Genomic DNA, 113,093 nt, shown 5'->3' with positions numbered 1-113,093 from the left:
CTTTTACAACCGCTCCGCGTTGCGGCTCCTCAAACAAGCGAACGCAACGGAATCTGCTTGCTCTGGTCTGACTCTTCCCAGGCACGCCGTGCCTGCCAACGCAAAAGGAGAGCGCCATGCAGCAACAGCTGAAGCAACGTTTAGACCGGGTTGAAAAGGCCATCGGGGAAGCATCGCAAGCGTGTTCCGCCGAACGCAATTTGCCAGGGGAGTTACGCGATTGCATTTTGAAGCTGGACCGGCAGGCGGACAAAGTACAGCAAGCGGGCGCGGCCATGGAGGCCGCTGCGCTGTGCCGGATGGTGGAAGAACTTGGCGTGCTGGGCGACCGGGCGCGCCGCGTGTGCGTCAACGTGCCGACCCTGACCGCGCAAATGAAAAGCGCGGTGCTGCATGTGCATGAAGAGTTGCAGGAACTGAAGCGCGATTTGCATTGACCGCAGCTTGACGGTAAAGCGGGCGCTCAGGTTCCGGCGCCCGCGTGTGTCCTTCAGATCGCGCCTTTGCCCTTCAGTTCGCCAATCTGCTCGGCGCTACGCCCCAGCACCTCCCGCAACACTTCCTCGGTGTGCTGCCCCAGCAGCGGCGGCGCCGTGCCGCCGTCGGCCGGGGTGGCGGACAGCCGCATCGGGCTGCGCACCAGTTTCACGTGGCCGGCGGTCGGGTGCGGCGTTTCCACCACCATGCCGCGCGCCTGCACTTGCGGGTTGCGGTACACGTCGTGCAAATCGTTGATCGGGCCGCACGGCACACCGACCGCTTCCAGTTGGTCTATCCACCAGTCGCGCGGCTGTTGCAGCACCATCGCGGCCAGGATCGGCACCAGTTCATCGCGGTTTTCCACCCGGAGGCGGTTGGTGGCGTAGCGCGCATGTTGCGCCAGGTCCGGGCGGCCGCCGGCTTCCACGAACTTCTGGTACTGGCCATCGTTGCCGGTGGCGACAATGATGTAGCCGTCGCTGCAGGCAAAGGTCTGGTAGGGCACGATGTTCGGGTGCGCATTGCCCCAGCGCTTGGGCGGTTTGCCGCTGTTGAGGTAATTGCTGCCCTGGTTGGCCAGCATCGCCACCTGCACGTCGAGCAGCGCCATGTCGATGTACTGGCCTTCGCCGGTGCGGTCGCGGTGGATCAGCGCGGCCTGGATGGCAATGGTGGCGTACATGCCGGTCATCAGGTCGGTCAGCGCCACGCCGGCTTTTTGCGGGCCGCCGCCCGGCAAGTCGTCGCGTTCGCCGGTGACCGACATCAGGCCGCCCATGCCCTGGATCAGGAAGTCATAGCCGGCGCGGTGCGCGTACGGCCCATCCTGGCCGAAGCCCGTCACGGAACAATAAACGATGTCCGGTTTCACGGCTTTCAGCGACGCATAGTCGAGGCCATAGCGTTTCAGCTGGCCGACCTTGTAGTTTTCCAGCACCACGTCCGACTGCGCGGCCAGTTCGCGGATCAATTGCTGGCCCTCCGGCGAGGCGATGTCCACCGTGATGGAACGCTTGCCACGGTTGGCCGACAGGTAATACGCCGCTTCGGTGGTGTCCTGGCCCTGGCTGTCCTTCGCATAGGGCGGGCCCCAGGCGCGGGTATCGTCACCGGCGTCGGGCCGCTCGACCTTGATCACGTCGGCGCCCAGGTCCGCCAGGTTTTGCGAACACCACGGACCCGCCAGCACGCGCGAGAGGTCCAGTACGCGGATATGTCCCAGCGCTTTCGGTGTCATTGCTGTCATTGCCATTGCCTCGAATAGTCGTCAAGACCGCCAGATTAGCCGCTTGTGTTATGTTTGGAAATCACAGGTGCGACATGCATTTTCAACATTGGCGCAACTTCGGCTCAACTTTGGTGCAACTTTGAATGAGGTAAGCATGCCTTGGATATATCCCCGGGTCCTGGCCCATCGCGGCGGCGGCAAGCTGGCGCCGGAAAACACCGTGGCGGCGCTGCGCTGCGGCCTGGCGTATGGCTACCGCGCGGTGGAATTCGACGTCATGCTGTCGCAGGACGGTGTCGGCGTCATCATGCATGACCCGGAATTCGGCCGCACCGTGCCGGGACAGGGCAGTGTGGCAACCACCACGGCGGCGGACCTGGTGCGCCAGGATGCGGGCGGCTGGTTTGGCCCGGCGTTTGCCGGAGAACCGGTGCCCCTGTTCACGGAATTCATCGATTACTGCCGCGCGCAGCAGATCTGGATGAATATTGAAATCAAGCCGGCCCCCGGTTTTGATGAGGCCACCGGGCGCTGGGTGGCGCACACCACGCGCGAGCGCTTTGCCGGCGCCTTGCAGGCCGGCGACCTGGCGGCGGTGCCGCTGCTGTCGTCGTTTTCCATGATCGCGCTGGCGGCCGCCCGCGATGCGGCGCCGGAGGTGCCGCGCGCCTGCCTGTTCGATACCATTCCGCCCGACTGGCGCGCGCAGGCGCAGGCGCTGCGGGCGGTGGCGATCCACACCAACCACAAGCACCTGACGCCGGAACTGGCGGCCAGCGTCAAAGACGCGGGCTTTGGCCTGTTTTGCTATACCGTCAATGAGCCGGAACGCGCGCAAGCGATCCTGGCCTGGGGCGTCGATGGTTTTTGCACCGACCGGATTGACCTGATCGGCCCTGGCTTCGCCTGAAAGAAAGTATGTGGATGCCCGGCCTAAAGGCCCGGCACCCATGCTGAATTATGTCGATGCCCAGTCTAAAGGCCCGGCACCCATGCTGTTTAGAAGCGCACGTAATTCGATTCGTCCGGCTCCCAGTTGTTTTGGCTTTCCGGCACGGGCTGCAGCTTGCCGTGTTTCGCCGCATGGCGCTTGACGGGGCCTTTGGGTGGTGGCGCGCGGTGCGCGGCACGGACCGGCGCGTCTTGCTGCGACACCTTGAAGAATCCCATCGCGCGCTGCAAGTCTTCCGCCTGCACGCTCATTTCTTCGGCGGTGGCCGCCAGTTGTTCGGACCCGGCCGCGTTTTGCTGGGTGGTCTGGCTCAACTGGCTCAGCGCGGAATTGATCTGGCTGACGCCGGTCGACTGTTCATCCGAGGCGGCGGAAATTTCTTGCACCAGGCCCGAGGTTTTCTGGATGTTCGGCACCATCTGGCCCAGCAACTGGCCGGCCCGTTCCGCCAGTTCCACGCTGCTGCCCGCCACTTCGCCGATTTCCGCCGCCGCCACCTGGCTGCGCTCGGCCAGCTTGCGCACTTCGGCCGCCACCACGGCAAAGCCTTTGCCATGTTCACCGGCGCGCGCCGCTTCAATCGCGGCGTTCAGCGCCAGCAAATTGGTTTGATAGGCGATGTCGTCGATGATGACGATCTTGCGGGCAATTTGCCGCATGGCGTCCACCGTGCTGCTGACCGCCGCGCCGCCTTCCACCGCTTCATTGGCGGCCTGGCTGGCCATGCCGTCCGTGATGCGGGCGTTTTCCGTGTTTTGCGAGATCGACGCCGTCATTTCTTCGACGGACGCACTGGTTTCCTCGACGCTGGCCGCTTGTTCTGTGGCCGCTTGCGACAGCGACTGCGCCGTGCCGCTAACCTGTTCCGAGGCGCTGGCCAGCGCGTCCGCGCTGGAATTGACATTACCCACCACGCCCGCCAGCCGCTCCACCATGGTTTTCATGGCAAACAACAGGCTGGCGCGATCATCCGGGTGGGTGGCGATCTCCACGGTCAGGTCGCCGCCGGCCACGCGCGTGACGATTTCCGCCGCATAGCGGGGATCGCCGCCCAACTGGCGCAGGGTGGAAAACATGATGGCCAGCGACAGCGCGGTCACGGCGACCCCAGCGACGGCGAAGGCGATGACCATGGTGCGTTGCGCCGCATCCATGTCGGCATTCGCGGCAGTCACGGCATCGGCGGCAATCTTCATGTTGACGTCGACTACCCGGTCGAGTGCAACGCGGACATGTTCCACATGGGGGCCGACGTCGGCGACGGCGCGGCGGAAATCTTCCCATGCGGCCTTGTCGTGCGTGCCATCGGGCATGCCTGCCAGCCGTTCCGCCGCCGCAATGACCCGCTCGCCGCCAGTCTTGCGGGGTTCCCAGGCCGCCAGGAAGTCTTTGTACAGGGCGGCTTCTTCCGGCGTCTGCGGCAGCGGGTCGTAAATCTTGCGGCCCGCGTCCACTTCGGCAAAGCCGGCGCGCATGGCCGTCACTTCGGCGCTGATTTTAGAGGAAGCCTTCGGATCGTCCGCGTAGCGGAACATGGAAACCGCCCCGATCCGGATCGCGCGGTTGCCCAGTTTGATCTTGTCCAGTCCCTGTAGCGAAGGCATGCGGACTTCCGCCACTTCGTGGAAGCCGGCCGCCGCGCTGCGCATGCCCAGGATGCCGGCGCCGCCCACCAGTGCGATGCCGGCGACGGCCATCACCAGCAATAACAGCAGTTTGGTGCGGATGTGAAGGGTGTTCAGCATGGCGCGCTCCTGGTCAACACTGCGACGGGATGAGAGGTCAGTATAGGGAAGGATGGCAATGCGCGGCGCATAGTCTTGCAATCGTTGCATCATTGCAACGAAGTGTAAAACCATGCAGCCCGCCATATATACGGCAGCGCCATGGCTTGCACTGATTTACCGCAGGGAGATACCGTATAATCGATCCTTTGCGCCAGCAGCCAACTTACCGATTACGACATGAAATCATCTGAAATCCGCGAGAAGTTCCTTAAATTCTTCGAATCCAAGGGTCATACGATCGTCCGTTCCAGCTCGCTGGTGCCTGGCAACGATCCAACCCTGCTGCTGACCAACTCTGGCATGGTGCAGTTCAAGGATGTGTTCCTGGGCCAGGATACCCGCCCGTATTCGCGCGCCACCACCGTGCAGCGCTGCGTGCGCGCCGGCGGCAAGCACAATGACCTGGAAAACGTCGGCTACACCGCGCGCCACCACACCTTCTTTGAAATGCTGGGCAATTTCAGCTTCGGCGATTACTTCAAGCGCGACGCGATCAACTACGCGTGGGAATTGCTGACCAAGGTGTACCTGCTGCCGGCGGACAAGCTGACCGTCACCGTGTACATCGAAGATGACGAAGCGTACGACATCTGGGCCAATGAAATCGGCGTGCCGAAAGAGCGCATCATCCGCATCGGCGACAACAAGGGCGCGCGCTACGCATCGGACAACTTCTGGCAAATGGCCGACACCGGCCCTTGCGGCCCGTGCACGGAAATCTTCTACGACCACGGCGCCGACATCTGGGGCGGTCCTCCCGGCTCGCCGGACGAGGACGGCGACCGTTTCATCGAGATCTGGAACCTGGTGTTCATGCAGTTCAACCGCGACGAAGCGGGCGTGATGCACAAGCTGCCGAAGCCATGCGTCGATACCGGCATGGGCATGGAACGCCTGGCCGCCGTGCTGCAGCACGTGCACTCGAACTATGAAATCGACCTGTTCCAGAACCTGATCAAGGCGGCCGCCCGCAAAACCGGCGCCACCGACCTGGAAAACAAATCGCTGCGCGTGATCGCCGACCACATCCGCGCCGCCGCGTTCCTGATCGTCGACGGCATCATCCCGGGTCCGGAAAGCCATGGCTACGTGCTGCGCCGCATCATCCGCCGCGCGCTGCGCCACGGCCACAAGCTGGGCCAGACCAAGGCCTTCTTCTACAAGCTGGTGGAAGACTTGAACATCGAGATGGGCCAGGCCTATCCGGAACTGGCGGAAGCCAAGGACCGCGTGGCGGCCACCCTGAAAGCCGAGGAAGAGCGCTTCGGCGAGACGCTGGAAAACGGCATGAAGATCCTGGAAGCGCAGCTGGCCAAGGATCCGAAGAACCTGGACGGCGCCACCGCGTTCGTGCTGTACGACACCTATGGCTTCCCGCTGGACTTGACGGCCGATATCTGCCGCGAGCGCGAAGTCACGCTGGACGAGGCCGGCTTCGCCGCCGCGATGGAAGAGCAGCGCAACAACTCGCGTAAAGGCGGCAAGGGCCAGATGGCCGTGGGCGTGGAATACACCGGCGAGAAAAACAAATTCGTCGGCTACGACCAGTTGCAGCACACCTCGAAAGTGGTGGCGCTGTACGCCGATGGCGCCGCTGTGCAGGAATTGAAAGCCGGCCAGCACGGCATCGTGGTGCTCGACACCACGCCGTTCTACGCGGAATCCGGCGGCCAGGTGGGCGACCAGGGCCTGATCCAGTCGGCTGCGGCGAAATTCGATGTGACGGACACGCTGAAGGTCAAAGCCGACGTGTACGGCCACCACGGCGTGGTGGCGTCCGGTTCGCTGAAGGTGGGCGATGCGGTCGGCGCGGAAGTGGACCAGCACGCACGCGGCCGCACCATCCGTAACCACTCGGCCACCCACCTGATGCACAAAGCCCTGCGCGAAGTGCTGGGTGCGCACGTGGCGCAGAAAGGTTCGCTGGTCGATCCTGATAAAGCCCGCTTCGACTTTTCGCACAACGCCCCGCTGACGGCGGAAGAAATCGCCAAGGTGGAAGCCATCGTCAACGCGGAAATCCTGGCCAACGCAGCCACCCAGTCGCACAACATGTCGTTCGACGACGCCGTCAAGCATGGCGCGATGGCGCTGTTCGGCGAGAAATACGGCGACGAAGTGCGCGTGATGGACATCGGTACGTCGAAAGAGCTGTGCGGCGGCGTGCACGTGCACAGTACCGGCGACATCGGCCTGTTCAAGATCGTGTCCGAAGGCGGCGTGGCGGCCGGTATCCGCCGCGTGGAAGCGGTGACGGGCGAGGGCGCGCTGGCGCTGGTGCAATCGATGGCGAAGAAGCTGAACGAAGCTTCCGCCGCGCTGAAAACCAACCCGGACGAACTGACCGCGAAAATCGGCCAGGTGCAAGACCACGTGAAAGCGCTGGAAAAAGAACTGGCGGCGCTGAAATCCAAACTGGCGTCCGGCCAGGGCGATGAACTGGTGACCAAGGCGGTCGACATCAAGGGCGTGAAAGTGCTGGCGGCCACGCTGGAAGGCGCCGACGTGGCGCGCCTGCGCGAAACCATGGACAAGCTGAAGGACAAGCTGAAAACCGCCGCCATCGTGCTGGCCAGCGTGGCCGACGGCAAGGTCAGCCTGATCGCCGGCGTGACGCCGGACGCTGTCGGCAAGGTCAAGGCCGGCGAACTGGTGAACTTTGTGGCCCAGCAAGTCGGTGGCAAGGGCGGCGGCCGTCCGGATATGGCCCAGGCTGGCGGTACCGATGCTGCGGCGCTGCCAGGCGCGTTGGCCGGTGTCGCGGGCTGGGTTGAACAGCGTATTTAAGTTGTAAAGCTAGTAACCATGCGGCTTGCGCGGGTGTGCAAGCCGCATGTCAAGGTCCTGCTCGTTGTGTGCATGCAACGCACAGTCATCAATTTTGGTGCACCGCGTCAAAATTAATGAATTGGGGTAGACTGTGAATTATCAGCACAACTTCTGAGCGGGATAGTGATGAGTGACACTCTGGTTGATACCGAAATCATGGAATTTCAAAAAGAACTCGATGCACGCGGCCTGAATTGTCCGCTGCCGATTCTGAAAGCAAAAAAGGCGCTGGCGGAGCTGCAAAGCGGCGAAGTCTTGCGTATTATGGCCACGGACCCCGGTTCTGTGCGCGATTTCCAGGCCTTTGCCAAGCAGACCGGCAATACGCTGTTATCGCATGCGCAGTACGGCATGGAATTCGTGTTCCTCATGCAACGCAAATAACGGGTTCATTCCTGTCAGTATTCCGCTAGGGCCGCGCCGGATGGCGGCCCGTCCCCCTGCAAGAACCGCAGAATCCCCCGAGTGACGAAATGATGCGCATATTTTTTTTAGATGGATTACACTAACAAAAAAACGCACGATCGTGCTTAAATTCTGCTTGCCGCTGGAATATCTTTTATAATCTAGCCCACCTTTTAGTCAGTAACATCTTTATTTAATTTTCCCAAAGGCACAGCTATGAAAGTCTTGGTACCCGTCAAACGCGTGGTCGACTATAACGTCAAGGTACGCGTCAAGTCCGACGGCACTGGCGTCGATATCGCCAACGTGAAAATGTCGATGAACCCGTTCGATGAGATCGCCCTGGAAGAGGCGACCCGTCTGAAGGAAGCGGGCAAAGTGACCGAAGTGGTGGCCGTGTCCGCCGGCGTAGCCCAGTGCCAGGAAACCCTGCGCACCGGTATGGCCATCGGCGCCGACCGTGGCATCCTGGTGGAAACCACCACCGAGCTGGAACCGCTGGCCGTGGCCAAGCTGCTGAAAGCACTGGCTGACAAAGAACAGCCGCAACTGATTATCCTGGGCAAGCAGGCAATTGACGACGATTCCAACCAGACCGGCCAGATGCTCGCAAGCCTGCTGGGCTGGCCACAAGCCACGTTCGCCTCGAAAGTCGTGCTGGAAGACGGCAAGGCGATCGTGACCCGCGAAGTGGACGGCGGCCTGGAAACCCTTTCCTTGAGCCTGCCAGCGATCATCACCACCGACCTGCGTTTGAACGAGCCACGTTATGTGACCCTGCCAAACATCATGAAGGCCAAGAAAAAGCCCCTGGAAACCGTCAAGCCGGAAGACCTGGGCGTTGACGTGACCCCGCGCCTGAAAACCCTGAAAGTGGCCGAGCCAGCCAAGCGCTCCGCCGGCATCAAAGTGCCTGACGTGGCGACCCTGGTTGCCAAGCTGCGCAACGAAGCCAAAGTTATCTAAGTCTACTTTCAAGGAAAAATCATGGTCGCATTAGTCATCGCAGAACACGACAACGCCAGCCTGAAGGCTAGCACCCACCACACTGTCACCGCCGCTGCCCAGTGCGGCGGCGACGTTCACGTGCTGGTCGCAGGCAGCAATGCCGGCGCCGCCGTGGAAGCCGCCAAGCAAATCGCCGGCGTGACCAAAGTACTGGTCGCCGAAGGCGCGCACTTCGCTGACGGCCTGGCGGAAAACGTGGCCGAGCAAGTACTGGCCGTTGCCAGTGCCTACTCGCACATCCTGGCGCCAGCCACCGCGTACGGCAAGAACATCCTGCCACGCGTTGCCGCCAAGCTGGACGTCGCGCAAATTTCGGAAATCACCAAAGTCGACAGCCCGGACACCTTCGAGCGTCCGATCTACGCCGGCAACGCGATCGCCACCGTGCAATCGTCGGACAAGGTCAAAGTCATCACCGTGCGTACCACCGGCTTTGATGCCGCTGCCGCCACCGGTGGTTCGGCTGCCGTGGAATCCGTGTCGGCCGTGGCCGACTCCGGCAAATCGGCCTTCGTTGGCCGCGAACTGGCGAAATCGGACCGTCCGGAACTGACCGCCGCCAAGATCATCGTTTCCGGTGGCCGTGGCATGGGTTCGGGCGAAGCGTTCAAGATCCTGGAACCGCTGGCGGACAAGCTGAACGCCGCCATGGGCGCATCGCGCGCCGCCGTCGACGCCGGCTTCGTGCCGAACGACTGGCAAGTTGGCCAGACCGGCAAGATCGTTGCCCCGTCGCTGTACATCGCGGTCGGTATTTCCGGCGCGATCCAGCACTTGGCCGGTATGAAAGATTCGAAGACCATCGTGGCCATCAACAAGGATCCGGAAGCGCCGATCTTCTCCGTTGCCGACTACGGCATCGTGGGCGATCTGTTCGAAGTGGTCCCTGAGCTGGTCAAAGAACTGGGCTGATCCCTGAAGAGATCAATCAAGCCACGCGGGCAGTAACCAGCCGCGTGGCTTTTTTTCCGCCCCAGGAAAAGAAACTACGTCACACACTACAAGTCCTTGGAGAAAAACATGGCCTATCAAGCCCCTATGAAAGACATGCTGTTCGTGATGAACGAACTGGCCAACCTGGAAGGCGTGAGCCAATTGCCGGGCTGCGAAGACGCGACGCCGGAAACTGCGGAAGCCGTGCTGGAAGAAAACGCGAAATTCGTCACCGGCATGGTGGCACCGCTGAACCACGCCGCCGATAAAGAGCCCAGCTTCTGGAAAGACGGCACGGTCACCACCTCCAAGGGCTTCAAGGAAGCATTCAAGCAATTCGCGGAAGGCGGCTGGCAAGGCTTGCAGCACCCGACCGACTTCGGCGGCCAGGGCTTGCCGAAACTGATCGGCACCCCGTGCGTGGAAATGCTGCACGGCGCCAACCTGTCGTTTGCGCTGGTCGGCCTGTTGTCCGACGGCGCCATCGAAGCGTTGCTGACCGCCGGCAGCGACGAACAGAAAGCCACGTACCTGGAACCGCTGGTGACCGGCAAATGGACCGGCACCATGAACCTGACCGAACCGCAAGCCGGTTCCGACCTGGCAGCCGTGCGCGCGCGCGCCGTGCCGCAGGGCGACGGCACCTATAAAGTGTTCGGCACCAAGATCTTCATCACCTATGGTGAGCACGACATGGCGGAAAACATCGTGCACTTGGTGTTGGCCCGTACGCCGGACGCGCCGGAAGGCGTGAAAGGCATTTCGCTGTTCATCGTGCCGAAGTTCCTGGTCAACGCCGACGGCACGCTGGGTGTGCGCAACGATGCGCATTGCGTCTCGATCGAACACAAGCTGGGCATCAAGGCCAGCCCGACCTGCGTGCTGCAGTTCGGCGACAACGGCGGCGCGATCGGCACCTTGGTGGGTGAGGAAAACCGCGGCCTGGAATACATGTTCATCATGATGAACGCGGCCCGCTTCGGCGTCGGCATGCAAGGCGTGGGCCTGTCGGAAAACGCGTACCAGCAGGCGGTGACGTTTGCCAAGGAGCGCGTGCAGTCGCGCGACGTGGCCGGTTCGCCAGGCCCGGTCGCCATCATCCACCACCCGGACGTGCGCCGCCTGCTGATGAACATGCGTTCGCAGACCGAAGCGGCGCGCGCGCTGGCCTATGTCGGCGCCTCGCTGTACGACGCCGCGCACCACGCCGGCGACGCGGCCGTGCGTGCTGAAAACCAGGCCGTGTATGAGTACCTGGTGCCGATCATCAAGGGCTGGTCGACGGAAATGTCGCAAGACGTGACCCGCGACGGCGTGCAAGTGCATGGCGGCATGGGCTTCATCGAAGAAACCGGCGCCGCGCAACACTTCCGCGATGCGAAGATCCTGACCATCTATGAAGGCACCACGGCGATCCAGGCCAATGACTTGGTGGGCCGCAAGACCGTGCGCGATGGCGGCAAGGTCGCCAAGGGCCTGATCGCGCAAGTGCGCGCGACGGCGGCGCAACTGGCCGAAGTGCAGGGCGAAGCCTTCGCCGCGATCGCTAAGCAACTGGTGCAGGGCGCGGCCGACCTGGAAGCCGTGGTGGACTACGTGGCCACCAACACCCGCGCCAACCCGCGCGCCGTGTTTGCCGGCAGCGTGCCGTACCTGAAGCTGGCAGGCCTGGTGCTGGGCGGCTGGCAGATGGGCCGCGCGGCACTGGTCTCGCAACAGAAACTGTCCGCCGGCGACGGCGACAAGGCCTTCTACGAAGCGAAAATCGTCACGGCCCGCTTCTTCGCGGACCACTTCGTGAGCCAGTCGTCCGGCATCCGCTCGTCGATCATCGAAGGCAGCGCCGGCACCCTGGAACTGGACGTCGATCTGTTCTAAACCCCGCTCCAGCATCACAGAAGGCAGCCCGCAGGCTGCCTTTTTTTTGGGGTCAGGCGTGCAATCATGCAGAAAAACCATGGGGTCAGGCGTGCATTGATGCATTCGTTTAGCGTGGATTTTGCGCTCGCCGGCGCAAGCGGCCAGCAACGGCGGGCGGTAGCGGGAATTGCCTGCGCCATGGGGCTGGGCTGGGCGGTATCCGGGGCCACGCGGGGCATGGCCCCGGAAGCGCAAATCCGGGGCGGTGTCACTCTGGCGGAAACGCACGAATGCACGCCTGACCCCACGGTTTTAATGCACGAATGCACGCCTGACCCCATGGGGTAGAATGGGGTTCGCTGAAAGGAACCGCCATGGACTACGCCACGCTTGCCTTGTTTATCCCTGCCTGCTTCGCGTTGAATATGGCGCCGGGGCCGAATAATTTGCTGTCGATCAGTAACGCCACGCGTTACGGTTTCCAGCGCGCCTGTCTGGCGGGAAGCGGGCGCTTGCTGGCGTTTGCGGGGATGATTGCGCTGGCGTCGGCCGGGCTGGCCGTGGTGCTGCACACGTCGGAATTGCTGTTTTACGTGATCAAGACGGCGGGCGCGGCGTACCTGCTGTACCTCGCGTTTCAGCTGTGGCGCGCGGCGCCGGGCGGCAATGCTGACGCGGCGGCGCCGCAGGTGCCGTTGTGGCAGCTGGCGCGGCAGGAATTCCTGGTTGCCGCAGGCAACCCGAAAGCCATCCTGATCTTTACCGCCTTTTTGCCGCAATTTGTCGATCCGGCGCAGCCGATGACCATGCAATTCACCGTGCTGGGCGTGTTGTTCCTGGTGCTGGAAATGGCGGCCATCGCCATCTATGCGTGGATGGGCACCAAGCTGCGGCGCTGGTTTGCCCAGCCGCGCGGCAAGCGCATTTTTAACCGCGCCTGCGCCGGATTGCTGGCGTCGGCCGGGGTCGGGCTGATGCTGTCGCGCCGCGTATAACGCCTACGGCGCGCGCGCGTAGTCGGCCAGCACATCCGTGATGGCCTGATACACCCGCACCGGTTCTTCGGCAATCCGGTTCAGCACGTACAGGAAGTGTTCTTCGCCAAACACGGCATATTCGCGCGTGGCGTAACCTTGCGCGCGCAAGCTGGCCACCTGTTCGGTGCCGAGGCCATCGAGCGATTCGAATTCATACGCTCCCGGCGCGATGCCGTCGCTGGCGATCAGCGCTGTCACATCGTGCTGGATGGTCCGGTCATGCGTGGCGATCGAACACCGGTGGCCGGAATGCAGCAGGGTGGCCGCATAGGTGCGGTAAGCCTGCGCCAGCTCGATGCTGTTGCGCGGATAGGAAACACTGTCCGGCTCATGGAACGCGCCTTTCACCAGCCGGATGCGGCCCGGAATTTTCATCAGCCGTTTTAAATCCTGCGCACTGCGGTGGCGCCGCGCCGGCATCGTAATACCGGTGTTGGCATAACCCTCGCCATGCAGCCGCGCGTAGAGGCGGTAGATCGCGTCGGTGCGGTCGAAGTTTTCCATTGAGATCATCGCTTCGCGTCCCGACTCCGCAGCCGCCCGCACCAGCCGGCGCGCGTTGCGATAGCCCAGTTCTTCATCAATCAGCAAGCCCAGATGCGACAGGTCGAATGAAATGGAGCACGCGTGGCCAGCCGCATCGAGCGCGCGCACCAGGTCCAGAAAGACTGCCGTCTCTGAATTGGCCAAGGCTTCGTCGTGCACGCTTTCACCCATGTATTCGGCGGAAGCCTGGTGGCCTGCCGCATGGATCTGCGCGACACGGCGCACGGCATCGGCAACCGTGTGGCCCGCGACATAGCGCTGCGACACCTTGTGCATATATGCCTGCAGCACCGGATCGCTGCAAAAGCGTTCCTTGGCGTTCTGGTCCAGCGCCAGGGAGCGCAATGCCGTTGCGGCCTGTTCAACCAGGGGTTGCCATTGGGTGGGGAAGGTGGGAATCGGGGGAGTTGGCACGAACAGTCCTTTCTTGGAAGTGGTGGCGGCCATGTTGCCGCGCCGGGCCACGTGGCGCTTGTCTGAAATTGCTGATCCCGTGATACAGTGGATATCAATCATGCAACACCATACCATTCCACCTGAAAATACGGCGCCGGCGCCGGCCACGGTGTTCGCCGGCTTGACCGCCACCGGCCTGGCGCCATTGCGCCGGCTGGAGTTGGGGGACGGCATGTCGCTGGCGCTGTGGCGGCGCACGACGCCGGGGCTGGAAATCGCCTACGAACAGCCGGGCCACCATACGCTGGCGTATTACCTGCGTGCCGGCAGCGGGACGCGGCGGCTGAGCGGCATCGCGCCCTTGCGTGATGGCGCCGCCAACAATGCGGCGCCCGCGCATGCCCGCCGCCACGGCATCCCTGCCACCCTGCAGGATGGTGACATGTGCAGCCTGCCCGATGACCACGTATCGCGCTGGCTGGTGTGTGGTGAACTGACGTTCCTGCACCTGTATTTCCCGCCGCGGCAAATCGAACGGCGCGCTGTGCTGGAACTCGATTGCGAACCGCGCGCCGCGCAGTTGCACGACCGGCGCTATGGCAATGGCAGCGATGCCGGCGCTGGCCAGCTGGCGCAGTTGTGCCGTTCGCTGGTAGCGGAGCCGGGGCGGGACGCCGATGGCCTGTTGCGTGCGAATACACTGGCGCACGAAGCGCTCAGTGAATTGCTGCGGGCGCAGGGCAGGGGAGAGAGTCGCCAGCGCTTGAGTGGCGGCTTGCCGCCCCATGTACGGCGCAGGCTGGCCGACGTTATTGAAGCGCACCTGGACCAGCCGCTGACGCTTGGTATGCTGGCGGCGCAAGCCTGTCTGTCCGAATACCACTTCCTGCGTCTGTTCCGCACGTCATTTGGCATGCCGCCCCACGCGTGGATTGCCGCGCGCCGCATCGAACGCGCGCGCCAACTCTTGCGGGACACCGGGTTTGCCATGCAGCGCGTGGCTGACGAGTGCGGTTACGGCGACCTGGCCCACTTCAGCCGGCGTTTCCGGCAAGCCGTAGGATGCCCGCCAACGCGCTATCGCGCCGTACTGCGGGCCTGATGCAAAAGCCCGGCGCTGGGCCGGGCTTTTTGAGCCTGCGGACGGCTGGCAAAGACGCCTGTGGCAGGTGTGACAGCCCGCCGTGCTTAGCGGCGCACCACCGTCTGGTTGGATTGCTTGACCAGGTCGCCATTGGCGAAGCCCGGATCCTTGTCGAACACGAATTCGTTTTGCGTGCCGTTGTCGAACTGCACTTTGACATGCCACTGCTTGGTGGTCTTCATGTGTTCTTCGACCTTGTTGCCGGCATAGGCGCCGCCGGCCGCGCCGGCAATGGTGGCCAGCTTCTTGCCGCTGCCGCCGCCGACCTGGTTGCCCAGCAACGCGCCAGCCACGCCGCCGGCAATCACGCCCACGGCGCTGCCTTCGCCTTTTTTCTCGGCCACATTGACCGCGACCACGCGGCCGCATTCATTGCAGGCGACGGCTTTCGGGTTGGCGGTGTTCAGGTGGGACTTGGCGGTGGCGAGCGCCTTGTCATATTCGGCTTTGGCGTCGCGCTGGCACTGCATGCGCGCGCCGGAATCTTTTTCGTCGGCGCACAGCTTTTTATCTTCCGCATAACGCGCGGCGGCTTTCTTGGTTTCCGCCGCATACACTTCCTTGGCGGTTGGCGTGGCAAACGCGCCGGCGGACAGGCCGGCCAGCATCAGCGACAGGGTGATGGTGCGAATTTTCATTGTTTCTTCTCCGGTAACTGGTGGTCAACGCAGTATAGCGCTACCGAATAGCCCGAAGGAAACAGAATGGCAACGAATTGCAACAGAGAAAGCAGGGTTTAACCGTACGCGCCGCCCGTGTACAGCAAGTCGAACAGGCGGGCAATCGTGGCGATCAGGCTGGTGGCGCCCACCATCATGGTGGCCACCAGCAACACGGCCAGTGGCCAGCGCGCATCCGACTGCTTGCCTGATTGCGGGTTGTAGCGCGCATCCCACTTGTCGTCCGGCGTCAGGCCCAGCACCAGCGCTTCCAGGAAACCGATCAGCACGGACACGATCAGCGGCAGCAGCTTGAAGTAATTGTCGGCCTGCGGGGCCGCCGCCATGACGATGCCGACACCGGCAATGCTGGCGGTATGCAGCAAGCCGCCCATGTCGCCAAAACCTTTTAAATAATAGCGGTGAACGCCGGCGCCCCCCAGCAGGAAGGCCAGCAGGGTGGCGAAAGTCTTGTTCTTGTGTGGAGCGGACATAATTGGGATGAGTGGTGCCTGATACCGCAGGTGTCAGGTACCAGTGAGTATGGAAAAAACGCAGTATCGGCCAAAACGCGCCCGTGGCACAGTATTTTTTCGCTATAAATGCTTGTCCTTGCGTTCATAGTAGGGGATAATCTTTGATTGCCCCAAACCCATCCTTGTCAACATCAGCTTGATGCACGGAGAGAAAGCGCGCTATAATTTGCGGCTTTTTCCGTCTCAGCACATTTTTTGGAAATATTATGGTCGTTATTCGTTTAGCTCGTGGTGGCGCCAAAAAGCGCCCGTTCTACAACATCGTTGCAACCGATTCGCGTAACCGTCGCGACGGCCGCTTCATCGAGCGCGTTGGTTTCTACAACCCAATGGCTTCCGGCGCTGCTGAAGGCTTCCGCATCACCGAAGACCGTCTGGCTCACTGGATCAGCGTTGGCGCGCAGCTGTCGCCAGCCGTGGCACGCCTGGTTGCGTCCAACAAAAAAGCAGCTTAATACTGCTTGACCGGTTTGGCTGACGTGAAGGCATCCGGGGTGCAAGTCCCCGAAGACCTGGTGCAAGTGGGCTTTGTCTACGGCGCCTACGGTATCACTGGCGGAATCCGGGTGCGCCCGTTTTCCGAAGAAGCGGATGCCTTGCTGCACGCTAAAACCTGGTGGCTGGATAAACCCGGCCTGCATGAAGTCGACGTGCGCCGCGCCAAGCTGCATGGCGGCGACGTCGTCACCACGATCGTGGAAATCAGCGACCGCAATGTCGCGGAAGCGCTGAAGGGCGCGGCCGTCTACATCCGCCGCTCGGATTTTCCGGTCCTGGATAATCAAGACGAGTTTTACTGGTCCGATCTGATCGGGCTGGCTGTAGAAAACCTGCAAGGCGAAAGCCTGGGCATCGTCGCCGACATGATGAGCAATGGCCCGCAGTCGATACTGCGTGTCGCGCCAGTCGTGGCCGAGGGCGAAACCGCGCCGGAGCGCCTGATTCCGTTTGTCGACCAGTTCATCATCAAGGTGGACCAGGACGCAAGGAAAATCACGGTGGACTGGGGCCTGGATTACTAACCGGGTTCATCATGCAATTTGATGTTGTGACGCTGTTCCCGGAAATGTTCGCTGCGCTGACGCAATCGGGTGTCACCCGCCGCGCGCACGAACAGGGCAAGTGGAGCCTGTCGTTGTGGAATCCGCGTGATTTCACGACTGACAATCACCGCACCGTGGATGACCGCCCCTATGGTGGCGGCCCCGGCATGGTGATGCTGGCCAAACCGCTGGAATTGACCATCGCTGCCGCGAAGCAGCGCCAGGTCGATGCCGGGTTGCCGGCGCCCCGCGTGGTGTTCATGTCGCCGCAAGGCAAACAGTTGACGCACGAAAAAGTGCTGCAGCTGAAAGCCGAGCCGGGCCTGGTTGTGCTGTGCGGCCGCTACGAAGCGGTGGACCAGCGCCTGCTGGACCGCTGCGTCGACGAAGAAATCAGCCTGGGCGACTTCGTGTTGTCCGGCGGCGAATTGCCGGCCATGGCGCTGATGGATGCCGTGGTGCGCCTGATTCCGGGCGTGCTGAACACCGATGCTTCCGCCGTTGAAGACAGCTTCGTCAACGGCTTGCTGGATTCGCCGCATTACACGCGGCCTGAAACATATGAAGGCGAGGCCGTGCCGCCCGTGCTGTTGGGCGGCAACCATGCCGAGATCACCAAGTGGCGCCGCCAGCGGATGCTGGAAGCCACCAGCCGGAAACGGCCGGACTTGCTGGTCAGGGCGCGCGAGGATGGTTTGCTCACGCGCCAGGATGAAAAATTTTTGGCGGATTTAGAAAAATCCGCCGCGCAGTAAGACTGCAGGCATGTTGCCTGCTTGTTTAACCCCATCCTCTACCGGCGATGTGCGTGCCAGCAAGATGGTTATTGGAGTCATTAAATGAACCTGATTCAACAACTCGAGCAAGAAGAAATCGCTCGCCTGGGCAAAAACATTCCTGATTTTGCACCTGGCGACACCGTTGTCGTGAACGTGAACGTAGTCGAAGGCACCCGCAAGCGCGCCCAGGCTTACGAAGGCGTTGTGATCTCCCGTCGTAACCGTGGCCTGAACTCGAACTTCATCGTTCGTAAAATCTCGTCCGGCGAAGGCGTTGAGCGTACCTTCCAGCTGTACTCCCCGCTGATCGCTTCGATCGAAGTGAAACGCCGTGGTGACGTACGTCGCGCCAAGCTGTACTACCTGCGTGACCGTTCGGGCAAATCCGCACGTATCAAGGAAAAACTGCCAAACCGCCGCCCAGCAGCGGCAAAAGCAGGCGCGTAATCGCGTTCTGGGTTTGGGGAAAAGGGGCGCCTGGGTGGTGCCCCTTTTTGTTTTTACTTTCCGAAGCAGGATCCGGCCGTGGCAAAGTTAAAGTTCGACCCGCAGCAGTTACCGATTGAAGCGATCGCCGGCGAAGCCGCGGTGGCGCTGGAACGCCTGGCGCCCGACTGGCTGCGCAGCCGTTTTGCGCAGCCACCGGTGTGGGCCCCGGAAGCGGCGGATGAAGCGCTGATGTCGCGCAAGGCGGAACCGACGCCCGCCGCCGTGCTGGTGCCGCTGGTGGTGCGCGGCGACGGCTTGACCGTGCTGCTGACGCAGCGCACCGCGCACTTGACCGACCATGCGGGGCAAATCAGTTTCCCGGGCGGCCGCGCGGAAGATTTCGATGATGGCCCGGTCGCCACCGCGCTGCGCGAAACCGAAGAGGAAATCGGACTGGCGCGCGCGCATGTGGACGTGCTGGGGACCTTGCCCGTGTATTACACCGGCACCGGCTATGCGGTCACCCCGGTGGTGGCGCTGGTGCATCCCCCGTTCGAGTTGACGGCCGATCCGCACGAAGTGGCGGACATCTTTGAAGTGCCGCTGCCGTTCCTGATGGATGGCTTGAACCACCAGCGCATTCTTGCGGAACTGGCCGACATCCGCCGCCGTTTTTATGCGATGCCCTACCAGGACTATTACATCTGGGGCGCGACCGCCGGCATGCTGCGCAACCTGTTCCACTTCCTGCGCGCCGGGTGACCGGCCCTTTAGTGTTTGATTCCGGCGATGCTGTGCGTTATCGTAGCGGGCATTGCGGCGCCGCTCATTTTAAGGACGTTTGATGACATTTCTTTCCATTCTGTGTGCACTGCTGCTGGAGCAAATGAAGCCGCTCCGTGCGGATAATCCGATTTACGCCGAAATCAAATCGTTGGCGGTGCGCATGGAAGCGTGGTTCAACGCGGGGCACGCCAGCCATGGCCGCATGGGCTGGTTCCTGATGATTGCCGCGCTGGTCGGTCCGACCGCGATCATTTACTGGGTGCTGCTGTATTACAAGCTGTACTTGGTGGCGTTTGGCTGGAATGTGCTGATGGTGTACCTGACCCTGGGCTTCCGCCACTACAGCCACTATTTCACGTCGATCCAGCTGGCGCTGAACGCGGGCGATGAGTCGGCGGCCCGCAGCTTGCTGGCCGAATGGACCAAGACCGACACGGTCGGGATGGAAGCGGGCGAGATCGCGCGCCAGGCCGTGGAAAAGGCGCTGATCACCACCCACCGCAGCGTGTTCGGCGTGTTCTTCTGGTTCCTGATGCCGCTCGGCCCCGCCGGCGCCGTGCTGTACCGCGTCTCCGAATATCTGTCGCGCGCGTGGAATGAGCCGGAACACATGCGCAATGAAGCGTTTGGCGAATTCGCCGCCCGGGCGTTTTACTGGATCGACTGGATTCCCGTGCGCCTGACCGCCGTGGCGTTTGCCGTGGTCGGCAACTTTGAAGATGCGATTTATGCATGGCGCAATTTCGCGCACCGCTGGTCCGACGAAGCGCGCGGCATCATCCTGGCCGCCGGTGGCGGCGCCATGGGCGTGCGCCTTGGCACGCCGCAGGAAACCGCGGCGCGCGTGCTGCCGGCCGATGCCGCCACCGTCGACAGCGGCGAGATGGAAAGCGAAGCGCTGCCGGGTGAAGAGCCGGGCGTGCGTTCGCTGCAATCGACCGTGGGCCTGGTATGGCGCGCGCTGGTGCTGTGGATGCTGCTGTTGCTGTTGTTGTCCGGCGCGGTCTGGTTGAGCTGAACGCGCTGCCGATGTCTTCCTGATGCCGGCGCGGGCAGCTTGTCCGCGCCGCGCCACAATCATCCCATTGAAAGAAAACCGATACCCGCCCAGGGTTACAATAGCGGTTTGGCTGGACACGCTTCCCTGGTGCGGCCTGCCACTGCGGCTTTCAAATCAAGTACTTACTCGCTTAGGTCTTCTATAAGATATAATACCTAAGATTTTTCACGCACCCCTGGTTTCCAGCGAGTCCCATATGGCCGAGTCAACGCAACCCACGAAAGAACGGGCCAAAGAGTTCTTTATCCTAGGTCTTACAGCGGATGGAAAGCAATTCCGTCCCAGCGACTGGGCAGAGCGCCTGTGTGGCGTCATGTCCTGCTTCCGTCCCGAAGGCAGCGGCGGGCCCAACGCCCACCTGCAGTATTCGCCGCTGGTGCGGCCGACTGTCGTCAACAACACCAAAGCCGTCGTGGTCAGCCACGAATTGCGCGAGATCGAGCCGATGGCGTACCACTTCGTGGTCAACTTCGCCAAAGATAACGGCTTGCAGATCGTCGATGCCTGCTTCCTGCCGATGCCGGGCGACCGCTGACGGCCTGCGCGGTCAGCCGCGCGGCGGCATTGGCTGCTGCGCCATGCAATGCACCAGTTTTCCCACGAAGCGGTCGCGCAGCGATGTGTATTCGGCATAGTTGCGGAATTCGCGGATGGACACCGGCTGGCTCAGGATATAGGCGGTGCCGATCACGCCGGAGGCCTGGTGGGTAAAGCTGTAGAAGCTTAACGGACCGCCGCCATCGATGCCGGGCTGGTTCAGCGCCATCACTTCCACGCCATCCTGGCGCGTGACTTCCAGCGGCTTGGCGCCTTCGCCCCGGGTATCGGAAAACAATTCCATGTACGCCAGCACGGTGGCGCGGTCTTGCTCGAACTGCCCGTCGGCGGATTTTTCCACTTTCAGGTTGACCAGCGGCGCTGGGCTGTCCTTGTGCAGCATCAGGCGGTAGCCGTCGACCGTCGATACCCTGGCTGCGCCATTGCGGGTCTGCACTTCGCGGAATTGTTTGCTGGCAGGCAGGCGCGCGCTGGAGGCGACACGGAATTCGCCATCGTCAAAACAGTGGGCCAGGCCGCCCAACGGATCGGCCGCACGCTCTTGCGCCGTGGCGGGCGCCAGGGCGATCAATGTTCCGGTTGCCAGCAGTGCAAACAGTCGCTTCATGCGGGGGATTCAAGATTGACGAAGCCCGCAGTATAGCGGCTGGAACCGCGTTGAAAATGCGCGCTTTGTCACACCGGCAAGATGGCGTACGATAGCATTTTCCCAATCTTGCCTACGCCATGACCCGACTCCCCGCTCTTCGCCTGTTGCCGCTGCTGTGCGGCCTGACTTTGCTGCCCGCCGCCATTGCTCAAACCCTGCCGGCCGGCGTCGTCAAAGGACCCTCGGTCGAGGGGATCACGGAATACCGCCTGCCGAATGGACTGAAAGTGCTGCTGTTCCCGGACGCGTCGAAACCGACGGTTACGGTCAACGTCACTTACCTGGTGGGGTCGCGCCATGAGAATTATGGCGAGACCGGCATGGCGCACTTGCTGGAGCACTTGCTGTTCAAAGGTTCGCCGAAGAACCGCAACATCCCGCAGCAATTTTCCGACCGGGGCATGGACTTCAATGGCACCACGTCGTATGACCGCACCAATTACTATGAAGTGTTCCAGGCCGGCGGCGATAACCTGAAATGGGCGCTGGAGATGGAAGCGGACCGCATGACGCGCTCGTTCATCGCCAAGAAGGATCTCGATTCGGAAATGACGGTGGTGCGCAACGAGTACGAGAGCGGTGAAAACAGCCCGTTCGAAGTGCTGTTGAAGCGCATGCAAAGCATCGCCTACGACTGGCACAGCTATGGCCGCTCCACCATCGGCAACCGCAGCGATATCGAGAACGTCAAGATCGAGAACCTGCAGGCGTTTTACCGCACCTACTACCAGCCGGATAACGCGGTGCTGCTGGTGGCGGGTAAATTCGACCCGTCGCAAACGCTGGCGTGGATCGGCAAGACCTTTGGCGCGATCCCGAAACCCAAGCGGCAGTTGCCGCCGTTCTGGACGGTGGAACCGGTGCAGGATGGCGAACGGTCCTTCCTGGTGCGGCGCAAGGGCGATATGCAGTTGGTGTTATTGGGCTATAAAATTCCCGCCGCGCTGCATGCGGACGGCGATGCGCTGGCCTTCATGTCGGAAATCATGGGGGATACGCCCAACGGCCGCCTGCATAAGGCGCTGGTGGAAACCGGCAAGGCCGCGCAAGTGTTCAGCTTTGGCCAGACCGGCTACGCGCCAGGCCTGCAATTGATCGGCGCCGTGGTGAAGGCCGACCAGCCTTTGGCCCCGGTGAAGGAGCAATTGATCGCCGCAGTGGAAAGCTTCGCCACCACGCCGCCGACCGAAGAAGAAATGGAGCGCGTGCGCCGCAACATTGGCAACAGTATCGAGAAAGCGCTGAATGATCCGCAAAAGGTGGGCGTGACCCTGTCCGAACAGATCGCGCTGGGCGACTGGCGCCTGCTGTTCCTGGGCCGCGACAGCCTGCCGAAAGTCACGCAGGAGCAAGTCGCCAAGGTGGCGGCCACCTACCTGAAGCGCGACAACCGCACGGCGGGCCTGTTCGTGCCGGAAGACGCGCCGCAGCGGGTGGAAGTCACATCCGCGCCGACGGTGGAGGAAGTCATGAAAGGCTTCCAGGGCAAGCAGTCCACCTTGCAGTCCGAAGTATTCGATCCGAGCCAGGCCAACATCCTGGCCCGCACCGAACTGGCCACGGTGGGCGGCGTGAAACTGGCGCTGCTGCCCAAGAAAAACCGGGGCGAGACGGTGTCGGTCAGCCTGCGCCTGCACTGGGGCGATGAAAAGAACCAGTTCGGCAAAGCCATGATTGCCGCCGCCACCAGCCAGATGCTGAACCGGGGCACCAGCAAATACACGCGGGCGCAACTGGCCGATGCATGGGACAAGTTGAAAATGACGGGCAGCGCGTACCAGTTCGACACCACGCGCGCCAACCTGGAGCAGGCGCTGCGCCTGGCAGTCCATGTGCTGAAAGAACCGGTCTTCGATGCGGCGGAATTCGAGCAATTGCGCCAGCAGTGGCTGGTGCAGCTGGAAGCGTCGCGCAGCGAACCGCAGGCGGTGGCCGCCAATGCACTGGCGCAGCACTATCGCCACCATCCGGCGGGCGACGTGCGCTCGCCGCTGACCCTGGATGAACAGATTGCGCAAATCAAGGCCATGACCGTGGCCGACCTGAAGGCCTACCACCGCGAATTCTATGGCGCATCGCACGGCGAAATGGCGATCGTGGGCGACTTCGACAAGGCCGCCGCGCAAGCCGTGGTGGCGGAAGAACTGGGCAACTGGCCCAGCAAGGCCGCGTATGCGCGCATCATCGACAGCAATGTGCCGCACCCGCCGCTGGACCAGTTCCTCGATACGCCGGACAAGGAAAACGGTTTTTATACGGCCCGCATCGATATCGACGTGAACAAGGACGATGCCGATTATCCGGCGCTGGAACTGGCCAATTACATCCTGGGCGACGGCGGCCTGAAATCGCGCATCATGGACCGCATCCGCCAAAAGGATGGCTTGTCATACGGTGGCGGTTCATCGCTGGCCGTCAGCGATATCGACCGCGCCAGCTATTTGTTGGTATCGGCCATCGCCGCGCCGCAAAACCTGAACAAGCTGAAGGCGGCGATCCGCGAAGAACTGGCGCGCGCCGTGAAGGACGGCTTTACCAAGGCTGAAATCGATGGCGCGCGTTCCGGCATTCTGCAGCAGCGCCTGCAAAACCGGTCGCAGGACGGGGTGCTGGCCTCCGGCTGGACCTCGTTCCTGTACCTGAACCGTACCTACGCGTGGAGCCAGGCCTTCGAAGACAAGCTCAAGGCGCTGACGCCGGCGCAGGTCAACGCGGCGTTCCGCAAGGCGGTGGATTTGAACAAGCTCAATGTGGTGGTGGCGGGGGACCGGACCAAAGTGAAATAATGCGGCCGCCCGCTGTGGCAAGCACGCCAGCGCGCTTGACTTCCAGGGATGATTTGCCAATGATGGCATATTAGCCAGTCCGGTCCGGCACTGTCCGGCCGGTTGCATTTCATGGCGCCGGCATCGGCGGCGAGGGGGCAATCATGGGGCAGGGAGGGCTGCGGTATGTGCGGCTGTTGCTGTGTTTGTTCCTGCTGGCAAGCTGTAGCGCCGGTGACGAACCGGCGCCTCAACGGGGGCGGCAAGCCGCCGCCGTGGCCGCCGATGTGCTGGTATTGCCGGGGGCGCGCGCCGCTTACCTGCTGGCGCCGTCCGGCGCCGGCTATACGCTGACGGATAAAACCGGCAAGGAGTTCCCCCGCGTCATCGCCCGCTCAACCCGGCTTCGTTTCAGCGATATCTCCATGGCATTCGATGCGGACGGCATTCCGGGGCAGGCATACCGGCTCTACCAGGCGGCATTCAACCGTATCCCCGATGCCGCCGGACTTGGCTACTGGATCCGGGTACTTGACCAGGGCGCGTCGTTGCCGGACGTGGCGGCGGCTTTCGTGTCTTCCGCCGAATTCAAGAGCCTGTACGGCAATACGCCATCCAACGCGGACATCGTCGGCAAGTATTACCAGAACGTGCTGCACCGGGCGGGGGAAGCGGCCGGCGTCGCATACTGGCTGGACATTCTCGACAGCAAACGTGCCACGCCGGCGGAGGTGCTGGCGTATTTCAGCGACAGTCCGGAGAACAAGGCGGCTGTCGATGCGGCGATCCAGGCAGGCATCCCTTACCACGAGCCAGGCATTGCGTATCGCCAGGAAGCCGTTATCGTGCCTGTTGCCACGGCGGTCGATGCCGCCACGCCGCCAGCCGCGCGCGCCGCCATCGCGCGCGTGGTGTCGGCAGCCGGTGGCGGCGCGCTGGGCAGCACGATACCGGTGCCTGCCGGTGGCGTGCACGGCGACGCCATGGTACTGGCCCTGGACGCACGCGGCGAGGTGCTGATGGCGTCGCATACGGCTGCCGCCGGTAATGCCATGAGCGCCGATTCCACGGCCCTGTCGCTGGTCCTGGTATTCGCGGGCTCTCCCGGCGCCGCCATCAGCGACAGCCAGTTGAACAGCGCCATCCGTTCCGCCGGCGGCTATGAGGAGCTGGTTGCCGCGGTCGGCGCGGCGCTCGCGGCGGCCACGCCGCCGATCCGGCATCCGCAGGTGGCGGCCAGCCTGGCGTATGTGCTGGGCCACTTGCCGTCAAGTGTGAGCGGCGCCACGCCGGCCCGCCAGGGCGCGCTGGTTGAGGCACCCCAGGCCGGCAAGCCGCTGCCCTTTACCCTGGTGCCGGATACGCTGCTGGGGATTTTGCCTGCTGGTATTACGGACCTGTGCGGCGGACTGGTCCCCTGCCAGGGCAATTACAAGGGGACACACGATGTCGGGATTTTCAACCATATGCCGATTGCATGGTCGGTCTCGACGCAGGAGCCAGTCGGCGGCACGCTGCTGCTGGCCGGCGCCAGGGAAATCATTGTGCCCGCCAGCGGTTCCGTGGCGCGGGCACTGCTCGCGCAATCCGTCACCGGTTACCTGGCAAGGAGTTATGGCGTGCCCGGCAACGGCGGCAAGTCATTCAACCTGACGATAGGCCAGAGTGCGGAATCGGTGGCGGAAAATATGGCGGCGGCGCTGGTGCAGACAGTTGACACGGTATCGAATGCATTTCCGTCCACCTGTTCGGCAGCCCAGTTGAAACCTGCGTTCAAGGCGCTGTCCAAGGCCGCCATCGAAAAGGAGGTGCTCGATAAAGGCGTGGTGCCGCTGGAGGTCGTGCGGGATTACATGAAGGCGTTTTTCACGTTGTCCACGACGACTTCCCTCATCAAGAATTGCTTTTCAACATCAGAGGCCGGCGGCGCACTGGTGCCGCTGATCAAGCAGTTCGATGCGTATTACAAGCCGCTGAAAATAGCGTATTCCGCATCGGCTTCTGTTGCATTGTGGACCTACCTGTACCACTTCACCGAGCGCGCGCCGGTTGATTTCGCCGTGTGCATCAACGACGCCGGCTATATCGATAATTGCGTGAAAAAATTCCAGTTCGAGCCGGCTGCCGTCGCCTGGGTAGCACCCGGCGTCAAGGTGTCGTCGCTGGTGGAGTTGACCGCGCTCGATGCCGGCGGCAGGCGCACGGGTATCCCTGCGGGATTGCAGTGGAGTAGCGAGACGCCGGCCTATGTCACGGTGGACAGCAAGAGCGGCGAAGCCATGGCCAAGGCCGCCATCATCGGCGGCAAGGTCAAGGTACTGGATCCCGTCAGCGGCGTGTCCGCAGCCTATACGGTGGCCATTGCCGACCCGGTGATCTGCCCGCAGCCCATCGTGGTGCCTGAAGAGGGAAGCCAGGTGGTGCGCCTGACCAACGGCAGCACTGCCAGTTGCGACGGGGCCGGTGTGCTGCAGGCGCCGTCGACGCTGTGGAGCATCGACGATCCCGCCATTGCTACAGGCATTCTCAGCCTGTTCACGGCCTGCCCGCCGCCGTCGAACGGCGCCACCGTTAAAGGGTCGTGCGGGGTGGTCACAGGCTTGAAAAAAGGCGTCACGACACTGCGCGTCACGAATGGCGTCACCCACGCGGTCACGACGGCCCGGGTCGAAGTAGTTGACAAGGCTGGCGCCTGCACGTCCGCCACGGCAGGCAAGCTCGATGTCGCGTTCAGCGGCACGTACGCGGTCCCCTCCGCCACGTATACGGAAGCAGGGACATACAGGCAAGTGACCCTGCCCGCTTATACCGGCCAATTCAGCGGAACCTTCCGTTATCACGCAGCCACACAGTCCCATGGACTGGCCATGGTTTCCATGCAACCGGGGCAGGCGTCCTCGTCGGGCGGTGCGCCTGATACGCTGAACGGCATGTTCATTGGCGACAGCGCCAGTCCGAATGAAATCAATCGTGTCGGCGGATTCTGGTTCGACGATACCGCAGCATCGGTTGTGATTAGCCCGGGCGGCTGGGCCGATGGCTTCTTTCAGTGCAATATCGCGCCGGGACGCAGCATGCTGGTGTTCGCACCGAAGGGGTATGGCTTGGGCGACACGGTCGGTACATGTTCAGTCAAAGCCACCTGTACATCCCGCTGAACCGGCGGTATCAGGCGGCATCAGGCGGCATCAGGCGATATTAAGGTGTGGACAGTTCCGCCACGAAATCATACATATCGCCCCTGAAAATCGAGCGGCAAAACTCCACCGCCTGGCCGTCGCGCAAAAAGCCCAGCCGCTCGACCGCCAGTCCCGCGTCGCCTTCCTTGGCCTGCAGCAGCTTGGCCTGTTCCGCGTTCAACAGCAGCGCCGACAGGCGCTGCAGCGCGCGCACCGGGCGCTTGCCCGCATGTTCCAGCGCTTCATACATCGACACGCCGACCGCATCGAGTGAGGGCAGCGCGGACGCCACGATGGTCGCGTATTCAATGCACATCGGGATTTCATCGGCATAGCGGATGCGGTGGAAGCGCCACACCGGCGCCCCCGGCGACAGCCGCAGCCGCAACGCTTCTTCCGGCGTGACGGTACCTTCCGCCCGTTTCAGCCAGACACTGCGTGGCGTCCGTCCGCGCGCCCGCATGTCTTCGGAAAACGAGGTCAGCTTGGCGAAGTTTTTTTCTATGCGGGTATTGATGAAATTGCCGGAGCCGGCGCGGCGCACCAGCAAGCCTTCATCGACCAGGCCATCAATGGCTTTGCGCACCGTGATCCGGGAAACCGACAGGTCGGCCGCCAACTGGCGCTCGGCCGGCAGCGCTTCGTCCGGCGCGAAAATCCGCTTGTCGATTGCTTCACGCAGCGCGCGCTGCAATTGCTGGTACAGGGGCTGGCTGCTGGTTTCCGCCAGGTGCTGCATGATCTGAGCAAGCGTGGTGGTCATGTGGTGGTCTCATTTGCGGCGCCTTCAAGGTGGTGCCGAACGCAGTGTTTTTTTATTGATCGATAATACCAAAAAAAGACCGCAACAAAGCGGTTCGCATGCCACCTGACTACCGCCTAGAGGGAGGTAGCGCTAACTTATTGAAAACGATGTCAAAGTGGTCTGTGTTGGTACTACAACATGCGAAATAAATACGGAAACTGGTAGTGTTCTGGTATTAGTTCGCGGTATATTGGCGTTCAATTGGTTTTGTTAGTGGTTGTAAAGAAGATCTGCAGGACGTTGCGGGGAGCGCGGCGGCCGGAAATATGGATCTCGTTAATCTGACCGGGCTTACCTAGTGAGCCCACACAAGGGGGAGTACATGAAACGTAATCTGACGCCGATCGCCAGCGCGGTCGCTATCCTGATCACCAGCACCGTGCTGACGGCGCACGCACAAGACGCCAAACAAGCACCTGAGAACGTCGTGGTCGTGACCGGCGTGCGCGCAGCACTGGCGCAATCGATCAACCAGAAGCGCAACGCGGAATCGCTGGTGGAAGTCATCACGGCGGAAGACGTGGGCAAGATGCCGGACAAGAGCGTGGCCGATTCGCTGCAGCGCGTACCGGGCGTGTCGGTGGCAACCGCCGGCGGCGCCGAAGGCGGCTTCGGTGAAAACGACCGCGTCAGCCTGAAAGGCACGCCTTCCAACCTGACCCTGACCACCCTGAACGGCCACACCGTGTCGTCCGGCGACTGGTATGTCTCCAACATCACCAGTGGCGGCCGCTCGGTGTCGTATTCGATGTTCCCGTCCGAACTGATCGGCCGTGTCACGGTGCATAAGAGCTCGCAGGCCAACCTGACCGAAGGCGGCGCCGCCGGTTCGGTCGATATCGAAACCCGCAAGCCACTGAGCTTCAAGAAAAACCTGACCGTGATGGGTTCCGTGGAAGCCGCCTACGGCGACGCGGCCAAGAAGACCGATGCGCAAGTGTCGGGCCTGGTCAACTGGAAAAACGACGAAGGCAACCTGGGCGTCCTGGTGCAGGCCTTCAATGAAAAACGTTCGCTGCGCCGCCTGGGCCAGGAATTCCTGTGGTGGGACAAGCTGTCCGACGGCATGGCGCCGGCCTGGGTCAAAGCCAACCCGGAAGTGAACGGCAAATACCTGTCGATGCTGACCGGTTCCGCGCTGTTCCAGCAAGAGCGTGAGCGTAAAGGCGGCATGGTCGACGTGCAAGTGAAAGTCAACAATGACTTCACCTTCGACGTCAGCGGCCTGTACACCCGCCTGAACGCGGACAACATCAACGCCAACTTCATGTTCTCGCCTTACCAGGCGCTGACCAACAACTGGTCCGGCGTGGGCGGCGTGGTGCCATCGAAATGGACCGTGACCGGCAACCAGATCACCTCGATCACCTTGCCGTCGACCTGCCCGGTGGCCGATTGCTCGAACATGGGCCCGTCGGTACAGGACGTGATTGCCCGTCCGGGTTCGTACAGCGATTCGAAATTCGTGAACCTGGACTGGAAATACCGCGCCAATGAAGCGCTGTCGTTCACCGGCCAGATCGGTTCGACCCGCGGCACCGGCTATGCCCGCGACTATGGCTATGAGGCGTGGCTGGCCTACTCGGGCGCTTCCATGACCATGCACGGCCTGGATGCGCCTGCCAACGTCACCATCGACAATGCCGGCACCTTCAACCCGCGCACCGGCGCCGACTTCTTCGGCGGCTGGGCCTCGGACACCACGGCCAACGACAAGGAAACCTATGGCCAGGTTGACGGCAACTGGAAAACGCCATGGGACGCCATCCCGACTGTGCGCTTCGGCTTCCGTACCGCCAAGCACGACCGCGCCCTGAGCTCGGTGCGCGGCGACGTGGCGGCGGCCGGTTCGCAACTGGCCAACCGTCCGACCGGCATGACCAACTACCCGGCCAGCCCGCTGGCCAACGTGCTGGACAAGCCATGGACCTTCACCCCGGATTCGATGAAGGCATGGGGCGACAAGTACGTGACGTTCGCGAGCCACTCGTACCAGAACGAATTCAAGATCAACGAAAAAGCCAACGCGGTGTATGCGATGGGTGACCTGGCGGTGGGCAACGTCACCGGTAACTTCGGCGTGCGCTACGTGCAGACCGACATCGACGTCGACAACGCGTCGCCGGACACCGTCTGGGCGCCGGTACACACGTCCAACACCTACAAGGACATCCTGCCAAGCGTGAACTTGCGCACCGACCTGTCGAAAGACGTGGTGCTGCGTGCTTCGGCCAGCCGCACCATGGCGCGTCCTGACTTTGGCGCACTGGGTTCGCTGTCGCTGAACGACCTGACCCGCTCCGGTTCCGGCGGTAACCCGAACCTGAAGCCGATCTACTCGAACAACCTGGAAGCCGGTGTCGAGTGGTACTTCATGCCGAAGTCGCTGCTGGCGGTGAACCTGTACGACATGCACCTGGGTTCGTATGTGACCTTCGGCGCATCGACCCAGAACTTCTACAACCAGGCAGTGAAAGCCATCACCGCCTACAACATGAGCTCCGCCCTGAACACCAAGGCCCGTGTCAAAGGCGTGGAACTGCAGTACAGCCAGGACCTGGGTAACGGCTTCGGCGCCAGCGCGAACTACACGTACGCCGATGGCAAGGAAACCGGCAAGGCGCCAAAATCGGCTTGCGCGGACCTGGGTGACTGCAGCATGATCGGCACCTCGCGCAATTCGTACAACGTGTCCGCGTTCTATGAAAACAGCAAGTTCAGCGCCCGCGTGAACTACAGCTACCGTTCTGAATTCCTGAACGGCCTGGATCGCAACAGCGCGATTTACCAGGATGCCGTGGGCACGGTCTCGCTGGCCCTGAACTACAACATCAGTGACAACCTGACGCTGTCGTTCGAAGGCAAGGACTTGAATGACCCACTGCTGAAATCGTATGCCACGACCAAGGACCAGCCACGCGCCTTCTACAAGAATGGTAAGCAGTTCTTCCTGGGCGTGCGCGGAAAAATGTAAGTTTCCTTCAGCTTGACGCTGCATTTCGGCAGGGCTTCCCCCGGGAGTCCTGCCATTTTTTTGTCGAAAACCATGCGTACAATTTCTTCGCTCCTGATTCTTGCCGCACTGTCGCCGCAACTCAACGCGGCCGAACAGCCGGCCTTTGTCTACAGTCCCTATAAACACCTGGCGATGTGGAACGACCCCGCCACCAACATCATCACCGCGGCGCCCGGCGGTGTGAAAACGCCCTACATCGCTGATGGCCGCACGCCGTTCGGCAAGCAGCCGCTGACCTGGGCTTTTGCCAGCGGCGAATGCGGCGATGAACACTGGGGCGGCCAGCCGGCGCAGGCCGTGGCGGACGCCAACGTACCGGCGTTTGCGCAAGCCGGCATCGGCTACATTATTTCCACCGGCGGCCAGGGCGCGGTCTTCACCTGCGCCACCGATGACGGCATGGAGCGCTTCATACGCCGCTATGAATCGCCGCAACTGCTTGGTTTTGATTTCGACATTGAAGAAAATCAGACGCCGGAACAGATCGCGTCGCTGGCGGCGCGCATCGCCACCGCGCAACAACGGCGGCCGCACTTGCGCATGAGTTTTACCGTGGCCACGCACGCGGCATCCGATGGCAGCCATTACAGCCTGAACCCGACCGCGGAAGCCGTGCTGGCGGCCGTGCGCAAGGCCGGCATCCAAGGCTATGCGTTGAATCTGATGGTGATGGATTACGGTCCGGCCGCAAAGAAAGCGTGCGTGGTGCACCAGGTGAAGGGCAAGCCGCGCTGCGACATGGGCGCGTCCGCGCTGCAGGCGGCGCGCAACGTGCATGTGAAATATGGCGTGCCCTATGAACAGATTGAATTGACGGCCATGATCGGTGTGAACGACGTGGTGGAAAACGTGTTCACCTTGCGCGATGCGCAGACCGTGGCGCAGGGTGCACGCCGCCTGAAACTGGCGGGCTTGCATTACTGGTCGCTGGACCGCGATACACCGTGCACCCGGCCCGTCACCGGGGCGGACGCCACCTGCAGCACGATGCCGGGTGTGCCGGCCGGCGCCTACCGGCAAGCATTCGCGCGCGCGCTGGGCACGGTGGCGCCATGACGCTGAGGGTGGTGGAGGGTGTCGCGGCGGAGGGCGGCGCAGGGCCGCGGGCGCCTGGCAAGGCGGCGGGCGGTGCGCGGCGCTATCCGTCGTTGGACGTGCTGCGTGGCATGACCGTCGCCCTGATGATCATTGTGAACACGCCGGGCAACTGGAGCACCGTGTATGCGCCCTTGCTGCACGCGCAGTGGCACGGCTTCACGCCGACCGACTGGGTGTTCCCCACGTTCCTGTTCGTGGTCGGCAATGCGCTGAGTTTTACGCTGCCCAAATATGCGGGGCTGGGCAGTGGCGCGGTGCTGGCCAAAGTGGGCAAGCGCAGCGCCATCATCTTCGCGCTGGGTTTCCTGTTGTTCTGGTTCCCGTTCGTGGCGCCGGACAGCAGTGGCCACTGGGGGCTGATTCCACTGTCCGGCACACGCATTCCCGGCGTCTTGCAGCGCATTGCGCTGTGTTTTGCACTGGCGTCGCTGCTGCTGCATTTTGCCAGGGAAGCAGGGGCGTGGCTGTATTGCGTGCTGGCGCTGTTGGGGTATTGGGCGGTATTGGTGCTGGGTGGCGATCTGACGATGGCCGGCAACGCCGCCGTGAAGTTCGACCTGTGGCTGCTGGGGACCGGGCATTTATATCAGGACGAAGGCATGGCCTTCGATCCGGAAGGGTTGCTGGGCACGATCCCCGCCACCGTGAATGTGCTGGCCGGGTATTTTGCCGGGCGCTTGTTTGCCGAAAAAGGCGCGGCCTGGGAAACGTTGGCGCGCCTGATGCTCGCTGGTGGGGCTTGTATCGCCGTGGCGTTGTGCTGGAATGAAGTGCTGCCGTTCAATAAGAAACTGTGGACCAGTTCCTATGTGCTGTTGACGGTCGGGCTGGACTTGCTGGTGCTGGCACTGATGATTTATGGGGTGGAAATGCGCGGCGGCGGTGCGGGGCGGCGCTGGACGTATTTCTTTGAAGTGTTCGGCAAGAACACGCTGTTCATCTACCTGTTGTCGGAACTGGCGGTGGTGATGCTGGTGCGCACCCGCGTTGGCGCGCAGGACGCGTACGCCTGGCTGTATGGCGCCACCTTCGAGCCGCTGGCGCCGCCGCAACTGGCGTCGCTGCTGTTTGCCGTCACGTTCATGCTGGCGTGCTGGCTGGCGGGGTATGCGCTGGACCGCAACAAAATTTATATCAAGGTGTAGCGATGGGGTTTTCAGCGATGCCGGCACAACGCCTGGCCAGCCTCGATGCGTGCCGGGGCTTCGTGATCCTGGCGATGATCTGGGTGAATTATGTTGCCGGCATGCCCGGCATCCCGTACTGGCTGGAACACGCGGGCCCCCATGCCGACGGTATCACCTTGCCGGATCTGGTGTTTCCCGCCTTCCTGTTCATGGCCGGCATGGCGATCCCGCTGGCGTTGCGGCGCGATGCGCCGGGCGGTTTGACGTTGCCGTTGCTGGGGCGCCTGTTGTGGCGCGCGGGCAGCCTGATGGTGGCGGGCGTGGTGCTGGCCGAAGCGTGGCGCTACGACGAAGCGGCAGCCCTGTTGCCGCGCGCCCTGTACTTCACGCTGTTTTATGCGGCGATGCTGCTGTTGTGGCGCCAGCCTGCACCGGGCGGCCCGGCGCGCGGCTGGCTGTTCTGGCTGGGCGCGGGACTGATGGCGGCGCTGCTGGTGCTGTTCCGGGGTAAGACTGGCGACGGGGCGTCTTCCGTGTATTTGCAGCACAGCTGGTGGGGCATCCTTGGCATGATTGGCTGGGCCTACCTGGTGTGCGGCGTGCTGTATCTGGTTGTGCGGGGACATGATGCCGCGCTGTGGGGCTGTGGCTTGCTGCTGCTGGCCGTATACATGGGCGGCACCGATGGCTGGCTGCCGGTACCCAAGGTGCTCAACGCGTTCGTCAACGTGCCGCAAGTGCTGGGTTCCACGTCGCTCAATCTGCTGGCGGGGGTGCTGGCCGGACGCATCTTGCTGGCGCAAACTCCGGGGGCGCCGGGACGCGCCGTTTGGCCGCTGCTGGCGCTGGCGCTGGTCTTGCTGGCAGCGGGCCTGCTGCTGCGGCCCTTTTATGGCCTCAGTAAAATCCACGCCACGGCGCCGTATTCACTGGTATGCGCGGGAATCACGCTGGCGCTGTTCGTGCTGTTTTACTGGCTGTGCGATGTGCGGGGATGGCGTGGCTGGTGCGCCTGGCTGGTGCCGGCCGGTGGCAATGCGCTGCTGGCGTATATCGCGCCGGACGTGTGGGAGCAACTGGCGGCGCTGCTGCATGTGCCGCGCTTCTGGTGGCCGCTGTGGCAGCAGGGCGGGGCGATGGGATTGCTGAATGCGGCGGTGCTGGCGCTGGTGATGGTCTGGCTGGCGGGCGTGGCGACGCGGGCGGGATTGAAGCTGAAAATGTGATGCGGCGTCGCGGCGGCGCATGCATGGCGGCTTCCTGCGGAAACCGCCCTACGGAATTGACGCAACGGCCATAAAAAAACCGCCACCGGCATCAAGCGCGGTGGCGGTTTTCAACGGGGCGCAAGCCCCGGCTGATTACTTGGCTGCTGCGGCGGCGCCAGCAGGGATCGGACGGTTAGCCCACATCACCCAGTAGCGGGCCAGATCGCCACGGCCATCGGCCGGGTTGACGGTCGCCAGGACTTTTGCCGCTTCATCCTTCTTGCCAGCCAGGATATAGGAATAGCCCAGGCGCAGTTTGGCGTCTTCCGGGAACTTCGCGATACCCTTGGCGATACCTTTTTGCATCAGGTCCAGGCCCTTGTCGTACTGGCCCATGGTCACGTACACGTAACCCAGGTTGACCAGGCCGACGCCGTCTTTTGCCTTGGTGGCGGAAGCGATGCCGCTGTCGACGTTTTTCGCATCGTCAGCCGCGCCCTTGTTGGCCTTGTCGCGCAGGATCTTGTGCTTGCCGGCGTCCGGGCCGGTGCCCAGCGAACCTTGTTCGTAACCGGCATCCATGGCCGCCTTGGCTTCCGTGAAGAAGCCGCCCAGCACGGCCAGGTCAGCCAGGTCGTACAGGTCGTCGCCTTCCATTTTCGGCAGCACGGCTTTCTTCAGGCGCAGCATGTCCAGGTCCATGCGCATGTTGTAGCCATCTTTGCCGCGGGTGCGGTTCATCAACTCGTTCCAGTTGGCTTCGGTCGGGTAGTACTTGACGAACAGTTCCAGCGCGGACAGGTACGTCACCATATCCTTGCCCTGGGCCGCCGCGCTTTGCAGCAGTTTCAATTCGTCGACCGTCGGCGGCTGGCCAGCCGCTTCGCGCGCCGCGATGTCTTTCTTCGTTTCGGCCTTGACCGCGTTGAAGTCGTTTTTCAGGTACAGCGAGCGCAGGATCTGCAGGCGGGTCTTGGCCGCGTCGCCCGATTCCGTGCTGTAGCGGTTGTACCAGGTAATGGCCTTGTCGTAATCCTTTTGCTGGAAGTACGTATTGCCGGCCGCTTCGATGAAGTTCAGCTTGTCGCGTGGCGTCATGCGGCCGGAATCGACCATGGCTTCCAGTGCCGGCAACAGCATCGCCGTGTCTTCGCTGGCCGAACCCACGCGCACGCGCGCATCGTTCAGGATGAAGATTTCAAACGGGGTCAGGTTGGGCAGGGCGGCGCCCTGGTTGATGCGATTCTTGAGTTCCGCAAAGTTCTTTGCGGCCATCAGTTCCTTGACCTGGTTCGGGTCAATCAGCTTGTACAGTTCAGGACGGACGGTTTCCTGTTTTGGCGCTTCCGGCGCTTTTTCTTCAGCAGCCAAAACCGGAGACAGGCCAAGCACGGCAGGCGCAAAGTTCAGGCCGAGAACGGCTGCGAGCAGGCTGGTACGTGCGAAACGGAACTTGGTCATCGAGGTTACCCTTCATTCAGTCGAAAACAAACAGATATTGTCCCACAAAATAGCAGTTATGCTGAAATGTGGCGTGCGCAGCATTGTAACGTCTGTTAAGCGGCGCAGGTGGACAGTTCAGGGGCTGGAACAGTGTTACCGTTTGTATCAAACAGCAGGCAGCGCTGCGGCGGCAGGCGCAATTTTGCCCGGCTGCCGGGCGCCGGCGGCGCCTGTTCCGACAGGTGGCGAACCGCCACCATTTCTTCCATGCCGGCCAGCCGCACATAGACAATCGCCTGGTCGCCCAGGAATTCCACGTGACCGACTTCCACCGGCAGCAGGCCTGCTTCTTCCACTGATTCCGGCAGCAGCACCGCGTGTTCCGGACGCACGCCCAATGTGTAGCGCGCGCCGCGCGCCGCATCGCCGCCGGCCGCCGCCACTTCCACCACGCCACCGCCAGCCAGGCGCACGGCGATGAAGTCCGGCGCGCCGGCCACCGCTTCCACCGGCAGGAAATTCATTTTCGGCGAGCCCAGGAAACCGGCCACAAACTGGTTGGCGGGGCGGTGGTACAGCTCCAGCGGTGTGCCGACCTGCTCGATGCGGCCACCGGAAAACACCACGATGCGGTCGCCCAGGGTCATGGCTTCGACCTGGTCGTGCGTCACGTAGATCATGGTGGTCTTCAATTCCTGGTGCAGGCGGCTCAGTTCCACCCGCATTTGCACACGCAGGCTGGCGTCCAGGTTGGACAGCGGTTCGTCAAACAAGAACACGTCCGGCTTGCGCACAATGGCGCGGCCGATGGCCACGCGCTGGCGCTGGCCGCCGGACAAGTCTTTCGGCTTGCGCTGCAAATACGGCGTCAGTTGCAAGGTCGCGGCAACCCGTTCCACCGCAGCGCGGATGTCGGCCGGCTTGTGCCCGGCCAGCTTCAGGGCAAACGCCATGTTGTCGAACACGGTCATGTGCGGATACAGCGCATAGGACTGGAACACCATGGCGATGCCGCGCTCGCTGGGGGCAACGTCATTGGCCCGTTTGCCGCCGATGTGTAATGTGCCCGAGGTAATCGATTCCAGTCCCGCGATCATGCGCAGCAAGGTGGATTTGCCGCAACCGGACGGGCCGACAAACACCATGAATTCGCCATCGCGGATGTCGAGGTCGACGCCGTGGATCACCGTGTGTTTGTCGTCATAGCGCTTGACGACGTTGTGCAGGGAAACAGCCGCCATGGTCAGCCCGCCTCTGGCACGGAGTTGCCGGCCACGCCGGATTTGCCCGCATCGCCCGCATCGCCGGCATTGCCATTCTGGTCTTGCGGCTGCAGCGCTTCCATCGGGATCAACTGCGACATCACAGTGACGGGAATCGCCGCCAGCAGCACCCACAGGAAGAATTGTTCGTAGCCCAGCGCGACCTGGATATCGCCGCTGATCCAGCGGAACAGCACAAAGCCCAGTTGCATGATGCCGGTGGAAAACGCGTAGTGGGCGGTCTGGTATTTGCCCGGTGCCACCACCTGCATCATGTACAGGATCACGCCGACGAAGCCGAAACCATAGCCGAACATTTCCACGCTGAGCGCAATGCCGATCAGGGTCAGGTCGGATGGCAGCGCATGCGACAGATAATAAAACACCAGGTTCGGCAAGTTCATGGCCAGGATCAGGAACAGGATCGCGCGCTTGAGGCTGAGCCACGAGGTGAAATAGCCGCCGGCAATCGAGCCGATGATGAAGGCAATCGTGCCGCTGGTGCCATACACCGCGCCCACCTCGGAGGTGGACAGCCCCAACCCACCCTTGTCGAGCGCTTCGCGCAGGAACAGCGGGCCGATGGTTTGCACCTGGGCTTCGCCGGCGCGGAACAGGATGATGAACAGGATGGCGACCCAGATCCCCGGCTTGCGGAAATAATCGATGATGACTTCGCGCAGGGTGCGCGCGACACCGGCCGCCGTGTGGTCTTCCAGGCGCGCGTTGGGACTGACCGGCAGCGCCCACGCGTTATACCCGCCCAGCAGGCACATGGTCAGGCCCAGGATGCCGAAGATGACGGTCCAGGCCGAGGTCACGCCCTGGGTTTTCTCCAGGTAGCCGGCCAGCATCAGCAAGCCGCCCTGCGCCAGGAAACGGCCCGCGTTGAAAAAGGTGCCGGTCCAGCCGGCGTATTGCGCCTGCTCTTTCTTCGACAGCGACGCGATGTACAAGCCGTCGCATGAAATGTCGTGCGTGGCCGACGCGATCGACACCAGGAACAGCACTGCGATACTGGCGCTGAGCCAGAACGGGAATTGCAGCGCCAGCGCCACCAGTCCCAGGCACACGCCGCCCAGCAATTGCAGGCTGACGATCACCAGCTTCTTGCTGGGCGCCAGTTCCAGGAAGGGGCTCCACAATGGCTTGAAAATCCACGCCGCACCGAGAAACGCCAGCCAGTGCGTAATCTCGTCGTTGGACATGTTCATGCTCTTCATCATCTGGCCAAAGACCAGCGCGATGGCGAAGTAGGGCAAGCCCTGCGCCAGGTACAGCGAAGGGATCCACTTCAGTGGCATAGTGCGGCGTGCGGCGTCCATTGTTTTATTCCTCCCGGTTTTTATTGGATTTATTTAAAGCCTGGCACCGGGCATGCGCCGGCGGCTTCCAGCCTGCCTTCCAGCCACGCATTGACGGCGTCCAGCGCCGGCGATGCGAAGCCGTAGGTCATCAGTGCGGGAGAGCCGATGTCGAGCGCCTGGTAGGGATTCCACAGCGCCAGGTGCAGGTCGGGGCGCCAGGTGGCGCGCGGGTGGGGACCATAGCGCAGGCGCGAGGTCGAGGCCAGGATCGTATAGCGGCCGTCATTGGGCAGCGCGCGCCAGTCAAACGTGTCGGCGTCGGCAAAGGTAACCAGTTCCACGTCATACAGGCGGCCCAGCGATTCGGCCACCTTGGCGGCCGGCACGCCGGCTTCGGAGACGCCGTCAGACACCACATCCTGGCGCACCACCAGCCGCACTTTGGCGCCACGGGGCGGGCGCTGCGGATTGCCGCGCGCGGTCAGGCTGCGGCGCCAGCCTTCGGCCATGATCACGCGGTCGGCCGCGTCTTCCGCGTATGCGCCGGCCTTGCACGGATATTCCTGCGCCAGTGCGGCCAGGCGCGCCAGGCGCGCATCGACGCCGTCCTGGGGCAGGGTGTGGTCCGCCAGCGCGTTGGCGATGGCGGTCAGGGTTTCCTCCTGCGTTTCGCGGGTGCCCAGCGCCATCACCATGTCGGCGCCCGCCGCCAGTGCGCGCACGGCGGCGTTGCCGACGCCATAGCGGCCGGCAATCGCGTGCATGTCCATGCCGTCGGTGATGATGACGCCCTGGTAGTTCCAGCGCTGGCGCAAGATGCCGTCGAGGATGGCCGGCGACATGGTGGCCGGGTTGTCCGGGTCGATTGCCGGGTAGACGATGTGCGCCGTCATCATGGCCGGCGCGCTCGGGGCGGCCAGGCGGAACGGACGGAATTCAAAGTTTTCCAGCTGCGCCAATGGCTTGTCCACGGTCGGCAAGTCGCGGTGCGAATCGACATGGGTGTCGCCGTGGCCGGGGAAATGCTTGACGCAGCACGCCACGCCTTCCGCATGGCTGCCCGCCATCCAGGCCATCGCCAGTTCCGTCGCGCGCACCGGTTCGGCGCCAAAGGAACGTTCCGCAATCACCGGGTTGTCCGGATTGTTGTTCAAGTCCAGCACCGGCGCGAAATTCCAGTTGAAGCCCAGCGCCCTGGCGGCGCGCGCCACGGCGGCGCCGGTGCGGAAGCACAGGTCGGTATCGTCGGCGGCGCCCAGGCCCATGGCGGCCGGCGGCGCCGGCACCCAGGTCGAGCGCACCACGGCGCCGCCTTCCTGATCGATCGCGATCAGCGCTTCCGGTCCCATGATGGCGCGCAGGTCGGCCGTCAGCTTGGACAATTGTTCGGAATCGACCATGTTGCCGCGGAACAGGCAGACGCCGCGGATGCCGTTGCGGCGGATGAAGTCGGCGGTGTCGCCGTCCAGTTCCGTGCCGGGAAAACGGATCATGATTAATTGTCCGGCGATCTTGCGTAAGTCCTGATGTGTCATTTCACTGCTCCATCCATGCCGCGCATGAAGTATCGTTGAGTAAAGAGGAACGCTGCCAACGTGGGCAACACCGTGAGCACCGTGCCTGCTGCGATGACGCGCGTGCTGGAGCCGAAGGTGCCGCGCAAATACAGCACGCCCACCGACAGCGGAAATTCGTCCGGCTTGCTCATCACGATCGAGGGCCAGATATATTCATTCCATGCTTCCACCGCCGTCAGGATGCCGACCGTGGCCAGCCACGGCGCCACCAGCGGCAGCATGATGCGGGTAAAGATGATCCATTCCGAGGCGCCGTCCACGCGCGCCGCATCGATCAAGTCTTGCGGCACTTCTTCGAACGCTTGCTTGAGCAGCAGGATGGCCACTGCCGTCACCACGTTCGGCAAGATCACGCCGGCATAGGTATCGACCAGCGACAGCTTGGTGACGGTGATGAAATTGACGAGGAAATTGACTTCCGACGGCAGCACCATGGTGGCGAGGATCAGACCGAACACCAGTTGCCGTCCTTTGAAGCGCAGGCGCGCCAGCGGATAGGCCGCCATCGAGCACAGCACCAGTTTCCAGAACACGGTGAAGGCGGCGATCAGCACGGAATTCTTGAAGAATGCGAAGAAGGGAATCACGCGGAACGCTTCTTCGAAGTTCTCCAGCGACGGCGACTTCGGCCAGAACGTGGGCGGGAAGGCAAAGATGTTGCCTTCGGTGGACAGGGCCGTGACCACGGTCCACCAGAAGGGGAATACGCAGACCAGTGCGATCGCGCACAGGGCAAGGTAATGCATGGCGGTCGAAGCGCGGTGGTTCATTTTTTTCCCGGTTGCAGCCAGCGCAGGCACAGCATGGCAATGCCGATACAGAACACCGACACCACCATGCTGGCAGCCAGTGCGCGTGGCAGTTTCAAGTGTTTCAAGCCCTGGTCATAGGCGTAGTACAGCGCCGTGAAGGTGGAATTCATCGGGCCGCCCTGGGTCAGCACGTCCACTTCCTGGTAAGCCTTCAGCGCGGCCAGGACCGACAGCACGGAGCAGACGGCAATGGTGGGCTTGAGCATCGGCACGGTGATCTTCCAGAAGCGCTGCCAGCGGCTGGCGCCATCGAGCATGGCCGCTTCGTGCATGTCGGCCGGCACCGCCTGCAAGGCGGCCAGGTACATCACCATGTACCAGCCCAGGCCGCGCCACATGGTGACGAACATGATGCAAAACAGCGCCAGCGTGTCGTCGGACAGCCAGCCGACCGGCGCATTCACCAGGCGCAGCGTGGTCAGCACGTAATTCAGCGTGCCCTGTTCGTGGAACATGAAACCCCACATGATGCCGACCACCGATACCGTGGTCACCACCGGCACATAAAACGCGGCGCGGAACAGGCGAATGCCGGGCAACTGGTTATTGACCAGCACCGCCAGGCTCAATGCGCCGACTTGCACGAATGGCACCATCAACAGGAACACCAGCGAATTGCTCAGGCCGGTGACGAACATGTCGTTGTTGAAGATGTAGCGGAAGTTGTCCAGTCCGACAAACGACGTCGGGCGCACCAGGCTGTAATCGGTGAACGCCAGGTACGAACCATAGCCGACCGGCCAGAACGAAAACACCGCCAGCAATACCAGCGCCGGGGCCAGAAACAGCCAGGCTTGCAATGTGGCCCGGCTCATGGCGCCACCGCCATCGCCGCGCCGTCGTCCATCGGCTGCGCGGCAATCCCGTAGGGCGGCTTTTCCAAAGCCGCCGCGTTTGCAGGCCACAACGGTTTGGCACGACCTGCCCCCGGAATACTGGACATGGCGGTGTGCGCAGGCCAGGCACGCAATGGCGGGTTTGTAAAACCCGCCCTACGGGCATTGGCGTCCCGGTGCTTTTGTCCCGCAAGTTTCCGGTTCCAAACGGCCGCCGCCTCGTCGAGCGCGGTCTTGATGTCGGCGCGTCCCGTCACGCCGGCTTCCACCGCCTTGACCAGCACCCGCCGCAATTCATCGTAATCTTCTACGCCCGCCACGTACATGGTGCGCGCATGCGGCATCGACACGGCGCCGGCTGGCACTGCTTTTTCCGCCGCGCCGGCGCCGGCGGCGCGGGTAAAGAAGGGATCTTGCGCCGCGCGGCTTGCGGCCGGGTACACACTGGCCTGCTTGGCAAACGCCAGCTGGTTGGCGTCGTTGGTAAGAAAGCGCGCAAACTCGCCGATCGCGGGCAACTGTTTCGCTTCCACCCGCGCCGGCACGGCAAAGTGGATCAGCCAGCCACCATCGGCAATCCCGGTCGGCCCCAGCGGCGCCGGTGCGACATCGGTTTTCGCATAGATATCCCGCGCATCCGATTCGATGCGCCGCACGGCGGTGGGCGGCGCCAGCAGCATGCCGAGGCGGCCGCCTTTATAGGCGTCGATGGCGGCAGGGAAGTTGTCTTCGGCGAACAGCGCATCTTTCAGCAGGCCGCCGGCCTTGTACGTCAACGCCAGCTTTTCCAGCAACGCCACGTGCGCTGGCGTATTGAACGCGGCGCGTCCGTTCGCCAGCACGGGCAGGCCTTGCTGCATCATCAAGCCATCGATCTTGGACAGGGCGGGGCACAGTCCCGCCTTGCCGGTGCGCTGGGCAATCTGGCGCGCGAACGCCAGTTGTTCATCGAGCGTGCGTGGTGGCCGTTCGATGCCGGCGGCCTTGAAAATATCGGTGTTATAGGCGATCACGGCGACATTGCTGTACAGCGGGAAGCCGTAGGTCTTGCCGTGGAAGGTCAGGTCTTGCAGGGTGCTGGACAGGTATTGCGCGCGGTGGCCGTCCAGCAGCGCATCGACCGGTGTCAACAGGCCGTCGCGCGCCAGTTCATCGGCCCACGGCACGTTGAGGTTGACCAGCGCCGGCGGCGTGCCAGCCACGATGCGGGTCACCAGTTTGGTCTGGATGATGTCCCACGGGAAGTCGATCCACTCGATCCGCACGCCCGGATGCGTTGCTTCGTATTGCTTGACGACGCCTTCGAAGTAGGGCGTGAATTTGGGCTTCATGCTGAAGGTCCAGAATTCGATTTTTTCAGCGGAGGCTGAAGCGGCAAAGGCGAATGCCATGCTGGCGGCAAGCAGCTTGTATTTGGTCATGGCAGCCTCGTAGGGCGGCTTTTACAAAGCCGCCCTGCATGATTTGCGGCGACGCATGCAAGGCGGGTTCGTAGAACCCGCCCTACGTGCAATTAATGGGTCTTGGTAACTTTGTTCAGGTGGCGTGGCTTGTCCGGATCGAGACCGCGCGCCGCCGATAATTTCGCCGCCATCACATAAAACGCCTGGATTGCCACGATCGGGTCCAGGTCCGGTGTGGCGGCGACCGGCAAGGTCAGGTCGCGCTGCGCCACGTCGTCTGGGGCGGCCAGCAGCACGCGTGCGCCACGGCCGCGCATTTCATCGGCCAGCGCCAGCAAGCCGGCCTGCGTCGGACCACGGGTGGCGAAGATCAGCAGCGGATAGCCTTCGTCGATCAGCGCCATCGGGCCATGCTTGATTTCCGCGCCGCTGAACGCTTCCGCCTGCAGGGCCGAGGTTTCCTTGAATTTCAGCGCCGATTCCAGTGCGACCGGGAAGGAAATGCCGCGGCCCACCACCATGATGTTCTTGGCCGGCGCCAGCACGTCGATGGCCGGCGACCAGTCCAGCTGGCCCGCTTGCGACAGCGATTCCGGCAGTGCCGCCAGGGCCGCCTGCAATTCCGGATCGTTTTGCCATTGCGCCACCAGGCGCGCACCGGCCACCAGGCTGGTGATAAAACTCTTGGTGGCGGCCACCGATTGCTCTTTGCCCGCATGCAGCGGCATGGCCCATTCGGCGGCGCCGGCCAGTGGCGACGTGATGTCATTGACCAGCGCCACGGTGGTGGCGCCGCCATCGCGGAAGTAACGGATCGGTTCCACCACGTCCGGGCTCTGGCCCGATTGCGAAACGGCGATGGTCAGCGTGTCGCGGGTAATCAGCGGCGATTTGTGCAAGGTCACCAGCGACATCGGCAGCGACGCCACCACGCGTCCCAGGCGGGCCATGATCAGGTACGCGATGTAATTGCACGCGTGGTCGGAACTGCCGCGCGCCACGGTCAGCGCGGTGGAGTACGGCGTGCTCCTCAATTTGCGCCCCAGCTCCGCGTAGCGGTCGGCGTCGTTCGCCAGTTGCAGCGCGACGCATTCAGCGGCGGACAGGGCTTCTTTAAGCATCATTGAGGTCACAACGTTCTCCTTCGATATAAACGGCTTTGATATTGAGATCGCGATCCAGTACCACCAGATCGGCAAATGCGCCGGCCACCAGGCGGCCGCGCTCCTGCAAGCCGAGGTAATCGGCAGCATGCGTTGAGACCCGGGCCGAGGCGTCCGCCAGGGGCAGGCCGAGTCCTACCAGGTTACGCAGCGCCTGGTCCAGTGTGAGGGTGCTGCCCGCGAGGGTGCCGTCCGGCAGGCGTACGCCGCCCATGCATTTGTGCACGGTATGGCGGCCCAGCATATATTCGCCATCGGGCATTCCGGTGGCGGCCGTTGAATCGGTGACGCAGTACAGGCGCGGAATCGCGCGCAATGCGGTCTTGATCGCGCCCGGATGCACGTGCAGCAGGTCGGGAATCAGTTCCGCGTATTCGGCATGGGCCAGCGCCGCGCCCACCATGCCGGGCTCGCGGTGGTGAAGGCCGCTCATCGCGTTGAACAGGTGGGTGAAGCCGGACGCGCCGTGTTCGAGGGCGGCCACGCCGTCATCGTAGGAGCCGAGCGTGTGGCCGATCTGGACCCGCATGCCCTCATTGGCCAGCTCGCGCACCAGTTGCAGGTGGCCGGCGATTTCCGGCGCCACGGTGATGACCCGCAATGGCGCCAGCGCTTCGAGCCGCTGCACTTCCGCCAGGGTGGCTGCGCGCGCGAAATTCGGCTGCGCGCCCAGTTTGCCGGAATTGATGTACGGACCTTCCAGGTGTGCGCCCAGCACCCGCGCTTCATTCTTGCCGCGCTGCGCGACCGCCTTGCCGATCGCGGCCAGCGCCACGTCGATTTCATCCTGTGGCGCGGTCATGGTGGTGGCCAGCAAGCTGGTGGTGCCGTGGCGCGCATGGATTTTCGCGATGGTGTGGACCGCGTCGCCGCCTTCCATCACATCCTTGCCGGCGCCGCCATGCACGTGCAAGTCGATAAAGCCCGGCAGGATATAGTCGGCTTCATTGCGCTCCGGGTTGACGGCCGTGCCTTGCACCGCCGCGATACGTTCTTCAAACGTGATACCGCCCTGAACCCAGCCTTGCGGGGTCAGGATATTGCCTTGGATTGTTGCACCGCTCATCTGCGCGACTCCGCTACAAATTCATAATAATCGCTGCGGCAATAGGAGTGGGTCAGCTCCACGGCCGCGCCGTTTTCAAGGTAACTCACGCGCGTAATGTGCAGCATCGCTTCGCCGGGCTGGATATTGGCCAGCCGGGCCTGTTCCGCATTCGCATTGACCGCGCGGATGTGCTGCAGGGCGCGCATGGGGACCGTGCCATTTGCTTCCAGGTAGCCGTACAGGGACCCGGTGACGCTGTGCGGGTTCGGCATATAGGTTGCCGGGATGGTCGAGGTTTCTATCGCCATCACCACATCGTCCGCCGTACGCAAGCGCTTCAAGCGCGCGACCGGCATATTAGGAGACAAGCCCAGTGACAGCAATTCCAGCGGCGCCGCCACCCCCAGTTCGCGCTGCAGCCAGCGCGAACCCGCCGTGAAGCCGCGCTGGCGCAGCTCTTCGGAAAAACTGGTCAATCGCGACAGCGGCTGTTCCAGCTTCGGCGTGATATAGGTGCCGGAACCCCGTTTGCGGGTCAGCATGCCGCGGTCGCACAGCAAGTCGATCGCCTTGCGCGCCGTGACGCGCGAGATGTCGAGCATTTCAGACAGCACCCGCTCCGACGGCAGCGCTTCATTGGCGCGCCAGTCACCGCAGGCGATGCTATCGGACAGCTTGTTGGCCAGCTGCATATACAGTGGCGTGTCGCTGGTGTGATCCGGCCTGAAATCGCTCAACTGATCGAGCATGGCTAGCCTTTCATTCTGTTAGATGGGAGTACCTGATACCGCAGGACCAGGCGCCGGGAAGCTTGCAGTACCTGACACCTGCGGTATCAGGCACGGATAATCAGGGCTCCACTTTTTTTCGGATCAGGCGCAGCGCGCCGGCCGCCGAGTCACCCTGCGGCGGCACGATCCGGTGCAGCAAATCGACCGGCAGGTAAGCGCGCATCGGTTCGCCGAGGCCGCCGCACAGGGCGATCGGCAACTGCCGTTGCGGATCGAGCGCGGTGGCAATCAAGTCCACCTGGCGCCCCGCTTCCAGCAGGATTTCACGCGCGGTGGCGTCATTGTTGGCATGCTGCAGCACGATCGGCGCCAGCTTGGCGTAACTGGTTTGCGTGGCGTTGGCCAGCCAGACCTGGATCGCGTGGCGCTCGCCGCCGCAGGCCACCGCGACCGCGATGGCAAAGGCGCCGCCTTGCACGCGGCCATCGAGGACTTGCTGCACGTGGTTGATGGCCGACAGGCCGATCCAGGCGCCGCTGGCTTCATCGCCGGCCGGAAAACCCCAGCCGCCTACTTCGCGCCGCGTCCCGTCCGGCAGCAGGATTTCGCCCACGCTGCCGGTGCCCAGGGCAATGATGGCGCCCGGTTGTCCGCTGTGCGCGCCCAGCAGGGTGGTGTAGGCATCGGTGCCCAGCGCCACGGCGCCATAGCCCGGATTGGCATCGACGAAATTGGCCGCCCATTGCGGGTTATGCACGCCCGCCAGGCCGAGCCCGATCGCGATGGTGGCGCGCGGCGGCACGTCGAGCGCGCCGGCCTGGAAGGCTTTAGCAACGGCCTCTTCCACTGAATTCCACGCATTCTTAATGCCGTGCAATAAGCCCGATGGGCCACTGTCGCCTTCGCCCACAGGTACACCATTGCTGCGTTCGATACGCACCCGGGTACCGCTGCCGCCGCCGTCCACGCCGATGAAGAATTCGATCATTTTGTAATCCGAGATGAGAAGCTGAGGGGCACTATAAGTTTGCCTAACCAGCTTGTCAACAGGTATTTAACTGGTATTAAAAAATGAGGAAGTGGACTAGCGTAATTTCTTGCTATGGTGAAGCTAAGTGATTGTTTTTATGTGGAAAGATGTTGTGGGAATTTGGTATTGCAGGTGGTCTGGCTTAATGCCAATTTTTTTCGGTGGCGGAGCGTGTAAACGAAAAAAAGCCCGGCGTGAGCCGGGCACAAGGACAAACCAGGAGGAGATAGGGGAGATCAGTTACGTTCGCGCACGCCGCTGCGGTCAACCAACACCACGCGCGCCGCATTACCGGAGCTGCGGGTGTTGCCCGCGTTGAGCTGACCCTGTACGTTGACGGTGGCGTTGCCGGGGCCGTGGACCTGGATTTCAGCCTGCTTGGCCAGCAGGTTGCGCGCTTCCAGGTTGCCGGAACCGGTCAGGTGCGCGTCCAGGCTGGCGGTGGTGCCGTCCAGCAGCACCTGGCCCGGGCCGCTCATTGTGACTTTGACTTTTTCACATTGGGTGGTGGTCTTCAGGTCGCCGGAGCCGCGCACTTCCGCGTCGAGCGTATCGCTGACTTTTTTCAGGTAGATGTTGCCAGGGCCACGGTTGCGGGTGACGGCGCGCGACACCACCAGGTCTTTCGCGTTGAGGTCGCCGGAGCCGCTGACTTCCGCGCTCAGGGTGGTGCTGGTGCCGGACAGGTCGACATTGCCGGGCCCGTCGAGGATCACACGCACATTATTGCTTTGCAGGCCACGCGCGCTGAGGTCGCCGGAACCATGCACTTCGGCATCGAATTTCTTGATGGCGCCGGCAATGCAGGCGTTGCCCGGGCCGCGCAGCACGGCGGAAGCGTTTTCCACATTCAGGCTGCACGCTTCCAGGTCGCCGGAGCCGGCGACTTCGGCGCGGATGTCACGGCTGCTGCCGCGCAGGGTGACGGTGCCGGGGCCATGCACAGAGGCATTGACCGTGGCGACTTTCAAGTCGTGCATATCGAGATCGCCGGAGCCGCTGGCATCGAGGTTGACGTCTTGCGTGACGTTGCCGATATGCGTATCGCCGGGGCCGGTCAGTTGCAGGTTCAGGCTGGCCGAGCGCAGCGCACGCAAGTCCATGTCGCCGCTGCCGGTGCCGCGCACCACCAGGTTCGTGACGGCGCCGTCGGCACGCACGTCGCCGGAACCGTTGGAGGTCAGCGCGAATTGCTGGCCGTGTACTTTTTCAATTTTCACGTCGCCACTGCCGCCAGTGCGCAAGCTTTGCAGGCCGGCCGCGCTGATGGTCACGGTGGCGGCTTCGGGCGAACGGCCGATATTGATGGTGAAGCCTTGTTTCTTCAGTGAGCGCACCACCAGGGTGCCGTTTTCCACTTTGGTTTCGATATTGTCGAGCTGGCGGCGGGTGCCGCGCAAGGTGAGCCCAGTCTGGCCATTGTCGGACACCACCACGTTGAACGGGCCGGACAGGTCGATCGCGCTGAAGGCGCTGACGGTGCGGGTTTCCGTGGCGGGGGACTTGTCATCCTTGTTATCGGCTTGCGCCAGGCCGGCCAGCACCAGGGCGGAGACAATTGCAGTGGTTTTTATCAAATTGTTCATTTGTCACACCTCAAGTTAAGTGTGTGAACAATATGCTACTTGCCGGGAGATGGCCTGCGGAAAGGGATGAAAGCGCGAATTCGGGGGATCAACTGCAAAAAACCGGCGCTGAAATGTTGCGGTAAGGACCGGGAACGGTGAATACGTAGGGCGGCTTGGATTCATCAAGCCGCCATGCTGGAGTTGCCGGTGGGGCGTGCGCTAGTGGTGGCGCATGCAGGGGTCAGGCACCGTAATGACAGGGGCCAGGCACCGTAATGTCGATTACTTCAGCAGGTCGTACTGCTGCGACATGGTCGAGCGGTGGTTGCGCACGGCTTCGGCGGCTTCGGCGCGGACTTCTTCGCGGGTGCGGCCGGCTGGCTTGGCGGCGATGGGCGCCACCGCGGTGGCCGCGACCGTGGCGCCGGCGGCGCTGGCCGTGGCCACGGCGCTGGCCAGCAGCACGGGTTTGCTGTCGGCTTGCTGTGCTGGCGCGGCCTGGGTAGGGGCCGGGGTCTCGGCCGCGAAGGCGGACGTGGCGCCCAGCAGGGCTGCGGCGATGGCGGCGATGGTGTGTTTGGTATTCATGTCAGGCTCCTTTGGGGGATTCAAACTAAGCGATGTTTTGATGTTGCCAGTGTAGTCGTTGCGATGTCCGCAAAAAAGGCGAATAATCGCAATGCACAATTCCTATATTGGAAATAATGAGGGGGTGGTATGGACCGGCTGCAATCGATGCGTGTATTCGCCAAAGTGGTGGAGCAGGGCAGCTTTGCCCGTGCCGGATCGGCGCTCGAGATGTCGAACGCTGTTGTCACGCGCCACGTGGCGGACCTGGAGCAGCACCTTGGCACGCGCCTGTTGAACCGCACCACGCGCAAGCTGTCGCTGACGGAAACCGGCAATGGCTACCTGGACCGTGTGCGGCAAATCCTGACCGATATCGATGAAGCGGATGCGGTCGCCTCGGCGGCCGCCTGCAAGGCCTCCGGCACGCTGCGGCTGTATTGCCACCCGAACTTTGGCCAGTCCCAGCTGGCGCAATTGCTGCCCCGGTTTGCCGCGGCCCATCCCGATGTGGTACTGGACGTCACCTTGGCGGACCGCACCGTCGATCTGGTCGAAGATGGTTACGATGCCGGCATTTTCATCGGCGTGCAAAAAGTGGATGGCAACATGATTGCGCGGCCGCTGGGCAGTTCCACTGTGATCCTGACCGCCTCGCCGGACTATGTGCGGCGGCGCGGCGAACCGCTGGCGCCGAAAGCCTTGTCGGACCACGATTGCCTGAATCACTCCTTCGACCAGCTGCGCCATCACGCCTGGCGCGTGCAATGCAATGGCAAGGAAATCCGCGTCCCCATCGTCAGCAAGATGATTTCCAACAGCAACGAAGTGTTGCGCCAGGCCGCGCTGGCCGGCATGGGCATTATGTTGCGTACTTCCTACACATTGGGTGGCGACTTGAGTACGGGCAAACTGGTGCAATTGTTACCGGAATACTGCACGGGACGGCTGGAAGTGTTGCTGGTTTATCCCAGCCGCAAGCTGGTATCGGCCAAGGTGCGGGCCTTCGTTGATTTCATGACACAAGTCTTTCCCGATCCGGCGGCCGATCCATGGTTGTCGGCCTTGTAACGATTACAGTTTTCCCGCTGAGCTGCCGTTAACCAGGCAGGCGGCGCATGTCGGAAAGATGGTGTCATAATGCATGCAAGCGTGTGCGCGGCTCGGCCTGCACGGGAGAACCAATATGATCAAATATTTAGGAACCAGGAAATCAGGCGAAGGCGGCGTGCTGTATGTCTTCCTGATCAATGGCCAGCAAAAGGAAATCCGCGAAGGCGCGCTGAAACAGTATCCGGGCTGCTATGAAGCGCTGCCCGCTGCCGCCAAGGCAAAAATCAGCGCCAACCGTGCGTGGCTGTCCAAGGCTTGACATGCGGCTGGTGTTCGCGCTGTGCGGCGTCTTGCTGGCCGCTTCCTTCTCCGCTCATGCTGTCACGCCCACCACTTTCGGCACGGTGATCGGCAGCGCGCTGCTGTGCAACGATCACACCAGCAACCAGCCATTTTACGATTACATGGTGCGTTTCTTTGGCCCGCCCTACAAGCGTGACGGCGGCGCCTGGTGGTTCCGTACGCCCGATGCGCGGCTGTGGGATACCGAGATCAGCGAAGTGATGGTCAGTGACGATACCTGGCCGCTGGTGTTCGTCGGCGCGGTGGCGGAAACCACGCCGGACTTGCTGGAAAAGGCAGTCTCTGCCCAAAGCGGCGTCCGGTATGCGAAAATTGACAGTTCGCGCTTTCCGGTTCGGGAAACCAAGCCGGGGAGCAGGATCGTTTATTTCGACCGCAAATCCAAGATTTACTGCGCCAAGTTCAAGCCGCTGCCGCCCGCGTTAAGGTGAGGCCCGCGCTGGAACCGGCGCCAGGGGCTTCATGTACACGCAATTCTTCCAGCTGAAACAGTCGCCGTTTTCCATCGCGCCCGACCCGCGCTATCTGTATATGAGCGAACGCCATCGCGAAGCGCTGGCGCATTTGCTGTATGGCGTGGGCAGTGGTGGCGGCTTCGTGCTGCTGACCGGGGAAATCGGCGCCGGCAAGACCACCGTATGCCGCTGCTTCATGGAGCAGATTCCCGCCAATTGCGAGCTGGGCTACATCTTCAATCCGCGCCTGACGGTGGAAGAATTGCTGCAATCGGTCTGCGAGGAATTCCGCATTGCCATGCCCGAAGCGGCGCATGGGCCGCACAGTGTCAAAGGCTATATCGACGTCATCAACCGCCATCTGCTGGCCAGCCATGCGGCGGGACGCAACAACGTGCTGGTCATCGACGAGGCGCAAAACCTGTCGCCGGCCGTGCTGGAGCAATTGCGGCTGCTGACCAACCTGGAAACGTCCGAGCGCAAGCTGCTGCAAATCATTTTGATCGGCCAGCCGGAATTGCGCGCCATGCTGGCCCGCCCCGAACTGGAACAACTGGCGCAGCGCGTGATTGCGCGCTACCACCTGGGGTCGTTGTCGGTGGAAGAAACCGGCAGCTACATCGGGCACCGGCTGGCCGTGGCGGGGGCGCACAGCGCGCCATTCCCGCGCCAGCTGATGTCCGTCATCCATGGCATGACAGGCGGCGTGCCGCGCCGGATTAACCTGCTGTGTGACCGGGCCCTGCTGGGCGCCTACGTGGAAAATACGGCAACGGTGACACGCGCCATCCTGCGCCGCGCGGCGGCTGAAGTGTTTGCCGATACCGCCGCCGCGCCGCCGCCGGCGCGCCGCCGCTGGCAGTATGTGGCGGCTGGTGTCCTGGCCGGGGCGGTGCTGACGGGCGCGGCGGCGTGGCAATTGCTGCCGTCCATGACTTCATCCGCAGCCACATCGCCGCTTGCCATGTCCACCCCGGGGTCTGACCCCAAGGGTGGACAAGGCGCGGCGCATGCCCCGGGGGCTGGTCCGGCAAACGGGATGAGGGCGAACCCGGCGAATGGAACGGGGATGGCCTCCGGGGCCGTTGCGGGTGCGCCGGCCCAGCCTGCCGTGTTGCCACCGGGGGCTGACCCCAATGTGTTGCCGGCGGACGCGGCGTTGCGCCAATTGGCGGCGCTGTGGGGGCAGCAAGTGCCGGAAGGGGACTTCTGTGCCGGCGCGGCGCGGCTGAATTTGCGCTGCCTGCACGGTAAGGGCGGGCTGGATGAGTTGCGGGGCCTGGATCGCCCGGCAGTGCTGCTGTTGACCGATGGCGCCGCGCGGCGCCATGTGTTGCTGGAGCGGCTCGATGGACGGCAAGCGGTCGTGCGCAGCGGCGGCAAAACCGAAACCATGGCGGCCGACGCGCTGGCGTTGCGCTTCGATGGCGCTTACACGACGTTGTGGCGCGCGCCCCGCGCATGGCGCGATGAAGTGGTGGAGGGTGATCGTGGCGCCGATGTGGACTGGCTGGCACGCCGCCTGGCGGACTTGCAGGGCGCACGCAAGCCGCGCGACAACCGTCCCCTCGGCGGCGCGACCTTGCAGTTGCTGCGTGAATTCCAGCAGGCGCAAGGCTTGAAAGTCGATGGCGTGGCCGGACCGAAAACCATGATGCGGCTGCAGCAGCTGGCCGGTGTGCAAGAGCCCCGCCTGGTCCGCGATGCGGCGGCGGTGACGGGAAAATAAACGATGTCTTACATACTTGAAGCCCTGAAAAAAGCCCAGGCCGAACGCCAGTTGGGCGCCACGCCAGATGTTCATGCGCCGACCATTGACGCCTATGCGGCGAGCCAGTCCGGACGGCCCGCATGGCTGCCGGCCGCGCTCGGCGGCGCGGCGGCGGTTGCCGCACTCGGGCTGGCGTTATGGTGGCGGCAGGATGCGCCGGCGGTGACGGCGCCGCAGGCCGGGATGCCAGTGCCGGCAACGGCTGGCCAGACGGATTTGCAGGCAGGCACGGTACAGGCGGCGCAGCCTGGCGGCGGGCAGCCGGTGCCGGCGCAGGCGCCAGCCGCAGCGCAGCCCATGACAGCGTCTGCGCCGCCATCGGCGGGGCAATTGGCGGCGCAGGCGCCTGCCATCCACCCGTCAGCGGTACAGCCATCAGCGATGCAGCCATCAGCCGCGCAGCCATCAGCCATGTCGGCGCCGGTAGCGCAGGCGCCAGCCGCCCAGCCTTCAACTGCCCGCTTGTCGGCAGCACAGGCGCCGGCCGCACCACCATCAGCCGCGCGTCAACCGGCGGCGGCGCTTCCCGCCCAGGCTACAGCGGCGGCCGTGCCAGTGCCAGCGAGCACCGTGGCGGCCCGGCCGGGCGCGGACCAGCCGCCGATGGCCGGTGCGGCAGCCCGGGGCAATACGGCGTCCTCCGTGACCCAGCCGGAACCCCGGACCGCTGCCAACGGTGCACCCGCCAAGCCGGTGTCCTCGGCGGCGCAGCAGCAGGCAACAGTGGCCGCCGCTCCCGCCAAACCAGCCGCCGCGCCCGAGCCCCAGGAAGAATTCATCCCCGCCGCACGCGACTTGCCGGAACCGATCCAGCGCATCTTGCCCACGGTCGCCATGAGTGGTTATATGTATTCGAAAAATCCGGCCGACCGGCTGGTCCTGATCGACAAGGCGTTGCGCCGCGAAGGCGATGAGGTGGCGCCCGGCCTGGTGCTGGAGCGGCTGCAACCGAAAGCCGCGGTATTCACGTTCCGTGGCTACCGCTACCGGGTGCCGTATTAACTCATTATTGTGAAGGACCGAGATGCAAGCAGTTCCCCCCGCCTTGACGCAACCCGTGATTGGCATAGTCGGCACCTCCGGCAGTGGCAAGACCACGCTGCTGGAATTCCTGGTCACGCAACTGGCGGGGAAGGGCATGCGGGTCAATATCATCAAACATAGCCACCATGACCTGGAACTCGAGCCGCCGCGCAAGGATTCCGCGCGCCTGCGCATGGCGGGCGCCCATGAGGTGATGGTGGCGTCGCCTTACCGCTTTGCCATCATCCAGGAATTGCGCGGCGCCCCCGAGCCCACGCTGGATGAGCAGCTGGCGCGCATGGCGCCGGCCGACTTGACCCTGGTCGAAGGTTTTAAAAGTTATGCCTATGACAAGCTGGAAGTGTTCCGGCTGGAAGCGGGGCGTCCGCCGCTGTATCCGCACGACCCGTATATTGTCGCGGTGGCGTCCGACCAGCCGCGTCCCGCCGATGCGCCGCCCGCAATCGCCTGGCTGGACTTGAATGCGCGTGAATCCGTGCTGGCCTGGCTGGCGGACTGGATGAAAAAAATTGCTTAGCGCCCTAAAGTCCCACGGAAATCATCCGTAACCGGGGGATAGGCCTGATTGGGAGGATGCCATGGACGTAAGCGGAATTGCACGAACTGCCACCACGATTGCCGATACCGGCATCAAGCAAGATGTCGCCCTGGCGGTGGAAAAGAAAGCCCAGGAAGTCCAGGCATCGAGCGCACAGGCGCTGGTTGAAGCGATTCCGCCGGTTCCCAAGGCTTCCAACTTGCCGCCCAATCTCGGCACCCGCATCAATACCACAGCCTGAACATCAGCCTGAATGGCCGTTGCGGCGCACGTTGCGCTGATGTGATACCACGCCCGGACATCGAGTTCCGGGCTTTTTTATTTCTGAAAAAATAATTCAAAATAGTTGTAAGGATGCGCCAGCCTGGCGCGACTACCGTGCAGCCGCAGATCACTGCGCTGCCATTTTTTAATCCACCTGAGGAGATACACCATGAACAAACGCCAAGCCCTGATCGCCGCCGCCCTGGCAACCGTTTGCGCCGCCGGCGCGGCATCCGCTGCCGATATGCCAAAAGGCGGCAGCGACAAGGAAAAATGCTATGGCATCGCCAAGGCAGGCCAGAACGATTGCGCTGCCGCCAATGGCGCGCACTCGTGCGCCGGCCAGGCCAAGGAAGATAACGCCGCCACGGAATGGAAATTCGTCGCCAAGGGTACCTGCGAAAAAGCCGGTGGCAAAACCACGCCGCCCGCCAAGTAATCCTGGCGTGACTGGAGCCCGCGATGCTGTATGACCGCCGCCAGCCAAACGCCAGCGATGCGCAAGGTCAGCCATCCGATCAAGCCACTGCCGCATCGCTTGGCGCGGGTGTCGGACTGCGGGCGCCCCATTACCGGCAATTCCTCGAGCAGCGGCCCGCCACGGGCTGGCTCGAAGTCCATACGGAAAATGTCCTGGACCGCGCAGGCTGGGACTGGCACGTGCTGCAAACACTGCGGCGCGACTATTCCGTCAGTCTGCACGGCGTCGGCCTTGGTTTGGGTTCGGCGCGCGGCTTTTCCACTGAACACGTGCAGCGGGTGCGCGGCGTGGTGCGGGACCTGGAGCCCGCGCTGGTGTCCGAGCACCTGTGCTGGGGCGCCGTGCAGGCGCACCATTTAAACGATTTATTGCCGCTGGCGCTCGATGGCGCCGCGCTGGATTTGCTGTGCGCACGGGTCCAGCAAGTGCAGGATGCGCTGCAGCGGCCGATCTTGCTGGAAAACGTGTCGACTTATGTGCGCTACCGCGACGATGCGATGAGTGAAGCGGCCTTCATGGCCGAACTGGCAAAGCGCACCGGCTGCGGCCTGCTGCTCGACATTAACAACCTGTACGTCAACCAGTGCAACCACGGCGAAGATGCGCTGGCCGCCTTGTCCGCCATCGCGCCCGGCATGGTGGGGGAAATCCACCTGGCGGGCCACCTGGTGACGCCGCACGCGGTGATCGACCACCATGGCGACACGGTGGCGGAACCCGTGTGGGCGCTGTACCGGGCGGCGCTGCAGCGTTTCGGCGCGGTGCCGACCCTGATCGAATGGGATACGGATATTCCGGCGCTGGATGTGTTGCTGGGCGAGGCCGACAAGGCGCGCGCCTGCCTGATGAGGCAAGTGCGGCAACAGCAGGGGCCGCTGCCGCCAGTGTGGCGCGGCGGGGCCGGGACTGCGGCCACCGGTGTGCTGGCCGATGGCGAGGAGGCCATGCGACAACGCACTGGCCTGGCTGCCACGACTGTTGCCATTGGCGGCGAAGCCACCTTCCAGCCTCGTTTCAGCTCGGCGGCCACGAACGGAACTGGCGGCGGCAACGGGGCCGTCCTGCGCGGCGCCGGGGAAGCTGCGGCCATGGACGCTGGTAGCGATGAGTCGCCATCGGCATCGCCTCCATCCCCCCTGGCGCGGCATCAGCAAGCCTTCGCCGACGGCCTGTTCGATCCGGCACAGACACCGCAAGCGATCGCCCCGCTGGCGCCCCATGCGCAGCTGGAGCACCGCTTTGCGCTCTACCGAGGCAACCTGTCGGCGACGTGGCACAAGGTCATGGCGGCGGCGTATCCGGTGATTGCGCAACTGGTGGGGGAACCCTTCTTTGAAGCGCTCAGTAAAGCATATGGCCGCGCCCATCCGTCCGGCAGCGGTGACCTGAACCGTTTCGGCGCGCACTTCGCCGGGTTCCTGGCCGGTTTCCCGCATGTCGCGCAATTGCCGTATTTGCCGGACATGGCCACCCTGGAATGGACGCTGCACCGCGCCCACTACGCACCCGATGCGCCGGCCGCCACGGCGGAAACATTGGCCAGCGTGGCGCCGGAGGCATTCGAGCAGTGCACACCCGGCCTGCATCCGGCCTGCACGCCGCTGGCGCTGTCCAGCAACGTGGTGGCGCTGTGGCAGGCGCACCAGCCGGACGGACCTCCTTTCCCGCAAGACATGACGGTCCCCGCATATTGCGTGGTGACGCGTCCGCGCTGGAAGACTGCTGTGACGCCGCTGCCCGCCGCGTCGCATGCGGCGCTGGCGGTCTTGCGCGATGGCGGCAACTTTGGCGCGGCGCTCGATGCGGCATTCGATGCCGATGACGATTTCGATATGGCTGGCCAACTGCAATGCTGGCTGGCGGCGGGCGCCATCAACGATTGGAGCAACACGTGAATACCTTCATGGCATTGCACCGCCGCCTGTCGTGCGGTGATGCGTTCTTATCCGACTGGGGAGTGGCGCTGGCCAGCCTGGCGATCCGTTTTTATGTGGGCTGGCAATTCCTGAAGTCGGGTATGGTCAAAGTGCAAGACTGGAATGCCACGCTGGATTTGTTCCGCTACGAATACATGACGCCGCTGTTGCCGCCGGAGCTGGCGGCCGGCATGGGGACGGTGGGGGAACTGGCGTTGCCGGTGCTGTTGTTTATCGGCTTGCTGACGCGGCCGGCGGCGCTGGCGCTGTGCGCGGTCAATGTGATGGCGGTCGTGTCGTACCCGCAATTGTTTCAGTTCGACTGCCCGGCAGCCGTCAATGACCATTTCTATTGGGGCGCGCTGTTGCTGGCAGTGGTGGCGATGGGGCCGGGACGCCTGTCGCTCGATGCGTGGCTGGCGCGCAGGGTGGGATAAGTCAATCCGAGCGGAAGGCCCGCATCAGTTTGGCTTCGCCGGAATTGTCGTGGTGCAGCAGGTTGGCGGCGTGGGTGGCGGCGATCATGCGCGCCAGTTGCGCATCTTCAAAACGCGCCAGTTCTTCGGTGGCCGCCTGCAGCGCTTGCAGCAGCCGGGTGCGGGCGCTCTGGTATAGCACGCTGGAATATTGATCGGTGTTCTTCAGCAATTCTTCCGCGTTTTCGATCACTTGCCGCAAGTCGCCAATCAGGCGCTCCTGCGTATTGGGATTTTCCGGGCCATCCATGACGTACTCCCGAGACAACTGTGCGTGCCGGATGGCGCAAGGCTGAGGCGCCACCCCCGTGGTTAGTTTCAGCTTAGCTTAAACTTTCCCAAATGCAAGAAAAATGCATTACACCTAAGGTTCGAGCTGCTTACGCCGCGCCTTCCGCGACTACCGAGATGTGCACGTCGCCGATGGTGACGCGCTGTCCCGCGCGGATTTTGGCGGTCTTGCGCAATTCCTGTTTGCCATCGACCTTGACGTCGCCGCTGGCCACCAGCACTTTGCCGGCGCCGCCGCTGTCGCACAGGCCGACGACTTTCAGGAGCTGGTTCAGCTCGATGAACTCTCCGTTCAATTCAAAACTAACTTTCTGCATTTTATCCTCAGTTGCTCTCAGGTGCTGTCACGCGTTGTTGAGTTGCTAAATATGTGTTATCGCGCAGCAGGGCGGGTCATGTCCAGTGGAACGATCCATAGCCTGAACTGCTCTTCGGTCACGAACCCCAGTTCCAGCGCGGCTTCCTTCAAAGTCTTGCCCTCATGCTGCGCTTTTTTCGCGATTTGCGCGGCGCGATCATAGCCGATATGCGGCGCCAGCGCAGTCACCAGCATCAGCGACCGCTCCATCAATTCTTCAATGCGGCCCAGGTTGGGTTCGATGCCCTGTGCGCAATGATGGTCGAAACTGCGCATGCCATCGGCCAGCAGGCGGGCGCTTTGCAGGAAATTATGAATGATCAGCGGCTTGTAGACATTCAATTCAAAGTTGCCCGACGCGCCCCCGATAGTAATGGCGACGTCATTGCCGAACACCTGGCAGCACAGCATTGTCAGCGCTTCGCACTGGGTGGGATTGACCTTGCCCGGCATGATGGAGCTGCCCGGTTCATTTTCCGGAATCGTGATTTCCCCCAGTCCGGAGCGCGGCCCGGACGCCATCCAGCGCACATCGTTGGCGATTTTCATCAGCGCGGTGGCCAGGGTTTTCAGGGCGCCGTGCGCGCACACCAGCGCTTCGTGGCCGGCCAGCGCGGCGAATTTGTTTTCCGCGCTGGTGAACGGCAATTGCAGCCGGGCCGCCAGTTCCTGCGCCATGCGCTGCGCATATTCGGGATGGGCATTCAATCCCGTGCCGACCGCCGTGCCGCCGGCGGCCAGTTCCAGCACCGGGGACAGGGCGGACGTGATCATCAGGTCGGCGTAATCGAGTTGCGCCACGTAGCCGGAAAATTCCTGGCCCAGGGTCAGCGGCGTCGCATCCTGCAAATGCGTGCGGCCGATCTTCACGATATCGGCAAATGCGTGCGACTTTGCTTCCAGGGTGGCGCTTAAATCACGCAGCGCCGGCAGCACCTCGCGCGCCATGGCCCATGTCGCCGCGACATGCATCGCGGTGGGGAAGATATCGTTGGAGGATTGCCCCTTGTTGACGTCATCGTTCGGATGCAGCAGGCGCGCTTCGCCGCGTTCACCGCCCATCAGTTCCGAACCCCGGTTGGCCAGCACTTCATTGATGTTCATGTTGGACTGGGTGCCGGAGCCGGTCTGCCATACCGACAGCGGGAATTCGTCGGCATGCTGACCGGCCAGCACTTCATCAGCGGCCTGCATGATGGCCCGGGCCTTGGCTTCCGGCAGCACGCCGAGGTCCAGGTTGACGGTGGCGGCGGCGCGTTTGACCTGGGCCAGCGCGTGGACCAGGCTGGCGGGCATGCGCTCCGTGGAAATCGCGAAATGGTGCAGCGAGCGCTGGGTTTGCGCGCCCCACAAGCGGTCGGCGGGAACGTCGATCGGGCCAAAACTGTCGTGTTCGGATCGGGTGCTCAACATGATCTCCGGCGGGTTGGTATAAGGGCAAGTGTAGCGCAGCGGCCAATTTCCGGCGCGGGGCTAACTATTGGAAAAATCTTGCCGTTAAGACTCTTACATATTGCGCACCCGACTTCCACACTATGCAGCATCGCTTTAACTGTCTTTCATCCGTCGCCATTGCCGCCGCCTTACTGGCAGGAACGCCTGCCGGCGCGGCGGAACTGGGCGACATTGCGGTGCGCACCTACCTGAACCAGCCCCTGACCGCCGATATCGAACTGGTGATGCTGACGCCGGACGAAGCGGCGGAAGGCGTGCCGGTGCGGATGGCGGGGCCGAATATTTATCAGGGCGCGAATGTGCGCATGCATCCGGCGCTGGCCGGTGCGCGCATGTCGGTGCAGCGCAAGGACCAGCGCCTGTTTGTGCATTTGGTCACGTTGCAGCCGGTCGATGCGGAAGTGGTGCACCTGTATCTGGAATTAGGCACTGGCAGCCGCGCCGTGGTGCGCGCCGCCACCTTGTGGCTGACACCGGAACCGCCGGGGGCGCCACGGCCGCCGGTGGCGCGTCCGGCGCCGGCACAGGTGGCTGGTGCATCGGAACCGTCGCCTGCCGCGCGGGCGCCGGTTAACACGCCATTGCGTCCCGCGCCGTTGCCGCCGCCCGTGGACATGGCACGGCTTGCCGCTGTGCCGGTGCATCCTACGCCGGCGCCGCCGCCGGCGGACACCGCCACGCCGCCAGCTGCGTCGGCGACGTCGGATCCCGCGCTGCCGGGCCAAGCCCCATCGCAGGCCGCGCTGCTGGCGGCCCGTGCGCGCGCCGCCGCCGAGCGGGAAGCGCTGACGCGCCGCGCCGCGTATGGCGCCGATTTGCTGAAACAGGCGCCGCAGCGCAGTGCGCCGGGCCATGCGGCGTGCGTGCCGGGTAAAACCGGCGACCAGGCCAAGCAGTGCGTTGCGCTGGACCAGAAGAACACGGAATTGAATGCCAAGATCCGCGACCTGGAGGGAAAGGTGCAGGCGTTGCAGGTGGCTGTTGGGGCGCCGGTGACGGCGGGGCCGGCCGCCGGTGCGGCATTGACTGCGCCGGCTGCTTCGGCGGCAGGGGCGGGGTCTGCGCCTGCGCCTGCAACGGGTACGCCGGCTGCTTCCGCCACGGCCGCGCCGGTCGCATCTTCCGTGGCCTCGGCGCCGCCCGCCGCCTCGGCTTCAACTGCCAGTGCGCCGATGAACCCGGCAGGCTCCGTCATCCCCCCGTCGAATGGCAGCAATGGCACGAACGGCAAGAAAGAGCGCCGCTCCGGCTTGAACGCCACCACGCAAATCGTGCTGGGCGTGCTGGCCGCGATTGCCGTGCTGGGTGGTCTCGCGTATTTCGTGCGCAAGAAGAAGCTGAAATTGCCGCCGAAGGAAAAGCTGATGTTCTGGAAGCGGTGGAAGCGTAACAAGCAGGATGACGCGGAGGCGCCACCGGCGGAGCCGCAAGAGCCGGTGTTGGACAAGGATGGCGAATAAGCCGTTGCGGCGTGCCGGGATGGACCGCATATTTCCGCGTGTTTCTTGACGGATTAGCCTTCCGAGCGGCTTAGCGCTGTCGTTGTCGATAAATCGACAGCGCGGCCATTGTTGCTGCGTAAGTTAAGAATGCAATGCCAAAATATGGCAAGCGGCGGGTCATTCTGGGCAATGATCTGTCTTGGCTCAGCGCTTCAAAAGAAATGCCGTGACGATGGCAGACAAGGTAGGCGAGCGCCAGCAGCGCCAATCCAATCATTGCAAACACATATGCCGGCGTGGCGCCCGCCTCGTCGTCACTGCTTTGCGCAAAACACACAATGGGAATCGCTATCCCGGCGAGGATCGCAAGGCCTACGTAAGTAAGATCGAGCTTGGTGCCAATTGATGCCACTGCAATTGCCACAAAAATAAAAGTAATGCGTTCCATTATGACGACCGAATTGTCAGGGAGTAGCCGAGGTGCCCTCTGCCCACTGCTCGAAACCGGTAACTTTGATTCCGTTCTCCTGTGCTCCAGCAAGTGAGTATTTGAAACGGCCATGCTCATAGACTCGCAATTCGAGCCGATCAGAAGGACGTTTGTCTAGTTTCCGATATTGAGGGGCATCCATGAGAACAGGACATTCGCCAATAGAGGCGACATATTCCCTATCCTTATCCAGTTGTCGAATGAGTATCTGGGACCGGCCACTGGCTAGTGTGGATTGCCATAGATCCTTTCTTCCCTCAACTGTGCAACTCCTACCCTTGAATTCGCAGATTTGCGTGTTCTCAACGACCACTCTGCGGCCATCGGTGTCATAAACGAGGCGGAATGGGAATGCGGCCCGTGTCCTTGGAGGTGGAGGTGCGTTATCGGGTTCAGAAAGACATTGCACCTTGTCATGGACAGCGTATGCCGCAGAAATTGTTTCGGCGCAACCTGTGAGGAGAGCTGCCAGAATGGAGAAAGCTGCGACAGTGACAGTGGATTTCATTGTGGACCCATGTGTTTTCCATTTTAGCCAACAACGTTATGCTAGGCTACGTCGCAGGCGTCGGCTTTAATTAATAGTTGGAAGTTTATTGCCGACGTTTGAGATAATAGGAACTTGCCCTGGCATCAGCAGCTATTGCAGAATCAGGGCTGGAAACAAATTCGCTAATACGCTCGAGTTCATGTTTTCCTCCAATTACCCCAGCAACTTGAATTGCACGGCGTGCCAATTCAGGGAGCGATGAGTACATGGCCAGATTTACTGCATGGAGTGCTCGTTCAGAAAAGTCTGGGATATGGGTAATCAGGTCGGTAATAATTTCCTCTAGATGGTTTACTCCGACATAACCGGCGGGCTCACTTTTAGATTGCCCCCAGGTGAACGAACTGCCATGAGGGCCACGCGTCACTAGCCAAATCCACACTTCGTCTGCAGGATCGCCTCCCAGTCGAACAATTTCGCTTAAGAATGCGCTATTCATTTGCTATTTATGTGCAACGGTAGAATTGCATTCATTGGGCCGAACGTGAATGGTTTTGAATAGCTCGCAGAATTGGCCGAAATATATGCATCAAGAGGAGCATAGTTACGCCCGCTCTCTTTCAATAACATTTCCGGAAAGTGTCCTTCGAACCCGACCAAGGAAGCGCCGGTACCAGAAAGAGCAAAAACGAAGTAAGGACAAACAGGAATGAGAACTCGACGCGTTCGCTCTCCGGATATGTCCTTCGACAGTTCTGACACTGAAATTCACTAGTCATGCTGATTGGCCCAACGCTGACCGCTCAGCAGCGCGGCTAGGCGTCCGCTGGAGCTGAAGGCTGGACGATAGCTTATTCATAGAACTTTCCCGCAAAAAGGATCTGCGCTGCACGCCGCCAAGGATTGGTAGGCACCTCATAGTACGGAGTTCCCTCTGAGATTGCCTCGCCCCAGGCGTGAGCAGCATCGAGAAAAGACCCGATTGAGCCGTTCTCCCAACCTAGAGCGCCAGCCACATAAGGCGATGAGGGAGGTTCAGCCTCAATGCTGCGCTCTTCAGCCCAGTCCTCTGCAAGCGCCGCAACGAAGTTCAGAAAGCCGACCTCATCTTCGACGGCATCAGCGAGTTTGCTCAGTTCAGCGGGCATAAGGAGTAACGACACAAAATGAGCGGCTGGCCGCCTGGGAATTAAAACTTGAAGGTACCACGTCCACCCAACGACAAGAACGCCAATGTCTGCATTCAGCGGCACCGTTTAGTGCCCGCTGGAATAAATGGGTATGCATTTCTACGCTCCTAACCCAGCCCGGACTGACGTGACATTCATCGGTAAAGTATCTGGCCATAAGCTGACGAAACAGTTGTTTACAGTGAAAGTGACAGCAAAGAGGGCGAAAGCAATTCCCCCTAGCAGGAAAGAAACGCGATTCAAGATTTGCGGAGCAGCGTGACCCAGCCTGTCACCCGCGCGGAGTAGATACGAGGCAAAAAAGGAAAGCACTGCCAGATCAATCAAGGCGGGTACCAGGAAAATGTCTTTAACCAAGGACGCAGCGGGCGACCTGGCATTCCAAGGAAGCGGAAGGCCATAGTAAGTCGACTCCGCACCGTCGAACGCGACATCAAAATTTAAGCTTATAAAGTATGCAATGGCGCAGGTCAAAGCAGCGATAGCAAAGTTACGGCTCATCATAAGGCACGACGTTCAAAGTAACTGACTGCCGGAACGCGCAGCGTAGAGGCAGTCCAGTTGACAGTATGGTTGAGCCTATGCATGAGTGAATGATGCGCCATGCTCAAATCCGTAAAAACATAACGACATCAAGGTTGGCACTTACTGCTGAGTTTTGGGCATTTTTTGAGGCGAAGAATCCTTTTCCTGAAGCAGTTTGAATTCCAGCGCAAGAACGCTTTGGCTAACTTTGTCAGAGAAGCGGGAATTACCCTTCAATGCAGCCAAATGGGCTTCTGCCTCCGAAAAGAGTCCAAGTCTGCGTTGTAGCTCGCCAATCAGAATCTGGTAGGTCGGCCATAGCGGTTCCTTTTCAGCCGCAGGACCAGCACTCATCTTGCGAAGCATTTCCACCGCTTCCCGCGCATAGCGCGCATATTCGTCAGGAGCTCTTGCTTGCCAGGTTGCGATTAGCAAACTGTAGAAAATATCTGCATCCTTTTCGCCCATGTATTTCATGAGTTTGGATGCGAGGTAATAGGACGTCTCCTTGTCCTTCATCTGCACGTAGTCCGGGCTCGTCACATACAGCGTCAACTTCGCTACTTCTTCGGGTGTAAATTTCTTTTGGTACATGACAAAGCCATTGCCCGGGCAGATGGGCAGAGGCCAGATGCCGTCATAGCTTCCATAGGGACGTAGGTCGAGCATGGTGCCTTCTTTGTGCACAGCGACGCGCTCCTTATTAATAAAGTGCTCCCCACCGATTGGACAGGTATAAGGTATGTCGGCGGTTGTGGCGGCAAAGCTCTCGCCGGCAGCGCAAAGCAGAGCGAAAGGAATGAAGGCCACCGCAATAAGTTGTCTCATCGAATAAGTTCCCAGCAGTAGTGAAATTGTTGAAATGTGTCCTCGGCGCACACTGGAGCTTTCCTACGTGAAAGCTAAGCGGCTGGCGGCCGATAAATTAAAACTTGGATAGCGCAGCGTCCGGCCAGTCCGCTGGAGTGGCCAGTGAAGTCCATGCCGCAAGGACCGAAGAAGACGCCGCCAAGAGCGAAGCGCGACCGGCACGCTGGAATTGCCAGCACAGAAAAGCCAATCGCTACCGTTGCCTGAAAGATACCACGGACCAAAACATTTCCACAGCAACGGAAGAGAAATAATCACCTGCGTCCAGCGCCAAGCTCAGAGGGATTGTCCGCACTCAGCGGCAGACCAGACGCCAACGTCAACGATCAGTAGCGCCGTCTGGCGTCCGTTGAATTGGATTGTTGGGCGAAGAATTTGCGAATGAAATCATCAGCGCCTCCGAAATTGCTACGAACAATTCGTCATCGTAAAGCTCTGTGTCATCAAAGAAACCAGCAGCAAGGCGTCGCCGTGCCTCGGGCAAGGCGAGATCCCACGCGATTCGTTGACGAATAAAGGTAGCCAACACATAGTTCGAGAGTTCTCCCACAGGAATCAACCAATTGTCCCGGCATCGAGCAATCAGGCTCGACTCGAAGTCAGGCTGCTTCCAAGGACCGACAATATCCGCGACGCAACGAGTTTCCATTCAAGTGGTCCAACATTGGACGTGAGGGCCGCCCACCGGCAAGCGCCGAAGCATGTCGGTGGGCGGCCCTTGGATGGAAAAAATAGGCATATTTATCATGTTTCTAAGTGCTATACCGGGAGCCCATGTCGAAGCGCCGCCTCGCTTACTTGGGCATGGGTTACTTGCTCTTCGGATCTGAGTCTTTACCTCGACACGCAGCATTCCTCTGCTCATTGGACCAAAGCGGTTCCACTCCAGTTTTATACCGATACCAGACAATCCATACCCCAAAAATAAAGAAGCTAATCTCGAACACCAAGTGCCAACCGGTAGGAAAAAATCCCTCCAACATCAGCCAAAGGCTAAGCGTGCAGATCAGCGGCCCCAAAATGTAGGCGGGCAGGCGCTCCCATGGCAAAAGTCCTAAACCCATATTTTTTCCTATTAAGCAGCCCCTATAGAAAATTCAGCCGCGCCGTAGGCGTCGGCTGCAATGTTTGGTTGGGCTTGATGTTCATTCGATTCGTCGGGCTACAATTTTACAGACCGCTATTTTTGCACCCATCGCAAACAAGGCTGCTAAAGGAATCACGGTAGCTAATTCCGCAGCCGCGCCAAAGAGTTCACGCGGGCGTGGAAAATAATCCCCCACGGGAACGATATGCCGATATTCCAGCGCTAACAGGATCAGTCCGCCAAGCAAATTAGTAGCAGCAGCGACAACCATAATTCGACGCGAAATAAACGTGCCAATGACCAAGGCAGGAACAGCCCAGTATGCGGTCCACCAGATCATTCGGAGCCGCTGAAATTGCGTCGGATCAGGATTTTCAAATGCACCGCTACTTGCAATGAAGGACATGCGGCCAAACAGGCACGTGGCAAATAGCGCAATGAGAATGGCAAACTGTGTCCTGTGGCTCTTCATTGATCGGTCCAACGTTCTAGCTCACCGGGGGCCGCAGGCCATCCGCTGGAGCACATTGTTGGGCAATATCAGCTTCGCGTTTAAATGAAAGGCTGCGAAGTCCGAAAAAAGTGCTGAGGTAGATGGCGCCCAAAAAACCATATCGAATCGGATGGTCAAAAAACGATCCTGTCAAAATCGAACTTACGGGAATCACTGCAAATATCCAGGCCGAGAGCCGCAATGCGCGTGGCCCCATGAGTCCACCATGCTTTTTCTTCCCGCTGATGAGCCGAGTGGCGATTACAAACAACCAGAAACATGCCAAAACCATGAGTATTCCGAACAACGGAGCCAAGATCGGAGCTTTCTCATTTGGACTGAATGCAAGCGCGAGTGAACCCAAGAGGCATGGAATCGCGAACACACACAGTAGCAGTCCCAGTGGGATTTGAAACCATCGCGGCAACTCATCTTTCGGCGGCAATTTTGACTGCTCCATCAACAGGCCCAACGTTGGAATTCAGCGGGCGCCGTAGGCGATCCGCTGGAATGAAATGATGGGCACAGCGCACGAACTGGCCGCGAAGGACCAGCCGCCAGCTTGCCCGCGCAAGCGCCCACACGAACGCCAGCATACCGGACCAGTTGGCGCTTGCCGCAAGGCGCCGCACCGCCAGCGGCCCAAACGCCAGCATGCGCCGCGCTGGTGAAACAGCCAGCGGCCCAAGAGCGGAGCGAAGTGGTCGAGGCGTGATTCATTAACAGGATCAAGGCTGGGCCCATCGTGAAGTACCCCCCCCGATCCGCCGCCCCCTCTCCCGACAAAGTCACGAGATTCAGCCCGGAACACCAGCATCTTCTTTTGATTGCCAAATAGTCATCCCACTTTATCACGCCCAAATCCCAAACCCAACCCCACCTCAGCCCACGATACCTTAGACAACAAAAAAGCGCCTCAAAGGCGCTTTCTCAGGAAAATCAGAAGGAGGGGAGGGGCTTATTGCCGAACCCCCGGCACCTGCTCCATCCAAGGTTCCGTCACGTCGCGAATAGCGCGGTCGTTGGCGAGAATCTGTTTCAGCAGGGCGATCTTGCGGGCGCGGGCGTCGCCTTGTTGCGCTGGCACGGTGGCGCCGGTCGTCACGGTGGCGACCGTCGCGGCGGTCTGGTTTTCCAGGCGGCCCAGGCTTTCCCAGTCGCTGGCGCGCGCAGCCATCACCATTTTGCCAGTCAAACCGGCAACATTTTCATACATGGAGAGGACTTCGTTCGAGGTCATGGCGTATCCCGGAAAGTGGAAATGGATTACTGCTTGTCTGGATTAACGTCATGCCTGCGGGGAACTTTAGGGTTTTTTTGAAAAAAACTAAAAATATTTTGAAAAAAGTTTTTGGCTAATCAAAACGACAACATTCCTGACGTAAAAAAGCGCGGCACGGGCCGCGCTTCGGTTGATTTAATGTTGTTTATTTAACCAGTTCTTCCAGGCCCGCGCTCAGCTCGCTTGGTGGCGGCATGTCGTCCAGCAGCGCGTTGGGCGCCAGGCCCAGTTCGGCGGCCAGGTCGACCGGGTAGCAGGCTTCGATTTCTTCCTGCGACAAGCCGTTTTCTTCCACACGGGCGCGCCACGATGCCAGGTGGATCACGCCGGACAGGTGGGTGGCGTTTTCATCGTTCAGCGGGTCCGGGAACGTCGCGATGGTTTCCGCAAACACCTCTGGGAATTTCCAGCGGCGGGCCAGTTCGGCGCCGACGTCGGCATAGGTGAAGCCGAACGATTGCTGTTCGGTGTCCAGGCGGCGCGAATCCAGCGGACCGGCCACTTTATCGAGCTGCATGGCCTGCTCCGGCATGGCGGCGTGCACCACCAGTTGGCCGATGCCGTGCATCATGCCGATGGTGAAGGCGAGGTCGGTGTTTTCCTTGGTTTTCTTGGCAATCCACTTGGCGGAGCACGCCGTGTACAGGCTGTAGCGCCAGAACTGTTTCAAGTCGAGGCCGGGAACGGATTTGAAACCGCTAACCAGGCCGGAGCTGATGACCAGCGTACGCACCGTCACGAAGCCCAGCATCAGCACCGCGTCTTCCACCGTGCCGATCGAGCGCGACACGTGGTAATACGCGGAGTTGGCCAGGCGCAGCAGCTTGGCGCTCAGCACCGGATCGGCCGACAGTTTTTTAGCAACTTCTTCCGTGGAGACGCTGGCCTTGTCAAAACTGGAAATCAATTCCTCGACGACTTTCGGTGCAGTGGGCAACGCGGTGGGATTCTGGAAAAGTGCTTCAAGTTTCATAAAGGGTCTCCTGTTGGAATGCGTTGCTGTAGATGAACTATATAGTGAATTTTTCCTCTGTTGGGGCTTTTTGTTGCAGTACTGCACCGTAGGCGCCGATTCCTGCAGCCTGTCCTGAAATTTTGCAGTTTGTCGCATTGTGCAGGCATCAAAATGGCGGACGCAATACAGTGCAGCCTGGCGTACCACGCCCTGAAATTACAAAAAAACACGATAAGAGGAACCCTTCCCATGCACTCACCCACCAAGACCGCCATCAGCCTCGCGCTGTGCGGTGCACTCCAGTTTGTTGCCGCTTATGCCACCGCCGCGGATACCGTTGCCCCACCTGCCGCGCCGGTCGAGGCCGCCACCGCAGCCGGCACCGCAGCCATGGTTCTGCCCGGCGATGATTTCTTTGGCTATGCCAACGCGGACTGGCTGAACAGTACGAAAATCCCGGACGACCGCAGTTCGTGGGGCGGCATGTCGCAACTGGGCGAGGAAACCAACCAGCGCATTATCAAGCTGGTGGAAGCGGCGGCGGGTTCGCCGGATGCGGAAGCAAAGAAAGTCGGCGACTATTACCGCGCCTTCATGAACGACACCGCGATCGAAGCGCGCGGCCTGTCGCCGCTGACACCGGCGCTCGACAAGATCCGCGCGCTCCGCGACAAGAAGGAATTAACCCGTGCGCTGGGGGAATCGATCCGCGCCGACGTCGATCCGTTGAACGCCACCAACTTCCAGACTGAAAACCTGTTCGGCCTGTGGGTGTCGCAAGGCTTGAATGATCCTAATCGCAATGTGCCGTATTTGCTGCAGGGCGGCCTGGGCATGCCGGACCGCGCTTATTACCTGGATGACAGCGAGCGCATGCACCGCCTGCGCACGGCCTATCAGGCGCACATCGCCGCCATGCTCAAGCTGGCCGGTTTCAGCGACCCGGAAACCCGCGCCGCGCGCGTGTTCGACCTGGAACGCAAACTGGCGCTGTCGCACGCAACGCGCGAAGATTCGGCCGACATGGCCAAATCCAACCACACCTGGTCACTGCACGATTTCAGCAAGAAGGCGCCGGGCATGGACTGGCACCTGTTCTTCGCCAGCGCCGGCCTGAAAGGGCAACGGCAATTCATGTTGTGGCACCCGAGCGCCATCACGGGCGCCGCCAAGCAGTTGCAGGATTGTTCGCTCGATGCCTGGAAGGATTTCCTGGCCTTCCACACCATCAACCACCGCGCCAACAACCTGCCGCAAGCCTTTGTTGAACAGTACTTTGATTTCTATGGCCGCACCCTGTCCGGCACACCGCAACTGGCGGCGCGCTGGAAGCGTGGCCTGGCGGCGGTCAATGGCGCCATGCCGGACGCGGTCGGCAAGCTGTATGTCGGCAAGTACTTCCCGCCGGAAGCCAAGGCCAAGCTCGAAGGCATGGTGGCCAATATCGTCAAGGCTTTCCACCAGCGTATCGACAAGCTGGCGTGGATGGATCCGGCCACGCGCAAGGAAGCCCACGCCAAGCTCGACGTGCTGTATGTCGGTGTCGGTTATCCTGAAAAATGGACCTCGTATGCGCAGCTGGAGGTCAAAGCCGATGATGCGTATGGCAATGCCGAGCGCGCGGAAAAGCTGTACACCGCGCAGCAACTGGCCAAGCTGCGCCAGCCGGTGGACCGCAAGGAGTGGTGCATGCCGCCGCAACTGGTCAATGCCGTCAACCTGCCGATGCAAAATGCCCTGAACTTCCCGGCCGCGATCCTGCAGCCGCCGTTCTTTGACTTGAATGGCACGGACGCCGTCAACTATGGCGCAATCGGCGCCGTGATCGGCCATGAAATCAGCCACAGTTTCGATGACACGGGTTCGCAATTCGATTCGAACGGCCGCCTGCGCGACTGGTGGACCAAGGATGACGCGGCCCACTTCAAGACCGCCACGCAAGCGCTGGTGGCGCAGTATTCTGCCTACAAGGCGTTCCCGGACCTGGCGCTGAACGGCCAGCTGACCCTGAGCGAAAACCTGTCCGACCTGGCCGGCCTGGCGGCCGCCTATGACGCCTTCAAGGCCGCCAACCCGACCGTGGCGGACCGCGAATTCTTCCTCGGCTATGCGCGCAGCTGGCGCAACCTGGTGCGGGACGCCTCGCTGCGCCGCCAGGTCATGACCGATGGCCACGCACCGGCCAAGTGGCGCACGTATACTGTGCGCAACCTCGACGCGTGGTACAAGGCCTTCGACGTGCAGCAGGGCCAGCAGCTGTACCTGGCGCCGCAAGAGCGCGTGCGCGTCTGGTAAGCGCTTTTTTCAAGGATAGCGATGGATATCGGGCAGATCAAGAAAACCACCGAGACGACACTGGCGCATTACGACCGCAGCGCGCAGCAATTTTTTGACGGCACGCGCGACCATGATGTGAGCCAGAATATCGCGGCGCTGCTCGATGCCATCGAAGGCACGGCCCCATTCCGCATCCTCGATCTGGGATGCGGGCCGGGGCGCGATTTGAAGCGGTTGACGGAACTGGGCCATACCGCCACCGGCATCGACGGATCAAAGGAATTCGTGCGCATGGCGCGGGAATACAGCGGTTGCGACGTGTGGCTGCAGGATTTTATTGACCTGCACCTGCCGGACAGTCATTTCGACGGCATCTTTGCCAATGCGTCGCTGTTCCACGTGCCCAGCGCCGTGCTGCCCGATGTGCTGCTGCGGCTGCAGGCGGCGTTGAAACCCGGCGGCGTCCTGTTCAGCTCCAATCCCCGTGGCAATAACCAGGAAGGGTGGAATGGCGCGCGTTATGGCAGTTACCACGATTACGAGTCATGGGCCCGTTTCGTGACGGCGGCCGGGTTCGCGCCGCTGCACCATTACTACCGTCCGCCCGGCTTGCCACGCGATCAGCAGCCATGGCTGGCCAGTGTCTGGCGCAAGTGTTAGTCAACGTACAGATGCAGGCATGCCCGCTGGCTATCCTTTTCCTGGGCACACCGTTTGGCGTGTGCATATTTTCAGGAGGTCATCATGAACAAGGACCAAATCAAAGGTAAAGCCAAGGAAGTCGCCGGTAAAGTGCAGCAAAAAACCGGTGAACTGGTGGGTAGTTCCGAACAGCAAGCCAAGGGTTTGTCGAAACAGTCCGAAGGCAAGCTGCAGAAGGGCATTGGCGACGCCAAGGAAGCCGTGAAGGATGCGATCGACCGCGGTAACCGCTGATCGGTCGTCGCCTGAAAACAAAAACCCGGCCATGGCCGGGTTTTTGTTTAGTTACTCTCGGGCTTCAAGTGCTTCTTGAAGAACGCCTCGATATTTCCATACACATGGCGCTGCGGCAGTTTGCCGGAAATGCCGTGCTTGGCGCCGGGGTAGGTCATCAGTTCAAACTGCGTGCCACGGTTCACCAGCGCATCGATCATGCGCGTGGTGTTGGTGAACAGCACGTTGTCGTCGGCCATGCCGTGCACCAGCAGCAACGGCGACTTCAAGCCATCGGCATGGGCAAACACGCTGCTTTGCGCATAGCCTTGCGGATTGTCTTTCGGCGAGCTCATGAACTGTTCCGTGTAGTGCGTGTCGTACAGTTTCCAGTCCGTCACCGGCGCCACCGACACGCCCATGGCGATCTTGTCCGACGCCTGGGACAGCAGGCGCAAGGTCATGAAGCCGCCATAGCTCCAGCCGAACACGCCGATGCGCTTGGCGTCGACAAAGCTTTGCTTGCCGAGGAACGCCACGCCCGCCAGTTGGTCCTGCACTTCGACTTCGCCCAGGCGCTTGTAGTTGGCGTCGGTGAAGGCGCGCTCGCGGCGGCTGGAGCCACGGTTATCGAGGCGGAACACGACAAAGCCCTGCTGCGCCATGTACTGGTCAAAGTAGTTGCCCCATTTGCGCGACACGTGCTGCGCGTGCGGGCCGCCATAGGTGGACAGGTAGACCGGATAGCGCTTCGCCGCATCAAACTTGTAAGGCTTGATCATCGAGTAATACAGGGTCTGGCCATCCTGCGCCTTCAAGGTGCCGTATTCCGTGCGCAAGTGGTCGGCCTTGTAAGGGGCGTACGGATGCTTGCCATCGACTTTGTTTTCTTCCAGCCAGGTCACCATCGCGCCGTCGGCGCGGCGGATCGACACTTGCGGCGGGGTGTCCGGGTCGGAGAAGGTATCGACAAACACTTCGCCATTGCGTGCAAACGCGGCATCGTGCCAGCCGTCGGCTTGGGTGATGCGCTTGGGATTGGCGGCCGTGCTGCCATCGATGTGCAGCGCATAGATTTGCTTGTCCGTGACCGCGTCGCGGTTCGACGCGACATAGACCTTGCCGGCCTTTTCATCGACCGCCAGCACATTGTCGATACCCCATTCACCCTTCGAGATCGGGTGCAGCAGCTTGCCATCGAGGTTGTACAGGTACAGGTGGTTGCGGCCCGAACGTTCCGAGGTCCAGATGAAGGCGTCGCGGCTCTTCAGGAAGCGCAAATCGTCGTGGATCGTGGTCCAGGTATCGGCGGTTTCCGTGATCACGACTTTTTGCTTCAGGGTGGCGGCATCGACCGACACCAGTTCCAGGGTTTTCTGGTCGCGGCTCTGGCGCTGGAAGAACAGCGCGCGGCTGTTGGCGCTCCAGTCGGCGCGCACCAGGTAGATGTCGGGATTGGCGCCCAGGTCGACTTCGCGGATCTCGCCGGTGGCGGGCGACACGATTTTCAGTTGCACGGTCACGTTGGCATCGCCTGCGGCCGGGTAGCGCTGCTCGATCACCTCGGTGCGGTCCGCGTAAATTTCAAAGCGGCGCACCACCGGCACCGGCGCCTCATCGTAGCGTTTATAGGCAATCGCGCTGTCGTCCGGCGCCCAGTAGTAGCCGGTGCGCTGGCCCATTTCTTCCTGCGCGATGAATTCCGCTTCGCCGTTGTGGATCGTGCCCTGGCCATCGGTGGTCAGCTGGCGCTCCTTGCCGGTGGACAGGTCGATCACGAACAGGTTTTGGGCGCGCACGAACGACACATAGCGGCCTTGCGGCGAAATTTTCGGGTCCAGCACCTGGCCGGACGCCACCAGGCGCGCGGTGTCCGGTTTCGCCACGTCGATCAGGTACAGGTTGCCCGCGATCGGCACCAGCAATTGCTTGCCGTCCGGCGACCAGCTGTAATTCAAGATGCCTTTCAGGCTGGCCGTGCGCTCGCGCTCGCGGCGCGCTTTTTCCGCGTCGGACAGGTTTTCTTCCGGCACCAGGGTCTTCGAATCCACCAGGCGGTGCTTGGTCTTGTCCTTCAGGTTGTATTCCCACAGATCCATCTGGAACTGGTTGTCGTCGCGGCCCTTGAGGAACGTCACGCGGGCGCCGTCGGGCGATACTTTGAGGTTGCGGAAGGCTTCGCCGGCCAGCGCCGGGTCGGCATGGATACGGTCCAGGGTCAGGCGCTCGGCGGAAGCGGGCGTGGTGGCCAGGGTGGCCAATGCGGCCAAGGAGGAAAGAATCGTTCGCATGGGAAGTCGCTCGTGTGGATGACGGGAATTGCGGCAAGACAATACCAGAGTGGCAGGAAGCAAGGGTATGGAATACCGGGTAAAAAACCATCAATCGTTCGGCCCGCATGGCGGCTTTCGCGTTGCGAAAACCGCCCTACGATGTTGCCGCCAACGGGACGTCGGAGTGCGCACCGGTATGTTTGCGCACCCGCTGGTTGGCCAGCACATACAACGACCAGCTCAGCAGCACAGCGGCAATCGTCAGCCCCAGCACCAGCCCGATCCAGAACCCGGCGGCGGCCATCGGCGCGGCCGGGGCCCACGGTGCCCACGCCGGCGCCAGGCCGAGTATGCAGCCCAGCGGCAGGGCAAAGATCCAGAATGCGAACAGCTGGATCAGCATCGGCTGGCGCGTGACTTTATAGCCACGGATCGCGCACGAGGCCGCCACCTGCGTGGCGTCGGACAGCTGGAACAGGGCGCCGAACAGCAGCAGTTGCGCGCACAGCGCCTGCACCGCCAGGTCCGAGGTGTAGGCGGCGGCAATCTGTTGGTTGAACAGGGCAATGCCGATTGCCGACAGTACCGCGAACGACAGCGACATGCCGACGCCGACCCAGGCGGCAAAGCGCGCCTGTGCCGGATTGGCTTCGCCCATGGCCTGGCCCACCCGCGTGATGACGCCGATGCCAAACGACAGCGGCGCCATGAACACCAGCGAGGCGAAATTGAGCGCGATCTGGTGCGCCGATACTTCCACCACGCCAAAGCGCGCCACCAGCAGGCTGACCGCGCCAAACGCGCTGACTTCGGCAAAGTAAGTGATGCCGGTGGGCAGGCCCAGTTTCAGCATGGCGCGGATTTCCGGCCAGTGCGGCCATTCCCAGTGCGTGAATGGGTATGTCTGGCGGTAGGCGGGCGCCACCTTGACCCACACCAGCATGGCGCCCAGCATCAGCCACATGCAGGCGGCGGTCGCCACCGCGCAGCCGATGCCGCCCAGTTTCGGCATGCCAAGGTGGCCGAAGATCAGCACCCAGTTCACCGCCACGTTGAACGCCAGGCCCAGCAGGGCAATCACCATCACCGGCTTGGTTTCGTTGATGCTGGTGCTGTAGCCGTACAGGGCGCGGTAGGCGGCATAGGCCGGCATGCCGGCACTGATGATGTGGACGAACAGGGTGGCGCGGTCATTGACGTCCTGCGCCATCTGCAAATGGTCGAACAGCACCGTGGCGGCATTGCACGCCAGCGCGCCGAGCAGGCCGACCGCCAGCGCTTTCCACAGCGCCTGCCGCACCGAATGGGCAATCGCGCTGGTTTCACCCGCGCCGACCTGGTGCGCCACCACGGAATTAATCGCCATCATGGTGCCGGTCACGGTGACCAGGATGATCGACCAGACCGACGTGCCCAGCGCCACCGCCGCCAGTTCCGTGGCGCTGGCGTGGCCGGTCATCGCCACGTCGGCCACGCCCATGCCGACCGTGGCCAGCTGGCCCACCAGGACCGGCCACGCCAGAGTCCAAAGGGCGGCCGCTTCGCGGCGGATATTCGGGAGCGTAAAAGTGGTGGGCATGGACGTTCTGCTAAGGGAAACGGACATTCTATCGTAGGAATTTGTTACAACGTCGTGTAGGCTGACGGTTGAGTCAAAACGTTGACCAAGAATACAGCCGCGCAATTGAGCCATGCGATGACATGGCAGCCGCGGCGGGAACAACAAGGAGCTAAAAAAATGAAACGTACAACGATACTGGCCTTGGCCGCAGCACTGATGGGGCAAATCGCCGCCGCCAGCGCCGGTGAAATCACCCTGTTTGCGCGTGAAAACTTCCGTGGCGAAGAAGTCACTGTGCGCGACGGCACCCGCAACTTGCGCGATGCCGGCTTCAACGACCGTGCATCGAGCATGATCGTGCATTCCGGTGTGTGGGAAATTTGCGCCGACAAGGATTTCGGCGGCTATTGCGCCGTGTTTGAGCGGGGCGAATACCCGAACTTGCGCAACTTTAACAACAGCATCTCGTCGGCGCGCCAGGTCGAACGCGGCAACCGCGGCTACCGCGACCGCGACCATGACGGCCGCGACGACCGCCAGGAACGCCGTGAACGGCGCGAAGAACAGCGCGACCGCCGTGGCGGCTTCGATCGTCCAGACCCGATCGAACTGTTTGAGCATGCGCGCTTTGAAGGCCGCCGTGTTTCATTCCAGGGGGAAGCCGGCAGCATGCGCGGCGCGGATTTCAATGACCGCGCCAGTTCGATGGTGATTTACGAAGGCCAGTGGCAACTGTGCGAACACGACAACTTTGGCGGCCGCTGCCAGGTGTATGGTCCTGGCCGTTACGACAACCTGGGCAACATGAATGACCAGGTTTCGTCACTGCGCCGCGTTCGTTAAGTTTTAATTCACTGCGTCAGCGAGAAGAACCGCAGCGCGCTGCTGATGGCGCGCTTGCCCTTGCCGGGAGGCGCCGCCTCGTCCGGCAGCGCGGCCTGCGCCAGCGCTTCCACCGCTTGCTGGTGCGCCGCTTGCGTCAAAGTGGCATGCAGGCCCGCGCGCCTGGCGTGGGGACGGCGCACCGCGTTTTCGGCGGGTTGCTGGCCTGGCGCCACATGGCGGCTCCAGACATTACCGCTGCTGATGTCAAAAATAATATTGCGGTGGCCGACGCCATACAGGCTTTCCGATACCACGCGGATGCCATGCGCCTGCAGCAGCCGCAGCGCTTCTTCGCCATTCTGGCGGCCGATGCTTTGTGACGCGCCGGGGAACATTTGCCCGCCGCCGAAGATCTTGGCCTGGCATTCTTTCGGGTCCACTCCCATGACCCGCAATTCCGACAACATCAATTCCAGCGATTCCGCGCCATAGCGGCTGTTCAGTCCGGCTGATTTGTCCTGGTTGCGCGAGGACAGCAGGAAGTGCGACATGGTGCCGATCTTGCGTTCCGGGTGCCACAGGATGATCGACACGCACGACCCCAGCAGGGTGCGGATCCGATGCCCGGCGCCGCCGACGAAGTATTCGCCGGGAAGCAGGAAGATGTCGGTGGTGTGGGATGCGTGTGCCATGAATCCACTGTAGGCAACACGCACCGCCGCGTAACTTGTACTTTGGTGCAGTGGGGCAACAGATTATTGGCATTACGATACGGAACTTTGTCACATGTACCAAAGTACAGGTTACAAAGAAATACCCCATGGATACAGTCTGACCCAACTAAAAGGCGCGGTTGCGTCAACTGGAGAGATAACATGGCAAAAACCATCATGGTGGTGGACGACTCGGCTTCGCTGCGGCAAGTGGTCAATATTGCGCTCAAGGGCGCTGGTTATGACGTGGTGGAAGCGGCCGACGGCCAGATCGCGCTGAATAAGCTCGATGCGCAAAAGGTCAACTTGATCGTGTGCGACGTCAACATGCCGAACATGGACGGTATTTCCTTCGTGCGTGAGTTGAAGCAAAAGGCCAGCCATAAGTTTACGCCGGTCATCATGCTGACCACGGAATCGCAGGAAGAAAAGAAGCGTGAAGGGCAGGCGGCCGGGGCCAAGGCGTGGGTGGTCAAACCATTCAGGCCGGAAGTGTTGCTGGGCGCCGTGCAAAAGCTGGTGTTGCCATGACGTGGTTGTCGAAGCTGACCGTCGGCGCCCGGCTGAGTTTGCTGGTGGCCGTGTTGAGCGGGTTGATGCTGGGTGTTGGCTATGCGGGCCTGAATGGCATGCATTCTTCCAACGAGCGCCTGAAAACCGTGTATGCGGACCGCACGGTGGCGCTGGGCCAGCTGGCCAAGGTGGGCGACATGATGCTGCGCCAGCGCTACCGGACGCTGCAAACCACCCTGACAGGCAGCGACGACGTGGAAAACGGCCTGGCGGCGGCGGACCGCAATTATGCCGAATTCAATAAGCAGTGGGGCGAATACATTGCCACCTTCCTGACGCCGGAAGAAAAGAAGTTGACCGAAGAATTCTTGCCGGTATGGAGTGCCTACCTGGAAAAGCGCCAGGCCGTGGTCGCCATGCTGCGCGCCGGTAACATGAAACAGGCGCAAGACTCGATCAAGATCCTGGACAAGGATTTCTATGTGGCGCTGGAGTTGCTGTACAAGTTGCGCAACCTGCAGGAACACGTGGCCAAGGAAGAATATGACGCGGCGGTGAAGGCCTATGACGCGACCGTGCATATCAACATGCTGATGATGGCGGGCGGCCTGGCGTTTGGCTCGGTGCTGTCATGGCTGCTGATTCGCGGCCTGGTGCGCCAGCTGGGCGGTGAGCCGGCCTATGCCGCGCAAATCGTCAGCGAAGTGGCGCAAGGCAACCTGGCGGTGGATATCCGCTTGCGCCATGGCGACAAGGGTAGCCTGCTGCATTCCATGAAAGCCATGGTGGACAAGCTGTCGTCGGTGGTGGCGGAAGTGACCAGCAGCGCCCGTGTGCTGGCGGGGGCATCGGAAGAAGTCAGCGCCACCGCGCAGGCACTGTCGCAATCGTCGAGCCAGCAGGCGGCCGGTGTGGAACAGACCAGCGCTTCGGTCGAGCAAATGACGGCGTCGATTGCCCAGAATACGGAAAACGCCCGCGTGACCGATGGCATGGCCAGCAAGGCGGCGCTGGAAGCGGCCGAAGGCGGCGTGGCGGTGCGCTCCACGGTGGACGCCATGACGCAAATCGCGAAAAAGATCGGCATCATCGATGACATCGCCTATCAAACCAATTTGCTGGCGCTGAACGCCGCGATTGAAGCGGCCCGGGCCGGTGAGCACGGCAAAGGGTTTGCCGTGGTGGCGGCCGAAGTGCGTAAGCTGGCCGAACGGTCGCAAGTGGCCGCGCAGGAAATTTCCGAAGTGGCGTCGTCCAGCGTCGAACTGGCGCAAAAGGCCGGCAAGCTGCTCGATGAAATGGTGCCGACCATCAAGCACACCTCTGACCTGGTGCAGGAAATCACGGCGGCGTCGGAAGAACAGTCGACCGGGGTGGGGCAGATCAATGCCGCCATCAGCCAGTTGTCCGGCGCCACGCAGCAAAATGCGGCGGGTTCCGAAGAACTGGCGTCCACCGCCGAAGAAATGAGCAGCCAGGCCGAAGAATTGCAGGCCGCGATTTCCTTCTTCCGCGTGGCCGGCGGCACGGCGCCATCGGAATGGCGCGACGCACCGCCCACTGCACGGGTGATGCCGATGCGCAGGACCGGCACCGTCGGCCAAGGCGGCAAGAGCCGCGCCGCAGCGGCGGCCAAAGCCATGCCGCGCGTGGCGCATTTCCAGGAGGGCGAACCGGACGAAGCGCTGTTCACCCGGTTTTGACACGGATGGTGGCAGGTATGAACATGACGCCGATCGCCATCAGCGACCAGGAATTTGCGCAGTTCCAGCGGTTTATTTTTGATTCGGCAGGCATTACGCTGTCCAACAGTAAAAAAGCGCTGGTCAGCGGGCGCCTGTCGCGCCGCTTGCAGCAACACCAGATCGCTTCCTATAGCGAATACTTCCAGCTGCTGTCCAGTGGCCGCGCGCCGGAAGAAAAGCAAATCGTGGTCGATTTGCTGACCACCAACGAAACCTATTTTTTCCGGGAAAGCAAGCACTTCGACCTCTTGCGCAAGATTGCGCAAGAGGCGCGCGGGCGCAGCCCGGCCTTGCGGGTATGGAGCGCGGCCTGCTCGTCCGGGGAAGAACCCTACAGCGTGGCCATGGTGCTGGACGATATTCTGGACCAGCAACCGTGGGAAATCACGGCCACCGACATCAGCACCCGGGTGCTGGCGCAAGCCCGCACCGGCCATTACATGCAAGCCCGCGCCAACCATATCCCCCCCGATTACCTGCGCCGATATTGCCTGAAAGGCACTGGCGAGTATGACGGAACGCTGCTGGTGGAGCGTTCCTTGCGACAACGAGTACAATTCATGGAAATGAATTTGAATATGACGTTGCCGCAGGTCGGGTTGTTTGACGTGATCTTCCTGCGCAACGTACTGATTTATTTCAATACGGAGACCAAGCGCCAGGTGGTGGCGCGCGTGGTGCAGCAGCTGAAACCGGGGGGCCATCTGTTCATCGGCCATTCGGAAAGCCTGAACGACATCAATGCTGATGTGGCGGCGCTGGCGCCTTCGATTTACCGGAAACCCGCATGAGCATACAGGTATTGGTGGTGGATGATTCGGCCGTGGTGCGGCAAGTGCTGACTGGCCTGCTCAATGCCACCCCGGGCATCCAGGTGACCTATGCCGTGGCCGATCCCTTGCTGGCCATGGAACGGATGCGCATGCACTGGCCGGACGTGGTGTTGCTGGACATTGAAATGCCGCGCATGGATGGCATTACTTTCCTGCGCAAAATCATGAGTGAAAAACCGCTGCCAGTCGTGATTTGTTCGTCGCTGACGGCCGACAGCACGCAATTGTCGGTCGAAGCGCTGTCGGCCGGCGCGGTGGCCGTGGTCAACCGCCCGCGCGGCAACCTGCGCGAATACTTGACGATCCATGCCGATGAATTGATTGCTGCCATTCGCATGGCGGCCGGCGTCACGGCCCAGGTGCACAGCGACGACACACTGCTGCGCCGCAAACCCGCGCCCCCGCCGCCCCCGCTGATGCCGCCGCCCGCCAAACTCAGCGCCGACGCCATCCTGCCGCCCTGCGACGGTACCGCCGTGCCGCCATCGGAACCGCTGGTGGCGATCGGGACGTCGACCGGTGGCACCCAGGCGCTGGAGCGGGTGCTGGGCGCCTTGCCGCCGGATGCGCCGGGGATTGTCGTGGTGCAGCATATGCCGGAAAAATTCACGGGTGCGTTTGCCGCGCGCCTGAACAGCATCTGTGCGATTGCCGTCAAGGAAGCAGAAACCAATGACCGGGTCCGGGCCGGCGTGGCGCTGATCGCACCGGGCGGCAAGCATATGCTGGTGCGCCGCAGTGGCGCCACCTATTACGTTGACGTCATCGACGGGCCGCTGGTCAACCGGCACCGGCCCTCGGTCGATGTGCTGTTCCGTTCCGTCGCCAAGAGCGCGGGTTCCAATGCCTTGGGCATCATCATGACCGGCATGGGCGACGACGGCGCGCTGGGCTTGCTGGAAATGCGCAAGGCGGGCGCCCGCACGGTCGCGCAGGACGAGAAAAGCTGCGTGGTGTACGGCATGCCGAAGGAAGCCGTCAAACTGGGGGCGGTGGAAAAGACGGTCCCGCTCGATGCGATCGAGCGGGAAATTGTCGCGCAGTGCGCGCGGCTGGCCTGAGGCGTTCGCCGTCAGCCGTCAGCCCTTGGCTGTCAGTCTTCAACTGTCAGTCTTCAGCGGATTTCCTTGTCGGTCCGCGTCTTGCCGCCTTCCGCGCGCCGCAAGTCATCCTTGCGCACATCGGACGTATAGCGCTGGTGCGTGCTGTCGCCGCGCGCCCCGGTGCCGCGGTCGCGGTGCGTGGTGCTCGATGACGCTTCCCGTGCGCTCTGCTGGTTCAGCGCCGTCCCTTGTTGCATGCCCTGGGTAAATTGCGATTGCATGTTTTTCTGGGTGCGCGCGGATTTCTTTTGCCGTTGCTTAGCCATCATGATCTCCTGTTGAAAACAGTGAATTCATCGTAGGCCCGCCGCGCCGGGCACGCCATAGGACAGCCCGCCTGCGCCGTGTAGGAGCGGGCGCTATTGGTTTCTCCCGCGTTCAATACGCGTCGTGCGGCAGGCTGTGGTCGAGCTCCAGGAATTGCTGCATCAGCCAGCGCCCGGCCGGCCCGGGTTCTTCATCGTTGCGGTTGATCGCGTACAGCGGGTACTGGAACGCCTTGCCGTCGGCCACATCCAGCTGCACTAGCCAGCCATGGGCCAGGTCATTGCTGATCATGGCTTGCGGCATGCTGCCCCAGCCCAGGCCGCCCCGCAGCAGCGCATGTTTCGACCCGAGGTCCGCCAGGCGCCAGGTGCGCAAGCCCAGCACGCCGTAGTCGCGGCCGGCGGTCAGCTGGCTGCGGTCCGTCAACACCAGCTGCATGTGGTCGCGCAGCGCCGAGGCCGGGATCTTGCCCGGCCAAGACGCCAGTGGATGGCTGGGGGCGCACACCGGCATCATCGTGACTTCGCCCGCCGCGCGGCGTTCGATCGCATCGGGCGGATTGACGACGCCGCCGCAAATGCCGATGTGGCACACCCGGTCCAGCACCAGTTGCGTGACGGCGCCCAGCGCTTCGGTATGCAGGCGCATGGCGACGGCAGGAAATTGCTGCTGGAAGGCGTTCAAAATGCGCACCAGCAGGCAGGTCGGAAACATCACGTCCACCACCAGCGACACCTCCGCTTCCAATCCCGCGGAAAGCGCCTTGGCGCGCGATCGCATGCCATCGACTTTCATGGTGATCGCGCGCGCATCGGCCAGCAGCGCCTTGCCCGCTTCCGTCAATTCCGGCTTGCGCTTGCTGCGGTCCAGCAGCGCGATATTCAGCTGCTCCTCAAGATTGGCGATGGTGTAGCTGATCACCGATTGCGTGCGGTGCAGCGCCCGGGCCGCCGCGGCGAAACCGCCATGGTCGATCACCGCGATGAAGACACGAAGTTGTTCCAGGGAGGGCAGGCCGGGGTCTCGCATATCAATAAAATCGATTGTTTTGATAGAAATTAACTGTATTCCATCGATATTAAACCCGAACTATGATGCACAGCAAGCCAAGCAACTTAATCAGCAACTTCACCAACCCAAGGAGGCAGCATCATGGCAAACGTTCTCTACATCAACAGCAGCGTGCGTAGTTCCGGTTCGCTGTCGCGTCAATTATCAAAAGAATTCATCGCCAAATGGCAAGCCGCGAATCCAGCCGACACCATCGTCGAGCGCGACCTGGCAACCAACCCGGTGCCGCACCTGACCGAGCAAATGATGGGCGCGTTCTTCACCCCGGCCGAGCAGCGCAACGCGGAACAAGCGTTCGTCGTGAAAACCTCCGACACGCTGGTGGCGGAATTGCAGGCGGCGGACGTGGTGGTGATCGGTGCGCCGATGTACAACTTTTCCGTCAGCTCGGGTTTGAAGGCGTGGATCGATCATGTGGCGCGCGCCGGCGTGACGTTTAAATACGGTGAAAACGGCCCGGTTGGCCTGCTGACCGGCAAGAAAGTCATCGTGTTCACGGCCAGCGGCGGTGTCTACAGCGCCGGTCCCGCCGCCGCCTTCGACCACCTGGCCAGCTACCTGCGCGCCGTGCTGGGCTTCCTCGGCATGAGCGACGTGCAGTTCGTGCAAGCCGAAGGCGTGGCCATGGGCGAGCAGGCGCTGGCCGATACCCTGGCAAAAAGCCGCAGCACCATCGACGAACTGGTCGCCGCGTAAGCACGACGGGGTATGATGCGGCTTTGCCTCCCGGAGCCGCTTCATGCCGCAGTTCTCCCCAGTTGTCCGCAGCCTGCTGGAAACGGATTTATATAAATTCACCATGTGGCAGGCGCTGTTGCACAAGCATCCCGGCGCACATGCGGAATATGAATTCGTGTGCCGCAACATGCCGCAATTTCCCCTGGCCGAACTGGCGGTGGAGGTCGGGCGCCAGCTTGATCACCTGTGCTCGCTATCGTTCCAGGAAGATGAACTCGCGTACCTGCGCGGCCTGCGCTTCATGAAAAGCGACTTCATCGACTTTCTGACGGTCTTCCGTTTCCAGCGTAAATTCATCACGGTCGCCACCGATGGCGCCACTTTGCACATCCGCGCCGCCGGTCCGCAAGTGCACGTGATGGGTTTTGAAATCTTCGTGCTGTACATCGTCAATGAACTGTATTTCCGCCGCGTCGACCAGGCGGCCGCGATGGTGGAAGGACGGGCCCGGCTGGCGGACAAAATCGCACAGCTCCATGCCTTCGGCGATGAAGCGCCGCGCCGCCACCCGTTTGAATTTTCCGACTTCGGCCTGCGCCGCCGCTTTTCCTCCGCCTGGCACGATGAAGTGGTCGATACCCTGCTGGCGAGCGCGCCACGCTACTTCAAGGGCACGTCCAATGTGCACATCGCGCGCCGTATCGGTATGGTGCCGATCGGGACCATGGCGCATGAATACCTGCAATCGTTCCAGTCGTTTGGCGTGCGCCTGCGCGATTTTCAAAAGGCCGCGCTGGAAGACTGGGTGCAGGAATACCGGGGCGACCTGGGCATCGCGCTGACCGACGTGGTTGGCATGGATGCGTTCCTGAGCGACTTCGACCTGTATTTCGCCAAGCTGTTCGATGGTTTGCGCCACGATTCTGGCGACCCCGTGGTGTGGGGAGAAAAGGCGCTGGCCCATTATGCGGCGCTGCGCATCGATGCCCATACCAAGCGCCTGGTGTTTTCCGATGGCCTTGATTTGCCGAACGCGCTGTCGCTGTACCGCCATTTTGCCGGCCGCATCGTGACCGGCTTTGGCATTGGCACCAACCTTACGAACGACACCGGCGTGGCACCGCTGAATATCGTCATGAAGCTGGTGCGCTGCAATGGCCAGTCGGTGGCGAAATTATCCGATGCGCCGGGCAAGACCATGTGCCAGGATCAAACCTTCCTGGCATACCTGCGGCAAGTATTCAGCCATACGGCGTCCTGAGTCAGGCGTCGATGGCGTTATGACGCTGCATGATGCCGTCGGCCTGTTCGCGCTGTTCGTCGTCCAGCACGTCCACGGCCAGCAACGCGACCGGTTTCGGGCGCGGCTCGTCGGTATTGTCGGCGCTGTCCGGCGTCAGGGAATTCATGATGTTTTCCACCGTGCTGACGGTGGTGTTGGCGGCGGGTGCCTTGTGCGGCGTCAGGTGGACGGCGGCGGGCGGAAAGCCGGCATTGAGCAGGGCGCTGCGGGCGGCCTCGGCCTCCGCTACGCTCATGAAATTGCGGTAAACAGTGGTGGTCATCGCGGCGGCTCCATTGCGGGGATGACCCATTGTGCCTGCGCCACGCGCCGGCCGGCGCACGGCGCAGTGGCGTGCCTGGATTGATGATGCCCGGCCTGAAGGCCCGGCACCATGCTTAGAAGCCGGTCAGGACGGTTTCAGTGTGTTCGACTTTCGGTGGCTGCGCGAAAAAGCCACCGACCAGGCCGCGCCAGGACTGGAAATCGTCGCTGCCGCGGAAGTCCACCGTGTGGTTTTCCAAGGTGGTCCACTGGATCACCAGGTGGTACGTGTCAGGGCGCTCGATGATGCGTTCCAGGCGCATGGCTTCGCAACCCTTGGCGCGCTGGAACAGGGGAATGGCTTCCTTGACGGCGGCCTCGAAGGCGGCGTGGGTGTCCGGTTTGATCTGGATTTCAGCGATTTCGTAAATCATGGGGCGGGGCTCCGGGTTGATATCAATCAGGACATTTTGCCTGAAAGGTGCATTTTGCGCAGGGCGCCCGCCGCATATACCTCGCATATCCCCCTGAATGATCAGCCGGTTGCGCGCGCGCTGCCGGGCAAGACCTTGAAATCGTCGGTCCGCGCCAGCTCGCGCAGCGGTGTGGCCAGGTTGTCCGGTGGTACGGTCAGCTTGCGGTTGGCCAGGTCGAACCAGCCGGCCATCGACGTGACGCGGGCGCACAGCACACCTTTGCGGAAGAATTCATTGCGCAGCAACATGCGGCTGGCATCGTCCGACAAGCCGGCCATCGCGAACGTCACGGTGATGTCATCGAGCAAATGGCATTCACGGAAATAGTCCACTTCGTCGCGCATCACGACCGGGCCCAGTTTCAGCCGCATGAATTCCGCCATGGGGAAGCCGCACTCGGCGAAATACATCATGCGGACGTCGGCCGACTTGTCCAGATACGCGGTGTTGCGCATGTGGGAATTGAAATCCATATCGCCCCAGCCGGCGACCAGTGTTTTTTCGTACATGGCGGTTTCCTTGTGGTGAGTGCCTGGATGTGACTTTACAGGGCAACTCACCGGCGCGACACTGGCAGGATTGCCATCTTTGGTAGGCGACCGGCGAAATCAGCGAGGCGCCCGCCGCGTTACGCAACTGGGCCGGGCAGGGCGTGCGCATTGCCGCCGCCTGCATCGGTACGTTTATCCTGGCGGAAAGTGGTTTACTCGATGAACAGGATGCCACCGACATCCGCGAATGATGTTGCAAAAAAAATGCATTGGCTGCTTGACGGCATGTTACAGCTCAGGTAGGATTGAGTCATCATCGCAGTAATTGCATCCGAAGCCCGCTAAAGCGGGTTTTTTTTCGTCCGTTATATTCAAGCGGCGTCCCGACCGGACGTCAGACCAAGCCCCGTGGCGCGTGATGCGCCCCGGGGCTTTTTTTATTCGCCATCCGGCGCGTTGGGCGTGAACGTTAAGCGCACTCATCCGGCCCGTTACGCCCTGGCGTACGGGCCTTTTTTATTTTTTGAAAAGGGAATCGACATGACCATTGAAACCGTAAGCACCGTAGCCGGTACTTCCATCTGGATCAGCGCCGCGGCACCCGCCAGCCAAACCGTGGCTGGCTTTGCCGCATTGACGTGGACACGCATTGGTGAAGTCACCAACATGGGTTCGGTAACCGGCCGTGAATACAACACGTCCACGCACGCGCCGATCGATCGCGCCCAGCAAATCGAAAAGAAAGCCAGCTACAAGCTGGGCAACACGGAAATCACCGTGGGCTGGGATGAGGACGACGCGGGCCAGGTGCTGGTGGCGGCGGCCAGCAAGGATTACAGCGTGCCATCGTTCAAGGTGATCAAGCAGAACGGCGCGATCCGTTACTTCACCGCGCAGGTATCGAAATTCGTTGAAGAAAACGGCGCCATCGATGACACCGTTACCGGTGTCATCACCCTGCTGCGCCAGACCGACACCCTGCACGCGGCCGCCGCATAAACGCCGCCGACTGCCATGCGGCCGGCGCAAGCCGGCCTTTTTTATTACTCATTGAAGAAAGCAATCATCATGACCGACATCCGTAAACACGCCGTTTCCCCGACTTCGACCCTGCACCTGCGCGACGCTGAAGACATGCTGATGTATGCCGACGACGCAGCCGGCCAGCCGGACCTGAACCGTCCGATGACGGCCGTGCTGTATGGCCCGGGTTCGAAGGAATACAAGAAAGCCCAGGTGGCCAATTCGAACCGCATGATCGAGCGCCTGAAAAAGAAGGGCAAGACTGACGTTTCGCCTGACGAGCAGGCGCGCGAAACCGCGGAATTCCTGGCCGCGTGCACGCAGTCGCTGGACAACGTGGAATATGCCGGCCTCGCCGGCGAAGCGCTGTTCCTGGCCGTGTATGGCGATGCCGAAATCGGCTTCGTCGCCGAGCAGGTCAACAAACATATCGGCGACTGGGCAAATTTTACGAAGCCATCGCCAGCGAAGTAATCCTGTATGTCCGTCAATGCGCGTGGCTGGGTGCGGCGCCCGTGCATGCGGAACAACGCAAGGCGGGACCGGGCATGACGCGCCTGGCCCGCTACCGCAAAGATGGCGTGGAACCGCAGATGCCGTCCCCCGGCGCTGCCGGTTATCTCGCCGACATCCTGTGGGAAATCGGTCCTACGCTTGCGCTTGGCATGGGCGAAGGGCCCGTCACGCAAGGCGAAATCCGCGCCTGGCAGCACAACATGGACGTGCAACTGCAGCCGTGGGAAGTGCAACTGCTGCGCCGGCTGTCCCAGGAATACCTGGCGCAGGCGCACAAGGCCACGGACTCCGGTTGCAAGCCGCCATACGGCCAGCTGTACCGCGCTCCGGACCTGGACAGCGCAATTGACGATGCGCTTGACTGACCCCCGCCTGTGCGGGGGATTTTTTTTTAGGAGGTAGACATGCTCGCTGGCGGAATGGAGATGACGTTCAATACGCAGATCATCCAGGTTGCGCAGATAGTCCAGATACAGCAGCAACTGGAAAAAGCGGAAGAGGTAATCACCGGGCGGATGGCCCGTATTAACAAAGCGGTCGGCAGCGCCAAGGCGGCATTCAGTGAATTCGCCCTGGTGATCGATGCGGCCATGGCGCTGGGCAAATGGGTCAAGTCGGGTATCGACGCGGCGGATGACCTGGGCAACCTGGCCAAGAAAATCGGCATGGCCACGGAGTCCGCGGCGGGACTGCAGCTCGCGTTCGAGCTGGGCGGAGGCAGTGCGCAAGACCTGGAAAAAACCATGGTGGGTTTGTCCGGCGCGATCACCAACGGCAATGCCGGCCTGAAGGCGCTGCATATCGATACCAAGAACGCTGATGGCAGCTTGCGTTCCAACGAGGCGGTGCTGGCGGACGTGGCCGACGCGTTCAAAACCATGGGGAACAGCGCGGAAAGAACGTCGCTTGCCGTGCAGATCTTCGGTGCGCAGGGCGCGGCTATGATTCCTGTGCTGGACGAGGGCGCCAAGGGACTCAAGGAGATGCATGAAAAGGCCGCGGCGCTGGAACTGGTTATCGGTGACGGCGTGGCCAAGAAGGCAGGTGAATTTAACGAACATCTGGACCTCCTGGCCAAGGGGATGCAGGGCGCTGCAATGAGCGTGGGTGTTCAGCTATTGCCTATGCTGGAATACTTGTCAGGCGCTTTCAGCGACTCCATGCAGAATGGCGGCCAGATGCACATCATGGTGCAGGGGCTTGCAGGCGCCCTGAAAGTCCTGTGCACGGTTGGCGCGACGGTGGCCCAAGTGTTTTCCATCGTTGGCAAAACCTTTGGCGCTGCCTTTGCCGTATTGGGGGAGTTGTTCGCTGGCGGCGGCAGTCTTGCCGACCGGGGCCGGATGGCTCAGCGGATCGGCACGGAGTATGTCAACGACATCGGCGCAAGCCTGGATGCCGCGTTCAAAGCAAACAAGGACATGTGGAGCGGCGATTGGATGAAGCAACCCAATCAGGCCAATACCTCGCAGCCGTCGGGCACCGGGAAGAAAGGGATCGATCCTGTAAAAACGGCAACCGCCGTCGTTCCCCGCATGCCTCAGCCGCTGCCGCTGCCGCCCAAAGCGCCAATCCTGGCGGCGGCTCCGGCACTTGCTGTACCCGTGGCCGCAGCACCAGCTTCAGCTGCGCCTCCGGCGGAGGGGGCGGAGGGCGAGGCCGCGAAGAAAATTGCCGAGGAAACCACCGCGATTGCAGAAAAAGTGAAGGCGCTGGAAGCCGAGCGTGCATTACGCGGTTTGCTTGCGTCTGAAGTCAGCGCCCGGTCGATCCAGGAAATACAACTGCGGCTAGAAGACCGCAAGTTGAGCCATCAGGAAATTGATGCGCTGAACGAAAAACGGAATGCGCTGGAAGGATTAAAAACCATTCAGCTTGCAACTGAAAGCGATAAGGCTAACGAGGAATTGACGAAATTCCTTGAACCGGACAAAGCGTCGGCCTTCGGCGACGCCCTCAAATCCGCATTCGGCGGCGCCGGCGCGGCGCTGGGCACGCTGCTGGTTCAGCTGGAATCGTACGGCGACCAGCAAAAGGACATCGAAGAGGCGCGCGCCAAGGCCGCCAAGGCGTACCAGGACGATGGTGAACGGTCCAGGGCGTTGCAGGCCATCGAAGAAAAGGGCTTGCGCCAGCGTGTCGGCGGTTATGCCGGCCTGGCCGGCGCGGCCAAAGGCTTTTTCAAGGAAAACAGTGCCGGCTACAAGGCGCTGCAAACGGCGGAAAAAGCATTTCATGCGTTTGAAATGGCGCTGGTCGCCCAATCCATGATCAAGCGCCTGGCTGCGACGGAAGCGACCACACTGGCAACGGTGACCGGCAAGGCGCTGGAAACCGGCGCGATCATGAACAATGCCGCCGTTGATACCGCGGCGGCTCAAACCAGCGTGGCCAATTCGACGGAGAGAGCCGCTGCGTCGACGGTGGCCGGGGTTGCCAAGGCATTTGAATTTCTGGGCCCGTGGGGCTTCGCAGGCGCCGCAGCGATTCTTGCCTTCATGGCGGCATTGGGCGCGCCCGGCATGAGCGGTGGCGGCGGCGCTGCCGCCACCACGTTCGAGGACCGCCAGAAAAAACAGGGCACCGGCACGGTGCTGGGCGACGACAGCGCGAAATCCGAATCGATCGCGAAATCGCTGGAAATCGTGGAAAAGAATTCCGGCCTGGAATTGAACTACCAGGGCGCGATGCTGGCGGCGCTGAAAGGTATCGAATCGGCGCTGGGCGGCGCGGCCAAGGGCTTGTTCCAGACTGCGGGTGTGACCAGCGGCAGCGCGTTCGGCACGTCGAACGTGGTGACCAAGTCATTCTTTGGCGCCGATACCAGCACCACCATTACCGATAGCGGCATCCGTTTCAGCGGGGCGCTGGGACAACTGGGCAATGGCGTGGGCAAGGCCGAGCAGTATGAAGATGTGGTCAAGCGCAGCGACGGCGGCTGGTTCCACAGCAACAAGGAGTGGAAGATCACCAACACCAGGGCGCTGGAAGACGCGGCGCTCAAACCATTCACGCTGCTGTTTGGCCAGATGTCGTCCTTGCTGGTGGAAGCCGGCGTCAAGCTGGGCGCGGATGGCGAACAACTGGCCCATACCGTCAGCCAGTCCTTGGTTGATTTTTCCGTCAGCACCCGCGAACTCAAGGGTCAGGACCTGGTGGATGCCTTGTCCGCCGGCCTCAGCGTGGCCTTCGACAAGGTTACGGCGGAACTGTTCCCGCAAGCCGCACAGTTCCAGCGCGTCGGCGAAGGGCTGGGCGAAACGCTGACCAGGCTGGCGTCGAATTCGGCGGCGCTCGACTCGGTATTGCACGGCATCGGCATGACGTTCGGCGCCAGCGGCCTGGCCGGTATCGCAGCGCGTGAACGCCTGATTGAACTGGCGGGCGGCATCGATGAGATGGCGAAGCAGGCCGGCAGCTTTGCGGAAAATTACCTGAGCGAAGCGGAGCGCCTGGCGCCGGTCACGAAGTATGTGAGCGAACAGATGGCGGCGCTGGGCCTGTCTGGCATCACGACGCGCGATGCGTTCAAGGACCAGGTGCTGGCGCTGGACCTGACCACGGAAGCGGGCGCGCGCCAGTATGCGGGCTTGATGAAACTGCAGGAAGCCTTCGCCAAAGTGCATCCAGTAATCGAGGACACCGCCAATGCCGTGCAGTCGATGACGGAAATCGCGGAGCAGCGCAAGGGACTGATGGACGAGCTCAGACAGCTTGAACGGGATGCGATGAGCCCGGACGCGTTGCTGAAGCTGCGCCGCAGCGAAATTGACGGCAGCAACCACGACGTGTTTGACCAGGTTGAGGCGGCCAAAGCCGCCAAGGTGCTGGCCGATATCAACCAGGACTTCAAGCGCCAGGTCGACGAGCTGGAAAAGGCGGCCTTGCCGCTGGCTGAACAGCGCGCCAGGGAAGTCCAGGGCATGGACGCCACGACATTGCGGTTGTACGAACGGCGCGGGCAATTGCAGGCCGAAGCGAAAGCGGCGGCCGATGCCACCGCCGCCGGTAAAGCGGCGGCGGACAAGGCCGCGCAAGACGCCAGGACGGCGCGTGAAAAGCTGACCGCCGCCTATGACGGCGAACGGAATGCGATCCAGGCCACCATCGACAAGCTGGCGTCGCTGGCCCGCAACTTGCGGAGTTTCCGCGATGGCTTGCTGCTGGGCGACCAGTCGCCGCTGACACCACTGCAGAAGTACCAGGAAGCGCAAGCCCAGTACGAGAAAACACTGGCGCAAGCGCGCACCGGCGATGCGGATGCGCAGTCGAAGCTGACGGGCACGGCACAGGCCTTCCTGGAGGCGTCGCGCACGGTCAATGCTTCCGACAACGTGTACCAGGCCGACTTCATGCGCGTGTTGCGCCAGGCCGAGGAGATGGCGCAGTGGGCCGAAGCGGGGATCGACAAGGAACAGGCCAGCCTCGATGCGCTGAACCAGCAAGTGCAAGGTTTGCTGGAAATCCGTAACGGCGTGCTCAGCGTGGCCGATGCCATCCGCAACCTGCAGGCCGCGTTGGCAACGGAAGCCGCCACCACGCCGCAGTCGGCCACCGTGGAAGCGTTGTATCAGTCCATGCTGGGCCGCGCCAGCGACAAGGCGGGCCTGGCCTATTGGGTGGATCGGCTGGAAGCGGGCGCCACCGCCGCGCAAATCGCAGCGGCCATGGCCGCCAGCGACGAGTATGCGGACCAGCATAGCTTGTCCCGTGCCCGGAGCTTCCAAGGCGGGCCGGTGCCGGAAGACGGTGTGCCGGTGCTGGACTACAGCGCCATGGGGACACAGGGCATGGCATCGCTGGTCACGGAAATCAAGGCGCTGCGGGCCGATGGCCAGGCCATGCGCGCCACGATGGAAGCGCAGGCCGGCGAACTGCGGGCCCTGCGCGCCGACCAGCAGCGCCAGACCGGCGACATTATCAACAGCACGTACGACGCCAATGCACGCGCCGCCCAGACCGTTGCAGACGGCGTGGGGGCGGCTGCGCGCGGCAGCGCCTACGAGCAGCGCACCAGGGCGAGGCTGGAATGAACGCATCGGGTTTGATCAAGGAGAAACATCACAATGGCAAATCTCAGAATCGTGTATGACAACGCGGCCGACCGGGCCGTGCTGGCTGCATCGAGCACGGCCGGTTTGCTGGCCGTTGACCGTTTGCAGTCCGATACCAAAGCCAGCGTGTGGCGCGCGGCGTCGCCGTCCGCCACGCTGACGGCGACCTGGGACCGGCCGGAGCAGACCGGTTGCGTGGCGCTGCCGTTCTGCAATTTGACGGCAGGCGCCACCTTGCGGGTGCGCGCGTATGCGGAACCAACCGACGCCGTGCCCCTGTTCGACACCGGGCCGGTGGCGGCGTGCGCCTATTCGTCGCTGGGCATGTGGGACTGGGGCGTGCTGCCGCTGGGCATGAACGCCTATTCCCATGTGCTGGGGGACGATGGCGGCATGCTGCCCGGCGTCAATGCCTATGCCTATGGCGGCGGCGCTTACGGCTGCGTCTGGACGCCACGCCTGTGGGCGCGCAAGGTCGTCATCGACATCGCCGACCCGGACAATCCGGCCGGCTATGTGGAAGCGGCGCGGCTGGTGGCAGGCGGTTATTGGTCGCCGGCGGTGAACGCGGACTATGGCGCCAGCGCCACGCCGCAGGACAGCAGCACGCAAACCCGCACGGACGCGGGCGAGCTGCGCACCGAGCGCGGGCCGCGCAGCAACCGCATTGCGCTCAGCATGGGCAGCCTGGAATCGGCCGACCGCGCCACGCTCTGGCGGCTGATGCGCAGCAATGGCCTGTCGCGTCCCATGTTTTTCAGCCTGTTCCCCGAGTCGGATGACCCGGAGCTGGAACAGGCGCACCAGGTGTACGGCAAGCTGGCGGCCATGGCGGCCGTCACCATCCCTCAATACAGCACTTACGCAGCTCCCTGCGAGATAGAGGAAATCTGATGAGCGACATGTTCTATATCGGGCAAAAAGACTACATCCCGAAACTCAACCAAATGGCTGGCGATGCGCAAGACCTGGCCGCCGCCAGCGCCGCCAGCGCGGCAACAGCCTCGGCCAAAGCCGCCGAGGCGGCCGGCTACGCGGCCAGCGCATCGCAGTATTACAGCAGCATCAAGCAGACCGGCGGCCGCATCCATATCGGCGGCACGGACAACGGCAGCAGCCTGCTGCAGGCCTACGGCGACGCCGTCGTGACGGGCAATGTATCGCTGGGCGGCGCACCTGGCGCGGAAAGCCTGCGCGCGGACAAGGCCACCGGCGCCGTCAACTACAGCGCGTTCAGCGGTGCGGCGGCGGGGCAGACGCCGACCCTGTTTGCACGGGGGGCGGACGCCAACGTTGGCCTGAACCTGCAGCCGAAGGGGCGTGGCAACGTCGGTATCAATTGGGGACAGTCGCCGGCGCGGCTGTCGGTGGCGGCGCAAAATATCGGGGCCACTTCGGTGGTCACGATCGCGTCGGTGAATACGTCGACCGACACCATCACCACCTCGGCGCCGCACAATTTCTCCAATGGCGATTGCGTGTTTTACCGTACTACGCAGAACGGTATCAATGCGGGCGGCACGTCGGCCACCGATCGCTGGTTCTTCGTCAATGCGCCGACGGCCACTACGCTGACCTTGCACAACACGCTGAACGATGCACTGGGCGGTGTCAGCAAGCTCGATATTTCCGCGGCAGGCACCGGTGTTGAAACATTGGCGGGCGCGTCGCTGATGATCAGCGCCGCCAACTCGCAGGGGAACCAGAACAGCATCGACGTGCTGTCGTATCGCCACACTGCCGGCAGCGACTGGACGGGCATCGGCACCCGCATGCAGGCACGCACGGATAATACGTCGCAGGGCTACCTGGAGTTCAATCCTCCTGGTAACAACTACGGCGCGAAGCTGGGCACGGGCAATTCAGGCGTGCTGCAATTTGCAACCGGTGGCGGCACCCAAATGGTGGTGGCAAATATTGGCGCCACGGTCAATTATGCGCGGGTGCGGGGCGGGACCGCAGGCAATGGTGTGATTTATGAAGCGGAGGGGGCTGATGCTGCGATTGCGACGAACATCGGCTCCAAAGGCGCGGAGCACATTAATTTCTACACCAACTCGTACATTGCCGGTACGGGGGCGCGGCAGATGCGCGTGGCCCACACTGCCAATGCCACGAACTGGCTGGATGTCACCGGAGGGGCAGCCGGCAACGCGGTTGGGATTGCAGCCCAGGGGCTATCCGATCCCGACGTGCAGATCAATTACACCACGAAGGGCGGTGGCAGCCATGTATTCCGCACTGGTGGCGGTACGCAATTGTCGATTACGAATGTGCCTGCGGCTGTCAATTCGTGGAATTTGCGCGGGTCGGCTGCCGGAGGCGGACTGATCGCGGAAGCGGTCGGCGGTGATGTGGCAGTGCCGATTGCTTTTTACGCGAAGGGGGCTGGCAACATTGACTTCCATACGGGCGGCGGCGCGGGTGGTGAACGGCAGTTCCTGGTTTCGCATACGGCGGGAGCGGCAACCTACCTGAACGTCACCGGCAACACCACCGGCAATTACCCGCGTCTATCCGGTATCGGCGAACCCCATACGGGTATCGATTTCAGCGCCAACGGCAGCGGCAATTTCTGGTTCCGTTCGAATGGCGGCACAGCGACCCAGTTGTGCATCCAGGGTTCGGCGGCGGCCACCGCAAACTGGGCGCAGGTGGCCGGGGGCGCGGCAAATATTCCACCATCGCTGGCGGCGCGCGGTGAGGCGAATGTGGGCTTGTCGCTGAATGCCAATGGCACGGGCAGTATTTTCCTGACGACGGGCGGAGCCGCGTTTACGTCGCAGGCGCGCATTAACCATACAGCGTCCGCAGTCAACTATCTGACGGTCACAGGTGGTACAGCTGCGACCGGCGGCGTGCTGAGCGTGGACGGTACCGGTAGCGCAAACCTTGATCTGCAATTGAATGCAAAAGGTTCCGGGCAGATCATTATGGGCAGCATTACCAACAACACCCGGAAAGGTATTTATACAGCGGGCTCCGGTGTGGCTGGCGGTGCGGCGAGCCAGGCGCAAATCGGTTACTCCGGCACCGATGGCCTTCAACTGATCGGCCAGGGGACGTCGGCGGACGTCACGGTATTCAATGGTGCGGGATCTGCCGCCATGGTGGTGGATGCGAATGCGCGTGTAGGAATCCCGCGTGGACTGGTGATCACCGGCGCGGCCACACTGGGGCCATCGCAGAACGGCACGCTTTCGTATGAATACCCTTATTACCGGTTCTATCTCGGGGACGGTACCGGCTACGGGTGGCGGTTCGCGCGCCGGGTGGGTTCCGTCACGACGGATTTGTTTAACTTTGGCGATAACGGAGATCTGTCGATCAACCGGGATTTGTCGGTAGGGCGAAATACATCCGTTACCGGGTGGCTCACCACGTCCGACAATATCACCTGTAACGGCCTTGCCGTTACGTCAAAAAGAACTTTCCTGGCAGGTAATGCAACTGCCGGGCAGGGCGGGCAATTTACTTCGGTCGATGATTCGGGGGTGACGCGCTGGACGACAGGGATTTCAGGCGCCGCCGCCGCCAAGGACTTCTTCTTGTACGACGCAGTGAATAATCGCAGCGTCATCGTGGCAAAGTACGACACTGGCACTGTTTCATTCGGGGCAACTGCCGGCGCCGCAGGCGAACAGTTCCGCATTACGCGCTCCGGCGATACTGCGGTGAACTTCTTCAACGTCACTGGCGCAGCGGCGGGTAGTTCGCCGACCTTGAACGTCAGCGGCGCAAGCACTGACATTGATTTCATCATTGCAGCAAAAGGTGCTGGTGCGGTGCAATCGTCGAGCAAGGCGCGTTTTGTCAGTGGCGCCGGCGTGGCCGGGGGCGCGGCAAACCAGGCACAGGTTGGCTACTTTGCAGCGGATGGCTTGCAATTGATCGGTAATGGCTCAGTGAATGACGTGGTCATTTTTGAGAAAGGCGGCAGCCAGCGCATTACCGTCAACACGGCTGGCGTGGGTATCCAATCTCCGCTGACTGTGAACGGGGATGTCTCGGTTAATAGTAATGTGGTGTCGACCAAGTACTATTTCCTTGCTGGCAGCTCTGGTGTCGGCGGAGGCCAATTCCGCTCTGTGGATGATTCTGGTGTCCAGCGGTGGGTCGCGGGTATCGGCGGTTCTGTTGGCGCACGCGATTATTACGTGTACGACCTGGTGAATAGCCGGACGGCCATGACAATTTCTGCCGCGTCCGGTCTTGCCACCTTCCACAACGGCCTGACCGTGGCCGGTAACGCGACTACCGGTACCGGCACCGGACAAATCATCCATCAGGTCAACGGCGGTAATTCCGGAAATGGCGGCGGTTCATCCCTGCTGACTTACACGACTGGCGTCCCCCGTGCCGGGATCGGGAACTGGTCCGGCATCTTTGGCGCCGGAAGCGCCTATGACGCTACACCAACCCTGTATTTCAATGGTGGGCTGGCGATCACTGATGGCGGTACGATGCGCGGCAAAGTATTCACCAGCGGCCGCTGGTATATCGGTGGTACGCCGGTTGACGATGGCGCCAGCGCCTTGAAGGTGGATGGATCTTTGACGACGACAGGCGGGGTAACGATCACCGGCGGTGCGTTGATGCTGACGCAGAGTAACGCTGGGATTGAACTGGGCAGTGCAGTTGCCGCCAACACGCCGTTCATCGACTTCCGTTCCAGCGGATCGACACTGGATTATGACGCCAGGATTATTGCGGGCGGCGGCAGTAGTACAACGGGCCAGGGCACGTTGACCTTGACGGCAAAAGCAACGGTGATTACTGGCGAGTTGACTTCGACGGAGTTGATCCGTTGCCGCTCCAAGGTGGTGAGCGCCGCCAATGGATTGACGTCCTGGACGGTGGCACATCAGCGCATCTATCTGACGGGCAGCGCCGGCGCGAGCCTGGCTCTGACTTTCCCGGCCGCATCGGCTGCCATCGATGGCCAGATGCACACCATCATGTCGTCCACTGCGCGCACCGGTGTGACCTGGTCCAGCACCGGCGCCTCCTTTGTGGGCGCACCGGGCACGCTGGCGGCCAACACGCCTGTCACCTTGCAGTACGACCATCCAAGCGCGGCCTGGTACCTCACGCAATAACCGGCATCGCACCCGGTATCCCGTTTAAACGCACTGCATGACGAATCCGCTGGCCAGTGGATTCGTCGTCCATTTTCTACATTCACATCAGGAGAAACTCCATGGCATACGCCAAAATCATTGAATCGAGCACCGGCGCCAACGCCACCTACCACCGTATCGCCGCGCTGGCGCTGGACTGGAGCAACCGCGCGCTGCGCGCCACCATCGCCTCGTTCCTGACCAGGGAAGCGCGCGACGCCAACAAGAACGCGCTGGACAACACGGACCTGACGTTCGCGGGCGGCGAATTCCCGTTCGAGCACGCCTTGCCGCCCATGCGCCAGTTGCTGGGCCTGGGCGATAACCAGGCACTGCTGGGCGCCTACCTGCAATTTGACGGCCCGCATGCGCATTGCCGTGCGATGGTGCAGCACACCGTGGCAGGCAATCCTGTCAACGCCGAGTTGCAGTTCCAGTTGCGCAAGGAGGACTTGCCGCTGGATTTCCTCGCCGAGGTGTATGCACTGCTGACTGGCAAGGCTGCCGTGTTCGCGGACGCTGAAACAGCCTGAAGGTGAGCATCATGGCAGATAACGAATTCCAGTCATGGCTGGCCAGCGCGTCGGCATTGCGGCTGATCTTGCTCGAAGTCGGCGTGGTGGTTGATGGTGAGGCGACGACTCGTTACCTGTCGAGCCGGCCGTACGTGACAGGGCCGGGCGACAGTCCGGCCAATCTCGCCTACGAGCCGATACTGGCTGGGCCGCCATCGTTTTCCGAACAGATGTCGCTCGATGGCGAAACCAGCCTGTCCTATGGTGACGTCGCGCTGGAAAACCACGAAGGACAGCGCGACAGCTGGCTGAACGATTTGTGGGTCAACCAGCCGGTGAAAGCCTGGCTGGGGGATGCCCGCTGGACGCGCGGCCAATTCCGGCTGCTGTTTGATGGCGTGGTCGCCGATATCGACAGCCGCGACCGCACCACCCTGAACCTGAAATTGCGCGACAAGATGCAGCGGCTCAATACGCCCATCACGGAACGCAAGCTGGGGGGCAATGGCGTCAACAAGGATGCCTTGCTGCCGCTGGCGTTTGGCGAAGTGCACAACGTGACGCCGCTGCTGGCCGATGCCGTCACGTTGGAATACCAGGTGCACGATGGCGCGATCGAAGGCGTGATCGAAGTGCGCGACAACGGCAAACCCGTCACCGTCACGGCGACACCCGTCAACGGGAAATTCCGTCTGTTGGCGCAGCCGGCCGGCGCCATTACGGCCAGCGTGCAGGGCGAGAAGGCCGGCAGCTACCGCAACACGGTCGGCCAACTGATCCGGCGCATCGTCACGAACTACGGCAAGGAGGAGGACCGTTTCACGGAAAGCGATCTCGATACGGCGTCGTTTGAGGCGTTCGAGGCGGCGCACCCGCAGCCGGTGGGCTGGTATGTGGCCGAGCGTGACAACGTGCTGGAAGTGTGCCGCCAGCTGGCGGCCAGTGTCGGCGCCTGCCTGGCGATGACGCGGGCGGGCAAATTGCGCCTGGTGAAGCTGGCGCTGCCTGCCGGCGGGACGCCGTTTTCCATCACGGAGAGCCACATTCGGCAAGGCTCGCTGCGGCTGGCCGGGCGTCCCGGCGTGGCGGCGGCAGTCAAGGTGGGTTTTTGCCGCAACTGGACGGTGCAACCCGGTTTGCAGACCTCGATTCCCGCAGGACACCGGGACTTGTTTGCCTCGGAATGGCTGACGGAAACCGTGAGCGATGCCGCTGTCCAGCAAGCGTACCGCCTGCACGGGGAGCCCGCGCAGCGCGATACGTGCCTGTTGCGGCGCACCGATGCGCAGGTCGAAGCCCTGCGTGAACTGGCGCTGCGCAAAGTGCAGCGTTCGGTGTTTGAGTTCGACGGCTATGCCGAGCTGCTGCAGCTGGAACTGGGGCAGGCGGTGACCTTGCGGCACCGCCGTTATGGCCTGGACGGGGGCGTACCGGGTGTGGTGGTGTCGCTGGCGCCCGAGTGGGATGGCGGCACCGTTAAAGTGGGAGTGATGGTATGAGTATAGTGGTCAATGAACGCGATGTGCTGTTGCAGGCCGCACAGGTGCGCGATACGGATCCGCGCGCCGGCAAGGCAATCCTGTTGAGTGCGGATGCGCCGCTGTTCCGGGTGGACGTGGCAGGCGGCGGACTGCCAGCCACGATCAGCCTGCGCGCGCAACTGGTGAACATCAAGGGCACGGTGCAATGGACGGTGGTGGGTGTCCAGGGTGGGTTGGACGTGGCGCCCGACTCCCTGCTGGCGACGCTGAGCTATGCGCAAGTGCTGGCCGATACGGTGGAAATCACGGCCAGCGTGACGGAGAACGGCCAGCACTACAGCGCCGTGCAACGGATCCAGCGCATCAAGGAAGGTGTGCAGGGACAGAGTACGGCACAGCTGTATGCGTACAAGCGCGCCGCCACGGCGCCGTCGGACAAACCGGGCGACGTCACCTACGACTTTGCCGCGAAGCGGATCACGCAGCCTGCCACGGACGCGCTGGCCAATGGCTGGACCAAGACCATTCCGGCGGGGACCGATCCGCTGTATGTGTCGGTGGCCAGCGCGTCCGGATTCCTGGCGGCCGACAATGTGGCAGCCGCTGAATGGTCGGGGGCCGTGCTGCTGGCGCAGAATGGTGCGAAGGGGTTGAACACGGCGACCGTGTTTATTTACCAGCGCACGGCGTCGGCCACGCCGCCCGCGCTGCCTGGCGCGCCTGTCACGTACACATTCACAGACGGTGCGCTGGCTGGCCTGAACAATGGCTGGTCGCGCACGATTCCGTCATCGGGTGGCGCCTTCCTGCATATCAGCCAGGCCACGGCGGCCAGCACGGAAGCGACCGATACCATCCCCGCCGGCGAATGGTCGGCGTCGCTGCTGGCGACGGATGGCGCCAGTGGCCAGTCCCAGGCCATGGTGTATGCCTACAAGCGCGCCGCTGCGGCGCCGTCCGATAGTCCGGGAGCGGTGACCTTCACCTTTGCGTCCGGCACCATCACGGCGCCAGCCGGCAATGCGCTGGCCAATGGCTGGAGCAAGACCATTCCTGCGGGGACTGATCCGCTGTATGTGGCGGCGGCTTCGGCGGTGGGGAGTGGGGTGACGGATAGTATTGGCGCGGGTGAGTGGGCCACGCCGGTATTGTTTTCCCAGAATGGCTTGAACGGGGCCACGGTCTATATCTATCAGCGCACCACGGCCATTGGCGCGCCGCCATTGCCGACCCTGGCAGCGACATATACGTTTGACGGTGGTGCGCTGGCAGGGCTGAACAATGGATGGAGCACCCGTGTGCCGGACGACATCGGCGGGGATTATCTGTATGTCGCCACGGCGACAGCTGCCAGCGCGAGCGCGAGCGATACTATCGAGCCAGTCGAGTGGGCGGCCCCGCAGTTAATGGCGAAAAACGGCAGCAATGCGAAAGTGATTTCGCTGGGCGCCACGTCGCAGATTTTCCAGGTTTCCAAGACTGGCGCTGCATCGCCTTCGTCGGTGACCGTGTCGGCACGCGCACAAAACTTGACAGGCTCGCCGGTCTGGACCGTCGTGGCGGGGACCGCCACGTTATCGGCCGGCGCAAACCCGTTCGAGAAGGTGATCCACTACATGGACCTGGCCACGGATTACGCCACCATCCAGGTCAGTTGCGATGGGCAGACGGACAAGATGACGGTGGCCAAGGTGCGGGAGGGCATGGATGCCGTTGTCGCAGTCCTCAGCAATGAGGCGCATACATTGCCATGTGATGTGTACGGCAATGTGTTGTCAACCGTGGGGGCTTCGACCACGATGACGTTGTACTCCGGTACTGCGAACGTGACCGGCTGGTACACGTTTTCATATGGCCCGGCTTCCTCCGGCAGCAGTGTTGTCTATAGTGCTTCCGCGAATGCGTTGACGATTCATGGCATGGCGGCCTACGTCGACAGCGGATACGTGGATATCACCGCGTCCCGGGCGGGGTATCCGGATGTGGTAAAGCGGTTTACCTTGTCCAAGTCCAAGACCGGGGCGCAGGGCAATCCAGGCGATCCGGGGCAGGATGGTGACAAAGGGGATAAGGGCGACAAAGGAGACAAGGGAGATAAGGGAGACAAGGGAGATAAGGGGGGGCCCGGAAACCCGGGGCCGCGCGGATCGGTGAGGCTCGTTGGCAGCGGTTACTCGGCATGGACCGACAACGATGCCTTGGCAGTATTAAGCAATAAAGGGTATTACTTTGCTGTCAATGGTGACATTGTTACCCTTACCAATGGTTCTACCTTCAGCATGACTAAGTTCTACAGTTTTAATGTCTGGTATGAGTTGACTGAGTATATCGATGGAAATTTGCTGGTCTCAGGCACTGTCTCTGCAAGCAAGGTGAATGGTGGCGAGTTAAACGGCGTTGAAATCAATATTGGCAGTGGAAATTTTTGGGTACGGAACATTGCTGGCAGCATACATACGTCAGCTGCGTTCCTGGGAGGTTGTCGTGCTTCTTATGATAACTTGGCATCGCCAATCGCGCCGGCACTGTCTGGCAAAAGTCACAACGCGTCGTATGCGGGTGTTCAAGCGGAAGGGATTGTAGCCATCAGGATGGCAGGGCGCCTTGAGACGAATGCAATGAGCGGCAATTCAGGGCAGGCGATCTTTAATGGCATTGCTCCCAAAGCTGACAATGCCTACAACTGTGGCGAGGGGAACTATCGTTGGGCAACGATATATGCCATGACCGGCACCATCCAAACTTCGGATGAACGGGACAAGCAAGATATCGAAAACCTGAGTGAGGGTCTGGATTTCATCAGGACTCTGCGCCCGGTCCAATACCGCTGGAAAGTGAGCCAGAATGAAGTCGTTGACGACGAGGACTTTGTTGGGCCAAGTGACGGGTTGTTCTGTCCAACCAAGGTTGTTCCTAAACTTGGCACTCGTTTGCATTATGGATTTCTGGCACAGGAAGTGCAGCAGGCGCTTGGCCCCAAGAATGTTGGCTTGCACATTCTGGTGGACAAGAATGATCCGGCATCGAGGCAAGGTCTGCGCTACGACGAGTTGCTTGCTCCCATCGTGAAAGCCATCCAGCAACTGTCCGCCACTGTTGATGAGCAGGCTGTCTTGATTTCCAAGTTGCAGCACCAGCTATCTAGCCTTACCTCCCAGTAATTTTGCCTCATGTCCATGCGTCGAATAAAGACGCATGGGCAATTTTTTTCTTGCATTTAGTTTCTGTGGAAACTAAAATTCACGCTATTCCTATCAACCCCATTTCTATGCCAGCTTCTCCGCATCCGATTAGCGGTCTCGATTCCCACCTGGGCTTTTGGCTGCGCTACGTCTCCAACCACGTCTCCGGCCAATTCCAGCGCAAAGTGGAAGAGGCCGGCGTCTCGGTATCTGAATGGGTCGCGCTGCGCCAGCTGTATGGAGCTGGGGAGTCCACGCCGGGGGACTTGATCGACGCGCTGGGCATGACCAAGGGCGCCGTGTCGAAAATTGTTGCTCGTCTGGAAGACAAAGGGCTGGTAAACCGGACTGCCAGCCTGGCGGACCGGCGTGCGCAATTTCTCGCCTTGACAGAGGCCGGGCTGGCGCTGGTACCGGAGTTGGCGCGGATTGCGGACGACAACGATGCACAATTCTTCGGCCATTTGCCGGAATCAAGCCGAATGGCGCTGATGCAGGCCATGCAAGACCTGGTCCGCGTCCATCAATTGAAACATGTGCCGGTGGAGTAACCGGCGGGGAAACTACGATGAGCAATGCAATTGACGTGATTGAAACCTGTGCCCGGGCATCCCATGCGGGAACCATCCATTTCGGGCAAGTCGTGGCGGCGCTGGCTGAAGCAGGCGTGCCAGCCTACCATGCCGATTTCCGGGCCCGCAGCACCACTTACTATTTACCGGACGACAACGCCCATGCGCTTGCCTTGCCCGTACCAGAGACGCCGATCGGGAACGCGTTCGACGCGGCCGCGATCAAGGCTGCCATCGTGGGTTCACAGCGGGGTGAAATCCAGTATCCGCAATTTATGCGATTGGCCATGGCGGCCGGTTGCGTTGGCTATACGGTCTGGATTGCCGGACGCCACGTCAGCTATTTTGGACGCCGGGGTGAAGTGCACATCGAGCACTTCCCGTCCTGAGCCTATTTGAGCCTATTGCTGATTGCCCGGTTGCTTGCCAAGGCCTTTTTCCAGATCTTCTGCTTTATGGTCTTTTTGAAAGCTGCCGGAACGCTCGGTTTCCGTGACGCCGCCGGATAATAAATCGTCGGTGCGGGTATCGGATTGGCGATTGCCGGTCGGATAGGGATTGCCGGTTTTAGCGCCGACGCCGGCCAGGCTGGCGTGGCCGGAATGGGTGGCTTGCTCGAATTTACGGCCACGCGGGTTATTCTCGACAGTCATGATGGGTCTCCTTTATTGACGCCGGTCCATCATGATAGGGCGGGTAGCAATTATCTGTCGCACACCACGTACAAATGCCTTGGAAGAAATAGTTTTTCTTCCAAGGCAGAATTCACTGACTCGCTGATTTCTATCAGGAACGTTTATCCGATTTATCTTGCTGGGAAGAATAGTCGCGCTGAACATTACTGCTTCGCTCGGTATCACTCATGCCACCGGATTGGCTGCCGGAACCTCGCCCGGATTGTTGATTGCCAGTTTGGGTGGTGTGGGGATTAATCCGGCTGTCTTGCTGCTTATCTTGCTGTTTATTCTGTTGCTGGTTTTGCGACTGCTGGTTTTGTGATGGCTGGTTCTGCTGGTTCTGCGACTTCTGCACCTGAGGATGTTGCTTCTGGTCCTGCGACTTATCGATAGCCATGATAGGTCTCCTTGATGGTGGGTGGAGTTCGATCTTATTCTTCCTTGAAATGATGTGGCGCACCTTTGGTAATTGGAAACAGTGCACTCATGCATTAGCCTGGGTGCACTGTTTTGCATCACCGCTTGCTTTGTTTCTTTGCAGTACCTTTATCAGTGCCGGTTTTCGATTGGCTGACTGTCGATTTACTGGCCTTGTCTTTTTTCGTGGTTTTCTTGGTGTCACTGTCCACTTCATTGGCCGACTGCCGGTTTTGGCTGCCGGTGGATTTGGATTGAGCCATGATTAACTCCTTTGACGGATTTGCGGGAGGCGGAATGCCTGCCCGCCGAAGGAAATATACGGGAATGGGTTTCGGGCTAGCGCACGGATCGAATGACGTTAATCGCGTGGTTTTTATGGCGGATTCCGCTCCGAGCCACGGCAGCGTAGCGGTTAATGCCGGAAAGTAGCGTGATCACGCCAGATATTGGCTTAAAAAGGGCAATTTATGCCCTTTGCAGCCACAAGATGCCCTGGTCCAGCCTCCCATGGGTATGGTTGGATGCAAGGTTGCCGGTGAGTGCGTTTAACGATTGGTGTTGGTGATTTCGAGCTGAACCATGAGTAATTCATGGGGCGCGCAACTATATATGGTGGAAATCTCTGAGGGCGGTGAATTTGAACAGGATGCCGGCTAATTATTTACCGCCAATAACGCGCGAGATCGGCAGTGCATTGAATGGCAATTAGAAATAATCCAATTGCCGGTCATCTCTATACCGCTTGCGGATGCACCAGCCTGCGCAAATCCGTCGATAATCCCGCTAATTGTGATGCCGTTTGTAAAGTTTGCGCTGAACTGGCTTCGGTTTCCTGCGTGGCTTGCGCCACATCCGTTACGGCAATACGCACTTGTTCAGCCGCGGTGGCTTGCTGTTTTGTCGATAATTCAATTTCCCGTACCGCTTCGGTGGTGGTGGCAACCAGCGCGGCTATCTGGCGGAATGCTTCGGCCACTTCGGCAAATTGACGCGCGCCCTGGTCGACTGTTTTAGCGCTGCTTTCAGTCGCCATGACCGTGGTATTCACGGCACCGCGCACGTCTTCAATTTGCGTGCGTATTCCTTTGGTGGAAGCAGCCACGCGGTCGGCGAGTTTGCGGATTTCTTCGGCCACCACGGCAAAGCGCCGCCCGGCCTCGCCGGCGCCGGATGCTTCAATCGTCGCGTTAATCGCCAGGATATTAGTTTGCTCCGCCAATTCCGATACGATATCCAATACCGCGCCAATTTCCTGCGATTTACGGCCTAGGTCCAGCATATGGCTGACCACCAGGTCGGTTTGGCGCCGGATACCGCTAATTGATTCCTGTCCCTTTTCTACCGTGCCACTGCCATTGCGAGCCGCGCCGGCAGTTTGTTCGGCAATTTGCGCCACGCGTTGCGCGCTTTCGGCTATTTGGCGCGACGTCACGCCCAATTCACTGATGGTGGTGCTGATTTCACTCATGGCGCCGGCTTGTTCTTTTGAACCGGTGGCTTGCTGGGTGGCGGCCGCCTGCAATTCCGCCGACGAACTCTGCACGTGGCTGACCGCCTGGCCGAGGCGGTCCGTCAGCGAACGGGTAATGGTGTAGCCGGCGCCGATGACAAACAACAGGCAAAACACCGTGCCCCAGACGATGGTCAATTTCGCATTGGTGGACGTGGATTCCGCTTCCTGGCTGCGCTTGGTGAGCAAGTCGCGCTCCTCGCGCGCCATGGCATTAGTGACCTGGCGCAAGTCGTCCATGGCTTTTTTGCCATCGCCGCTGGTCACGATGCGCAACGCTTCGTCGGCGCGGCCGGCGCGGCGGACATCGATGGTTTTTTTCAATTCCGCGAATTTGGCCGTCACCAGCGCTTCGGCCTGCGTAATGCGCTGCTGCTGGGCAGGGTTGTCCTGCGTCAAGGTGCGCAACTCGTTGACCAGCGTTGGCGCACTGCGCAGCGCCTGTTCATAGGGCTCCAGGTAGGCCGGGTCGCCCGTCAGCAGGAAGCCGCGCTGCCCGGTTTCCGCATCTTTCATCTGGCTGACCAGGTTGCTGACCTGTTCCAGCACTTTATGGGTATGGGTGACCGAACCGGCGGTGGCGATCAGCATGTAGATGCTCCAGTACGCCACCAGCCCGATGGCCAGTAAAAAGGTGGAGGAAACCGCGAAACCGACCGCCAGCTTCCGGCCAAAGGTCCAGTTGTTATTCATCAGCTTTGCTCCCGGGTTGTCAGTGCGGTAACTTGTTGCAGGAATGTTACGTAATCGATTGGTTTTTCGATATAAGCGTTGAAGCCGGACGCCAGCAGTTTTTCACGGTCGCCCTTCATCGCATAGGCGGTCAGCGCCACCACCGGGATGTTGCGCGTGCGGGGATCGGCGCGCAGCACGCCCAGCGCCGCGACGCCATCCATGCCGGGCAGCTGGATATCCATCAGGATCAGATCCGGCAGGTGTTCGCGCGCCAGTTCGATACCGGTTTGCGCGCGTTCGGCGCCCAGCAGGGTGTGCCCGTCGCTTTCCAGCACAATGCTGAACAATTGCATGTTGGCGGGCGAATCTTCCACGATCAGTATGCGAGCCATATCAATTCCCTGTTTGCAGCATTGGCAGCCAGACATAAAACGCGCTGCCCTGTCCGGTGGCGCTGGCCACGCCCACGGTGCCGCCGTGCATTTGCGCCAGGCGCGCTACCAGCGCCAGGCCCAGGCCGCTGCCTTCGTGCATGCGCGACGTCGAGCTGTCGAGCTGGCGGAAGTTTTCGAACAGGTGCGCCAGGTCGGCCGCTGCGATCCCGTCGCCATGGTCGCGCACTTGGATTTCCAGGAATTCCCCATGCTCCACGCTAACGGTCGCCGGCGGCAACGGCAGCAGGCGGCTGCGCCAGGCCCCGTCCGCGCGGCAGGCAATGCTTGAGCGCGCCACGCGGCGGGCCGACAGCACCACCTGGCCGCCGTCCCGGCTGAACTTGACCGCGTTTGACAACAGGTTGTAGGCGATCTGGCGCAACTTGCGCAAGTCGGCCAACAGCGCGGGCAATTCCGCGCAACGCTGGTATTCCAGCGCAATGCCGCGCCGGCGGGCCGCGTCCTGTACGATCGACAGCGACCGTTCCAGTTCGGCGTCCACCGCCACCTGTTCCAGGTCCAGCGTCATCTTGCCCGCTTCCACCTTGGACAAGTCGAGGATATCGTTGATCAGCTCCAGCAGGTGGCGGCCGCTGGTCAGCACGTGGCCGACGCAGGTGCGCTGTTTTTCAGTGAGCGGCCCGACCACGCCGCCCGCCAGCAAGTCGGAAAAACCAATGATGGCGTTGAGCGGCGTGCGCAATTCGTGCGACATGGTGGACAGGAATTCGGATTTCAGCCGGTTGGCTTCTTCCAGTTCGCGGTTTTTTTCATCGACTTCGGCTTGCCGCTCGCGCAATTCCAGCACGGCCCCTTCCAGGTCGCGGTTTTTTTGCTCCAGCATGGTCAACAGTTCGGCGCGGCTTTGCGCCAGCGCGGTGGCGGCGCGCATTTCGGCCGCCTCCATTTCCTTGGCCGCCAGTTCCGCGCGGATGCGGCGGCTCTCGTCCTCGAACTGCTTGCGCCGCAATTGCGCCCGCACGCGGGCTTTGAGCACGTCGAAATCGCCCGACTTGAGCACATAGTCATCGGCGCCGGTGGACAGGCCTTCGATCATCGCGTTGTGGTCTTCGGTCGCCGTCAGCATGATCAGCGGGATGTCGCGCGTCGCCACGTTACCTTTCAGGTGGCGGCAGGTTTCCGTGCCGGACATGCCGGGCATCAGCCGGTCCAGCAAGATGCAGTCGACTGCCTGCACCGCCGTGACGGCCAGCGCCTGTTCGCCCGACTCGGCCAGGATCACGTCATAGCCTTCGCCGCCCAGCACGTCGGCCAGCTGATGCAGATACGTGCGGCTGTCGTCCACCGCCAGGATGCGGCGCGCGCCCTGCAGGCTGGCGCCGGACGTTGCGGGGCGGTTGGCGTCCAGCTTGCGCAGCACGGCCGACAGGCGGGCCAGGATCAGGTCCACGTCCTGTTCCTTGCGCACGAAGGCGTCGGCGCCGGAATCGAGCGCGCCCAGCTCGGCGCTGGCGTCCACCGAGCCGGTCAGCAGGATGCAGGGCGTGTCGCGCAGCGCCGCATCGAGGCGCAGCTTGCGCACCACGGCCGCGCCATCCATGCCGGGCAGCACGCCGTCGACCACCACCGCGGCGGGGCGCTGCAAAGACATCATGCGCAAGCCTTCCTCTCCGCTGTGCGCCGATTGCACGTGATAACCGGCGGCGCGCAGCATCTCGGCCAGCTGTTCGCGGAAGGTGATGCTGTCGTCGATCAGCAGCACCGGCGCCGGGCTGTCCGGTTGCTGGCCGCCGCCGGCCAGCAACTGGGCGGCGCGCGTCACCAGCGCGTCGCGCTCATAGGGCTTGCCGACGAAGTCGTTGGAGCCGGTGTGCATGGCGCGGATGCGGTGGCCGACCTGGGCTTCGGTGGACAGCATCAGCACCGGCAGGCCGGCGCCGGCCGGCGTGGCGCGCACTTCCTGCAGGAAGTCGACGCCGTCGCCGTCGGGCAGCAGCACGTCCAGGATCAGCAGGCCGGGTGTCTGCCGCGCCATGGCGGCGCGCGCTTCGGCCAAGGTGGCGCACGCCACGGTCGGCATCTGGCGCGCGGCAAACGCTTCTTCCAGGTCGGCCCGCACGGTCAGGCTGTCGTCGACGATCAGGATCGGCGGTTTCATGGCGCATCTCCCGAGGGCGCCGATGGCGCTGCCATGGCCGCCAGCGCGGGCCCGATCTCCTGCAATGGCAGGATACGCTGCGCCGCGCCCAGCATGGCCGCCTCGCGCGGCATGCCATACACCACCGACGTGGCTTCATCCTGCGCCATGGTGACGGCGCCGGCGCGGTGCAGGGCCAGCATGCCGCGCGCGCCATCCTGGCCCATGCCGGTCAGCAGCACCGCCGCCACAGCGGCGCCGCATTCGCGCGCCAGCGATTCAAACAGCACGTCGACCGCCGGCCGGCATGAATGCAGTTCCGGTCCGTTGTCGCACACCAGGCGGCTGCCGCGCAGCAGCATATGGCGGCCGGGACCAGCCATCACCACGCCGCGTTCCGGCAAGCGTTCGCCATCGCCGACCAGCCGCACCGGCAGCGCGATCTGGCCATCGAGCCAGTCGGCGAACGAGGAGCCGAACGGGTCGGCGATATGGATCACCACCAGCAGCGGCAGGGGGAAATCCGCCGGCAGCGCGCCCAGCACGTCGACCAGGGCGCGCGGGCCGCCGGTGGAGGCGCCAATGGCGACCAGTTGCAGCGGGGCGCCGCCACGGCGGGCTGCCGCGCCGGCAGGCGGCGGGGAGTAGGGCGCCGCTGGTGCGGGCGGGAGGGCGGGAGCAGTTACCGCGGCGGGTGCGGGCGCAAACGGTTTCCTGCCGCGCAAATGCGTAATCACTTTCACGCGCGCCACCAGCCGCAATTGCGCCAGGTAAGCCTGTTCCCAGCCTTCCTGCTGCGGTTTTGGCTTTTCGATCACGTCCACCGCGCCCGCCGACAGCGCCTCATAGGTGCGGAACAATTCACCGCGGTTGACCGACGAGGACACCACCAGGATCGGGGTGGGGCAGTACGCCATGATGTATTCGGTGGCGGCCAGCCCGCTCATGACCGGCATCATCATGTCCATGGAGATCACGTCGGGGCGCAATTCCTGGCACATTTCAATCGCTTGCTTGCCGTCCTGCGCCAGGCCCACCACCTCGAAGCCGGGCGCGTCGGCCAGCACTTCGCCCAGGAACATGCGCACCGTGAGCGAATCTTCCACCACCAGCACGCGCAAGGGATGGCAGGCATGTGTCATGGCCGCACCAGCTCCCCGATCCGCGCCAGGAACGCGCCCTGGTCGAATTCACTCTTGACGATATAGTCCTGCGCGCCGGCGTCGAATCCGCGCTTCTTGTGCGCCGCCGTGTCCAGCGACGTCACCAGGATGGCCGGCGTGTCGCGCAGCGCCGGATCGGCCCGCACGCGCGCCACGAATTCAAAGCCATCCATGCCCGGCATTTCCACGTCCACCAGGAACAGCGCGTAGGCGGTACTGGCCGCCATTTCCAGCCCTTCCTCGGCCGACGCGGCCAGCGCGACCTGGTAGCCGGCCGATTCCAGGATGCTGCTTTCCAGCATGCGGGTGGTCAGCGAATCGTCCACCACCAGGATCGGTGCGATCGCGGGGGCGCTGTCGCGCCCCGTGCTGCGGCGTGCGGACAGGGCGGCGCCCAGCTGGTCCGGGTCCAGCACGATGCGCGGGTCGCCTTCGTTGTCGAGGTACAGGCCGAGCACGGTGGGATCGGCCGGGGCCAGCATGGGCAGGGCGCGCAACACCACGCTGTCGACGCCGCGCAGGCGGGCGGCGGCCAGCGCCAATAAGCCAGACTGGGTCTGGATCACCACGGCCGTCAGTGCGCGCGGCGTCCAATGGTGCGGCGCGCGCGTGTTCACGCCCAAGGTCAGCGGCAGCAGCGGCAGCAACTGGTTTTCATACACCACGGCTTGCCCCTCCTGCGCCTGCACCACGTCGTTGACCGCCACCCGCATGGTGCCGCGCACGGCGTCGAGTGGCAGCGCCATGGTTTGCCCGTCGGCTTCCAGCAGCAGCACGTCCAGCGCGGCCAGCGTCAGCGGCACGCGCAATTCGAACACGGCGCCGGCCGCGCTGGTGGCGGCCTGCATGGCGCCGCCGATGCGCGCCATGGCGGCGCGCGCCACGTCCATGCCGATGCCGCGTCCGGCCAGTTCCGTCACCTGGCTGCTGGTGCTGATGCCGCCCTGCATCAAGGTGGCCAGCAGGCCGGCGCTGTCTTCCGGGACGCGGGCGCCACGCTGGGCCAGCTTGCGCCGCACCGCGTCGAGGTCGATGCCGCGCCCGTCGTCGCTGCAGCGGAACCAGGCCATATTGCCGCGCCGGCTGGCTTCCAGCACGATGCGGCCCGAGCGCGGCTTGCCGGCGGCGGCCCGCGCATCCGGCGCTTCGATACCATGCGCCACGGCGTTGCGCACCAGTTGCAGCAGCGCGCCCTGCAAGGCATCGAGCACGTCGCCGTCGACCCGCATGGCGCCGCCGCTGGCCGCGAACGCCACTTCCTTGCCGCTGCTGTGCGCCGCATCGCGCGCGCAACGCTCCAGGGTATTGAATATGCCGGCCACCGGCACCAGCCGCAGGCGCTCGGCTGCATCGCGCGTTTGCTGCAATTCCCGTTCGATGCGTTCGAAACCGGCCGCCATGGTCCGTTCCAGCACGGCCAGCCGGGCCGCCAGGGTGGTGGCGCCGCGCGCGGCGTCGTCGCTGGTTTGCAATGCCGACGACTGGGACAGCGCCAGGTCGCGCAGCGTATCGAGCTGGCCGGCGGCGCGGCGCATGGCCGCCAGTTCCGCGCCGATTTCGCCCAGGCCCTCGAGCAGCACGTCCACTTCCACGATATCGGCGCGTGCGATGCGGGGCAGGCCATCCTGCGCCGGCGGCATGGCGGAGGGGGCGGCGGGTTGCGACGGGGCGGACGTTCCTTCGGCGCCGTCCGCCGCCGGCAGGCGCGCCAGGCAGGCGTTGACTTCGTCCATCGCGGCCAGCAGGCGGTCGATGCTGGCGCGGGGCAGCGGCGTGGGATCGGAACGCAGCGGCGCCAGCAAGTCTTCCACGCCATGGATCAGGTCCGCGATTTCCCCCTGGCGCACCACGCGCGCCGCGCCTTTCAGCGTATGGGCCCAGCGCAGCAGGCTGGCAATGTGTTCCGGCGTGCCGGCGCCCTGTTCCAGCGCCAGTACGCCCTTGCCAAGCTGCTCGCTCAGTTCGCGCGCTTCGATGCGGAAGAAACGGTACGGGTCCTTGGCCATGTGCGTTCTCCTAGACGCCGCCGGGGCGCGCGCCGTACTGGCGCGCGATACGGTCGGCCAGGCCGCGCAGCGGCAGTAGCGGCAGCGCGCCGTCGGCGGTCTGCACCGCCTGGCCGCCGCCGTCGCTGTCACCCATGGCGGCGGTTACCTGTTCCAGGTTGACGCACAGGTGGGCGTCGAACACGTCAAAGGCAAAGGCCAGCGGCGCGGAGGCCTGCACCAGTACCATCCAGCGCGGCGCCGGGCATGGTTCCATGCCCAGAAGGGCGGCCAGGTCGTACACTGGTACGGTCTGGCCACGTATGCTGGTCACGCCCAGGAATTCGGGGGCGCGCGACGGCAGCGCCAGGATGCGCAGGTTGGCGTGCAAGCCGCGCATGTCTTGCAGGCGCAGCGCATATGGCATGCCTCCGATGCGCACTGCCAGCAAATTGATCCGGCCCGGCGCGGGCGGGGCGTGCGGCAATGCGAACGCGTTGTCGAACTGTTCGCGCAGCGAGCGCAAGTCGAGGCCGGCGAGACGCGGAGGCGATGTCATGGCGCCGCTCCCAGTGCATTCAATTCAGCCTGGCACAGCGCCAGCAGCGCGGGCCGGGGGAAGCCGCCGCCGAACAGCAGCAGGCGCGGCGTGTCTTCGTGGCGCAGCAATTCCAGCGCCTGCCGCAAGTCGCGCCGGGCGCAATCGGGTTCGCCCAGGCGGCGCTCGAGCAGGCCGATATGTAGGCGCGCCATGGCGAAACCGGGATCGAGGTAGGCGGCGCTGCGGTAATGGCGCAGCGCGCCCGCGCCATCGCCGCTCTCTTCGCGGCACAGGGCCAGCACATACTGGGCGCCCGCGTTCAATTCATCCACGGCCAGCAGCGCACGGCACACGTTGACGGCTTCCTGCAGCGCGCCGCTCTGGCTGAGCGAAATGGCTTCCAGCAGCAGCACGTCCGGGTCTTGCCGGTGTTCGGCGCCCATGCCGGCGATATGCGCCAGGCTTTGCGCGAATTGCTGGTTGTGCAGGCAGGCCAGGGCCA

The 113,093-nt window shown here is 62.2% G+C and carries 105 protein-coding genes (1 of these 105 cut by a window edge); 55 read left to right on the top strand and 50 right to left on the bottom strand.

The genetic code is table 11. The features are described from left to right. Positions 1-116 precede the first annotated feature (116 nt). Positions 117-437 (top strand): hypothetical protein, encoded by a 321-nt coding sequence (locus tag AC1RRC_RS09345; RefSeq protein WP_493055029.1) that lies wholly within the window; start codon positions 117-119, stop codon positions 435-437. A 53-nt stretch (positions 438-490) separates the two neighbouring features. Here the strand turns inward: AC1RRC_RS09345 and AC1RRC_RS09340 are convergent, their stop codons facing one another. Then, positions 491-1,726: a CaiB/BaiF CoA transferase family protein gene (locus AC1RRC_RS09340; RefSeq protein ID WP_493055027.1), complete on the bottom strand. Its 1,236-nt coding sequence runs from the start codon at positions 1,724-1,726 to the stop codon at positions 491-493. Positions 1,727-1,862: 136 nt separating this feature from the next. On the opposite strand from AC1RRC_RS09340, the gene ugpQ reads away from it, so the two are divergent. Beyond that, the gene (gene ugpQ, locus AC1RRC_RS09335; protein WP_493055025.1) at positions 1,863-2,618 is read left to right on the top strand and encodes a glycerophosphodiester phosphodiesterase; all 756 of its coding nucleotides are present in this window, start codon (positions 1,863-1,865) and stop codon (positions 2,616-2,618) included. A gap of 89 nt (positions 2,619-2,707) precedes the next feature. Here ugpQ and AC1RRC_RS09330 read toward each other — a convergent pair whose 3' ends face one another. Next, on the bottom strand, positions 2,708-4,405 hold the full coding sequence (locus AC1RRC_RS09330; protein ID WP_493055023.1) for a methyl-accepting chemotaxis protein: 1,698 nt from the start codon (positions 4,403-4,405) through the stop codon (positions 2,708-2,710). Between the two features lie 219 nt (positions 4,406-4,624). Here AC1RRC_RS09330 and alaS point away from each other — a divergent pair, with 219 nt between their 5' ends. The 6 genes from alaS (at position 4,625) to AC1RRC_RS09300 (ending at position 12,477) form a co-directional block, all read left to right on the top strand. Next, positions 4,625-7,234 (top strand): alanine--tRNA ligase, encoded by a 2,610-nt coding sequence (gene alaS / locus AC1RRC_RS09325; protein ID WP_493055021.1) that lies wholly within the window; start codon positions 4,625-4,627, stop codon positions 7,232-7,234. Positions 7,235-7,432: 198 nt separating this feature from the next. After that, the gene (locus AC1RRC_RS09320) at positions 7,433-7,660 is read left to right on the top strand and encodes a sulfurtransferase TusA family protein (protein WP_493055019.1); all 228 of its coding nucleotides are present in this window, start codon (positions 7,433-7,435) and stop codon (positions 7,658-7,660) included. A gap of 237 nt (positions 7,661-7,897) precedes the next feature. Then, a complete protein-coding gene (locus tag AC1RRC_RS09315) occupies positions 7,898-8,647 on the top strand; it encodes an electron transfer flavoprotein subunit beta/FixA family protein (protein ID WP_493055018.1) in 750 nt (249 codons plus the stop codon). Positions 8,648-8,668: 21 nt separating this feature from the next. After that, positions 8,669-9,601, top strand: a complete 933-nt coding sequence (locus AC1RRC_RS09310) for an electron transfer flavoprotein subunit alpha/FixB family protein (RefSeq protein ID WP_493055017.1) — start codon at positions 8,669-8,671, stop codon at positions 9,599-9,601. Positions 9,602-9,709: 108 nt separating this feature from the next. Further along, a complete protein-coding gene (locus AC1RRC_RS09305) occupies positions 9,710-11,500 on the top strand; it encodes an acyl-CoA dehydrogenase (RefSeq protein ID WP_493055016.1) in 1,791 nt (596 codons plus the stop codon). 356 nt (positions 11,501-11,856) lie between these two features. After that, positions 11,857-12,477, top strand: a complete 621-nt coding sequence (locus AC1RRC_RS09300) for a LysE family translocator (protein WP_493055015.1) — start codon at positions 11,857-11,859, stop codon at positions 12,475-12,477. Between the two features lie 3 nt (positions 12,478-12,480). Here the strand turns inward: AC1RRC_RS09300 and AC1RRC_RS09295 are convergent, their stop codons facing one another. After that, a complete protein-coding gene (locus AC1RRC_RS09295; RefSeq protein WP_493055014.1) occupies positions 12,481-13,512 on the bottom strand; it encodes a proline dehydrogenase family protein in 1,032 nt (343 codons plus the stop codon). 67 nt (positions 13,513-13,579) lie between these two features. Between AC1RRC_RS09295 and AC1RRC_RS09290 the strand changes: the two genes are divergently transcribed. Then, positions 13,580-14,563 carry a helix-turn-helix domain-containing protein gene (locus AC1RRC_RS09290; RefSeq protein WP_493055013.1) on the top strand — a complete coding sequence of 328 codons (984 nt, stop codon included), beginning with the start codon at positions 13,580-13,582 and terminating at the stop codon, positions 14,561-14,563. A gap of 86 nt (positions 14,564-14,649) precedes the next feature. Here AC1RRC_RS09290 and AC1RRC_RS09285 read toward each other — a convergent pair whose 3' ends face one another. Then, on the bottom strand, positions 14,650-15,243 hold the full coding sequence (locus AC1RRC_RS09285) for an outer membrane lipoprotein (protein WP_493055012.1): 594 nt from the start codon (positions 15,241-15,243) through the stop codon (positions 14,650-14,652). A gap of 98 nt (positions 15,244-15,341) precedes the next feature. Next, on the bottom strand, positions 15,342-15,758 hold the full coding sequence (locus AC1RRC_RS09280) for a TM2 domain-containing protein (protein ID WP_493055011.1): 417 nt from the start codon (positions 15,756-15,758) through the stop codon (positions 15,342-15,344). 248 nt (positions 15,759-16,006) lie between these two features. Here AC1RRC_RS09280 and rpsP point away from each other — a divergent pair, with 248 nt between their 5' ends. From rpsP to AC1RRC_RS09245, 7 genes are all read left to right on the top strand, one after another. Further along, complete coding sequence (gene rpsP, locus AC1RRC_RS09275) at positions 16,007-16,255, top strand: 30S ribosomal protein S16 (protein WP_493055010.1); 249 nt, start codon at positions 16,007-16,009, stop codon at positions 16,253-16,255. A 39-nt stretch (positions 16,256-16,294) separates the two neighbouring features. Further along, complete coding sequence (gene rimM / locus AC1RRC_RS09270) at positions 16,295-16,822, top strand: ribosome maturation factor RimM (protein WP_493055007.1); 528 nt, start codon at positions 16,295-16,297, stop codon at positions 16,820-16,822. Positions 16,823-16,833: 11 nt separating this feature from the next. Then, the gene (trmD, locus tag AC1RRC_RS09265; RefSeq protein ID WP_493055005.1) at positions 16,834-17,598 is read left to right on the top strand and encodes a tRNA (guanosine(37)-N1)-methyltransferase TrmD; all 765 of its coding nucleotides are present in this window, start codon (positions 16,834-16,836) and stop codon (positions 17,596-17,598) included. Positions 17,599-17,682: 84 nt separating this feature from the next. Beyond that, entirely contained in the window at positions 17,683-18,069 is a 387-nt protein-coding gene (rplS, locus tag AC1RRC_RS09260) for a 50S ribosomal protein L19 (RefSeq protein WP_493055004.1), read from the top strand. 78 nt (positions 18,070-18,147) lie between these two features. Beyond that, a complete protein-coding gene (locus tag AC1RRC_RS09255; RefSeq protein WP_493055002.1) occupies positions 18,148-18,813 on the top strand; it encodes a CoA pyrophosphatase in 666 nt (221 codons plus the stop codon). Positions 18,814-18,895: 82 nt separating this feature from the next. Then, a complete protein-coding gene (locus AC1RRC_RS09250) occupies positions 18,896-19,855 on the top strand; it encodes a CobD/CbiB family protein (protein ID WP_493054999.1) in 960 nt (319 codons plus the stop codon). 238 nt (positions 19,856-20,093) lie between these two features. After that, positions 20,094-20,432: a DUF3579 domain-containing protein gene (locus tag AC1RRC_RS09245; RefSeq protein ID WP_493054998.1), complete on the top strand. Its 339-nt coding sequence runs from the start codon at positions 20,094-20,096 to the stop codon at positions 20,430-20,432. Positions 20,433-20,444: 12 nt separating this feature from the next. Here AC1RRC_RS09245 and AC1RRC_RS09240 read toward each other — a convergent pair whose 3' ends face one another. Further along, positions 20,445-21,062: a hypothetical protein gene (locus tag AC1RRC_RS09240; protein WP_493054996.1), complete on the bottom strand. Its 618-nt coding sequence runs from the start codon at positions 21,060-21,062 to the stop codon at positions 20,445-20,447. A gap of 119 nt (positions 21,063-21,181) precedes the next feature. On the opposite strand from AC1RRC_RS09240, the gene AC1RRC_RS09235 reads away from it, so the two are divergent. Both AC1RRC_RS09235 and AC1RRC_RS09230 read left to right on the top strand, forming a co-directional pair. Then, positions 21,182-23,890, top strand: coding sequence for a M16 family metallopeptidase (locus AC1RRC_RS09235; RefSeq protein ID WP_493054995.1), 2,709 nt, complete (start codon positions 21,182-21,184; stop codon positions 23,888-23,890). Between the two features lie 143 nt (positions 23,891-24,033). Further along, positions 24,034-27,027 (top strand): DUF4214 domain-containing protein, encoded by a 2,994-nt coding sequence (locus tag AC1RRC_RS09230; RefSeq protein ID WP_493054993.1) that lies wholly within the window; start codon positions 24,034-24,036, stop codon positions 27,025-27,027. 40 nt (positions 27,028-27,067) lie between these two features. Here AC1RRC_RS09230 and AC1RRC_RS09225 read toward each other — a convergent pair whose 3' ends face one another. After that, a complete protein-coding gene (locus tag AC1RRC_RS09225) occupies positions 27,068-27,811 on the bottom strand; it encodes a GntR family transcriptional regulator (RefSeq protein WP_493054992.1) in 744 nt (247 codons plus the stop codon). 364 nt (positions 27,812-28,175) lie between these two features. Between AC1RRC_RS09225 and AC1RRC_RS09220 the strand changes: the two genes are divergently transcribed. The 4 genes from AC1RRC_RS09220 to AC1RRC_RS09205 all read left to right on the top strand — a co-directional run bounded on the left by AC1RRC_RS09220 (position 28,176) and on the right by AC1RRC_RS09205 (position 34,320). After that, positions 28,176-30,827: a TonB-dependent receptor gene (locus AC1RRC_RS09220; RefSeq protein ID WP_493054991.1), complete on the top strand. Its 2,652-nt coding sequence runs from the start codon at positions 28,176-28,178 to the stop codon at positions 30,825-30,827. Between the two features lie 72 nt (positions 30,828-30,899). Beyond that, positions 30,900-31,925: a glycoside hydrolase family 18 protein gene (locus AC1RRC_RS09215; protein WP_493054990.1), complete on the top strand. Its 1,026-nt coding sequence runs from the start codon at positions 30,900-30,902 to the stop codon at positions 31,923-31,925. Beyond that, on the top strand, positions 31,922-33,112 hold the full coding sequence (locus AC1RRC_RS09210) for an acyltransferase family protein (protein WP_493054989.1): 1,191 nt from the start codon (positions 31,922-31,924) through the stop codon (positions 33,110-33,112). Before AC1RRC_RS09215 ends, AC1RRC_RS09210 begins: the two co-directional genes overlap by 4 nt. A 17-nt stretch (positions 33,113-33,129) precedes the next feature. Beyond that, positions 33,130-34,320: a DUF5009 domain-containing protein gene (locus AC1RRC_RS09205; RefSeq protein WP_493054988.1), complete on the top strand. Its 1,191-nt coding sequence runs from the start codon at positions 33,130-33,132 to the stop codon at positions 34,318-34,320. Between the two features lie 135 nt (positions 34,321-34,455). On the opposite strand, the gene AC1RRC_RS09200 is transcribed toward AC1RRC_RS09205, so the two are convergent. From AC1RRC_RS09200 to AC1RRC_RS09140, 13 genes are all read right to left on the bottom strand, one after another. Beyond that, on the bottom strand, positions 34,456-35,763 hold the full coding sequence (locus AC1RRC_RS09200) for a tetratricopeptide repeat protein (RefSeq protein WP_493054987.1): 1,308 nt from the start codon (positions 35,761-35,763) through the stop codon (positions 34,456-34,458). Positions 35,764-35,858: 95 nt separating this feature from the next. After that, a complete protein-coding gene (locus AC1RRC_RS09195; RefSeq protein ID WP_493054986.1) occupies positions 35,859-36,986 on the bottom strand; it encodes an ABC transporter ATP-binding protein in 1,128 nt (375 codons plus the stop codon). 2 nt (positions 36,987-36,988) lie between these two features. Then, on the bottom strand, positions 36,989-38,332 hold the full coding sequence (locus AC1RRC_RS09190) for an MFS transporter (RefSeq protein WP_493054985.1): 1,344 nt from the start codon (positions 38,330-38,332) through the stop codon (positions 36,989-36,991). A 29-nt stretch (positions 38,333-38,361) separates the two neighbouring features. Further along, positions 38,362-39,849, bottom strand: a complete 1,488-nt coding sequence (nagZ, locus tag AC1RRC_RS09185; RefSeq protein ID WP_493054984.1) for a beta-N-acetylhexosaminidase — start codon at positions 39,847-39,849, stop codon at positions 38,362-38,364. Beyond that, entirely contained in the window at positions 39,846-40,661 is an 816-nt protein-coding gene (locus tag AC1RRC_RS09180) for a carbohydrate ABC transporter permease (RefSeq protein WP_493054983.1), read from the bottom strand. The genes nagZ and AC1RRC_RS09180 overlap by 4 nt, the downstream gene beginning before the upstream one ends. Then, positions 40,658-41,518, bottom strand: coding sequence for a carbohydrate ABC transporter permease (locus AC1RRC_RS09175; RefSeq protein ID WP_493054982.1), 861 nt, complete (start codon positions 41,516-41,518; stop codon positions 40,658-40,660). Before AC1RRC_RS09175 ends, AC1RRC_RS09180 begins: the two co-directional genes overlap by 4 nt. Continuing rightward, positions 41,515-42,960, bottom strand: a complete 1,446-nt coding sequence (locus AC1RRC_RS09170; RefSeq protein WP_493054981.1) for an ABC transporter substrate-binding protein — start codon at positions 42,958-42,960, stop codon at positions 41,515-41,517. The genes AC1RRC_RS09175 and AC1RRC_RS09170 overlap by 4 nt, the downstream gene beginning before the upstream one ends. A 92-nt stretch (positions 42,961-43,052) precedes the next feature. Beyond that, the gene (locus AC1RRC_RS09165) at positions 43,053-44,066 is read right to left on the bottom strand and encodes an SIS domain-containing protein (protein WP_493054980.1); all 1,014 of its coding nucleotides are present in this window, start codon (positions 44,064-44,066) and stop codon (positions 43,053-43,055) included. Next, a complete protein-coding gene (nagA, locus tag AC1RRC_RS09160) occupies positions 44,056-45,171 on the bottom strand; it encodes an N-acetylglucosamine-6-phosphate deacetylase (protein ID WP_493054979.1) in 1,116 nt (371 codons plus the stop codon). The genes AC1RRC_RS09165 and nagA overlap by 11 nt, the downstream gene beginning before the upstream one ends. Then, positions 45,168-45,902, bottom strand: coding sequence for a GntR family transcriptional regulator (locus tag AC1RRC_RS09155; protein ID WP_493054978.1), 735 nt, complete (start codon positions 45,900-45,902; stop codon positions 45,168-45,170). The genes nagA and AC1RRC_RS09155 overlap by 4 nt, the downstream gene beginning before the upstream one ends. 100 nt (positions 45,903-46,002) lie before the next feature. Then, positions 46,003-46,872, bottom strand: coding sequence for a glucosamine kinase nucleotide-binding domain-containing protein (locus AC1RRC_RS09150; protein ID WP_493054977.1), 870 nt, complete (start codon positions 46,870-46,872; stop codon positions 46,003-46,005). Between the two features lie 278 nt (positions 46,873-47,150). Next, entirely contained in the window at positions 47,151-48,500 is a 1,350-nt protein-coding gene (locus AC1RRC_RS09145) for a GIN domain-containing protein (protein ID WP_493054976.1), read from the bottom strand. A 264-nt stretch (positions 48,501-48,764) separates the two neighbouring features. Further along, on the bottom strand, positions 48,765-49,070 hold the full coding sequence (locus tag AC1RRC_RS09140) for a hypothetical protein (protein WP_493054975.1): 306 nt from the start codon (positions 49,068-49,070) through the stop codon (positions 48,765-48,767). 129 nt (positions 49,071-49,199) lie between these two features. Here AC1RRC_RS09140 and AC1RRC_RS09135 point away from each other — a divergent pair, with 129 nt between their 5' ends. The 10 genes from AC1RRC_RS09135 (at position 49,200) to AC1RRC_RS09090 (ending at position 57,371) form a co-directional block, all read left to right on the top strand. Beyond that, the gene (locus tag AC1RRC_RS09135; RefSeq protein ID WP_493054974.1) at positions 49,200-50,120 is read left to right on the top strand and encodes a LysR family transcriptional regulator; all 921 of its coding nucleotides are present in this window, start codon (positions 49,200-49,202) and stop codon (positions 50,118-50,120) included. Between the two features lie 115 nt (positions 50,121-50,235). Beyond that, positions 50,236-50,421 (top strand): hypothetical protein, encoded by a 186-nt coding sequence (locus AC1RRC_RS09130; protein WP_493054973.1) that lies wholly within the window; start codon positions 50,236-50,238, stop codon positions 50,419-50,421. Position 50,422: 1 nt separating this feature from the next. Further along, positions 50,423-50,896: a hypothetical protein gene (locus AC1RRC_RS09125; RefSeq protein WP_493054972.1), complete on the top strand. Its 474-nt coding sequence runs from the start codon at positions 50,423-50,425 to the stop codon at positions 50,894-50,896. Between the two features lie 31 nt (positions 50,897-50,927). Next, positions 50,928-52,649, top strand: coding sequence for an AAA family ATPase (locus AC1RRC_RS09120; protein WP_493054971.1), 1,722 nt, complete (start codon positions 50,928-50,930; stop codon positions 52,647-52,649). A gap of 3 nt (positions 52,650-52,652) precedes the next feature. Further along, positions 52,653-53,693 carry a general secretion pathway protein GspB gene (locus tag AC1RRC_RS09115; RefSeq protein ID WP_493054970.1) on the top strand — a complete coding sequence of 347 codons (1,041 nt, stop codon included), beginning with the start codon at positions 52,653-52,655 and terminating at the stop codon, positions 53,691-53,693. A gap of 22 nt (positions 53,694-53,715) precedes the next feature. Next, on the top strand, positions 53,716-54,252 hold the full coding sequence (mobB, locus tag AC1RRC_RS09110) for a molybdopterin-guanine dinucleotide biosynthesis protein B (protein WP_493054969.1): 537 nt from the start codon (positions 53,716-53,718) through the stop codon (positions 54,250-54,252). A gap of 61 nt (positions 54,253-54,313) precedes the next feature. Continuing rightward, a complete protein-coding gene (locus AC1RRC_RS09105; RefSeq protein WP_493054968.1) occupies positions 54,314-54,514 on the top strand; it encodes a YjfB family protein in 201 nt (66 codons plus the stop codon). Positions 54,515-54,706: 192 nt separating this feature from the next. After that, positions 54,707-54,976, top strand: coding sequence for a BufA1 family periplasmic bufferin-type metallophore (locus tag AC1RRC_RS09100; RefSeq protein ID WP_493054967.1), 270 nt, complete (start codon positions 54,707-54,709; stop codon positions 54,974-54,976). A gap of 23 nt (positions 54,977-54,999) precedes the next feature. Next, positions 55,000-56,913 carry an MNIO family bufferin maturase gene (gene bufB / locus AC1RRC_RS09095; protein WP_493054966.1) on the top strand — a complete coding sequence of 638 codons (1,914 nt, stop codon included), beginning with the start codon at positions 55,000-55,002 and terminating at the stop codon, positions 56,911-56,913. Next, entirely contained in the window at positions 56,910-57,371 is a 462-nt protein-coding gene (locus AC1RRC_RS09090; RefSeq protein WP_493054965.1) for a DoxX family protein, read from the top strand. Before bufB ends, AC1RRC_RS09090 begins: the two co-directional genes overlap by 4 nt. Position 57,372: 1 nt before the next feature. On the opposite strand, the gene AC1RRC_RS09085 is transcribed toward AC1RRC_RS09090, so the two are convergent. The 3 genes from AC1RRC_RS09085 to fumC all read right to left on the bottom strand — a co-directional run bounded on the left by AC1RRC_RS09085 (position 57,373) and on the right by fumC (position 59,472). Beyond that, complete coding sequence (locus AC1RRC_RS09085) at positions 57,373-57,660, bottom strand: DUF883 family protein (protein WP_493054964.1); 288 nt, start codon at positions 57,658-57,660, stop codon at positions 57,373-57,375. A gap of 130 nt (positions 57,661-57,790) precedes the next feature. After that, positions 57,791-58,018: an RNA-binding S4 domain-containing protein gene (locus tag AC1RRC_RS09080; RefSeq protein ID WP_493054963.1), complete on the bottom strand. Its 228-nt coding sequence runs from the start codon at positions 58,016-58,018 to the stop codon at positions 57,791-57,793. A 56-nt stretch (positions 58,019-58,074) separates the two neighbouring features. Next, the gene (fumC, locus tag AC1RRC_RS09075) at positions 58,075-59,472 is read right to left on the bottom strand and encodes a class II fumarate hydratase (protein WP_493054962.1); all 1,398 of its coding nucleotides are present in this window, start codon (positions 59,470-59,472) and stop codon (positions 58,075-58,077) included. Between the two features lie 122 nt (positions 59,473-59,594). Between fumC and AC1RRC_RS09070 the strand changes: the two genes are divergently transcribed. Beyond that, complete coding sequence (locus tag AC1RRC_RS09070) at positions 59,595-60,974, top strand: type IV pilus assembly protein FimV (protein WP_493054961.1); 1,380 nt, start codon at positions 59,595-59,597, stop codon at positions 60,972-60,974. 70 nt (positions 60,975-61,044) lie between these two features. Here the strand turns inward: AC1RRC_RS09070 and AC1RRC_RS09065 are convergent, their stop codons facing one another. From AC1RRC_RS09065 to AC1RRC_RS09035, 7 genes are all read right to left on the bottom strand, one after another. Beyond that, positions 61,045-61,404, bottom strand: coding sequence for a hypothetical protein (locus AC1RRC_RS09065; protein WP_493054960.1), 360 nt, complete (start codon positions 61,402-61,404; stop codon positions 61,045-61,047). Between the two features lie 635 nt (positions 61,405-62,039). After that, a complete protein-coding gene (locus AC1RRC_RS09060) occupies positions 62,040-62,435 on the bottom strand; it encodes a hypothetical protein (RefSeq protein WP_493054959.1) in 396 nt (131 codons plus the stop codon). 352 nt (positions 62,436-62,787) lie between these two features. Then, on the bottom strand, positions 62,788-63,084 hold the full coding sequence (locus tag AC1RRC_RS09055; RefSeq protein WP_493054958.1) for a DUF7660 family protein: 297 nt from the start codon (positions 63,082-63,084) through the stop codon (positions 62,788-62,790). Between the two features lie 687 nt (positions 63,085-63,771). Beyond that, positions 63,772-64,479, bottom strand: a complete 708-nt coding sequence (locus AC1RRC_RS09050) for a hypothetical protein (RefSeq protein ID WP_493054957.1) — start codon at positions 64,477-64,479, stop codon at positions 63,772-63,774. A 361-nt stretch (positions 64,480-64,840) separates the two neighbouring features. Then, positions 64,841-65,170, bottom strand: a complete 330-nt coding sequence (locus AC1RRC_RS09045) for a hypothetical protein (protein ID WP_493054956.1) — start codon at positions 65,168-65,170, stop codon at positions 64,841-64,843. Positions 65,171-65,666: 496 nt separating this feature from the next. Further along, positions 65,667-66,080 carry a hypothetical protein gene (locus tag AC1RRC_RS09040; protein WP_493054955.1) on the bottom strand — a complete coding sequence of 138 codons (414 nt, stop codon included), beginning with the start codon at positions 66,078-66,080 and terminating at the stop codon, positions 65,667-65,669. A 16-nt stretch (positions 66,081-66,096) separates the two neighbouring features. Further along, the gene (locus AC1RRC_RS09035) at positions 66,097-66,573 is read right to left on the bottom strand and encodes a hypothetical protein (RefSeq protein ID WP_493054954.1); all 477 of its coding nucleotides are present in this window, start codon (positions 66,571-66,573) and stop codon (positions 66,097-66,099) included. A gap of 43 nt (positions 66,574-66,616) precedes the next feature. Here AC1RRC_RS09035 and AC1RRC_RS09030 point away from each other — a divergent pair, with 43 nt between their 5' ends. Continuing rightward, positions 66,617-66,772 (top strand): hypothetical protein, encoded by a 156-nt coding sequence (locus AC1RRC_RS09030; RefSeq protein ID WP_493054953.1) that lies wholly within the window; start codon positions 66,617-66,619, stop codon positions 66,770-66,772. A 287-nt stretch (positions 66,773-67,059) separates the two neighbouring features. Here the strand turns inward: AC1RRC_RS09030 and AC1RRC_RS09025 are convergent, their stop codons facing one another. After that, positions 67,060-67,341 carry a flagellar protein FliT gene (locus tag AC1RRC_RS09025; protein ID WP_493054952.1) on the bottom strand — a complete coding sequence of 94 codons (282 nt, stop codon included), beginning with the start codon at positions 67,339-67,341 and terminating at the stop codon, positions 67,060-67,062. Positions 67,342-67,528: 187 nt separating this feature from the next. Next, complete coding sequence (locus AC1RRC_RS09020) at positions 67,529-68,356, bottom strand: HDOD domain-containing protein (RefSeq protein WP_493054951.1); 828 nt, start codon at positions 68,354-68,356, stop codon at positions 67,529-67,531. A gap of 231 nt (positions 68,357-68,587) precedes the next feature. Between AC1RRC_RS09020 and AC1RRC_RS09015 the strand changes: the two genes are divergently transcribed. The 3 genes from AC1RRC_RS09015 to AC1RRC_RS09005 all read left to right on the top strand — a co-directional run bounded on the left by AC1RRC_RS09015 (position 68,588) and on the right by AC1RRC_RS09005 (position 71,551). Then, positions 68,588-70,633, top strand: coding sequence for a M13 family metallopeptidase (locus AC1RRC_RS09015; protein WP_493054950.1), 2,046 nt, complete (start codon positions 68,588-68,590; stop codon positions 70,631-70,633). A 21-nt stretch (positions 70,634-70,654) separates the two neighbouring features. Beyond that, the gene (locus AC1RRC_RS09010; protein ID WP_493054949.1) at positions 70,655-71,275 is read left to right on the top strand and encodes a class I SAM-dependent methyltransferase; all 621 of its coding nucleotides are present in this window, start codon (positions 70,655-70,657) and stop codon (positions 71,273-71,275) included. Positions 71,276-71,359: 84 nt separating this feature from the next. Beyond that, the gene (locus tag AC1RRC_RS09005; protein ID WP_493054948.1) at positions 71,360-71,551 is read left to right on the top strand and encodes a CsbD family protein; all 192 of its coding nucleotides are present in this window, start codon (positions 71,360-71,362) and stop codon (positions 71,549-71,551) included. Between the two features lie 47 nt (positions 71,552-71,598). On the opposite strand, the gene AC1RRC_RS09000 is transcribed toward AC1RRC_RS09005, so the two are convergent. Further along, a complete protein-coding gene (locus AC1RRC_RS09000) occupies positions 71,599-73,821 on the bottom strand; it encodes a S9 family peptidase (protein WP_493054947.1) in 2,223 nt (740 codons plus the stop codon). Between the two features lie 136 nt (positions 73,822-73,957). Further along, positions 73,958-75,382, bottom strand: coding sequence for an MATE family efflux transporter (locus tag AC1RRC_RS08995; protein ID WP_493054946.1), 1,425 nt, complete (start codon positions 75,380-75,382; stop codon positions 73,958-73,960). 159 nt (positions 75,383-75,541) lie between these two features. Between AC1RRC_RS08995 and AC1RRC_RS08990 the strand changes: the two genes are divergently transcribed. After that, a complete protein-coding gene (locus tag AC1RRC_RS08990) occupies positions 75,542-76,207 on the top strand; it encodes a beta/gamma crystallin family protein (RefSeq protein ID WP_493054945.1) in 666 nt (221 codons plus the stop codon). Between the two features lie 8 nt (positions 76,208-76,215). Here the strand turns inward: AC1RRC_RS08990 and AC1RRC_RS08985 are convergent, their stop codons facing one another. Beyond that, positions 76,216-76,881: a chemotaxis protein CheD gene (locus tag AC1RRC_RS08985; protein WP_493054944.1), complete on the bottom strand. Its 666-nt coding sequence runs from the start codon at positions 76,879-76,881 to the stop codon at positions 76,216-76,218. Between the two features lie 183 nt (positions 76,882-77,064). On the opposite strand from AC1RRC_RS08985, the gene AC1RRC_RS08980 reads away from it, so the two are divergent. The 4 genes from AC1RRC_RS08980 to AC1RRC_RS08965 are packed head-to-tail and all read left to right on the top strand — an operon-like array spanning position 77,065 to position 81,054. Beyond that, positions 77,065-77,433 (top strand): response regulator, encoded by a 369-nt coding sequence (locus AC1RRC_RS08980; RefSeq protein ID WP_493054943.1) that lies wholly within the window; start codon positions 77,065-77,067, stop codon positions 77,431-77,433. Further along, complete coding sequence (locus AC1RRC_RS08975) at positions 77,430-79,118, top strand: methyl-accepting chemotaxis protein (protein ID WP_493054942.1); 1,689 nt, start codon at positions 77,430-77,432, stop codon at positions 79,116-79,118. Before AC1RRC_RS08980 ends, AC1RRC_RS08975 begins: the two co-directional genes overlap by 4 nt. 23 nt (positions 79,119-79,141) lie before the next feature. Then, a complete protein-coding gene (locus AC1RRC_RS08970; RefSeq protein WP_493055509.1) occupies positions 79,142-79,951 on the top strand; it encodes a CheR family methyltransferase in 810 nt (269 codons plus the stop codon). Then, the gene (locus tag AC1RRC_RS08965; RefSeq protein ID WP_493054941.1) at positions 79,948-81,054 is read left to right on the top strand and encodes a protein-glutamate methylesterase/protein-glutamine glutaminase; all 1,107 of its coding nucleotides are present in this window, start codon (positions 79,948-79,950) and stop codon (positions 81,052-81,054) included. Before AC1RRC_RS08970 ends, AC1RRC_RS08965 begins: the two co-directional genes overlap by 4 nt. Positions 81,055-81,107: 53 nt before the next feature. Here AC1RRC_RS08965 and AC1RRC_RS08960 read toward each other — a convergent pair whose 3' ends face one another. Next, positions 81,108-81,365, bottom strand: a complete 258-nt coding sequence (locus AC1RRC_RS08960) for a hypothetical protein (RefSeq protein WP_493054940.1) — start codon at positions 81,363-81,365, stop codon at positions 81,108-81,110. A 109-nt stretch (positions 81,366-81,474) separates the two neighbouring features. Continuing rightward, positions 81,475-82,392: a LysR family transcriptional regulator gene (locus tag AC1RRC_RS08955; protein ID WP_493054939.1), complete on the bottom strand. Its 918-nt coding sequence runs from the start codon at positions 82,390-82,392 to the stop codon at positions 81,475-81,477. 123 nt (positions 82,393-82,515) lie between these two features. Between AC1RRC_RS08955 and AC1RRC_RS08950 the strand changes: the two genes are divergently transcribed. Together AC1RRC_RS08950 and pncB are read left to right on the top strand one after the other, a co-directional pair. Next, a complete protein-coding gene (locus AC1RRC_RS08950) occupies positions 82,516-83,130 on the top strand; it encodes an FMN-dependent NADH-azoreductase (RefSeq protein WP_493054938.1) in 615 nt (204 codons plus the stop codon). Positions 83,131-83,173: 43 nt separating this feature from the next. Next, positions 83,174-84,373 (top strand): nicotinate phosphoribosyltransferase, encoded by a 1,200-nt coding sequence (pncB, locus tag AC1RRC_RS08945; protein ID WP_493054937.1) that lies wholly within the window; start codon positions 83,174-83,176, stop codon positions 84,371-84,373. A gap of 1 nt (position 84,374) precedes the next feature. Here the strand turns inward: pncB and AC1RRC_RS08940 are convergent, their stop codons facing one another. The 3 genes from AC1RRC_RS08940 to AC1RRC_RS08930 all read right to left on the bottom strand — a co-directional run bounded on the left by AC1RRC_RS08940 (position 84,375) and on the right by AC1RRC_RS08930 (position 85,643). Continuing rightward, positions 84,375-84,677 (bottom strand): hypothetical protein, encoded by a 303-nt coding sequence (locus AC1RRC_RS08940; protein WP_493054936.1) that lies wholly within the window; start codon positions 84,675-84,677, stop codon positions 84,375-84,377. Positions 84,678-84,792: 115 nt separating this feature from the next. After that, on the bottom strand, positions 84,793-85,092 hold the full coding sequence (locus AC1RRC_RS08935; RefSeq protein WP_493054935.1) for an antibiotic biosynthesis monooxygenase family protein: 300 nt from the start codon (positions 85,090-85,092) through the stop codon (positions 84,793-84,795). 101 nt (positions 85,093-85,193) lie between these two features. Then, a complete protein-coding gene (locus AC1RRC_RS08930) occupies positions 85,194-85,643 on the bottom strand; it encodes a thioesterase family protein (protein WP_493054934.1) in 450 nt (149 codons plus the stop codon). A gap of 522 nt (positions 85,644-86,165) precedes the next feature. Between AC1RRC_RS08930 and AC1RRC_RS08925 the strand changes: the two genes are divergently transcribed. The 11 genes from AC1RRC_RS08925 to AC1RRC_RS08875 all read left to right on the top strand — a co-directional run bounded on the left by AC1RRC_RS08925 (position 86,166) and on the right by AC1RRC_RS08875 (position 103,477). Then, positions 86,166-86,624: a hypothetical protein gene (locus AC1RRC_RS08925; protein ID WP_493054933.1), complete on the top strand. Its 459-nt coding sequence runs from the start codon at positions 86,166-86,168 to the stop codon at positions 86,622-86,624. A gap of 69 nt (positions 86,625-86,693) precedes the next feature. Further along, positions 86,694-87,122 carry a hypothetical protein gene (locus AC1RRC_RS08920; protein WP_493054932.1) on the top strand — a complete coding sequence of 143 codons (429 nt, stop codon included), beginning with the start codon at positions 86,694-86,696 and terminating at the stop codon, positions 87,120-87,122. Between the two features lie 41 nt (positions 87,123-87,163). Continuing rightward, the gene (locus tag AC1RRC_RS08915; RefSeq protein WP_493054931.1) at positions 87,164-87,529 is read left to right on the top strand and encodes a hypothetical protein; all 366 of its coding nucleotides are present in this window, start codon (positions 87,164-87,166) and stop codon (positions 87,527-87,529) included. Between the two features lie 39 nt (positions 87,530-87,568). Further along, positions 87,569-92,197, top strand: a complete 4,629-nt coding sequence (locus AC1RRC_RS08910; RefSeq protein WP_493054930.1) for a DUF4214 domain-containing protein — start codon at positions 87,569-87,571, stop codon at positions 92,195-92,197. A gap of 33 nt (positions 92,198-92,230) precedes the next feature. Next, positions 92,231-93,112: a hypothetical protein gene (locus tag AC1RRC_RS08905; RefSeq protein ID WP_493054929.1), complete on the top strand. Its 882-nt coding sequence runs from the start codon at positions 92,231-92,233 to the stop codon at positions 93,110-93,112. Continuing rightward, the gene (locus AC1RRC_RS08900) at positions 93,112-97,317 is read left to right on the top strand and encodes a beta strand repeat-containing protein (protein ID WP_493054928.1); all 4,206 of its coding nucleotides are present in this window, start codon (positions 93,112-93,114) and stop codon (positions 97,315-97,317) included. Before AC1RRC_RS08905 ends, AC1RRC_RS08900 begins: the two co-directional genes overlap by 1 nt. Before the next feature lie 101 nt (positions 97,318-97,418). Further along, entirely contained in the window at positions 97,419-97,871 is a 453-nt protein-coding gene (locus tag AC1RRC_RS08895; RefSeq protein WP_493054927.1) for a hypothetical protein, read from the top strand. An 11-nt stretch (positions 97,872-97,882) separates the two neighbouring features. Next, complete coding sequence (locus AC1RRC_RS08890; protein WP_493054926.1) at positions 97,883-99,352, top strand: hypothetical protein; 1,470 nt, start codon at positions 97,883-97,885, stop codon at positions 99,350-99,352. Further along, a complete protein-coding gene (locus tag AC1RRC_RS08885) occupies positions 99,349-102,495 on the top strand; it encodes a tail fiber domain-containing protein (protein ID WP_493054925.1) in 3,147 nt (1,048 codons plus the stop codon). Before AC1RRC_RS08890 ends, AC1RRC_RS08885 begins: the two co-directional genes overlap by 4 nt. Before the next feature lie 65 nt (positions 102,496-102,560). Further along, on the top strand, positions 102,561-103,067 hold the full coding sequence (locus AC1RRC_RS08880) for a MarR family winged helix-turn-helix transcriptional regulator (protein ID WP_493054924.1): 507 nt from the start codon (positions 102,561-102,563) through the stop codon (positions 103,065-103,067). Between the two features lie 17 nt (positions 103,068-103,084). Beyond that, positions 103,085-103,477 carry a DUF1398 domain-containing protein gene (locus AC1RRC_RS08875; protein WP_493054923.1) on the top strand — a complete coding sequence of 131 codons (393 nt, stop codon included), beginning with the start codon at positions 103,085-103,087 and terminating at the stop codon, positions 103,475-103,477. Between the two features lie 12 nt (positions 103,478-103,489). On the opposite strand, the gene AC1RRC_RS08870 is transcribed toward AC1RRC_RS08875, so the two are convergent. From AC1RRC_RS08870 to AC1RRC_RS08825, 10 genes are all read right to left on the bottom strand, one after another. Beyond that, positions 103,490-103,741 carry a hypothetical protein gene (locus AC1RRC_RS08870; RefSeq protein WP_493054922.1) on the bottom strand — a complete coding sequence of 84 codons (252 nt, stop codon included), beginning with the start codon at positions 103,739-103,741 and terminating at the stop codon, positions 103,490-103,492. A gap of 133 nt (positions 103,742-103,874) precedes the next feature. Then, positions 103,875-104,162 carry a hypothetical protein gene (locus tag AC1RRC_RS08865; protein WP_493054921.1) on the bottom strand — a complete coding sequence of 96 codons (288 nt, stop codon included), beginning with the start codon at positions 104,160-104,162 and terminating at the stop codon, positions 103,875-103,877. A gap of 118 nt (positions 104,163-104,280) precedes the next feature. Further along, entirely contained in the window at positions 104,281-104,445 is a 165-nt protein-coding gene (locus tag AC1RRC_RS08860; RefSeq protein ID WP_493054920.1) for a hypothetical protein, read from the bottom strand. A gap of 473 nt (positions 104,446-104,918) precedes the next feature. Then, positions 104,919-106,388, bottom strand: a complete 1,470-nt coding sequence (locus tag AC1RRC_RS08855; RefSeq protein WP_493054919.1) for a CHASE3 domain-containing protein — start codon at positions 106,386-106,388, stop codon at positions 104,919-104,921. After that, positions 106,388-106,762, bottom strand: coding sequence for a response regulator (locus AC1RRC_RS08850; RefSeq protein WP_493054918.1), 375 nt, complete (start codon positions 106,760-106,762; stop codon positions 106,388-106,390). The genes AC1RRC_RS08855 and AC1RRC_RS08850 overlap by 1 nt, the downstream gene beginning before the upstream one ends. A gap of 1 nt (position 106,763) precedes the next feature. Further along, entirely contained in the window at positions 106,764-108,923 is a 2,160-nt protein-coding gene (locus AC1RRC_RS08845; RefSeq protein WP_493054917.1) for a response regulator, read from the bottom strand. After that, positions 108,920-110,044, bottom strand: coding sequence for a chemotaxis-specific protein-glutamate methyltransferase CheB (cheB, locus tag AC1RRC_RS08840; RefSeq protein ID WP_493054916.1), 1,125 nt, complete (start codon positions 110,042-110,044; stop codon positions 108,920-108,922). The genes AC1RRC_RS08845 and cheB overlap by 4 nt, the downstream gene beginning before the upstream one ends. Continuing rightward, the gene (locus AC1RRC_RS08835) at positions 110,041-112,071 is read right to left on the bottom strand and encodes a response regulator (RefSeq protein ID WP_493054915.1); all 2,031 of its coding nucleotides are present in this window, start codon (positions 112,069-112,071) and stop codon (positions 110,041-110,043) included. The genes cheB and AC1RRC_RS08835 overlap by 4 nt, the downstream gene beginning before the upstream one ends. Before the next feature lie 10 nt (positions 112,072-112,081). Further along, complete coding sequence (locus tag AC1RRC_RS08830) at positions 112,082-112,609, bottom strand: chemotaxis protein CheW (RefSeq protein WP_493054914.1); 528 nt, start codon at positions 112,607-112,609, stop codon at positions 112,082-112,084. Further along, positions 112,606-113,093: the final stretch of a CheR family methyltransferase gene (locus AC1RRC_RS08825; protein WP_493054913.1), read on the bottom strand. Its footprint extends 1,219 nt past the window's final position; only the last 488 of its 1,707 coding nucleotides appear in the window; its start codon lies off the right edge, out of view — the gene reads right to left on this strand; its stop codon occupies positions 112,606-112,608. Before AC1RRC_RS08825 ends, AC1RRC_RS08830 begins: the two co-directional genes overlap by 4 nt.

The organism is Pseudoduganella sp. GW821-FHT12E03 (genome assembly GCF_058807115.1).
Note: the sequence above shows the minus strand (reverse complement) of the source record. Positions and strands in the feature narration are given on the sequence as shown.

What these genes read in the sequence shown, in the direction of transcription:
- AC1RRC_RS09345 (WP_493055029.1), top strand. Translation starts at nt 117, where the DNA reads ATGCAGCAACAGCTGAAGCAACGTTTAGACCGGGTTGAAAAGGCCATC.
- AC1RRC_RS09340 (WP_493055027.1), bottom strand. Translation starts at nt 1,726, where the DNA reads ATGACAGCAATGACACCGAAAGCGCTGGGACATATCCGCGTACTGGAC.
- ugpQ (WP_493055025.1), top strand. Translation starts at nt 1,863, where the DNA reads ATGCCTTGGATATATCCCCGGGTCCTGGCCCATCGCGGCGGCGGCAAG.
- AC1RRC_RS09330 (WP_493055023.1), bottom strand. Translation starts at nt 4,405, where the DNA reads ATGCTGAACACCCTTCACATCCGCACCAAACTGCTGTTATTGCTGGTG.
- alaS (WP_493055021.1), top strand. Translation starts at nt 4,625, where the DNA reads ATGAAATCATCTGAAATCCGCGAGAAGTTCCTTAAATTCTTCGAATCC.
- AC1RRC_RS09320 (WP_493055019.1), top strand. Translation starts at nt 7,433, where the DNA reads ATGGAATTTCAAAAAGAACTCGATGCACGCGGCCTGAATTGTCCGCTG.
- AC1RRC_RS09315 (WP_493055018.1), top strand. Translation starts at nt 7,898, where the DNA reads ATGAAAGTCTTGGTACCCGTCAAACGCGTGGTCGACTATAACGTCAAG.
- AC1RRC_RS09310 (WP_493055017.1), top strand. Translation starts at nt 8,669, where the DNA reads ATGGTCGCATTAGTCATCGCAGAACACGACAACGCCAGCCTGAAGGCT.
- AC1RRC_RS09305 (WP_493055016.1), top strand. Translation starts at nt 9,710, where the DNA reads ATGGCCTATCAAGCCCCTATGAAAGACATGCTGTTCGTGATGAACGAA.
- AC1RRC_RS09300 (WP_493055015.1), top strand. Translation starts at nt 11,857, where the DNA reads ATGGACTACGCCACGCTTGCCTTGTTTATCCCTGCCTGCTTCGCGTTG.
- AC1RRC_RS09295 (WP_493055014.1), bottom strand. Translation starts at nt 13,512, where the DNA reads ATGGCCGCCACCACTTCCAAGAAAGGACTGTTCGTGCCAACTCCCCCG.
- AC1RRC_RS09290 (WP_493055013.1), top strand. Translation starts at nt 13,580, where the DNA reads ATGCAACACCATACCATTCCACCTGAAAATACGGCGCCGGCGCCGGCC.
- AC1RRC_RS09285 (WP_493055012.1), bottom strand. Translation starts at nt 15,243, where the DNA reads ATGAAAATTCGCACCATCACCCTGTCGCTGATGCTGGCCGGCCTGTCC.
- AC1RRC_RS09280 (WP_493055011.1), bottom strand. Translation starts at nt 15,758, where the DNA reads ATGTCCGCTCCACACAAGAACAAGACTTTCGCCACCCTGCTGGCCTTC.
- rpsP (WP_493055010.1), top strand. Translation starts at nt 16,007, where the DNA reads ATGGTCGTTATTCGTTTAGCTCGTGGTGGCGCCAAAAAGCGCCCGTTC.
- trmD (WP_493055005.1), top strand. Translation starts at nt 16,834, where the DNA reads ATGCAATTTGATGTTGTGACGCTGTTCCCGGAAATGTTCGCTGCGCTG.
- rplS (WP_493055004.1), top strand. Translation starts at nt 17,683, where the DNA reads ATGAACCTGATTCAACAACTCGAGCAAGAAGAAATCGCTCGCCTGGGC.
- AC1RRC_RS09250 (WP_493054999.1), top strand. Translation starts at nt 18,896, where the DNA reads ATGACATTTCTTTCCATTCTGTGTGCACTGCTGCTGGAGCAAATGAAG.
- AC1RRC_RS09245 (WP_493054998.1), top strand. Translation starts at nt 20,094, where the DNA reads ATGGCCGAGTCAACGCAACCCACGAAAGAACGGGCCAAAGAGTTCTTT.
- AC1RRC_RS09240 (WP_493054996.1), bottom strand. Translation starts at nt 21,062, where the DNA reads ATGAAGCGACTGTTTGCACTGCTGGCAACCGGAACATTGATCGCCCTG.
- AC1RRC_RS09235 (WP_493054995.1), top strand. Translation starts at nt 21,182, where the DNA reads ATGACCCGACTCCCCGCTCTTCGCCTGTTGCCGCTGCTGTGCGGCCTG.
- AC1RRC_RS09230 (WP_493054993.1), top strand. Translation starts at nt 24,034, where the DNA reads ATGGGGCAGGGAGGGCTGCGGTATGTGCGGCTGTTGCTGTGTTTGTTC.
- AC1RRC_RS09225 (WP_493054992.1), bottom strand. Translation starts at nt 27,811, where the DNA reads ATGACCACCACGCTTGCTCAGATCATGCAGCACCTGGCGGAAACCAGC.
- AC1RRC_RS09220 (WP_493054991.1), top strand. Translation starts at nt 28,176, where the DNA reads ATGAAACGTAATCTGACGCCGATCGCCAGCGCGGTCGCTATCCTGATC.
- AC1RRC_RS09215 (WP_493054990.1), top strand. Translation starts at nt 30,900, where the DNA reads ATGCGTACAATTTCTTCGCTCCTGATTCTTGCCGCACTGTCGCCGCAA.
- AC1RRC_RS09210 (WP_493054989.1), top strand. Translation starts at nt 31,922, where the DNA reads ATGACGCTGAGGGTGGTGGAGGGTGTCGCGGCGGAGGGCGGCGCAGGG.
- AC1RRC_RS09205 (WP_493054988.1), top strand. Translation starts at nt 33,130, where the DNA reads ATGCCGGCACAACGCCTGGCCAGCCTCGATGCGTGCCGGGGCTTCGTG.
- AC1RRC_RS09200 (WP_493054987.1), bottom strand. Translation starts at nt 35,763, where the DNA reads ATGACCAAGTTCCGTTTCGCACGTACCAGCCTGCTCGCAGCCGTTCTC.
- AC1RRC_RS09195 (WP_493054986.1), bottom strand. Translation starts at nt 36,986, where the DNA reads ATGGCGGCTGTTTCCCTGCACAACGTCGTCAAGCGCTATGACGACAAA.
- AC1RRC_RS09190 (WP_493054985.1), bottom strand. Translation starts at nt 38,332, where the DNA reads ATGGACGCCGCACGCCGCACTATGCCACTGAAGTGGATCCCTTCGCTG.
- nagZ (WP_493054984.1), bottom strand. Translation starts at nt 39,849, where the DNA reads ATGACACATCAGGACTTACGCAAGATCGCCGGACAATTAATCATGATC.
- AC1RRC_RS09180 (WP_493054983.1), bottom strand. Translation starts at nt 40,661, where the DNA reads ATGAACCACCGCGCTTCGACCGCCATGCATTACCTTGCCCTGTGCGCG.
- AC1RRC_RS09175 (WP_493054982.1), bottom strand. Translation starts at nt 41,518, where the DNA reads ATGAGCCGGGCCACATTGCAAGCCTGGCTGTTTCTGGCCCCGGCGCTG.
- AC1RRC_RS09170 (WP_493054981.1), bottom strand. Translation starts at nt 42,960, where the DNA reads ATGACCAAATACAAGCTGCTTGCCGCCAGCATGGCATTCGCCTTTGCC.
- AC1RRC_RS09165 (WP_493054980.1), bottom strand. Translation starts at nt 44,066, where the DNA reads ATGATGCTTAAAGAAGCCCTGTCCGCCGCTGAATGCGTCGCGCTGCAA.
- nagA (WP_493054979.1), bottom strand. Translation starts at nt 45,171, where the DNA reads ATGAGCGGTGCAACAATCCAAGGCAATATCCTGACCCCGCAAGGCTGG.
- AC1RRC_RS09155 (WP_493054978.1), bottom strand. Translation starts at nt 45,902, where the DNA reads ATGCTCGATCAGTTGAGCGATTTCAGGCCGGATCACACCAGCGACACG.
- AC1RRC_RS09150 (WP_493054977.1), bottom strand. Translation starts at nt 46,872, where the DNA reads ATGATCGAATTCTTCATCGGCGTGGACGGCGGCGGCAGCGGTACCCGG.
- AC1RRC_RS09145 (WP_493054976.1), bottom strand. Translation starts at nt 48,500, where the DNA reads ATGAACAATTTGATAAAAACCACTGCAATTGTCTCCGCCCTGGTGCTG.
- AC1RRC_RS09140 (WP_493054975.1), bottom strand. Translation starts at nt 49,070, where the DNA reads ATGAATACCAAACACACCATCGCCGCCATCGCCGCAGCCCTGCTGGGC.
- AC1RRC_RS09135 (WP_493054974.1), top strand. Translation starts at nt 49,200, where the DNA reads ATGGACCGGCTGCAATCGATGCGTGTATTCGCCAAAGTGGTGGAGCAG.
- AC1RRC_RS09130 (WP_493054973.1), top strand. Translation starts at nt 50,236, where the DNA reads ATGATCAAATATTTAGGAACCAGGAAATCAGGCGAAGGCGGCGTGCTG.
- AC1RRC_RS09125 (WP_493054972.1), top strand. Translation starts at nt 50,423, where the DNA reads ATGCGGCTGGTGTTCGCGCTGTGCGGCGTCTTGCTGGCCGCTTCCTTC.
- AC1RRC_RS09120 (WP_493054971.1), top strand. Translation starts at nt 50,928, where the DNA reads ATGTACACGCAATTCTTCCAGCTGAAACAGTCGCCGTTTTCCATCGCG.
- AC1RRC_RS09115 (WP_493054970.1), top strand. Translation starts at nt 52,653, where the DNA reads ATGTCTTACATACTTGAAGCCCTGAAAAAAGCCCAGGCCGAACGCCAG.
- mobB (WP_493054969.1), top strand. Translation starts at nt 53,716, where the DNA reads ATGCAAGCAGTTCCCCCCGCCTTGACGCAACCCGTGATTGGCATAGTC.
- AC1RRC_RS09105 (WP_493054968.1), top strand. Translation starts at nt 54,314, where the DNA reads ATGGACGTAAGCGGAATTGCACGAACTGCCACCACGATTGCCGATACC.
- AC1RRC_RS09100 (WP_493054967.1), top strand. Translation starts at nt 54,707, where the DNA reads ATGAACAAACGCCAAGCCCTGATCGCCGCCGCCCTGGCAACCGTTTGC.
- bufB (WP_493054966.1), top strand. Translation starts at nt 55,000, where the DNA reads ATGCTGTATGACCGCCGCCAGCCAAACGCCAGCGATGCGCAAGGTCAG.
- AC1RRC_RS09085 (WP_493054964.1), bottom strand. Translation starts at nt 57,660, where the DNA reads ATGGATGGCCCGGAAAATCCCAATACGCAGGAGCGCCTGATTGGCGAC.
- AC1RRC_RS09080 (WP_493054963.1), bottom strand. Translation starts at nt 58,018, where the DNA reads ATGCAGAAAGTTAGTTTTGAATTGAACGGAGAGTTCATCGAGCTGAAC.
- fumC (WP_493054962.1), bottom strand. Translation starts at nt 59,472, where the DNA reads ATGTTGAGCACCCGATCCGAACACGACAGTTTTGGCCCGATCGACGTT.
- AC1RRC_RS09070 (WP_493054961.1), top strand. Translation starts at nt 59,595, where the DNA reads ATGCAGCATCGCTTTAACTGTCTTTCATCCGTCGCCATTGCCGCCGCC.
- AC1RRC_RS09065 (WP_493054960.1), bottom strand. Translation starts at nt 61,404, where the DNA reads ATGGAACGCATTACTTTTATTTTTGTGGCAATTGCAGTGGCATCAATT.
- AC1RRC_RS09060 (WP_493054959.1), bottom strand. Translation starts at nt 62,435, where the DNA reads ATGAATAGCGCATTCTTAAGCGAAATTGTTCGACTGGGAGGCGATCCT.
- AC1RRC_RS09055 (WP_493054958.1), bottom strand. Translation starts at nt 63,084, where the DNA reads ATGCCCGCTGAACTGAGCAAACTCGCTGATGCCGTCGAAGATGAGGTC.
- AC1RRC_RS09050 (WP_493054957.1), bottom strand. Translation starts at nt 64,479, where the DNA reads ATGAGACAACTTATTGCGGTGGCCTTCATTCCTTTCGCTCTGCTTTGC.
- AC1RRC_RS09045 (WP_493054956.1), bottom strand. Translation starts at nt 65,170, where the DNA reads ATGGAAACTCGTTGCGTCGCGGATATTGTCGGTCCTTGGAAGCAGCCT.
- AC1RRC_RS09040 (WP_493054955.1), bottom strand. Translation starts at nt 66,080, where the DNA reads ATGAAGAGCCACAGGACACAGTTTGCCATTCTCATTGCGCTATTTGCC.
- AC1RRC_RS09030 (WP_493054953.1), top strand. Translation starts at nt 66,617, where the DNA reads ATGATGGGCACAGCGCACGAACTGGCCGCGAAGGACCAGCCGCCAGCT.
- AC1RRC_RS09025 (WP_493054952.1), bottom strand. Translation starts at nt 67,341, where the DNA reads ATGACCTCGAACGAAGTCCTCTCCATGTATGAAAATGTTGCCGGTTTG.
- AC1RRC_RS09020 (WP_493054951.1), bottom strand. Translation starts at nt 68,356, where the DNA reads ATGAAACTTGAAGCACTTTTCCAGAATCCCACCGCGTTGCCCACTGCA.
- AC1RRC_RS09015 (WP_493054950.1), top strand. Translation starts at nt 68,588, where the DNA reads ATGCACTCACCCACCAAGACCGCCATCAGCCTCGCGCTGTGCGGTGCA.
- AC1RRC_RS09010 (WP_493054949.1), top strand. Translation starts at nt 70,655, where the DNA reads ATGGATATCGGGCAGATCAAGAAAACCACCGAGACGACACTGGCGCAT.
- AC1RRC_RS09005 (WP_493054948.1), top strand. Translation starts at nt 71,360, where the DNA reads ATGAACAAGGACCAAATCAAAGGTAAAGCCAAGGAAGTCGCCGGTAAA.
- AC1RRC_RS09000 (WP_493054947.1), bottom strand. Translation starts at nt 73,821, where the DNA reads ATGCGAACGATTCTTTCCTCCTTGGCCGCATTGGCCACCCTGGCCACC.
- AC1RRC_RS08995 (WP_493054946.1), bottom strand. Translation starts at nt 75,382, where the DNA reads ATGCCCACCACTTTTACGCTCCCGAATATCCGCCGCGAAGCGGCCGCC.
- AC1RRC_RS08990 (WP_493054945.1), top strand. Translation starts at nt 75,542, where the DNA reads ATGAAACGTACAACGATACTGGCCTTGGCCGCAGCACTGATGGGGCAA.
- AC1RRC_RS08985 (WP_493054944.1), bottom strand. Translation starts at nt 76,881, where the DNA reads ATGGCACACGCATCCCACACCACCGACATCTTCCTGCTTCCCGGCGAA.
- AC1RRC_RS08980 (WP_493054943.1), top strand. Translation starts at nt 77,065, where the DNA reads ATGGCAAAAACCATCATGGTGGTGGACGACTCGGCTTCGCTGCGGCAA.
- AC1RRC_RS08975 (WP_493054942.1), top strand. Translation starts at nt 77,430, where the DNA reads ATGACGTGGTTGTCGAAGCTGACCGTCGGCGCCCGGCTGAGTTTGCTG.
- AC1RRC_RS08970 (WP_493055509.1), top strand. Translation starts at nt 79,142, where the DNA reads ATGACGCCGATCGCCATCAGCGACCAGGAATTTGCGCAGTTCCAGCGG.
- AC1RRC_RS08965 (WP_493054941.1), top strand. Translation starts at nt 79,948, where the DNA reads ATGAGCATACAGGTATTGGTGGTGGATGATTCGGCCGTGGTGCGGCAA.
- AC1RRC_RS08960 (WP_493054940.1), bottom strand. Translation starts at nt 81,365, where the DNA reads ATGATGGCTAAGCAACGGCAAAAGAAATCCGCGCGCACCCAGAAAAAC.
- AC1RRC_RS08955 (WP_493054939.1), bottom strand. Translation starts at nt 82,392, where the DNA reads ATGCGAGACCCCGGCCTGCCCTCCCTGGAACAACTTCGTGTCTTCATC.
- AC1RRC_RS08950 (WP_493054938.1), top strand. Translation starts at nt 82,516, where the DNA reads ATGGCAAACGTTCTCTACATCAACAGCAGCGTGCGTAGTTCCGGTTCG.
- pncB (WP_493054937.1), top strand. Translation starts at nt 83,174, where the DNA reads ATGCCGCAGTTCTCCCCAGTTGTCCGCAGCCTGCTGGAAACGGATTTA.
- AC1RRC_RS08940 (WP_493054936.1), bottom strand. Translation starts at nt 84,677, where the DNA reads ATGACCACCACTGTTTACCGCAATTTCATGAGCGTAGCGGAGGCCGAG.
- AC1RRC_RS08935 (WP_493054935.1), bottom strand. Translation starts at nt 85,092, where the DNA reads ATGATTTACGAAATCGCTGAAATCCAGATCAAACCGGACACCCACGCC.
- AC1RRC_RS08930 (WP_493054934.1), bottom strand. Translation starts at nt 85,643, where the DNA reads ATGTACGAAAAAACACTGGTCGCCGGCTGGGGCGATATGGATTTCAAT.
- AC1RRC_RS08925 (WP_493054933.1), top strand. Translation starts at nt 86,166, where the DNA reads ATGACCATTGAAACCGTAAGCACCGTAGCCGGTACTTCCATCTGGATC.
- AC1RRC_RS08920 (WP_493054932.1), top strand. Translation starts at nt 86,694, where the DNA reads ATGACCGACATCCGTAAACACGCCGTTTCCCCGACTTCGACCCTGCAC.
- AC1RRC_RS08910 (WP_493054930.1), top strand. Translation starts at nt 87,569, where the DNA reads ATGCTCGCTGGCGGAATGGAGATGACGTTCAATACGCAGATCATCCAG.
- AC1RRC_RS08905 (WP_493054929.1), top strand. Translation starts at nt 92,231, where the DNA reads ATGGCAAATCTCAGAATCGTGTATGACAACGCGGCCGACCGGGCCGTG.
- AC1RRC_RS08900 (WP_493054928.1), top strand. Translation starts at nt 93,112, where the DNA reads ATGAGCGACATGTTCTATATCGGGCAAAAAGACTACATCCCGAAACTC.
- AC1RRC_RS08895 (WP_493054927.1), top strand. Translation starts at nt 97,419, where the DNA reads ATGGCATACGCCAAAATCATTGAATCGAGCACCGGCGCCAACGCCACC.
- AC1RRC_RS08890 (WP_493054926.1), top strand. Translation starts at nt 97,883, where the DNA reads ATGGCAGATAACGAATTCCAGTCATGGCTGGCCAGCGCGTCGGCATTG.
- AC1RRC_RS08885 (WP_493054925.1), top strand. Translation starts at nt 99,349, where the DNA reads ATGAGTATAGTGGTCAATGAACGCGATGTGCTGTTGCAGGCCGCACAG.
- AC1RRC_RS08875 (WP_493054923.1), top strand. Translation starts at nt 103,085, where the DNA reads ATGAGCAATGCAATTGACGTGATTGAAACCTGTGCCCGGGCATCCCAT.
- AC1RRC_RS08870 (WP_493054922.1), bottom strand. Translation starts at nt 103,741, where the DNA reads ATGACTGTCGAGAATAACCCGCGTGGCCGTAAATTCGAGCAAGCCACC.
- AC1RRC_RS08865 (WP_493054921.1), bottom strand. Translation starts at nt 104,162, where the DNA reads ATGGCTATCGATAAGTCGCAGGACCAGAAGCAACATCCTCAGGTGCAG.
- AC1RRC_RS08860 (WP_493054920.1), bottom strand. Translation starts at nt 104,445, where the DNA reads ATGGCTCAATCCAAATCCACCGGCAGCCAAAACCGGCAGTCGGCCAAT.
- AC1RRC_RS08855 (WP_493054919.1), bottom strand. Translation starts at nt 106,388, where the DNA reads ATGAATAACAACTGGACCTTTGGCCGGAAGCTGGCGGTCGGTTTCGCG.
- AC1RRC_RS08850 (WP_493054918.1), bottom strand. Translation starts at nt 106,762, where the DNA reads ATGGCTCGCATACTGATCGTGGAAGATTCGCCCGCCAACATGCAATTG.
- AC1RRC_RS08845 (WP_493054917.1), bottom strand. Translation starts at nt 108,923, where the DNA reads ATGAAACCGCCGATCCTGATCGTCGACGACAGCCTGACCGTGCGGGCC.
- cheB (WP_493054916.1), bottom strand. Translation starts at nt 110,044, where the DNA reads ATGACACATGCCTGCCATCCCTTGCGCGTGCTGGTGGTGGAAGATTCG.
- AC1RRC_RS08835 (WP_493054915.1), bottom strand. Translation starts at nt 112,071, where the DNA reads ATGGCCAAGGACCCGTACCGTTTCTTCCGCATCGAAGCGCGCGAACTG.
- AC1RRC_RS08830 (WP_493054914.1), bottom strand. Translation starts at nt 112,609, where the DNA reads ATGACATCGCCTCCGCGTCTCGCCGGCCTCGACTTGCGCTCGCTGCGC.